The sequence below is a fragment of the Mesorhizobium sp. M1403 genome (assembly GCF_040317695.1).
Taxonomy (GTDB): Bacteria; Pseudomonadota; Alphaproteobacteria; order Rhizobiales; family Rhizobiaceae; genus Mesorhizobium.
Genome location: NZ_JAMYKY010000008.1, coordinates 1 through 115,343 on the forward strand (window position 1 = coordinate 1; position 115,343 = coordinate 115,343).

93 protein-coding genes, 1 other RNA gene and 1 pseudogene (1 of these 95 running past the window's edge) are annotated in these 115,343 nt (G+C 63.1%); 31 read left to right on the forward strand and 64 right to left on the reverse strand.

The features are described 5' to 3' along the window. Nucleotides 1–222: 222 nt before the first annotated feature. On the reverse strand, nt 223–729 hold the full coding sequence (locus NKH01_RS15460; RefSeq protein WP_031194518.1) for a hypothetical protein: 507 nt from the start codon (nt 727–729) through the stop codon (nt 223–225). A 181-nt stretch (nt 730–910) separates the two neighbouring features. Between NKH01_RS15460 and NKH01_RS15465 the strand changes: the two genes are divergently transcribed. Next, a complete protein-coding gene (locus NKH01_RS15465; protein ID WP_023720867.1) occupies nt 911–1,303 on the forward strand; it encodes a DoxX family protein in 393 nt (130 codons plus the stop codon). A 4-nt stretch (nt 1,304–1,307) separates the two neighbouring features. On the opposite strand, the gene NKH01_RS15470 is transcribed toward NKH01_RS15465, so the two are convergent. Continuing rightward, nucleotides 1,308–3,749 carry a GcvT family protein gene (locus NKH01_RS15470; protein ID WP_353020936.1) on the reverse strand — a complete coding sequence of 814 codons (2,442 nt, stop codon included), beginning with the start codon at nt 3,747–3,749 and terminating at the stop codon, nt 1,308–1,310. Nucleotides 3,750–3,832: 83 nt separating this feature from the next. Next, nucleotides 3,833–5,371, reverse strand: coding sequence for a trimethylamine methyltransferase family protein (locus NKH01_RS15475; RefSeq protein WP_353020939.1), 1,539 nt, complete (start codon nt 5,369–5,371; stop codon nt 3,833–3,835). Between the two features lie 218 nt (nt 5,372–5,589). Between NKH01_RS15475 and NKH01_RS15480 the strand changes: the two genes are divergently transcribed. Next, nucleotides 5,590–6,180, forward strand: a complete 591-nt coding sequence (locus tag NKH01_RS15480; RefSeq protein WP_353020942.1) for a transglycosylase SLT domain-containing protein — start codon at nt 5,590–5,592, stop codon at nt 6,178–6,180. Between the two features lie 15 nt (nt 6,181–6,195). Here the strand turns inward: NKH01_RS15480 and NKH01_RS15485 are convergent, their stop codons facing one another. From NKH01_RS15485 to NKH01_RS15510, 6 genes are all read right to left on the reverse strand, one after another. Further along, nucleotides 6,196–8,607 carry a dipeptide ABC transporter ATP-binding protein gene (locus NKH01_RS15485; protein WP_023720871.1) on the reverse strand — a complete coding sequence of 804 codons (2,412 nt, stop codon included), beginning with the start codon at nt 8,605–8,607 and terminating at the stop codon, nt 6,196–6,198. 79 nt (nt 8,608–8,686) lie between these two features. Beyond that, the gene (locus tag NKH01_RS15490; RefSeq protein WP_353020944.1) at nt 8,687–9,844 is read right to left on the reverse strand and encodes an ABC transporter permease; all 1,158 of its coding nucleotides are present in this window, start codon (nt 9,842–9,844) and stop codon (nt 8,687–8,689) included. 12 nt (nt 9,845–9,856) lie between these two features. Next, nucleotides 9,857–10,891: an ABC transporter permease gene (locus NKH01_RS15495; RefSeq protein ID WP_023720873.1), complete on the reverse strand. Its 1,035-nt coding sequence runs from the start codon at nt 10,889–10,891 to the stop codon at nt 9,857–9,859. A gap of 221 nt (nt 10,892–11,112) precedes the next feature. Beyond that, a complete protein-coding gene (locus NKH01_RS15500; protein ID WP_023720874.1) occupies nt 11,113–12,765 on the reverse strand; it encodes an ABC transporter substrate-binding protein in 1,653 nt (550 codons plus the stop codon). Nucleotides 12,766–13,025: 260 nt separating this feature from the next. Then, nucleotides 13,026–19,076: a translocation/assembly module TamB domain-containing protein gene (locus NKH01_RS15505; RefSeq protein ID WP_353020947.1), complete on the reverse strand. Its 6,051-nt coding sequence runs from the start codon at nt 19,074–19,076 to the stop codon at nt 13,026–13,028. Then, a complete protein-coding gene (locus NKH01_RS15510) occupies nt 19,076–21,004 on the reverse strand; it encodes an autotransporter assembly complex protein TamA (RefSeq protein WP_353020950.1) in 1,929 nt (642 codons plus the stop codon). Before NKH01_RS15510 ends, NKH01_RS15505 begins: the two co-directional genes overlap by 1 nt. A gap of 273 nt (nt 21,005–21,277) precedes the next feature. On the opposite strand from NKH01_RS15510, the gene NKH01_RS15515 reads away from it, so the two are divergent. The 7 genes from NKH01_RS15515 (at nt 21,278) to NKH01_RS15545 (ending at nt 33,868) form a co-directional block, all read left to right on the forward strand. Continuing rightward, complete coding sequence (locus NKH01_RS15515; protein WP_353020952.1) at nt 21,278–26,758, forward strand: alpha-2-macroglobulin family protein; 5,481 nt, start codon at nt 21,278–21,280, stop codon at nt 26,756–26,758. 163 nt (nt 26,759–26,921) lie between these two features. After that, a complete protein-coding gene (gene pbpC / locus NKH01_RS15520) occupies nt 26,922–29,018 on the forward strand; it encodes a penicillin-binding protein 1C (RefSeq protein ID WP_031194520.1) in 2,097 nt (698 codons plus the stop codon). Nucleotides 29,019–29,045: 27 nt separating this feature from the next. Beyond that, a complete protein-coding gene (locus NKH01_RS15525; RefSeq protein ID WP_352844500.1) occupies nt 29,046–29,759 on the forward strand; it encodes a M15 family metallopeptidase in 714 nt (237 codons plus the stop codon). 219 nt (nt 29,760–29,978) lie between these two features. Continuing rightward, nucleotides 29,979–31,007: a sulfate ABC transporter substrate-binding protein gene (locus tag NKH01_RS15530; protein WP_023720879.1), complete on the forward strand. Its 1,029-nt coding sequence runs from the start codon at nt 29,979–29,981 to the stop codon at nt 31,005–31,007. Between the two features lie 18 nt (nt 31,008–31,025). After that, nucleotides 31,026–31,877, forward strand: a complete 852-nt coding sequence (gene cysT, locus NKH01_RS15535) for a sulfate ABC transporter permease subunit CysT (RefSeq protein ID WP_023720880.1) — start codon at nt 31,026–31,028, stop codon at nt 31,875–31,877. Beyond that, nucleotides 31,870–32,754 (forward strand): sulfate ABC transporter permease subunit CysW, encoded by an 885-nt coding sequence (gene cysW / locus NKH01_RS15540; RefSeq protein ID WP_353020956.1) that lies wholly within the window; start codon nt 31,870–31,872, stop codon nt 32,752–32,754. The genes cysT and cysW overlap by 8 nt, the downstream gene beginning before the upstream one ends. A gap of 73 nt (nt 32,755–32,827) precedes the next feature. Further along, nucleotides 32,828–33,868 carry a sulfate/molybdate ABC transporter ATP-binding protein gene (locus NKH01_RS15545; RefSeq protein WP_352482922.1) on the forward strand — a complete coding sequence of 347 codons (1,041 nt, stop codon included), beginning with the start codon at nt 32,828–32,830 and terminating at the stop codon, nt 33,866–33,868. Between the two features lie 14 nt (nt 33,869–33,882). Here NKH01_RS15545 and NKH01_RS15550 read toward each other — a convergent pair whose 3' ends face one another. Together NKH01_RS15550 and NKH01_RS15555 are read right to left on the reverse strand one after the other, a co-directional pair. Next, on the reverse strand, nt 33,883–34,281 hold the full coding sequence (locus NKH01_RS15550; protein WP_502912630.1) for a type II toxin-antitoxin system VapC family toxin: 399 nt from the start codon (nt 34,279–34,281) through the stop codon (nt 33,883–33,885). Further along, nucleotides 34,281–34,553, reverse strand: a complete 273-nt coding sequence (locus NKH01_RS15555; RefSeq protein ID WP_353020961.1) for an antitoxin — start codon at nt 34,551–34,553, stop codon at nt 34,281–34,283. Before NKH01_RS15555 ends, NKH01_RS15550 begins: the two co-directional genes overlap by 1 nt. A 280-nt stretch (nt 34,554–34,833) precedes the next feature. Here NKH01_RS15555 and NKH01_RS15560 point away from each other — a divergent pair, with 280 nt between their 5' ends. Both NKH01_RS15560 and NKH01_RS15565 read left to right on the forward strand, forming a co-directional pair. Next, a complete protein-coding gene (locus NKH01_RS15560) occupies nt 34,834–35,820 on the forward strand; it encodes a sulfate ABC transporter substrate-binding protein (protein WP_023721149.1) in 987 nt (328 codons plus the stop codon). Between the two features lie 250 nt (nt 35,821–36,070). After that, complete coding sequence (locus tag NKH01_RS15565; protein ID WP_006202816.1) at nt 36,071–36,520, forward strand: RrF2 family transcriptional regulator; 450 nt, start codon at nt 36,071–36,073, stop codon at nt 36,518–36,520. A gap of 8 nt (nt 36,521–36,528) precedes the next feature. Here the strand turns inward: NKH01_RS15565 and NKH01_RS15570 are convergent, their stop codons facing one another. Continuing rightward, nucleotides 36,529–37,008, reverse strand: a complete 480-nt coding sequence (locus NKH01_RS15570; protein WP_352483074.1) for an Lrp/AsnC family transcriptional regulator — start codon at nt 37,006–37,008, stop codon at nt 36,529–36,531. 90 nt (nt 37,009–37,098) lie between these two features. On the opposite strand from NKH01_RS15570, the gene NKH01_RS15575 reads away from it, so the two are divergent. After that, nucleotides 37,099–38,007, forward strand: a complete 909-nt coding sequence (locus NKH01_RS15575) for an EamA family transporter (protein WP_353020964.1) — start codon at nt 37,099–37,101, stop codon at nt 38,005–38,007. Here the strand turns inward: NKH01_RS15575 and NKH01_RS15580 are convergent, their stop codons facing one another. After that, nucleotides 38,008–38,901, reverse strand: a complete 894-nt coding sequence (locus NKH01_RS15580; RefSeq protein ID WP_352524354.1) for a dienelactone hydrolase family protein — start codon at nt 38,899–38,901, stop codon at nt 38,008–38,010. A 265-nt stretch (nt 38,902–39,166) separates the two neighbouring features. On the opposite strand from NKH01_RS15580, the gene NKH01_RS15585 reads away from it, so the two are divergent. Continuing rightward, complete coding sequence (locus tag NKH01_RS15585; protein ID WP_353020967.1) at nt 39,167–39,307, forward strand: hypothetical protein; 141 nt, start codon at nt 39,167–39,169, stop codon at nt 39,305–39,307. An 8-nt stretch (nt 39,308–39,315) separates the two neighbouring features. Beyond that, on the forward strand, nt 39,316–39,747 hold the full coding sequence (locus NKH01_RS15590; RefSeq protein WP_352524353.1) for a hypothetical protein: 432 nt from the start codon (nt 39,316–39,318) through the stop codon (nt 39,745–39,747). 8 nt (nt 39,748–39,755) lie between these two features. Here NKH01_RS15590 and NKH01_RS15595 read toward each other — a convergent pair whose 3' ends face one another. Further along, nucleotides 39,756–42,068 (reverse strand): glucose/quinate/shikimate family membrane-bound PQQ-dependent dehydrogenase, encoded by a 2,313-nt coding sequence (locus NKH01_RS15595; protein ID WP_353020970.1) that lies wholly within the window; start codon nt 42,066–42,068, stop codon nt 39,756–39,758. Between the two features lie 265 nt (nt 42,069–42,333). On the opposite strand from NKH01_RS15595, the gene NKH01_RS15600 reads away from it, so the two are divergent. The 3 genes from NKH01_RS15600 to NKH01_RS15610 all read left to right on the forward strand — a co-directional run bounded on the left by NKH01_RS15600 (nt 42,334) and on the right by NKH01_RS15610 (nt 47,815). Further along, nucleotides 42,334–43,173, forward strand: coding sequence for a DUF2059 domain-containing protein (locus tag NKH01_RS15600; RefSeq protein WP_352784646.1), 840 nt, complete (start codon nt 42,334–42,336; stop codon nt 43,171–43,173). 92 nt (nt 43,174–43,265) lie between these two features. After that, nucleotides 43,266–45,986 (forward strand): ATP-dependent helicase, encoded by a 2,721-nt coding sequence (locus NKH01_RS15605; protein ID WP_353020973.1) that lies wholly within the window; start codon nt 43,266–43,268, stop codon nt 45,984–45,986. Nucleotides 45,987–46,045: 59 nt separating this feature from the next. Further along, nucleotides 46,046–47,815, forward strand: a complete 1,770-nt coding sequence (locus NKH01_RS15610) for a hypothetical protein (RefSeq protein ID WP_353020976.1) — start codon at nt 46,046–46,048, stop codon at nt 47,813–47,815. Between the two features lie 6 nt (nt 47,816–47,821). On the opposite strand, the gene NKH01_RS15615 is transcribed toward NKH01_RS15610, so the two are convergent. The 5 genes from NKH01_RS15615 to NKH01_RS15635 form a co-directional block, all read right to left on the reverse strand. Next, nucleotides 47,822–48,871 carry an ABC transporter permease gene (locus tag NKH01_RS15615; protein ID WP_352524346.1) on the reverse strand — a complete coding sequence of 350 codons (1,050 nt, stop codon included), beginning with the start codon at nt 48,869–48,871 and terminating at the stop codon, nt 47,822–47,824. Beyond that, nucleotides 48,868–49,665 (reverse strand): ATP-binding cassette domain-containing protein, encoded by a 798-nt coding sequence (locus NKH01_RS15620; protein WP_352524344.1) that lies wholly within the window; start codon nt 49,663–49,665, stop codon nt 48,868–48,870. Before NKH01_RS15620 ends, NKH01_RS15615 begins: the two co-directional genes overlap by 4 nt. A gap of 86 nt (nt 49,666–49,751) precedes the next feature. Next, nucleotides 49,752–50,765, reverse strand: coding sequence for a substrate-binding domain-containing protein (locus NKH01_RS15625; protein ID WP_352524342.1), 1,014 nt, complete (start codon nt 50,763–50,765; stop codon nt 49,752–49,754). A gap of 102 nt (nt 50,766–50,867) precedes the next feature. Beyond that, entirely contained in the window at nt 50,868–51,773 is a 906-nt protein-coding gene (locus NKH01_RS15630; RefSeq protein WP_353020981.1) for a sugar phosphate isomerase/epimerase family protein, read from the reverse strand. Next, entirely contained in the window at nt 51,773–52,807 is a 1,035-nt protein-coding gene (locus NKH01_RS15635) for a Gfo/Idh/MocA family protein (RefSeq protein ID WP_353020984.1), read from the reverse strand. The genes NKH01_RS15630 and NKH01_RS15635 overlap by 1 nt, the downstream gene beginning before the upstream one ends. 195 nt (nt 52,808–53,002) lie before the next feature. On the opposite strand from NKH01_RS15635, the gene NKH01_RS15640 reads away from it, so the two are divergent. Beyond that, nucleotides 53,003–54,028, forward strand: coding sequence for a LacI family DNA-binding transcriptional regulator (locus NKH01_RS15640; protein WP_353020987.1), 1,026 nt, complete (start codon nt 53,003–53,005; stop codon nt 54,026–54,028). Nucleotides 54,029–54,059: 31 nt separating this feature from the next. Here NKH01_RS15640 and NKH01_RS15645 read toward each other — a convergent pair whose 3' ends face one another. Genes NKH01_RS15645 through NKH01_RS15670 form a run of 6 tightly spaced genes read right to left on the reverse strand, consistent with a single transcriptional unit; the run spans nt 54,060 to nt 60,525 of the window. Further along, nucleotides 54,060–54,956, reverse strand: a complete 897-nt coding sequence (locus tag NKH01_RS15645) for a ribokinase (RefSeq protein ID WP_352844509.1) — start codon at nt 54,954–54,956, stop codon at nt 54,060–54,062. Nucleotides 54,957–54,986: 30 nt separating this feature from the next. Further along, nucleotides 54,987–55,862 carry a MurR/RpiR family transcriptional regulator gene (locus NKH01_RS15650; RefSeq protein ID WP_353020990.1) on the reverse strand — a complete coding sequence of 292 codons (876 nt, stop codon included), beginning with the start codon at nt 55,860–55,862 and terminating at the stop codon, nt 54,987–54,989. Further along, nucleotides 55,859–56,836, reverse strand: a complete 978-nt coding sequence (locus NKH01_RS15655; RefSeq protein ID WP_353020992.1) for an ABC transporter permease — start codon at nt 56,834–56,836, stop codon at nt 55,859–55,861. The genes NKH01_RS15650 and NKH01_RS15655 overlap by 4 nt, the downstream gene beginning before the upstream one ends. A 16-nt stretch (nt 56,837–56,852) precedes the next feature. Beyond that, entirely contained in the window at nt 56,853–58,379 is a 1,527-nt protein-coding gene (locus NKH01_RS15660; protein WP_353020995.1) for a sugar ABC transporter ATP-binding protein, read from the reverse strand. Nucleotides 58,380–58,435: 56 nt separating this feature from the next. Beyond that, entirely contained in the window at nt 58,436–59,494 is a 1,059-nt protein-coding gene (locus NKH01_RS15665) for a sugar ABC transporter substrate-binding protein (RefSeq protein WP_352482899.1), read from the reverse strand. 41 nt (nt 59,495–59,535) lie between these two features. Further along, on the reverse strand, nt 59,536–60,525 hold the full coding sequence (locus NKH01_RS15670; protein ID WP_353020998.1) for a TIM barrel protein: 990 nt from the start codon (nt 60,523–60,525) through the stop codon (nt 59,536–59,538). A 246-nt stretch (nt 60,526–60,771) separates the two neighbouring features. Here NKH01_RS15670 and NKH01_RS15675 point away from each other — a divergent pair, with 246 nt between their 5' ends. Further along, the gene (locus NKH01_RS15675; RefSeq protein ID WP_353021001.1) at nt 60,772–62,250 is read left to right on the forward strand and encodes an esterase-like activity of phytase family protein; all 1,479 of its coding nucleotides are present in this window, start codon (nt 60,772–60,774) and stop codon (nt 62,248–62,250) included. Between the two features lie 147 nt (nt 62,251–62,397). Here the strand turns inward: NKH01_RS15675 and NKH01_RS15680 are convergent, their stop codons facing one another. Then, on the reverse strand, nt 62,398–63,186 hold the full coding sequence (locus NKH01_RS15680) for a L,D-transpeptidase (RefSeq protein WP_352481524.1): 789 nt from the start codon (nt 63,184–63,186) through the stop codon (nt 62,398–62,400). A 199-nt stretch (nt 63,187–63,385) separates the two neighbouring features. Between NKH01_RS15680 and NKH01_RS15685 the strand changes: the two genes are divergently transcribed. Beyond that, nucleotides 63,386–64,858: an MATE family efflux transporter gene (locus NKH01_RS15685; protein WP_352639763.1), complete on the forward strand. Its 1,473-nt coding sequence runs from the start codon at nt 63,386–63,388 to the stop codon at nt 64,856–64,858. Nucleotides 64,859–64,867: 9 nt separating this feature from the next. Here the strand turns inward: NKH01_RS15685 and NKH01_RS15690 are convergent, their stop codons facing one another. Then, complete coding sequence (locus NKH01_RS15690; protein WP_353021004.1) at nt 64,868–66,055, reverse strand: MFS transporter; 1,188 nt, start codon at nt 66,053–66,055, stop codon at nt 64,868–64,870. 176 nt (nt 66,056–66,231) lie between these two features. On the opposite strand from NKH01_RS15690, the gene NKH01_RS15695 reads away from it, so the two are divergent. Next, nucleotides 66,232–66,807, forward strand: coding sequence for a TMEM175 family protein (locus NKH01_RS15695; RefSeq protein WP_353021007.1), 576 nt, complete (start codon nt 66,232–66,234; stop codon nt 66,805–66,807). 123 nt (nt 66,808–66,930) lie between these two features. On the opposite strand, the gene NKH01_RS15700 is transcribed toward NKH01_RS15695, so the two are convergent. Further along, nucleotides 66,931–67,212 carry a hypothetical protein gene (locus NKH01_RS15700; protein WP_023721174.1) on the reverse strand — a complete coding sequence of 94 codons (282 nt, stop codon included), beginning with the start codon at nt 67,210–67,212 and terminating at the stop codon, nt 66,931–66,933. Nucleotides 67,213–67,341: 129 nt separating this feature from the next. Between NKH01_RS15700 and NKH01_RS15705 the strand changes: the two genes are divergently transcribed. Beyond that, nucleotides 67,342–68,205, forward strand: coding sequence for an SDR family NAD(P)-dependent oxidoreductase (locus NKH01_RS15705; protein ID WP_023721175.1), 864 nt, complete (start codon nt 67,342–67,344; stop codon nt 68,203–68,205). Nucleotides 68,206–68,245: 40 nt separating this feature from the next. Here the strand turns inward: NKH01_RS15705 and NKH01_RS15710 are convergent, their stop codons facing one another. The 3 genes from NKH01_RS15710 to NKH01_RS15720 form a co-directional block, all read right to left on the reverse strand. Then, on the reverse strand, nt 68,246–68,677 hold the full coding sequence (locus NKH01_RS15710) for a low affinity iron permease family protein (RefSeq protein WP_353021205.1): 432 nt from the start codon (nt 68,675–68,677) through the stop codon (nt 68,246–68,248). A gap of 87 nt (nt 68,678–68,764) precedes the next feature. Next, entirely contained in the window at nt 68,765–69,406 is a 642-nt protein-coding gene (locus tag NKH01_RS15715) for a DapH/DapD/GlmU-related protein (RefSeq protein ID WP_352481528.1), read from the reverse strand. Between the two features lie 96 nt (nt 69,407–69,502). Beyond that, nucleotides 69,503–69,991: a CreA family protein gene (locus NKH01_RS15720; protein WP_023721178.1), complete on the reverse strand. Its 489-nt coding sequence runs from the start codon at nt 69,989–69,991 to the stop codon at nt 69,503–69,505. A gap of 207 nt (nt 69,992–70,198) precedes the next feature. Between NKH01_RS15720 and NKH01_RS15725 the strand changes: the two genes are divergently transcribed. Next, entirely contained in the window at nt 70,199–70,777 is a 579-nt protein-coding gene (locus tag NKH01_RS15725; protein ID WP_353021010.1) for an SCO family protein, read from the forward strand. Nucleotides 70,778–70,788: 11 nt separating this feature from the next. Next, the gene (locus NKH01_RS15730) at nt 70,789–71,661 is read left to right on the forward strand and encodes a 50S ribosomal protein L11 methyltransferase (RefSeq protein WP_353021013.1); all 873 of its coding nucleotides are present in this window, start codon (nt 70,789–70,791) and stop codon (nt 71,659–71,661) included. Nucleotides 71,662–71,692: 31 nt separating this feature from the next. On the opposite strand, the gene NKH01_RS15735 is transcribed toward NKH01_RS15730, so the two are convergent. After that, the gene (locus NKH01_RS15735; protein ID WP_348633244.1) at nt 71,693–72,037 is read right to left on the reverse strand and encodes a hypothetical protein; all 345 of its coding nucleotides are present in this window, start codon (nt 72,035–72,037) and stop codon (nt 71,693–71,695) included. A 36-nt stretch (nt 72,038–72,073) separates the two neighbouring features. On the opposite strand from NKH01_RS15735, the gene NKH01_RS15740 reads away from it, so the two are divergent. After that, entirely contained in the window at nt 72,074–73,918 is a 1,845-nt protein-coding gene (locus NKH01_RS15740; RefSeq protein ID WP_353021016.1) for an aminopeptidase P family protein, read from the forward strand. On the opposite strand, the gene NKH01_RS15745 is transcribed toward NKH01_RS15740, so the two are convergent. Further along, on the reverse strand, nt 73,908–74,798 hold the full coding sequence (locus NKH01_RS15745) for a LysR family transcriptional regulator (RefSeq protein ID WP_353021019.1): 891 nt from the start codon (nt 74,796–74,798) through the stop codon (nt 73,908–73,910). The genes NKH01_RS15740 and NKH01_RS15745 overlap by 11 nt on opposite strands. Nucleotides 74,799–74,911: 113 nt before the next feature. Between NKH01_RS15745 and NKH01_RS15750 the strand changes: the two genes are divergently transcribed. After that, a complete protein-coding gene (locus NKH01_RS15750) occupies nt 74,912–75,202 on the forward strand; it encodes a hypothetical protein (RefSeq protein WP_156948172.1) in 291 nt (96 codons plus the stop codon). Nucleotides 75,203–75,291: 89 nt separating this feature from the next. Here the strand turns inward: NKH01_RS15750 and NKH01_RS15755 are convergent, their stop codons facing one another. Next, entirely contained in the window at nt 75,292–76,809 is a 1,518-nt protein-coding gene (locus tag NKH01_RS15755; protein WP_353021022.1) for a winged helix-turn-helix domain-containing tetratricopeptide repeat protein, read from the reverse strand. Between the two features lie 154 nt (nt 76,810–76,963). On the opposite strand from NKH01_RS15755, the gene NKH01_RS15760 reads away from it, so the two are divergent. Then, nucleotides 76,964–77,410, forward strand: a complete 447-nt coding sequence (locus NKH01_RS15760; RefSeq protein WP_502912631.1) for a cupin domain-containing protein — start codon at nt 76,964–76,966, stop codon at nt 77,408–77,410. A gap of 42 nt (nt 77,411–77,452) precedes the next feature. Here NKH01_RS15760 and NKH01_RS15765 read toward each other — a convergent pair whose 3' ends face one another. Next, nucleotides 77,453–77,749, reverse strand: coding sequence for an AzlD family protein (locus tag NKH01_RS15765; RefSeq protein WP_353021025.1), 297 nt, complete (start codon nt 77,747–77,749; stop codon nt 77,453–77,455). Next, complete coding sequence (locus NKH01_RS15770) at nt 77,746–78,474, reverse strand: AzlC family ABC transporter permease (protein ID WP_353021028.1); 729 nt, start codon at nt 78,472–78,474, stop codon at nt 77,746–77,748. Before NKH01_RS15770 ends, NKH01_RS15765 begins: the two co-directional genes overlap by 4 nt. Nucleotides 78,475–78,715: 241 nt before the next feature. On the opposite strand from NKH01_RS15770, the gene NKH01_RS15775 reads away from it, so the two are divergent. Continuing rightward, nucleotides 78,716–79,513 carry a class I SAM-dependent methyltransferase gene (locus tag NKH01_RS15775; protein WP_352481533.1) on the forward strand — a complete coding sequence of 266 codons (798 nt, stop codon included), beginning with the start codon at nt 78,716–78,718 and terminating at the stop codon, nt 79,511–79,513. Between the two features lie 16 nt (nt 79,514–79,529). Here the strand turns inward: NKH01_RS15775 and NKH01_RS15780 are convergent, their stop codons facing one another. The 21 genes from NKH01_RS15780 to mraZ all read right to left on the reverse strand — a co-directional run bounded on the left by NKH01_RS15780 (nt 79,530) and on the right by mraZ (nt 105,569). Then, the gene (locus tag NKH01_RS15780) at nt 79,530–80,222 is read right to left on the reverse strand and encodes a DUF2461 domain-containing protein (RefSeq protein ID WP_353021031.1); all 693 of its coding nucleotides are present in this window, start codon (nt 80,220–80,222) and stop codon (nt 79,530–79,532) included. Then, complete coding sequence (ligA, locus tag NKH01_RS15785; protein WP_353021034.1) at nt 80,222–82,429, reverse strand: NAD-dependent DNA ligase LigA; 2,208 nt, start codon at nt 82,427–82,429, stop codon at nt 80,222–80,224. Before ligA ends, NKH01_RS15780 begins: the two co-directional genes overlap by 1 nt. A 229-nt stretch (nt 82,430–82,658) precedes the next feature. Next, nucleotides 82,659–84,332 (reverse strand): DNA repair protein RecN, encoded by a 1,674-nt coding sequence (recN, locus tag NKH01_RS15790; protein WP_353021036.1) that lies wholly within the window; start codon nt 84,330–84,332, stop codon nt 82,659–82,661. A 13-nt stretch (nt 84,333–84,345) separates the two neighbouring features. Further along, entirely contained in the window at nt 84,346–85,215 is an 870-nt protein-coding gene (locus NKH01_RS15795) for an outer membrane protein assembly factor BamD (protein WP_352456160.1), read from the reverse strand. 204 nt (nt 85,216–85,419) lie between these two features. Beyond that, on the reverse strand, nt 85,420–86,367 hold the full coding sequence (gene lpxC / locus NKH01_RS15800) for a UDP-3-O-acyl-N-acetylglucosamine deacetylase (RefSeq protein WP_352481535.1): 948 nt from the start codon (nt 86,365–86,367) through the stop codon (nt 85,420–85,422). A 279-nt stretch (nt 86,368–86,646) separates the two neighbouring features. Continuing rightward, entirely contained in the window at nt 86,647–88,317 is a 1,671-nt protein-coding gene (gene ftsZ, locus NKH01_RS15805) for a cell division protein FtsZ (protein ID WP_023721195.1), read from the reverse strand. Nucleotides 88,318–88,384: 67 nt separating this feature from the next. Further along, a complete protein-coding gene (ftsA, locus tag NKH01_RS15810; RefSeq protein ID WP_023721196.1) occupies nt 88,385–89,692 on the reverse strand; it encodes a cell division protein FtsA in 1,308 nt (435 codons plus the stop codon). Further along, the gene (locus tag NKH01_RS15815) at nt 89,689–90,630 is read right to left on the reverse strand and encodes a cell division protein FtsQ/DivIB (RefSeq protein ID WP_353021038.1); all 942 of its coding nucleotides are present in this window, start codon (nt 90,628–90,630) and stop codon (nt 89,689–89,691) included. The genes ftsA and NKH01_RS15815 overlap by 4 nt, the downstream gene beginning before the upstream one ends. Then, nucleotides 90,618–91,544, reverse strand: a complete 927-nt coding sequence (locus tag NKH01_RS15820; RefSeq protein ID WP_023721198.1) for a D-alanine--D-alanine ligase — start codon at nt 91,542–91,544, stop codon at nt 90,618–90,620. Before NKH01_RS15820 ends, NKH01_RS15815 begins: the two co-directional genes overlap by 13 nt. 314 nt (nt 91,545–91,858) lie before the next feature. Then, a complete protein-coding gene (murB, locus tag NKH01_RS15825) occupies nt 91,859–92,824 on the reverse strand; it encodes a UDP-N-acetylmuramate dehydrogenase (protein ID WP_353021040.1) in 966 nt (321 codons plus the stop codon). After that, complete coding sequence (gene murC, locus NKH01_RS15830; protein WP_023721200.1) at nt 92,821–94,227, reverse strand: UDP-N-acetylmuramate--L-alanine ligase; 1,407 nt, start codon at nt 94,225–94,227, stop codon at nt 92,821–92,823. The genes murB and murC overlap by 4 nt, the downstream gene beginning before the upstream one ends. After that, nucleotides 94,227–95,351, reverse strand: a complete 1,125-nt coding sequence (gene murG, locus NKH01_RS15835) for an undecaprenyldiphospho-muramoylpentapeptide beta-N-acetylglucosaminyltransferase (RefSeq protein WP_023721201.1) — start codon at nt 95,349–95,351, stop codon at nt 94,227–94,229. The genes murC and murG overlap by 1 nt, the downstream gene beginning before the upstream one ends. A gap of 1 nt (nt 95,352) precedes the next feature. After that, nucleotides 95,353–96,504 carry a putative lipid II flippase FtsW gene (gene ftsW, locus NKH01_RS15840; protein WP_023721202.1) on the reverse strand — a complete coding sequence of 384 codons (1,152 nt, stop codon included), beginning with the start codon at nt 96,502–96,504 and terminating at the stop codon, nt 95,353–95,355. Beyond that, nucleotides 96,504–97,904, reverse strand: coding sequence for a UDP-N-acetylmuramoyl-L-alanine--D-glutamate ligase (gene murD / locus NKH01_RS15845; RefSeq protein ID WP_353021044.1), 1,401 nt, complete (start codon nt 97,902–97,904; stop codon nt 96,504–96,506). Before murD ends, ftsW begins: the two co-directional genes overlap by 1 nt. Nucleotides 97,905–97,912: 8 nt before the next feature. Further along, the gene (mraY, locus tag NKH01_RS15850) at nt 97,913–98,995 is read right to left on the reverse strand and encodes a phospho-N-acetylmuramoyl-pentapeptide-transferase (RefSeq protein ID WP_023721204.1); all 1,083 of its coding nucleotides are present in this window, start codon (nt 98,993–98,995) and stop codon (nt 97,913–97,915) included. A 24-nt stretch (nt 98,996–99,019) separates the two neighbouring features. Further along, entirely contained in the window at nt 99,020–100,453 is a 1,434-nt protein-coding gene (locus NKH01_RS15855) for a UDP-N-acetylmuramoylalanyl-D-glutamyl-2,6-diaminopimelate--D-alanyl-D-alanine ligase (RefSeq protein WP_023721205.1), read from the reverse strand. Continuing rightward, nucleotides 100,450–101,904, reverse strand: a complete 1,455-nt coding sequence (locus tag NKH01_RS15860) for a UDP-N-acetylmuramoyl-L-alanyl-D-glutamate--2,6-diaminopimelate ligase (protein ID WP_023721206.1) — start codon at nt 101,902–101,904, stop codon at nt 100,450–100,452. Before NKH01_RS15860 ends, NKH01_RS15855 begins: the two co-directional genes overlap by 4 nt. Nucleotides 101,905–101,958: 54 nt before the next feature. Then, nucleotides 101,959–103,686 carry a peptidoglycan D,D-transpeptidase FtsI family protein gene (locus NKH01_RS15865; protein ID WP_352481539.1) on the reverse strand — a complete coding sequence of 576 codons (1,728 nt, stop codon included), beginning with the start codon at nt 103,684–103,686 and terminating at the stop codon, nt 101,959–101,961. A gap of 14 nt (nt 103,687–103,700) precedes the next feature. Next, nucleotides 103,701–104,078 carry a cell division protein FtsL gene (gene ftsL / locus NKH01_RS15870; protein WP_023676771.1) on the reverse strand — a complete coding sequence of 126 codons (378 nt, stop codon included), beginning with the start codon at nt 104,076–104,078 and terminating at the stop codon, nt 103,701–103,703. Nucleotides 104,079–104,082: 4 nt separating this feature from the next. Further along, nucleotides 104,083–105,114, reverse strand: a complete 1,032-nt coding sequence (gene rsmH, locus NKH01_RS15875; protein ID WP_353021048.1) for a 16S rRNA (cytosine(1402)-N(4))-methyltransferase RsmH — start codon at nt 105,112–105,114, stop codon at nt 104,083–104,085. After that, entirely contained in the window at nt 105,111–105,569 is a 459-nt protein-coding gene (mraZ, locus tag NKH01_RS15880; RefSeq protein WP_353021050.1) for a division/cell wall cluster transcriptional repressor MraZ, read from the reverse strand. The genes rsmH and mraZ overlap by 4 nt, the downstream gene beginning before the upstream one ends. 406 nt (nt 105,570–105,975) lie before the next feature. Between mraZ and NKH01_RS15885 the strand changes: the two genes are divergently transcribed. After that, entirely contained in the window at nt 105,976–107,091 is a 1,116-nt protein-coding gene (locus NKH01_RS15885; RefSeq protein ID WP_353021052.1) for a cystathionine gamma-lyase, read from the forward strand. Between the two features lie 9 nt (nt 107,092–107,100). On the opposite strand, the pseudogene NKH01_RS15890 reads toward NKH01_RS15885, so the two are convergent. The 7 genes and pseudogenes from NKH01_RS15890 to NKH01_RS15920 all read right to left on the reverse strand — a co-directional run bounded on the left by NKH01_RS15890 (nt 107,101) and on the right by NKH01_RS15920 (nt 111,183). Further along, nucleotides 107,101–107,393, reverse strand: a pseudogene (locus NKH01_RS15890) (type II toxin-antitoxin system RelE/ParE family toxin). After that, nucleotides 107,390–107,674 (reverse strand): type II toxin-antitoxin system ParD family antitoxin, encoded by a 285-nt coding sequence (locus NKH01_RS15895; protein ID WP_352481543.1) that lies wholly within the window; start codon nt 107,672–107,674, stop codon nt 107,390–107,392. The pseudogene NKH01_RS15890 and the gene NKH01_RS15895 overlap by 4 nt, the downstream one beginning before the upstream one ends. Nucleotides 107,675–107,825: 151 nt before the next feature. Further along, nucleotides 107,826–108,224: RNase P RNA component class A (gene rnpB / locus NKH01_RS15900), an RNA gene on the reverse strand. A gap of 59 nt (nt 108,225–108,283) precedes the next feature. After that, nucleotides 108,284–109,027 carry a lytic transglycosylase domain-containing protein gene (locus NKH01_RS15905; protein WP_352788566.1) on the reverse strand — a complete coding sequence of 248 codons (744 nt, stop codon included), beginning with the start codon at nt 109,025–109,027 and terminating at the stop codon, nt 108,284–108,286. A 184-nt stretch (nt 109,028–109,211) separates the two neighbouring features. Further along, a complete protein-coding gene (locus NKH01_RS15910) occupies nt 109,212–109,979 on the reverse strand; it encodes an N-acetylmuramoyl-L-alanine amidase (RefSeq protein WP_352844526.1) in 768 nt (255 codons plus the stop codon). Continuing rightward, complete coding sequence (locus tag NKH01_RS15915; protein WP_023721214.1) at nt 109,976–110,695, reverse strand: J domain-containing protein; 720 nt, start codon at nt 110,693–110,695, stop codon at nt 109,976–109,978. The genes NKH01_RS15910 and NKH01_RS15915 overlap by 4 nt, the downstream gene beginning before the upstream one ends. A 281-nt stretch (nt 110,696–110,976) precedes the next feature. Then, on the reverse strand, nt 110,977–111,183 hold the full coding sequence (locus NKH01_RS15920) for a hypothetical protein (RefSeq protein WP_023721215.1): 207 nt from the start codon (nt 111,181–111,183) through the stop codon (nt 110,977–110,979). A gap of 172 nt (nt 111,184–111,355) precedes the next feature. Between NKH01_RS15920 and NKH01_RS15925 the strand changes: the two genes are divergently transcribed. Then, nucleotides 111,356–115,222 carry a hydantoinase B/oxoprolinase family protein gene (locus NKH01_RS15925; RefSeq protein WP_353021055.1) on the forward strand — a complete coding sequence of 1,289 codons (3,867 nt, stop codon included), beginning with the start codon at nt 111,356–111,358 and terminating at the stop codon, nt 115,220–115,222. Nucleotides 115,223–115,253: 31 nt separating this feature from the next. Next, nucleotides 115,254–115,343: the 5' portion of a BtaA family protein gene (locus NKH01_RS15930; RefSeq protein WP_353021056.1), read on the forward strand. Its footprint extends 1,209 nt past the window's final position; 90 of the gene's 1,299 nt are visible here — the first part of the coding sequence; the start codon lies at nt 115,254–115,256; the stop codon falls past the right edge of the window.

Consider the following 115,343-nt stretch of genomic DNA (forward strand, 5'->3'; position numbering starts at 1 on the left):
CGGTGCGTGGCGTTGGGCGCGCGTGGATCAGGCACCGCGCCAAAGTAGCTCTCAAGGCAGGAAATGGCAGTCGCTCCTTCGCTCAACTGCCTCTCCAAAGAATCCTTTCTCAGCCTAAACTCAACCCCAAAATCGCCATATGCGATTCCCCTGCCCTCGTGGGGGAGATGTCCGGCAGGACAGAGAGGGGCGCTGTCCCTCCAACCTTACGCTCTTTGAGAACTATTCCGGCGTCAGCACGGAAACTTTGAGATCGGGCTTCTTGGCGCCGCTGAGCTGGATGGTCGCCGGGCCGGCGGCTAGCTTGAAGCGCACGCTCTTGCGGATCCCCGGACAGGTTTTTATACCACTGAAAGCCGCCGACTTCACGGCTTTACCGTCCTGAACGACATCGATCCAAGCCTCATCAGACAGGCTGATCTGGAGCTCTCCCTCGGGGGGCACGGCCACGCTCGCCATCGCGCCGAATGTACCGGCTGCCGGCGCGCGTTCCGGCGGAACGGTGAAGCTGATCGTGCCGACCGGCGCCAACGCCACATCTGCAGCCTCGCCGACCGAAAGGTCAGCGCCGGACTGCGCGGCGGGCGCCGCCGCAAACAGGGCCTCCTCGCGCGTCACCGGCCATTTGAAGGCAGCACAGCCGGCATCGTCGGCCGTGGCGACGCTGGTGCCTGCAAGGATGGCGAATAGGCTGACGACGACTTTTCTCATGGCAAACGGAACCCACATGGTTTGGAGTGTCTGGATATCACTACAACTATAGCATTTAAAATACAACCCTGGAGAGAAAAATATTAAAAGGACGAGGAACATTTCCAATCACTGATTGTGGCTGGCGGGCCATGCGAAGTGAATGGTCCCCTGTCGGGCGATGATCTATGGCCGGTTCGGGGGTAAAATGGAGTCTTAGATGAAGCTTTTCGACGGTCTTGTCAGATATCAGCTGCAGGCTCTGGCCGCATTGCGCTTCGTGACGGCACTGCAATTCATCGAACATGGTACGCAAAAGCTGTTCAATTTCCCCGTCGGCGACCATGCCGGCGCCCTGAGCGGGCTATCGCTGACCGCGGCCATCCTGGAATTCGCCGGTGGCATCCTGCTGGTATTGGGGCTTTTCACTAGGCCGGTGGCATTCCTTCTCAGCGGTGAGATGGCGATCGCCTATTTCATGGCGCACATGCCGCGCGACTTCTTCCCGGTCAACAATGGTGGCGATGCGGCAATATCGTTCTGCTTCATCTTCCTCTATCTGGTATTCGCCGGCGCCGGCGCATTGGCGCTGGATAACCGCCGCAGCGCCTGAAACCTCACCCACGCATCCGCTCGAAGTTCGCGTCGAACAGTGGGACCGGCTGCATGCGCGCAACATGGCGTTTGCCCAGAAGCTCGATCTCAAAACCGTCGACTTCGTCGGCAATCTCTTTCGGCACATAGCCGATAGCGACGGATTTTTTCGAATGATGCGCATAGCCGCCCGACGTGACCCAGCCGCGCACGGCGCCGCCATGCCAGATTGGTTCGTCGCCGATGACGTCGGCATCGACAGCATCGACGACAAAGGCCCGCAGCCGCAGTCTGCCGCCTTGCTTGCGCTCTGCCAGCGCCGCCTGCTTGCCGATGAAATCGGCCTCCTTGGCATAGGCGACGAAGCGATCGAGGCCGGCCTCCAGCGGCCCATAGATCGGCCGGTATTCGCGCGCCCATGAGCCGTAATTCTTTTCCAGCCGCAATGCGTTGAGCGCTCGCGAGCCGAACAGGCCGATGCCGAATTCTTCGCCCGCCGCCATCAGCGCCTGATAGGCGGCGCGCTGATATTCCGGCGCCACCCAGATCTCGTAGCCGAGATCGCCGGTGTAGCTGACACGCCCGACCAGACACGGCGCCATGCCGATGTCCATCTTGCTGATGGCCATGAACGGAAAGGCCGTATTCGACACATCAGATCGTGTGACCTTTTCAAGAAGGTTCCGCGTGCTCGGCCCGGCGATCGATAAGCCGGTGAGTTTTGCTCCCAGCGCTTCGATACTGACCGAGCCGTCCTTCGGCAGATGCGCTTCGAACCAGCGCATATGGTACTGCTCGGCGACGCCGGAGCCGGCCAGGAACCAGCCGTCCCTTTCCGAATTTGGGCTGCTGAGATTGGCTAGCGTGAAATCGCCAATCAGCCTGCCGTCTTCCTTCAGCATCGGCGCCAGCGTCATGCGGCCGGGCCTTGGCAGCTTGCAGGCAAGCAGGCGGTCGAGCCAGGCTGCAGCGCCCTCGCCCGTCACCTTGTATTTGGCGAAGCTCGAAATCTCCGACAGGCCAACGCCTTCTCGAACGGTCTTGACCTCATTTGCGACATGCTCGAAATCACTCGAGCGGCGCCAGGAGAATTCGTCCTTGACGCCTTCGGGCGCGTACCACAGCGGCACCTCCAGCCCGAAGGCGACGCCCCATTGCGCGCCTTTGGCCGACAACAGATCGTAGACCGGCGTCGTCTTGTGCGGCCGTCCAGCCGGCAACTCCTCGTTCGGGAAGCGGATCGAAAACCGCCGCGAATAATTCTCGCGCACCTTGGCGTTGGTGTAGGCCATCGTGGCCCAGTCGCCGTAGCGCGAAACGTCCATCGCCCAGATATCGGCACCGGGATCGCCCTCGATCATCCAGTTCGACAGCGCCAGCCCGACGCCGCCACCCTGTGAGAACCCCGCCATGACACCACAGGCCACCCAGAATCCCGGTAGGCCCCGCACCGGGCCGACCAGCGGATTGCCGTCCGGGGCGAAGGTGAAGGGCCCGTTGATGATCTGCTTGATGCCGGTATTCTGGAAGGCCGGGAAATGCCGGAAGCCGACTTCCAGCGACGGCGCAATGCGGTCGATGTCGGGCTCGAGCAGTTCGTGGCCGAAATTCCATGGCGTCTGGAATTCGGACCATGGCTTGTTGGCCTTTTCATAAGTGCCCATCAGCATGCCGCCGCGTTCCTGGCGCAGATAGAGCTCGCCGTCGAAGTCGACCGCATGGATGATCTCCGTGCCGGTCTTCTGGTTCCAGGCGGCGACCTCCGGCATGTCCTCGGTGATCAGGTACATGTGCTCCATCGCCAGCACCGGCAGCTCCAGCCCAACCATGCGGCCGACCTCGCGCGCCCACAGTCCACCGGCATTGACGACATGTTCGGCCACCACCTCGCCCTTGTTGGTGATGACACGCCACAACCCGTCGGCGCGCCGCACAATATCCTCGACCTTGGCGAAGCGCTCGACTTCAGCACCAAGCTTCCTCGCGGCCTTGGCATAGGCGTGGGTAACGCCGGACGGATCGAGATGACCGTCCTCCTTGTTGCGGACGGCACCGACGAACTGCTTGGGATCGAGCAACGGCATCAGCTCGGCAGCCTCGATCGGCGATATCTCCTCGAGCTCGATGCCGAGATAGCGGCCCTTGGCGACGACGCCGCGCAGCCAGTCGAGCCGCGCCTCGGTCGCCGCCAGCAGGACGCCGCCGGTCAAATGCACGCCGGTCGCCTGGCCGGACAGCTCCTCGATCTCCTTGTAGAGCGAGATCGTGTATTTCTGCAGCTTGGCGACGTTGGGGTCGCCATTGATCGTGTGCATGCCGCCGGCCGCGTGCCAGGTCGAGCCGGAGGTCAATTCATCGCGCTCCAGAAGCACAATGTCGGTCCAGCCGTGGCGGGCCAGATGGAACAGCACGGAGCACCCGACGACACCACCGCCGATGACCACGACCTTTGCATGCGATTTCATGAGGTTCTCGTTATTTCAAAGGGTTGGATGGGTTTCATGATTCTGGAGGAGAAGAGAATGAATCCAAATAAGAAGAGTGGCGCTTAAGGCTCGCCTTGCCCGATCGCTTCCTTGCGCTTGGCCACGTATGCCTCCAGCGCTTCGCGCCTGGAGATTTCCATCACCGGCTCGATATAGTCCTCCAGCGCCTTCTTCCACAGCCTGGTCGCACGCGACGTGGCGTCGAGCCCACCGGCCTCCTGCCAGGCCTCGTAGTTCTGCCAGTTGGACAGTATCGGCTGGTAGAAGGCCTTGGCGTAGCGCTCCAGCGTGTGTGGCTCGCCGAAGAAGTGGCCGCCGGTCGGAACCGCACCCAGAGCCTCGACGGCAAGCTCGGCCTCGTTGACTTCGATCGGGCGCAAAAACTCCATCATGTGCTGGATCATCTCGACGTCGATGATGAACTTTTCGAACGATGCAGTCAGTCCGCCCTCCTGCCAGCCGGCGGCGTGATAGACGAGGTTGCCGTGGCCTAGCACCGCGCCCCACAGCGCCATCAGCGTCTCATAGGCGCCTTGCGCGTCGGCGGCATTGGAGGCTGAGCCCGGTGTCGTGCGATAAGGCAGCTTGTAACGCCGCGCCAACTGTCCGGACGCGATGTTCGCCTTGGTATTTTCAGGCGTGCCGAAGGCCGGCGCGCCCGATTTCATATCGACATTGGAGGTGAAGGCGCCATACATCACCGGCGCGCCGCGACGGACGAGCTGCGTCAGCACAACGCCAAACAGCGCCTCGGCATTCTGCTGGGCGAGCGCGCCGGCAAGCGTCACCGGGCTCATCGCTCCCATCAGCGTGAACGGCGTCACCGCCACCGACTGGCCGAACTCGGCCATCGTCATCAGCCCCTCGGCCATCATCTCGTCGAAGCGGCGCGGCGAGTTGACCGAAATGATCGTGGTGACCCCGGGATCGTCGCGCATCTCGTCAAGCGTCAGTCCGCGCGCGATTGCCATCATCTTGATGCCGTCGAGCGCCCTGCCACGGCCGATGGCCGAGACGTGAAAGCTTTTGTCCGTCAGCGTCAGATTGGCGAAATAGGTGTCGAGATGACGGGAATTCGCCGGCAATTCCACCGGCGCGCAGACCTGGTTGCCGAGCATGTGGATGCAGTTGAAATGCTGCGCCAGCCGGACGAGATCGGAATAATCGCGCAAATTGCCGGCACGGCGGCCGCGCTCCATGTCGTGCACATTGGGCGGCCCGGCGACGAGCGTGAAGTTGATGGTATTGCCGCCGAGGTGGACGGCATGGGCGGGATTGCGCGGCGTCAGCGTGTAGCTGGACCGCGTCGTCTTCAGCGCTTCCTCGATCATGCCGCGATCGATGCGGACGTTCATCGAGGCATGATCGACCTTGGCCCCGGCCTTCTCGAACAGTGACAGCGCCCGCGGGCTCATCACCTCAATGCCGAAATTCTCCAGGATATGTATCGACGCCTGGTGGATCGCCTCGATCTGGTCGGCCGACAGCATCGCCATCGGCGGATAAGGGTTTGTCACCCGCCTGAGCGGCAGTTGCGGGATGGCGGTGGGTCCCCTGTTGCTCGTTCGCTCGGCGCCGCGCTTGCGTCTTGGTTCGCTCATGCGGCGCATCAAAGCGCCGGCACAAAGATCGGGCTGTCAAGAATCCGCCACCTGCGGGCGTGATTTTAGCCAAGGCGCCATACCGGGAATTTCACATCGGTAAAAGCGACAACAAATGTCGGAAGGTTCATACTTGCTCAGCGCCAGCCAAAGCGGCCGATGAGCCGTTAAGGAACGCAGCAAGATTCCTTTTATGTTTTCGGCCTAATGCTCTTCCAATGCGTAGGTCGAGTTTTAGTAAAATTGTAGCGATTGCCGTGCCGCTGGCACTTTCGGCCTGCGCGACGCCGCCGAACCACATCAACGATGTCTGCGCCGTTTTCGACCAGAACGATGGCTGGTTCGACAACTGGCAGGCGGCAGCACAGCGCGCCGAGCAGAAATATGGGGTGCCAGTCCCAGTACTGATGGCGACGGTGCGCAAGGAATCCGGCTTTAAGAGCAATGCACGGCCGCCGCGCACCAAGCTGCTGGGTTTCATTCCCTGGAAACATATCTCCAGCGCCACCGGCTTCTCGCAGGCGCTCGACGGCACCTGGGCGCAATACCAGAACGAGACCGGCAGTTGGGCGGCGCGCCGCACCAGGTTTGCCGATGCCGTCGATTTTGTCGGCTGGTATCATTCCAAGACCGCCGACACACTCGGCGTCCCCCGCAACGACACCTACAATCTATATCTCGCCTACTATCTCGGCTGGAATGCCTATAAGCGCGGCAATCGCGGCGACGCCGAGGTGCAGCGCTATGCGCACGCCACCGAACAGATGGCGCAGGACTACGCCGCGCAGCTACGGCAATGCGCGCGCTAGCACATCAGCGGCATTTTAGCCGCCCTTGGGTCTGCGCGGCTTGCGCGTGGCGTTCTCGGCCTGGCGGCCGTCGCCGACTGTCGGCGGCGTGATTGGTGCCACTGCGCTATCAGCAGAGCTTGAGATGCCGCCGGTCTCTGAAACCTCGTCGCGAACCTCGTGACGGCGGGCTTTGGCGACCGCTTCGGCATTCTCCGCTGCCTGACCCTCGGCATCGGCTTCAACGCTGCCAGTCTTGCCATGCGGGCGCTTGGGCGGATCTCCAGCAAAGCCCGGGCCAACACCGTGGTTTGCATCATCCGGCACGCCCTCATTCGCCGCGTGTTCCTTGTCGAATTTAATCACCGGCTCCATTTTTGCCAGCACGTCGTCGGCCAGCCAGCACAGGCTCATATGACCGTCGCCGAGATTTTTGACCGGCGGCACCGTAGTTTCGCAAAGATTGTCCGGCACAAGTTTCTTGTAGCCGCAGCGCGTCTGGAACGGGCAGCCCGAGGGCGGGTTCATCGCCGACGGAATGTCGCCTTCGAGCACGATATGCCTTTTCACGACGCTGGTATCGGCAATCGGGATCGCCGACAGCAGCGCCTCGGTATAGGGGTGATAGGGCGGCGAAAATATCTGGTCGGTCGTGCCTTGCTCGACGATATAGCCGAGATACATGACGACGACGCGGTCGGCGATGTAGCGCACCACCGACAGATCGTGGCTGATGAACAGCATCGTGGTCTTGTTCTTGCGCTGGATGTCCATCAAGAGTTCGGTCACCGCCGCCTGGACGGACACATCCAGCGCCGAGACCGGCTCGTCGGCCACCACCACCTTGGCGTCGCCGGCAAAGGCCCGCGCCACGCCGATGCGCTGTTTCTGGCCACCTGAAAGCTGGCGCGGCTTGCGCGTCTCGAATGCCCTTGGCAGCTTCACCAGATCGAGCAGTTCCAGCATCCGCTTGCGGCGGTCGGCCACCGTGTCGCCGACATTGAACTTTTCCAGCGTACGGATGATCTGCGAACCGACCGAATGGCTGGGATTGAGTGTGTCGAACGGATTTTGGAACACCATCTGGATCGACGACACGGTGTCGACGCTGCGCTTCTCGATCCCGGTCGACTGGATTTCCTTGTTGCCCAGCTTCACGCGGCCGGAGCTTGCCGTTTCGAGGCCGAGCAATACCTTGGCCAGGGTCGATTTTCCGCAGCCGGATTCGCCAACGATAGCGACGGTCTCGGATTCGCGCGCCATGAAAGAGATCGTCTCGTTGGCCTTGACGACACGTCCTTCGCTCGAGCCGAACACTTCGCTGCCGCCGACTTTGTAGTACTTCCTGAGGTCTTCGATCTGGAGCACCGGCGCACCGGGCACCACGCGCTCGTTGACTTTCTTGGCGCCAGGCGGCAGCGCCTCCCAGTCGATCTCGTTGAAGCGTACGCAGCGCGAGAAATGCCCGTCATGGCCTTCGACCGCGATCATCGGAATTTCGGCGGCGTTGCAGACGCCCTCGACGAAATGGTGGCAGCGCGGGCCGAAATTGCAGCCCTTCGGCCGCTCGTGCGGCAGCGGCAACTGCCCCGGAATGGATATCAGAGGCCGCGAATTCTTGTCGGCGCCCGGCAACGGGATCGAGCGGAACAGGCCTTGCGTGTAGGGATGGCGCATCCGGTCGAAGACGTCCTTGATCTTGCCCGTCTCCACCGCTTCGCCCGAATACATCACCGTGATGCGGTCGCAGGTCTCCAGGATCAGGCCGAGATTGTGCGACACGAAGATCATCGAGGTCCCGAACTTCTCGCCCAGCCCCTTGACCAGATCGACGATACCGGCCTCAACCGTCACGTCGAGCGCTGTCGTCGGCTCGTCGAGCAGAAGCAGCGCAGGCTTCGACAGCAGCGCCATGGCAATGACGATGCGCTGCTGCTGGCCGCCGGAAAGCTGGTGTGGGTAGGAACGCATCATGCGCTCGGGATCCGGCAGCTTCACCGCGCGCACCATTTCCAACGCGCGTTTATAGGCTTCATCCTTCGATACCTTGTCGTGGATCAGTGGCACTTCCATCAGCTGCTGGCCGACCTTCATCGCCGGGTTGAGACTGGCCATCGGCTCCTGGTAGATCATGGCGATCTTGTTGCCGCGGATGGCGCGCAGTTCCTCGTCGGACAGTTCTCCCATGTCCTTGCCTTGGAACTTGATCTTTCCGCCGACGATCTTTCCGATGTTCGAGAGGTCGCGCATGATGCCGAGCGACACGGTCGACTTGCCGCAGCCGGATTCGCCGACGATGCCCATCGCCTCGCCGGGCATGACCGTGCAGGAAAAATCCATGACGGCCGGGATCTCTCCCTTGCGGGTGAAGAAGGAGATCGACAGGTTCTCGATCTCGATGATCGGCCCATTGGTCGGCTTGGCGGGATTTCGAACTGCCTCATTCATGGGTCGCTCCAATCCTTGTTCTGCAGGCATGTCGGGCCGAACCCGGCATCGATCTTTCCCGGTTCAATCTTTCCCGGCATCAATCCTTCATCGACTGTTCGCGCAACGAATCCGCCAGGAGGTTGAGGCCGAGCACGAACGACATCAATGCGATCGTCGGCGGCAGCGCCGGGTGGATGAAAGAGCGCAGCAGCCGGCTGGCATCCTTGATCGCCGTGCCCCAGTCCGGGCTTTCCGGCGCCAGCCCCAGCCCGAAATAGCCGAGCGTGCCGAGCAGGATCGTAGTGTAGCCGATGCGCAGGCAGGCGTCGACGATCAGCGGCCCGCGCGCATTGGGCAATATCTCCCACAGCATGATGTACCAGGGCGATTCACCGCGCGTCTGCGCCGCCGCAACATAGTCGCGCGTTTTGATATCCATGACCAGGCCGCGCACGATGCGGAACACGCCCGGGCTGGAGGCGAACACCACTGCCACGAAGATGTTGAGCTGGTTGGGATCGATGTGGATGATCTTGAACGGATCGGCGTCGAAGACAAGGCCGGCATAGATCCAGCCGCCAACGACCAACGTCAGGCCAAGCAGGATATAGAGGCGGTCGGGCCGGTTCTTGTAGCGCGTCCAGAACAGCACGCTGAAGAAGATGATCGGGAACAGGAAGAACAGCCCGGCCATCGCGTAGGGGATCGGCGTGTCCATGATGCCTGGCGTCACCAGGAGGTAGAACAGCAGGATCACCGGGAAGGCCAGCACCAAATTGGCGAGGAAGGAGAGCACCGTATCGATCCTGCCGCCGTAATAGCCAGCCGGCAGGCCGAGCGTGATGCCGACCATCAGTGCAAAGCCGGTTGCCGCCGGCGCGATGATCAGCACGATCTGGCTGCCATAGACCATGCGGGAGAACACGTCGCGGGCGAGCTTGTCGCCGCCGAAATAGTATACAAGCTTCGACGCCGGCTCGATCGCGCCCGGCAGCGCGTCCTTCATGATCGGCACCTGGGCGAGCGGATCGAAGGGCGCGACGGTCGATGCGAAGATCGCCGTGAACAGCCAGAACAGGCAGATGCCGACGCCGACGATGCCGACGCCGCTGTCGAAAAGCTGGCCGTAAAGGCCAAGCTTCTTCTTGTAGCCGAAGCTCGCCCCCATCACCAGGGCGAGAGCGATCCAGACCGGCCAGAAGCGGGCGAGGACGCCGAGTACGACGTTGAATGCGCTGAGATATTCGACCTGCATCCGCCCGGTCTCCTATTGAACTCTGATGCGCGGATTGAGGAACGCGTAGCCGACATCGGAGATGAGCTGTGTGATCAGAACGATAAACACCGAGACCAGCGAGCAGCCGAGCAGAAGATCGATGTCGTTGTTGCCGGCCGCCTCGACCAGCGTGTAGCCGAACCCCTGGTAGCGGAACATCACCTCGACGATGACGACGCCGGTGAGCAGCCAGGGGAACTGCAGCATGATGACCGTGAACGGTGCGATCAGCGCGTTGCGCAGAGCGTGCTTTACCACCACGCTGCCGAAGGAGAGGCCCTTCAGCCGGGCGGTTCGGATATATTGCTGTGTCATCACCTCGACCATCGAGGCGCGGGTCATGCGGGCGATGTAGCCGATGCCGTAGATCGCCAGCGTCATCACCGGCAAGGTGAAATTGTAGAAGGTGATGCCCTGGCTGGCCGAGGCCGCCGAGCCGTTCAGCACGCCGAGCCAGGAGGCGAAGATGACGGTGAAGATGACGCCCGAAACATATTCGGGCGTCGCCGTCGAGGCGATCGAAGCCACCGACAATGTGCGGTCGGTGCGTGAGCCCTCGCGCATGCCGGCAAGAATGCCGATCAGGAGCGAGACCGGCACCATAACCGCAAGCACGCAGAGCATCAGGATGCCGGTGGCGCTGAGCGCCGGAAAGAGTTTCGAGGCGACCGTCGTCTTGAATTTGGTCGAGCAGCCGAAATCGCCTTGCAGGATGCCGGAAAATGTCGGCACGACCGGATCGTTGCAGAAGGAGAAACGCTGCGCTGGCTTGCCTGTCGCCGGGTCGGTCACCGGCTGCTTGGGCACGACGCCCAGCCATTGTCCGTAGCGGACAAAGAAATTCTGCCGATAGCCATGATTGACCAGCCAAGCCTCGAGCTGCTCAGCCGATGTGTGCATTTCGGTTTGGCTGATCGCGAGCTTCTTCAGATTGGGCCCGAGATTGACCAGGAAGAAGACGATCATCGTCAGGCACAGCATCGTCAATGCCATGGTGCCGAGACGCCTGATAACGAAAGAAAGCATGGCGGTCCCCTGCCGGTCGGGTTGGGGGGTGGAACCGGTTTGCAAGCCGTGCCCTGCCGCCAGCGGCAGAACAAGCCTTCAGACCAGTCCCAGATGCAATACCCTTTTTATTGCAGACCCCGGCCGAAGAGTCCGCAACTTTTTGCTGCGCCGACTTCCGGTCCAAGGACCATGCAACGAGCGAGAGAAAGGGGCCAGACGCCCCTTTCCGGATCGTCCGGTCAGGCCTGGTCGAGCCAGACCTTACCGTAGTCGCGCTCGAAGGTCGGGTGCATCTTGTAGTTCTGCACCGCCTTGACCGAATGGCTGTAGAGCTTGCGCCAATAAGGCTGGATGATAATGCCGGAATCCTGCAGGATCTGCTCGATATCCTTCATCATTTCCTTGCGCTTGGCGGCGTCGGCAACTGCCAGCGCAGCGTTGAGCTTGGCATCCCACTCGGGATTCGACCAAGCCGTCTCGTTCCAGGCTTCACCTGTACGATAGCCGATCGCCAGAACCTGGACGCCGAGCGGCCGCATGTTCCAGTTGGTCATCGACAGCGGATACTTCGTCCAGTCGTTCCAGAAGGTCGAACCCGGCAGCACCGTACGCTTTACCTTGATGCCGGCGTCGCGCATCTGCGCGGCGATCGCATCGCCGGTGTTCTTGTGCCAGTCTTCGTCGACCGTGATCAGCTCGTGCTCGAAATCGGCTTGGCCGGCTTCCGCCATCAGCGCCTTTGCCTTGGCCGGGTCGCGAGCAACCTTCGGCAATTCGTAGTATTCCGGATGGATCGGGGCGACATGGTGGTTCTCGGCAACCGTGCCGGCATTGCCGTAGCCGAGCTGGAGGACGACAGCGTTGTCGACCGCGAGCTGCAGGGCGTTGCGAACCTTCTGGTCGCCGTAAGGCTTGTTGGTCACATTGGTGCGGCAGACGATCGTCGAGGCGGTGACGACCTCGGACTTCGCCAGGTCCATGCCGTCGAGGATCGACACATAGTCGGCCGAGGTTTCGAAATTGGTGTGCACTTCGCCAGCTTCGAAAGCGCTGACCATCGCCGCCGGATCGGTGCCGTAGTCGATGAACTCGATGCCGTCGAGGAAGACCTCGCCATCCCACCACTTGTTGTCTTCACGACGCTTGTAGACCACTTTCTGGCCGACATCGTAAGAGACCAGCTCGAACGGCCCAGTGCCGATCGGGCAGGACTTGAAGTCGCCGCCTTTTTCGTCGAACGTCTTGTGGACGATGAGGCCGGGATAGTCGCACACGTTGGGAATGAGGGCGATATCGGGCTTGCTGAGCGTCAGCTTGATCGTGTGGTCGTCGACCTTGGTCACCGCGCTCTCATCCAGCTTGTCGTCCTTGACCAGCGAACCGAGGCGACCGGGCATAGAATTGCCTTCGGCCTTCTTGTCGGCCCAACGCTTGAGGTTGAAGATGACGTCGTCTGCGGTGAACGGATCGCCGTTGTTCCAGGTGACGCCTTTGCGCACGTGCAGCGTGTATTCGGTAGCGTCGTCATTCACGTCCCAGCTCTCCAGCAGATAGGGGCGGAATGTGTATTCGGTGGTATATTTGACCAGCGGCTCGAGCGCCTGACGCTCGGCATTGGCGATTTCCGACCAGTCGGACTTGCGCGGATCCTTCGGATCCTTGATCCACTGCGCGACCTTCAATACGCCGCCTTTCTTGCCCTGGACCTCTTCCGCCTTGGCCGGCGTGGGGTCTGCAAGGCCAAGCATGCCATATGCCATCGCCGTCGACGCACCGAAGACGCTGGCGAGAGCCAGAAATTCGCGACGATCCATCTTGCCTGCCTTGGCGTCTTCGGCCATGGCCAGGATGTGATCGGGAACGCGGTCGCCGTTACTCTTGTAGATCGTCATGACTAACTCCCATTGTTGGCTTTCTGCCTTTTAACATTCCGCATTCGCGCCATGATGTCAAAGACGGCACGGATTGGGAACATGCCAAGGAATGTGCAACTTTGAAAGCAGGGCGGTTCGCGCGATAACGACAGTCTTGGCGCAAATTTGCTACTGCGCCAGGGATTTCGCGCGAAATCTCCACGGACAATTAAACCGGGACATTTGCTGCTGCGCCGCTCGTTCTTCGGGCAACCAACTGTTCTGCGCGAACAGCCGTTTCAATATTCCCGTTCATAGAAAACACCGCCTTTGGCTTCGCCGGCGTCGGTTGCCTCACCACGCAGCTTGACGCCGCGCCCGACGTCGAGATCGACGGTTGCCTTGCCCGAGCCGGGCCTATCGCCCTTCTGGATCGTCACGTAAGTGCGGTCGTTGAGATACTTGCCCGCCGAGACGGCGGTGCCGCCCTCTTCGTCGGTGATTACGTCGAGATCGTCGACGCCGATCGCGCTGCGCAGGTTCTGCAGCAGGGAGGTCGAGCCGCCGACGCCGGCCAGTTGTCCGGCAGCCTCGGCAAGCTGCGCGATCTGCAGCGGCGACAGGTTCGACATCGAACGGCCGAAGATCAGCTGCGCCAGCACCTCGTCCTCCGGCAGCGCGGGTACCGAGGAGAAGGTGAATTTCGGGTTGGTCGCCTCGCCCGACACCACGATGGTCACGGTGGCGCTGGTTGTCTTGGATTGCGCCGTAAGGTTGAGGTAGGGCACCAGAGAGCCCGAGAAGCCGACCGTGCCTTCGGTGAAGGTCAGCCGCTTGGCAAGGATCGTCAGCCGCCCGCGCCGCAAGGTGAAGGTGCCGACCGCTTGGGGTGACGATGCCGGACCGGTCAGCCGCAGCGAACCGCCGAGCTCGGCGTCGACGCCCCTGCCCTGGATGAAGATCTGGCTCGGCGCATTGATCGTGACGTCGAGGTTGAGGCCACTGCCGCCGCCACCGCTGCTTGCAGCGGCCGGGCGCAACGCCTTGTCCTGCGCACGCACGGCTGCCGGCGCATTCTTGTGCTTGACGTTGAGCTCGGCCAGCGAGCCGGGCAGCTTTTCGGGTACGGTGATGACGGTCTTGGCCAGGTTGACGGTACCGGAAATCACCGGCCCGGAGGTGAGCGGTCCCTTGATGGTCAGGTCGCCGCCGAGGTTAGCAGTGACCACCTTGCCGTCGGTATAACGGCCGTCGACCAGTTTGACCGACAGGTCGGCTGGGAAACCCTTAGCCGGATCGATGCCGACGGTGCCGCTGGCCGAAAGGCTGCCACGCGTCGACAGCGTGCCGGTCAGGCGGTTGATCCTGGCCACGCCACCACCGATAGCGACATCGGCGGTGATGTCGTTGATCGCGAGCCCCGAGCGCGCGTCGACCAGGCGGGCGCCTGACGTACGGACCGTGCCTGAGATCACCGGCGACGTCGCCGGGCCGCGCACCTGCACATCCACGTCGGCCGTGCCGCTCAAGGACAGGCCTTGCGCGGCGAGTGTCCTGGTGAGGAAGGCGAACGGCACCTTGCCGGAAAAGTTGAGATCAAGGGTGGGCGCGCCTGATGTCGTCATCGTGCCGCCGCCCTTGAGGCCAAGGCCGGCGGCATCGCTCATGTTGGCGTCGAAGGTCAGTCTGTTGCCCGAATACGTACCTGAAGACGAAACGCCCATGCCGCCGAAACCTGCACCGCGGGTCTGCGACGTCTGAACGCCTGTGGCGTCGATCTTGAAGGCGACGGCCGGATTGGCCGGCGCGCCCGTCACCTTCACCGTGCCCGAGACGGAGCCGGCGGCATCGAGGCCAGGCGAAAAACTGTTGGCTATCGAGATCGGGACGCGGGCCAGCGTCGCGTTGAGGTCGAGCGCCTGCCCAGCCTTGCCCGTGACCGTCGCCGTTCCGCCGCCGAGGTTGAGCACCAGCCTGTCGAGGCTGGTCACTCCATTAGCGATGTTGATGGTCGAGGCCTGGGCGATGGCCGCCTTGATGCCGCGAATGGTCGCCTCGCCGGAGGCAAGTTCGACGGTCGTCGTGCCCTTGACCGCCCTGACCCGGCCGGCGGCCTTCAGCGGAATATCCTTGACGGTGGCGCCACCCGAAAAACCGGTCCATTCGCCGTCGCGCTTGAGATCGACGTCGACGCCCCGAATAACGGTGCCGCCGGAGTTTACGCTGTCGGCGCGGATTTTTCCGGAGATCACCGGTGCCGCCAGATAGTTGGCGATCAGAGCATCGATGGTCACCGCCTTGGCCGAGAAATCGCCGCGCGAGATCGAGCCCGTCGTCGCCTTGACGGCGACCTGCGGCACGGCGCCCGCCTTGGAGAAGGCGATCGTGCCGCGCACATCGCCATCGGCTTTTTCCAGTGCCAGGGCAGCAAGCGGACCGATATCGGGCAGGTCGAGTGCCACAGTGCCGACCGGCACGAAGGCATCGTCGAGCGCCAGGTCGCCGGAAATACGGTTCTTGCCCAGCGACAGCAAGAGCCCGTTGATGGCGCGTTTGCCGTCCGATGTCGCCAGCACGGCGCTGCCCTGCAGCGACTGGCCCGCGACATTTCCGGTGAGTCGCACATTCGCCGCCGGGTTGGCTGCGTCCGCCTTGCCGGTGGCTGTGAGCTTCAGCCCGGTGATCTCGCGCGCGGCCACCGAAAGCTTGTCGCTGTTGACAGTCAGCGACAGATCCGGCGCGGTGCTGGCGCCTTGCGCATTCAGCGCGAAAGAAATAGCGCCTTTGGCATCCTTGGACAGCAGCGAGACGTCGCCTAGTGCGCCTTTGACGTCGGCGCTCAGCCTGTTGTCGGCAAGGCTCGCCTGCCCGTCTGCGGTCAGCGCGCCTGATGACAGCCTGATCGCGTTGGCGGTGACATTGCCGTTGGCGTCTCGCTTCAGCGCGGCACTGAGTTGCGTCCGCTCGGCGAGCATGCCACGCGCCGCCACCGGCAGCGCCGCCGACGCGGCGTCCGCCTTGAGATTTAGATCGATGGCGCCGTCGGCCAGCGAGACCCGCCCGTTGAAGCCGCTGTTCAACGCGTCGCTGGTCACGGTGCCGCTATCGATGATGACAGCGTCGGCGGCAAGGCTGCCGGCAACTTTGGCAGTGACCTTGCCGGCGATCAGCGGCGCGACGGTCGGATTGTCGAGGCCGATTTTTTCGGCGATCACCGAGCCGGAGATCGGCCCGCTCCGGGCTTTCACGTCGAAGCGGTCGGAGTGCAGCGCAAGCGTGATGCCCTCGATCTTAGCTAGATTGGTGGCGGCCGATGGCAGTGTCGCGGAGATGTCGAGCTTCGGCTGGGTGCCCTGCCCGGCCGCCTTTAGCGACAGCGTCTGCAGCTCGAGCTTGATCGGGCTCTCCTTGCTGCCGAGCGAAAGCGGCAGGCTCGGGCCGGTGGATGCGAGGTCGAGCGAGAAATCACTGGCACCGTTCGGATTGATGGTGCCGGCTGCCTTGCCGGAGATTTTCTCGCCGGCAAGCGTCGCATGCTCGATGGCGACGCCGCTGGCCAACGAGAAACGGCCTGCCGCATCGAGATTGAGCGGCCCGAGCCCGGCCCGCCGGGTCTGGCTGGTTTCGGCGCCGCTGAGCTGGGCGTTGAAGCGAATGTCGGGGGCAGCCGACGATCCCGTGACTTGCGCGGTGCCGCTGAGCGCGCCCACGGCATCGAGGCCCGGTGAAAAATCATTGGCAAGTGCTGCCGGCACCGCCGACAAGGTGGCAGCGAGATCGAGCGTCTGGCCAGCCGTACCCGACACGGCAACCGAACCACCGCCGACACCGAGCGCCAGTTTCTCTATGCTCACCCTGCCATTGGCGATTGTCAGCGCCGATGGCTGTGCGACAGCTGCCTTGATGCCGCGGACGGTCGCCTCGCCCGAGGCAAGCTCGATGCTGGTGGTGCCGTTCGCAACCCTGACCCGCCCGGCCGCGCTGGCCGGAATGCCGGCGACCGTGGCGCCGCCGCTAAAGCCGGTCCAGTCGCCATCGCGCTTCAGGTCGACGTCGATGCCGCTGATCACCGTGGTTCCGGAGGTGATCGTGTCGGCCTTGATCTTGCCGGAGATCGCCGGGGCTTTGAGATAGTTGGCGACCAGCGCGTTGACAGCGATTGTCTTCGCCGCCAGTTCGCCGCGCGAGATCGCGGCGCTCGTCGCATCGATCGCGACCGTCGGCGCACCATTGTCATTCGCGAAACGGATCGTGCCACGCACGTCGCCGGCTACCGTTTGGCCGGCAAGTCTGGCCAGCGGAGCAATATCCGCCGCATCGAGGTTCAACGTGCCGAGCGGCAGCAGGTTGTCATCGAGCCCGAGGTCGCCGGAGACCTTGTTGTCGGCTAACGAGACGGCAAGTCCATTGATGGAGCGCTTGCCATCGGTTGTGACCAGCGATGCCTTGAGGTCGAGCGGCTGGTCGTCGACCGAGCCGGTCAGCGAGACATCGGCGGCGGGACTAGCGATATCGGCTTTGCCGCTCGCGCTCAACTTGATCTGCTTCACCACACGGCCGGACGCCGTCAGGCTGTCGCTGTTGGCCGAAACCGAGAAATCCGGTGCGCTGCGCGCGCCGCTTGCCGTCAGCGCAAAACCGACGGCGCCGCCGACCTTCGCGCCGACCAGCGGGGACAGCACCGACACGTCGCCGAGCGTGCCCTTGATATCGGCCCGGATATCGGTGCCTTGCGCCATGGCGGTGCCGCTGGCGCTAAGCGTGCCTGAGGTGAGTTGCAATGCGTTGGCGGCGAACGCACCGTCCGGGTCGCGTGTCGCGGTTGCGGAAAACTGCACGCGCTGGCCGAGAACCGAGCTGATCTGCGGCGGCAGCGCCGTCGAGGCCGCGTCGGCATTCATCTTGAGCGTCATCGACAGATCGGCAAGCGCTACTGTGGCCGTCACGGACGCATTGAGCGCGTCGCTGCGAAGCGTGCCTTGGTCGACGACGACCTGGTCCTTGCTGACCGAGCCGGCGAGACCGGCGCTGACCCTGCCCGTTATCAGCGGCGCCAATGTCGCAACGTCGGTGTTCAGGCCGGCCGCCGTCAGCTTGATGGTGACAGGCCCACTACGGTTCTGGATGTCGAAGCCATCAGAATGAACTTGCCCGATCAGGTCGTCCACCCGCGTGCCGCCCGCCACCACCGAGACCAGCGACGCGCCGATATCGACCATCGGCGCCTTGCCATCGCCGAAAGCGCGTGCCGTGGCGTCCTTGATCGCCACGGTTATCGGCTGTGCCTCACTGCCGAGGCTAAGCACGATCGGCGGCCCTTTCGCGGCGAGTTTCACCGAAAGATCGCTGGCGCCGCTCGGATCGACAATGCCGGCGGCGGTCGCGTGCACGGCGCCGCTGTCGATATTGGCGCGCTCGACATCGACGCCACCGGCCGCGGTCGCTGTGCCGGCGAGGTCGAAGGTGGTCTTGCCGGCAAACAGCGGTTTCAGGGTTTCGGGCAGGAAGCGCTCGAATTCGCCATCGCCGTTGGCCTCGACATAATGGCCCTTATCGGTGAGCTGATGGCGACCGGTGAGTTGGGTGACGATCCGGCCGTCGACAACGAAGGTTCCAATACCATTCCAGTTGGCGAGCGGTCCTGTGCCGGAAATGACAATGTCGACTGGCGGCGCGCCTGGCAGCTTGAGCAGGTTGGCGATGATGCCGCCGGCCGGCTCGGATGCCTTAAGGTCTAAGTCGAGCTTGTTGTCGGCGGGCGCGAAATGGGCTTTGGCGTCGACCGTGCCTTGCTTGCCGTCGTGGCGAACGATGTTCAGGTTGGTCTCGATGGCCAATGGCGAGGCGTCCGCCTTGAGCGCTCCCTTGGCTGCAAGTTCGGCGACACCGCTGCCGGCCAGAGCCTGCCCGAGCGCGATTTCGGGAAGGTCGAGCTGCTTGACGTCGATGGAAACCGGCAGCGTCGTCGCTCCGCTTTGGCTCGGCTGTGTGCTGGCCACCGGCAGCCTTGCCAATTCGATGCGCTCGGCCCCAACAAGATCGGCGCTGAAGCTCTTCGACAGGAGTGCCAGCGGCGACCAGTCGACAGCCACCTTGCGCGCCACCATCCAGGCGCCTTCGCGATCCTCCAGAACGACATGATCGACCCTCAGCGCGCCCGACCAGATACCGTCGATGCCGACGACAGTGACCTTGCGATCGTCGGTCGAGGCCATGGTCGAGATGATGCCGGCAAGGTTTTCGCGGCCGCGCTCGGTTTTGGTCAGCACGACGAGGGCCCCCACCGCCGCTGCCACGACGATGAGCAGCGTGTAGAAAAGGATACGGAGGATGCGCCTGAATATTGCCATCAGAATGCCTGGCCGATGCCGGCATAAATGCCGAAATGAGGATCGTCGGGGCCGCGGTTGAGCGGCACTGCCGCGTCGATGCGCAGCGGCCCGAACGCCGTCAGATAGCGCAAGCCTACACCCGCGCCGACCTTCATGTCCGAAAAATCGGGGACCTGCCCGGTGGACACCGTGCCGGCATCGACGAACGGCACGACGCCGATCTTGTCGGTGACGGCGATGCGCATCTCGACCGAGGTCTCGAAGAAGGAAAGCCCGCCGATCGGCTCTCCGTTGCTGTCCTTCGGGCCGATGCCCTGATAGGCATAGCCGCGCACCGAGCCGCCGCCGCCGGAGTAGAAGCGGCGGTCGGCCGGAACATCCTGAAGACCGGCGCCGATGATCGAGCCGATGGCGACACGTTCGGCGAAAACGAATTTCGAGGCCGAATCGAGCGACTGGTAGGCCGACCCCTCGCCTTTCAGCTTGACGAACGCAGCCCCGCTCAAAATGTCGTAGCTCGGCTCGACATAGGCCAGCACCCTGAAGCCCCTTGTCGGATTGAGCTTGCTGTCGCGATTATCGTAGACATATTGCAGCGGAATGCTGGCGATCAGATAAGTGTGCTTGCCAAAAGCGTCGTGGATCCTGGAATAGTCAAGCGCGACTTGCGCGGAAACCGTCTGCTTCTTGTCGAGTTCGTAGGACAGGCCGGTGCTGCCCTTGACCGAGAAATGGTCGTAGGCGTCGGGGTGCTCCAGCACGGTGTTGACACTGGCAATGAATTTCGACGCCGGCCCGACCACGCCCGGCTTTTCGAACATGACGCCGGCATTGTAATTGAGCTGGGTCAAGTCGTTGCTGCCGATGCCGCTGATCTTGCCGTCGATGCGCAGCTTTTCGGCGCGGCCAAACAGATTGCGGTGCCCCCAATAGCCTTCGAGGCCCAGCCCTTCGGTGTTTGAGAAACTGCCGCCAATGCCGAAATAGCGCGGCTTGCGTTCGCTTACCTGGACACCGATCGGGATGTTGCCTTCGGCGTCGAGCGCGTCGGCTTCCTTCACCGTCACGCTGTTGAAGACCTCGAGCCCGAGCAGCCGGTCGCGCGCATCGTCGATCTCATCGGGCGAATATTGGCGGCCGCGCTTCAGGCCAGTCATATATTCGGTGAAGTCGCGGTCGACCTTTTCGGTGCCCTCGACAGTGGTGTCGCCATAGCCGGCGACCGGCCCGGCCGCGACGGTGAGCGTCATGTCGAGCGTCGAACCGGCGTGCTCGGCGACGATCTCGCGGCGCGTCACCTTGGCCAGCGGCCTGCCTTCTTGCTTGAGTGCCCGCACGATCGCCGCCTCGGCCTTGAGCACGGCGCCCGAACTGGCGTCACCGCCGGCGATCAGACCGAAGTCGGCACTTGCCAGCCCCGCTGCATCGCCTTTCAGCCTGATGTTGCCAAGCGTGAATTTCGGCCCGGCTGCTATGCTTATCACCACCGGAATCGGCTGCGGGCCGGAAAACTCGGCATCGGGCGGCAGATCGTCGAGCGGCTTGCCTTGAATAGTGATGGTGACGACACCCTCGTAGCGCGCGTCCGCGTAGAGCGCGGCGACAAGTTGCTCACGGTCGCTGCGCGCCTTGGCCAAAAGACCCAGCGAACCTGATACCGGGTGTTCCTCGTCGGCTTTCAGCGCCGAGGCGTTTTCGAGCTTCTCGGCAAGATCCTCGTCAGCGTCGGGCGCTTCTATCGTCACGGCATAGCGTAGTGGGTCGACGATGTCGGCATCTTCGTCCTTTGACGACCCCCACAGCTTGATGCCGAAAATCTCGAAGGCTGCCGCACTTCCGGTTTCGGCAACAAGTGCCGTCGAGCACAACAAAGCGAAAAGCAGGGCGCGCGAAAGCGCGCGCTGTGGCGCGGTTCCTCCCGACATCTGCCTTTCATACGCCGGCATTATGCTCCTAGCCTAGCTCGCAAACCTAAAATTGGAATGAAGTTCTGAAGCACTCGTAAAGGGGCCACAATCCAATTGCTGAAATAGACAGGGCTTGGAACTCACACCTTCTGCGTCGCCGCAAGAAAGCGTGATCCCCTGTCCTATGGAGCTACTACCGGTCACCGGCCGGAAAGCAAACCGTTGGCAGGCGGATCCTGCCGCGTCCTGATGTTGACAAGCGCGACTGAAGCTTGAACATTTCTGGACGTAAGCACTTGTCTGGAGGGGTTTATGGCAATGCGCGCGGCTCGTGGTCTATCGATTCTTTTCCTTCTCTTTTTCGCCTGGAGCGGTGTCGCGCAAGCGGCCGAAGCCCGGCGGGTGGTGACATCGGACAATTCCGACTATTTTGGTTTCGATCTCAGATCCGACCAGAATGTCAGCCTCGACCAGTGCAAGACCACCTGCCTCGGCGACCCGGCCTGCCGCGCCTTCACCTACAACCTCAAGGCCAAATGGTGCTTCCTTAAATCCGATTACAACTCGTTGAAACCCTTCGGCGGCGCCGTCGCCGGCAAGGTCGTCAACATCGATGGCGATCCCGACATCGGCGCGCCACCCGAACTCGCCTTCTTCCCCAACTGGATGGCCGACCAGGCCCAGCAATACCGCAACAAGCTCACCGGGCCGACCTACACCAAGCCGAACGAGGGGCTGACGGCGCTGAGGGCGGCGGCCGAACAGTCGGCGCTGACGGGCGATCATCGCTCGGCCATGCACAAATACGAAGCGGCGGTTTCGGTGTTGCCGGATGATGGCCAGCTCTGGCTCGAGCTGGCGCGCGAAACGCTTGCCGTCCATCCGACCGCCAACAGTTCGGAGCCGTCGACCCTACCGGCGAACGCCACTTCCGCCGCCTTCAACGCCTACAAATTGCTGCGCACCACCAAGACGCGCGCCGACGTGCTGGCGCTGCTCGGAGACGGCCTTGACCGCCGCGACCTCTACAGGCCAGCCCTGCAGGCCTACGAGGCGAGCCTCGCTTTGGTCAATTCGCCGGCGGTCAGGGCCGCTTATCAGGATCTCAAGGCCCGCAAGGGCTTCCGCGTCATCGATCATACCGTCGATGCTGACACCAGCGCGCCGCGCATCTGCGCGCAGTTCTCCGAGGAGCTGGTCAAGACCGGCGTCGATTATTCCCAGTTCGTCACCGTCGACAACGCCGCTCCCAAGGGCGTCGAAGCCAAGGACAAGCAGATCTGCGTCGAAGGGCTCGAGCACGGCCAACATTATGACGTGACCTTCCGCGCCGGCCTGCCGGCCGCCATTGGCGAGGTCACCGCGGCACCGGTGGTGCTGTCGATCTACGTGCAGGACCGCGCGCCTTCGGCCCGCTTCACTGGCGACAGCTTCGTGCTGCCCGCCGGCGCACGCCGCGGCATACCGGTCGTCACCGTTAACATGAATGCCGCCGAAATGAAGCTCTTCCGCATCGGCGACCGCTCGCTGGCCCAGCTTCTGTCGGGGTATCAGTTCCTGCGCCAACTTGACGGCTACGACATTTCGAACATCTCCGAACAGATGGGCGAGCCGGTCTGGCAAGGCCAGCTCGACATCGCCAACGACCTCAACAAGGAAGTCACCACCTCCTTCCCCATCGACGAGGCGTTGCCGAAGCGCAAGCCCGGCGTCTATGTGCTGACCGCACAAGCCGTCAACGATCGCAGCGACGACTATGATTCGCACGCCACGCAATGGTTCGTCGTCTCCGATATCGGCCTGTCGACCTATACCGGACAGGATGGGCTGAACGTCTTTGCCCGTTCGCTTGCAACCGCCGAGCCGATCGCCGGCGCCGAGCTGACGCTGCTGGCCAGGAACAACGAAATCCTCGGCACCGCGACCACCGACGCGGAAGGGCGGGCGGTGTTCAATCCCGGCCTGACGCGCGGCGACAGCGGCATGGCGCCGGCGGTGCTGATGGCCAAGCAGGGCGACGACGACTTCGTCTTCCTCGATATGGGCCGCGCCGGCTTCGACCTGTCCGATCGCGGCGTCGCCGGACGCGCGGCGCCGGGCGCGCTCGACGTCTATGCCTGGACCGAGCGCGGCATCTACCGCGCCGGCGAGGACGTCCATGTCTCGGCTCTTGCCCGCGACAGTGCCGCCAAGGCGGTCGAGAACCTGCCGCTCACCTTCATCTTCTCGCGGCCCGACGGCGTCGAGGACCGCCGCATCGTCAGCGACGGAGCATCGGCCGGCGGCCACGCCGTCGACCTGCCGCTGGAACCCAACGCCATGCGCGGCACCTGGACAGTGGCGATCCACACCGATCCCAAGCAGGCGGCGGTCGCCAGCCAGATGTTCCTGGTCGAGGACTTCGTCCCGGATCGCATCGAGTTCGACCTGTCCGCCGACAAGCAGGAGATCGCCCAGGGCGAGACCGCCAACATCACCGTCGACGGCCGCTTTCTCTATGGCGCGCCGGCCGCGGGCCTCGCGCTCGAAGGCGAATTGACGCTGTCGACCGGCCGCGACTGGGACCGCTTCAAAGGCTATTCCTTCGGTCTGGCCGACGAACAGTCGGCCGAACCAACGGTGACGCCCTTCACCGGCCTGCCGGTGGTCGGCGACGACGGCAAGGCGACCTTCCCGGTTTCCGTCGATCAATTGCCATCCACCACCAAGCTGGTCGATGCCAAGGTCACGGTCCGGTTGCGCGAGACCGGCGGCCGTGCGATCGAGCGCTCGCTGAATATCGGCATCCGCCCGCAGGGCCACATGATCGGCATCCGCCCCGATTTCGACGGCGACGAGGTGCCGCAAGGCGGCACGGCCAAGTTCAGCCTGATCGCCGTCGACCCAGACGGCAAGCGTGAAGCGCTGAAGGGCGCGCAGTGGTCACTGGTCAAGGTCGAGCGCAGCTACCAGTGGTACCGCTCGAGCAATTCCTGGAACTATGAGCCGGTCATCTTCACCAAGGCGGTGGCCAACGGCCGGGTCGACCTGAGCGCCGATGGCGAGGCTACCATGTCGCTGCCGGTCGACTGGGGCCGCTACCGGCTCGAGATCGAGACATCGGATCCGGAAGGCCCGGCGACCAGCTACGAGTTCGACGCCGGCTGGTATGTCAGTTCCACCACGACCGAAACGCCCGACGGGCTCGAGATCGCCCTCGACAAGGAAACCTATGCGGCGGGCGAAGTAGCCAAGCTCAAAGTATCGCCGCACTTTGCCGGCGAATTGCTCGTCACCATCGGCGCCGACAAGCTCTTGAGGACGGTCACGGCCAGCGTGCCGGCCGGCGGCAGCACTGTCGACATCACGGTCGGGGACGATTGGGGTGCCGGCGCCTACGTCACGGCAACGCTGTTCAGGCCGGGCGATGCGCAAGAGACGCGCATGCCGGCGCGCGCCATCGGCGTCAAATGGCTGAAGCTCGATCCCGGCTCGCGTAAGCTTGCCGTCAGCTTGGCGCCGCCGGACAAGACCATGCCGCGCCAGCAGCTGTCGATCCCGGTCGCCGTTGCCGGCGTGCAGCCCGGCACCAACGCCTATGTCATGGTCGCGGCCGTTGACGTCGGCATCCTCAACCTGACCAACTACAAGGTACCGGATCCGGAGAACTGGTTCTTCGGCCAGCGCATGCTCGGTCTCGAGGTTCGCGACATCTATGGCCGGCTGATCGACGGCTCGCTGGGCACGACCGGCAAGCTGCGCACTGGCGGCGATGGCGCCAACATGCAGTCGCAAGGCAGTCCGCCGACCGAAAAGCTGGTCGCCTTCTTCTCCGGCCCGGTCCAGCTCGACGCCGACGGCAAGGCGCGGATCGACTTCGACATACCGCAGTTCAACGGCACCGTGCGCGTCATGGCCGTCGCCTGGACAAAGGAAGCGGTCGGCCATGCCCAGTCAGACGTCATCGTGCGCGATCCGGTGGTGATCACCGCCGGCCTGCCGCGCTTCCTGGCGCCCGGCGATTCCGCCGTCATGCGGCTCGACGTCGCCGACACCGATGGCCCCGCTGGCGACTACAAGCTGACCATCGACACGACGGGCGACCTGTCTACCGGCAGTGCCGCCTTGCCTGAGAAGCTGACGCTCGCCAAAGGCAAGCGGCAGACGCTGACCGTGCCGTTGATTGCGCAGACCGCGGGCAACGCCTCGATCACCATCAAGCTTGCGCATGCCGATGGCACCGCCGTCGAGCAGACGCTCTATGTGCCGGTGCGCCCGGCGCAACTGCCGGTGACCACCCGCATGGTCGTCGACCTCAAGGGCAATGGCGGCGCGCTGCGCGTCGACAAGGAACTGTTGGCGGCAAGCCTGCTCGATGGCGCTTCGGTGAGCGTCGGCGTTTCGCAGTCAGCTGCCTTCGATGTGCCGTCGCTGCTGATGACGCTCGACCGCTATCCCTATGGTTGCGCTGAGCAGACCACCAGCCGCGCCATGCCGCTTCTATACGTCAACGAGATGGCTTCCGGCATCGGCATGGCCAGCGACCCCGATCTGCATGGCCGCGTCCAGGACGCCATCTACAAGGTGCTGAGCTACCAGGCCTCGGCCGGCAGCTTCGGTCTGTGGGGTCCGGGTTCCGGCGATCTGTGGCTCGACGCCTATGTCACCGATTTCCTGACCCGGGCGCGCGAGCAGAAATACGACGTGCCGGCCCTGGCGATGAACCAAGCGCTGAGCAATCTGCAGAACGCGATCGGCTACGACCAGGACGTCCAGGATCGCGGCAGTGAGATCGCTTATGCGCTCTATGTGCTTGCCCGCAACAAGAAGGCCTCGGTCGGCGATCTGCGTTATTACGCCGACACCCAGCTCGAAGCCTTTACCAGCCCGATGGCCGTCGCCCAACTGGCGGCCTCTCTCGCGCTCTACGGTGACACGCAGCGCTCGGAGGCAACCTTCCAGGCCGCGTTGCAACTGGCCAAGTCGACGCCGGAATATGACTATTACCGGTCCGACTATGGCTCGCCGCTGCGTGACGGTGCGGCGATCCTGGCGCTTGCCGCGGAAAGCAAGCCGGTGCCGACCATCGTGCCGGCGCTGATCCAGCTGGTGACCAGGGAACGCGCCGACGCCAGGTGGACCAGCACCCAGGACGAGTCCTGGATGCTGCTGGCGGCCCGCGCGCTGAAGGCCGGCAATGATTCGATCGCGCTGACCGTCAACGGCGCACCGCATGCCGGCGGCTATTCGGACCAGATCGCCGGTGGCGAACTGGCCGACAGTCCGCTGACCATCGTCAACACCGGCAGAAATCCGCTGCAGGCGGTCGTCACCACCGTGGCCTCGCCGATCCAGCCTCTGCCGGCCGGCGGCAACGGCTTTACCATTAGCCGTACCTACTACAAGCTCGACGGCACAGAGGCCAACGTGACGGAGGTCAAGCAGAACGAACGCTATGTCGTCGTGCTCAAGGTTTACGAGCAGAACACCTGGCCTTCGCGGCTGCTGATCACCGACCTGTTGCCGGCCGGCTTCGAGATCGACAATCCGGGCCTGGTCTCCAGCGCCCAATTGACGAACTTCTCCTGGCTGGCGCAGACCGATGCTGCCCATCTCGAATTCCGCAACGACCGTTTCGTCGCGGCCTTCAATCCGAACGACGGCGACGGCGACCGCAACATCACGCTCGCCTACGTCGTACGCGCGGTGACGCCGGGCACCTATGCCCACCCGGCAGCAACGATCGAAGACATGTACCGGCCGCAATATTCGGCCCGCACCGCCACCGGCATGATGGAGGTCAAGGCGCCGTAACGATGGAGAGGGACGCAAACTGGTTGGCTGTAGCTAACGACGTGACGCCGCGCCGCCCCTTACCCTTACCCTCTCCCCGTGAAGGACAGGGAGAGGGGGTCGCCAGCGTTGCGGCCATTCACCTTCTCCCCGTCCTCCACGGGGAGAGGGTGCCGGCAGGCGGATGAGGGGCGGCGCCGTGCTCTCCAAAAGATTCCTCCGCCGAGCGGCCATTGCGGGCATTTCCTTCGCCGCAATCACCGCTGTCGCCCTCTGGCAGCTCGACCGCGCTTTTCCGCCGCCGCTGCCGGCTGCGCTGACGGTCTCGACCGAGGTGCAGGACCGTGACGGCCAGCTGTTGCGGGCCTTCGCCACGCCGGACGGCTATTGGCGGCTTGCGACCAACCTGGACCAGGTTGACAACCAGTTCGTCGACATGCTGGTCACCTATGAGGACAAGCGCTTCTGGGATCATCAAGGCGTCGACGTGCTGGCACTGGCGCGTGCGGCCGGCCAGTTCGCGACCAGCGGCCATATCGTCTCCGGTGGTTCGACGCTCTCGATGCAGCTCGCCCGGCTGATCGAACCGCGCGACAGCCGCAGCCTCGGCTCGAAGATCAAACAGATGCTGCGCGCCGTCCAGATAGAACGGCGGCTGTCCAAGCGCGAGATCCTCGAACGCTACCTGACGCTGGCGCCCTATGGCGGCAATCTCGAAGGCGTGCGCGCCGCTTCGCTCGCCTATTTCGGCAAGGAGCCGAAGCGGCTGACGGTCTCTGAGGCGGCCCTGCTCGTCGCTTTGCCGCAATTGCCGGAAAAGCGACGCCCTGACCGCAACCTCGAAGTCGCTCATGCCGCCCGCGACCGCGTGCTGACCCGCATGGTGTCGGCAGGCCTGCTCGGCGAACGCGAGGCCGCGCGAGCCGCGCTCGACGATGTGTCGGGGCTGCGGCGGACCTTGCCGGCGCTCGCTGCTCATGCTGCCTATGCAATGCTGCCCAAGGCCATTCCCGGCCAGAAGCTGCAACTGACGATCCGCAAGAGTGTCCAGGAAGGACTGGAGCAGGTGGCCAAGGATGCCGCCGCCAAGCTCGGCCCTCGCCTTTCGGTGGCCATGGTGCTGGCCGATGCCCGCACCGGCGATATTCTTGGCGAGGTCGGCTCTGCCGATTTCTTCGATGCCAGCCGTTCGGGCTGGATCGACATGACCAAGGTCGTTCGCTCGCCTGGCTCGACGCTGAAGCCGTTCATCTACGGCCTCGCCTTCGAGCAAGGCCTGGTGGCGCAGGAGATGCTGATCGAGGACAGCCCGGCCGATTTCTCCGGTTACCGGCCGAAGAACTTCGACATGGGCTATCAGGGCGATGTCAGCATCAGGCAGGCGCTGCAATTGTCGCTCAACGTGCCGGCGATCCGCGTGCTCGACGCGGTCGGCCCGGCCCGGCTGATGGCGCGCTTTCGCCAGGCAGGCGTGATGCCGATACTGCCCGTCAACGAAGCGCCTGGCCTGGCGATCGGCCTCGGTGGCGTCGGAGTGACGCTGCGCGACCTCGTCCAACTCTATGCCGGCCTTGCCAATGGCGGCAAGGCACACACGCTGCATGACGGCACCGAGCCGGCGAACACCGAACGCTCGACCACCACCATCCTCGATGGTCAGGCGAATTGGCAGATCACCGACATCCTGTCGGGCGTCAAGCCGCCCCAGGGTGCCGCCCAACGCGGCATCGCCTACAAGACCGGCACCTCCTACGGCTATCGCGACGCCTGGTCGGTCGGCTTCGACGGCCGTTATGTGCTCGGCGTCTGGGTCGGCCGCCCCGATGCCGGCGCGGTGCCCGGTCTGTCCGGCTATGTCTCGGCCGCGCCCATTCTGTTCGAAGGCTTTGTCCGTTCCAGCCTAGCCGCCGTGCCGCTGCCAAGCCAACCGTCCGGCGTCCGCCGGCCAAAGCGCGAAGAATTGCCGGTGACGCTGACGCGCTTCGGCGCCGGCGTCGACGGGCTGGTGCAGGCGACGCCGACCGAACCTGCACCAACCATCGTCTTTCCGCCTGACGGCGCCCGTGTCGATCTCGGCACTTCCTCGGCCGACGCCTCGCCGCTGGTGCTCAAGCTGCAAGGCGGCCGCGCACCGTTCCGCTGGCTGGCCAACGGCAAGCCGCTGGTCGGCATCGACCGGCGGCGCACCGCGACCTGGCAGCCGGACGGCGCCGGCTATTCCACCCTGACCGTAATCGATGCGGCGGGGCGCGCGGCCAGTGTGAAGGTTTTTGTCGAGTGAAAGTTTCCCTTGAATAGTTTCCGGCAGGTGATTCAGCGGATTGGGTTTTACGCCTTGCTTTCGGCCGCCGGTATTTCCTCGGCCTCTGCTGACGCCCTCCCCGCCGGCTTTGTTCGGCTGGCCGACATCGATCCCAGTATCCGGCAGGATATCCGCTATGCCGGCCTCGAAAACTTCCTGCATCGCAAGGTAAGCGGTTACGATGCGCCGGTATGCGTCCTCACCAGCCAAGCGGCGCAAGCGCTTTCCGCAGTGCAGAAAGCGATTGCTGCCGGAGGGCTGACGCTGGTCGTGTTCGACTGCTACCGCCCTGCGCGTGCTGTCTCCGACATGGGTGACTGGACAAAAACGAGCGGACCACCGGACCCGCAATGGTACCCAAAGGTCAAGCGCAAGGATCTCATCGCCAAGGGCTATATCGGCGAACTGTCCACCCATTCGCGCGGATCGACGGTCGATGTCGCCATCACGCGAGCGGACCGCAAGAGCGCTCCGAAACCGGCCTGCGGCGCGACCGATGCCGACACGCTGGATTTCGGCACCGGTTTCGACTGTTTCGATCCGACGAGCGAAACGGCTCACCGACCGATCGCCAGTGAAGCGGCGGCAAACCGCAAAAAACTTGTCGAGGCGATGCGCGCCGGCGGCTTCAAGAATTACGCACGCGAATGGTGGCACTTCACGCTGGAAAACGAGCCGTTTCCAAGAGAGCGCTTCAACTTTCCCGTCACCGCCGAATAGTCCGCCAAAACCTCGTTCGGACGCGACGCCGCCATTGCCGAAGAGCTAGCCGTCTCTAGATAATCGCGTCGGGAGCGTAGGTCCCGTGCAAGGGAAAATAGTTCCTCCCATCGCCGAAAGTAGGCGAAAAATTGCTTCAATAGGCCAAAAAAGGCAACATTGAATGCATCTAAATTCTATCAATTCGGTAGATTTGGCGCGAGTTCAACGGAGGCGGAAATGACCAAACCTCATTTCAGGAAACTGCTCGGCGCACTGGTCGCCACATCGGTCCAGTTCGGCACGCTCGGTTTCGCGTTTGCCGACACCACCATTCTCAACGTGTCCTATGACCCGACGCGTGAGCTCTACAAGCAATTCGATGAGGCCTTTGTCGCCCACTGGAAGGCCGAGACAGGCGAGACGGTGACCATCCAGCAGTCGCATGGCGGATCCGGCGCCCAGGCGCGCGCCGTGATCGACGGGCTCGACGCCGACGTGGTGACGCTGGCGCTCGAAGGCGATATCAACGCCATTGTCTCGAAAACGAAGAAGATCAATCCCGACTGGCGGACGAAATTCGAAAACAATTCGGCGCCTTACACCTCGACCATCATCTTCCTCGTCCGCAAGGGAAACCCCAAGGGCATTCATGATTGGGGCGATCTGGTCAAGGATGACGTCCAGGTGATCACGCCCAATCCGAAGACCTCCGGCGGCGCGCGCTGGAACTATCTTGCCGCCTGGGCCTATGCCAGCGCCAAGGATGGCGGCGACGAGGCCAAGACCAAGGGATTCGTTGGCAATCTCTATGCGCATGTCCCGGTTCTCGACACCGGTGCGCGCGGCGCCACCGTGACCTTTGCGCAAAAAGGGCTAGGCGACGTGCTGCTCGCCTGGGAAAACGAGGCCTATCTGGCGCTCGACGAGTTCGGCGCTGACAATTTCGATATCGTCTACCCGCCGACCTCGATCCTGGCCGAGCCGCCGGTCGCAGTGGTCGACGCCAATGTCGACGCCAAAGGCACACGCAAAGTTGCCGAAGCCTATCTGAGCTACCTCTATTCCAAGGAAGGCCAGACGATCATCGCCAAGAACCATTATCGCCCTTCGAAGCCCGACCTGGTGCCGGCGGAGGACCTGGCCAAGCAGCCTGAGATCAAGCTGGTCACCATCGACGACCCACTTTTTGGCGGCTGGAAGAAGGCACAGCCTTATCATTTCGGCGACGGTGGTATATTCGACCAGATCTATAAGCCGGCCCAGTAGCATTTAGATCAGGACGACATGACCACAGCACCCGCCAAGGCGGGGTGGCGGTTCAGGCAGCCGAGCGTCATTCCGGGTTTCGGATTGACGCTCGGCTTCTCGCTTGCCTACCTCACCCTCATCATCCTCATTCCCCTGTCCGGGTTGATCTGGCGCTCGGCGGCGCTCGGCTGGACCGACTTCTGGGCGATCGTCACCGACCGCCGCACCATCAACGCGCTTGAAATCAGCTTCGGCACCGCCTTCATTGCCGCCGCCGTCAACGTCGTCTTCGGCACGATCGTCGCCTGGGTGCTGGTGCGCTACAGCTTTCCCGGCCGCCGCATCGTCGATGCCATGGTCGACCTGCCCTTTGCGCTGCCGACGGCGGTTGCCGGCATCGCGCTGACCACGCTTTACGCACCGAACGGCTGGATCGGCAGCCTGCTGACGCCGCTCGGCATCAAAGTCGCTTATACGCCACTCGGCATTGTCATTGCGCTGATCTTCATCGGGCTGCCCTTCGTCGTGCGCACCGTGCAGCCGATCATGGAGGAGATCGACAAGGAGGTCGAGGAAGTGGCCGCAACGCTCGGCGCCAATCGCTTCCAGATCATCAGCCGCGTCCTGCTTCCCGGACTGGCGCCGGCCATCGTCACCGGTTTCGCGCTGGCCTTCGCGCGCGGCGTCGGCGAGTACGGCTCAGTCATCTTCATCGCCGGCAACCTGCCCTATAAATCCGAGATCGCACCGCTTCTGATTGTCATCAGGCTCGAGGAATATAATTACGCTGCGGCGACCGCGATCGCGGCGATCATGCTGGCGCTGTCCTTCGTGATGCTGCTGGTCATCAACCTGGTGCAGACGTGGAGCCGCAAGCGCTATGGCTGACCCGGAGATCAAATCCTACGCGCCGCACCACGAAAGCCAGTCGCCGGCGGTGACCGAAAGCCGCACGGCGAGAACCGTGCTGATGATCGTGACCTTTGCCTTCCTCGGCATTTTCCTGCTCTTGCCGCTGATCATCGTCTTCAAGGAAGCTTTCGCCAAAGGCATCGAGACCTACACACAGGCGCTGTCGGAACCGGATACGCGCTCGGCGATCCGCCTGACGCTTCTGGTCGCGGCGATCTCGGTGCCGCTCAACGTCGTCTTCGGCATTTCCGCCGCCTGGGCGATTGCCAAGTTCGAGTTCAAGGGCAAGGCGTTCCTGACCACGCTGATCGACCTGCCGTTTTCGGTCTCCCCGGTCATTTCCGGCCTGGTCTATGTACTCCTCTTCGGCGCGCAAGGCCTGCTCGGTGCTTGGCTCAAGGCGCATGGCATCGTCATCCTGTTTGCCGTGCCGGGCATCGTGCTGGCCACCATCTTCGTCACCTTCCCCTTCGTCGCCCGCGAATTGATCCCGCTGATGCAGGAGCAGGGCAATGGCGACGAGGAGGCGGCCCTGTCGCTCGGCGCCAATGGCTGGCAGGCGTTCTGGTACGTGACGTTGCCTAACGTCAAATGGGGATTGCTCTACGGCGTACTGTTGTGCAATGCCCGCGCCATGGGTGAGTTCGGCGCGGTCTCGGTGGTGTCCGGCCACATACGCGGGTTGACCAACACCATGCCGCTGCATGTCGAAATCCTTTATAACGAGTACAATGCCGCCGCCGCCTTTGCCGTCGCTTCGCTGCTTGCCGGCCTGGCGCTCGTCACACTGGTCTTGAAAACACTTCTCGAGATGCGCTACGGCGCCGAGATCGCCGCGACGCGCGGACACTGACAAAATGCATGTCGCCCAAAAGTGGGAACCGGTTTTGGGATAACGACATGCATCAACTACAAAAGGGATTTGTATGGAAGTTCGCGTTGCCAACGTGCGCAAGGAGTTTGAGCGGTTTCCGGCCCTTCACGACGTTTCGCTCGACATCAAGTCGGGTGAGTTGATCGCGTTGCTGGGGCCATCCGGTTCCGGCAAGACGACGCTGCTCAGGCTGATTGCCGGGTTGGAGCGGCCGACCCGCGGAAAGATCTTCTTCGGCGAAGAGGATGCCTCGCAAAAGTCGATCCAGGAGCGCAATGTCGGCTTCGTCTTTCAGCATTACGCGCTGTTTCGCCATATGACGGTCGCCGACAATATCGGCTTCGGACTCAAGGTCCGGCACGGGCCGTCACGCCCGTCGGCGAAGGAAATCCGCCGCCGCGCCTCGGAACTCCTCAACCTCGTTCAGCTTTCCGGTCTGGAAAAACGCTATCCGGCGCAGCTTTCGGGCGGCCAGCGCCAGCGCGTGGCGCTGGCCCGCGCCATGGCGATCGAACCGGCCGTGCTTTTGCTCGACGAGCCGTTCGGCGCGCTCGATGCCCAGGTGCGCCGCGAACTGCGCCGCTGGCTGCGCGACATCCACGACGCCACCGGCCACACCACGGTCTTCGTCACCCATGACCAGGAAGAGGCGCTGGAGCTTGCCGACCGCGTCGTGGTGATGAGCCAGGGCCGCATCGAGCAGGTTGGCACCGCCGACGAGATCTACGACACGCCGAACTCGCCCTTCGTCTATGGCTTCATCGGCGAATCGAGCTCGATCCCGGTCAAGGTCGAGGACGGCCAGGTCTGGATCGCCGACCGGCCGATCGGGCTTTCCGCGCCGCACGCACCGCAAGGTGAAGCGACGCTGTTCTTCCGCCCGCACGACGTCGATCTGGTGGAAGAATGCAACGGCTGCATCGCCGGCACGGTTGTCGCCAGCCGCCGCGTCGCCGGCACCAGGCGGGTCGAGCTCGAAATCGGCGGCGAACGCCAGCGGGTCGAGATCGAGTTGCCAGTCGACCATCCGGCGGCGCAGAAAAGCCGGGTGGCTTTCAGGCCGCGGCGCTGGAAGCTTTTTCCGGCTGCTTGATCCTCTTTTAGGCGCTACACCAGCCAGTTCTCGACCTTCAGGCCTTTGATCCGGTTGAACTCGCCGGTGTTGGCGGTCACCAGGGTAGTTCCCAGTGCATAGGCGTGGGCAGCAATAAAAAGGTCGTTTTGGCCGATGGTCTGGCCCCTGCCTTCCAGCTCTGCGCGAATCGCGCCGTACTCGGCATCTACCGGCACATCGAGCGGCAAGACAGGAATCTCAGCCAGCAATTCCTCGACCTTCTTGAGCAACTTGGCCGACTCTTTCCTGGCGCAGCCATATCGCAGTTCCGAGGCGACCACGATGCTGGTACACACGGCGGCGTCTCCCACGCGCAGGACGGCGGCGGCGGCTTTCCCGGCCGGATTTCGGATCATGTCGCTGATAATGTTCGTGTCCAGCATGAACCGCATCAAAAAAATTCCTCGGATTTGACAGGCATATCCTCGACTTCGGGAAGGTCCTCCTCGGAACCGGGGGGCGGCTCTTTCGCCCATTGCGCGAGCAGCGCCGTGAGGCCGGGTTTGCGAACCGGCTCGATGATCAGGCGGTCGCCTTCACGACTGATCAAGACCTTTTCGCCGGGAAGTTCGAACTCGACAGGAATGCGCACCGCCTGACTGCGATTGTTACGAAACAGCTTCGCCTCTTTCGGCGGGGTTGTTGAATGGCGGCGTTGAGGCATGACGATAGCTCCTTGTATATACCATTTGTATATGCCAGACCGCGCGGCGATGCAATCGCCATCGCGTTGGCCGGCCGGGAACCATCGTGCACGCCGACGGCATCGGCACCGCTGCCAAGCTGCCCGGAAGACTCTGCCTGAAAGAAAAAACTAGAAATCCTCCACAGCGGGAATATTTCTTCTATCGACAACGTGGAGCGGCCGCTCTGCGTGCCTCGTCGCGCACAATGCCTTGCCGCTATGGTCCGGCAATAAGCGCACGCATTGGAGCCTTGTTTTCATGAAGCGATTTTTGCTTGGCGTCGCCACATTGGCCGGCCTGTTCCTCGCATCCTCCCAAGCCTGGTCGGCCGACAAATTGCTGAACGCTTCTTACGATGTCGGCCGCGAGCTGTTTGCGCAGGTCAACAAGGCGTTCGTCGCCGGCCACCCAGGCGTCACCATCGATCAGTCGCATGCCGGGACGTCTGCGCAGGCACGTGCCATCGCCGAGGGCCTCGGCGCCGATGTGGTCACCTTCAACCAGGTCCTCGACATAGACTTCCTGGTCAGGAAGGGTCTCATCTCCGCGGATTGGCAGAAAGATTTTCCCGACAACGCCTCGCCCTTCTATTCGCTGCCCTCCTTCCTGGTGCGCGCCGGCAATCCGAAGCACATCAAGGATTGGAACGATCTCGTGCGCGACGACGTCCAGGTGATCTTCCCCAATCCGAAAACCTCCGGCAATGCCCGGTACACCTACCTTGCGGCCACCGCCTACGCCAAGGAAGCCTTCAAGGGCGACGACGCCAAGGTGAAGGAATTCGTCACCAAGCTGTTCAACAACGTACCGATCTTCGACAGCGGCGGACGCGCCGCGACCACCACTTTCGTGCAGCGCGAGATCGGCGACGTGCTGATCACCTTTGAGTCGGAAACGCGCGGCGTCCGCAAGGAGTATGGCGAGGACAAATTCGAGCAGGTGACGCCCTCGGTCAGCCTTTTGGCCGAGTTTCCGGTGGCGATCGTCGACACGATCGCCGACGAGCATGGCACGCGCGACCTCGCCAAGACCTATCTCGACTTCCTTTATACGCTGGAGGGCCAGGACATCGCCGCCCGCAACGGCCTGCGGACCCGCGACGCGACGGTCGCCGCCAAGTACAAGGCTGAGTTTCCCGATGTCCGCCTATTGACGGTGGAGGATGTCTTCGGCGGCTGGGCCAAGGTCCAGGCCGAGCATTTCGCCGCTGGCGGCCTGCTCGACCAGACTTACGGCAGCCGCTGACGTCTGCAACCTCGTGAACTGATTGAAAGCGGGCGTTTGCCGGCTTTCTTCATTTGCTCGCCGAAAACGTGGCCTCCGCCCGTTCCGGACGCCCGCCCTCCAAAACGTTACGAAGAATCAACGCGTTTGCGCGCAATATGTCTTCGGGCGGCCTGTCTGCGCGAACGGCATCGCACGGCCAAACCGTCATTATTTGCACACAAACAGCCGCCAGATGCGGGTGGTTGGGGCTTAATGGGTTGACTCGGGCATGCTTACCAAAAAAGGCAAATACGGCCTCAAGGCTCTCGTGCATCTGTCCGGCCTGCCGGTCGGCCAGCTCGCATTCGTCAACGACATTGCGGTCGCCAACAACATCCCCAAGAAATTCCTGGATGCCATCCTGGGCGAGTTGCGCAATGCCGGCTTCGTCCAGAGCCGCAAGGGCAAGGAAGGCGGTTACCGCCTCGCCCGTCCCGCTTCCGAAATCAAGATCGGCCATGTCGTGCGTGTCCTCGACGGGCCGCTGGCGCCGATCCCTTGCGCCAGCCGCACACAATACCAGCGCTGCGAGGATTGCGACGAGGCGACCTGCCAGGTCCGGCACATGATGCTGGAGGTGCGTCAGGCGATCGCAGAGGTGCTGGACAACCGCAGCCTCGCCGCCATGCGCGACGCCGACAATGACGATTTCCCGGTCGAGCTGACGTCGCAGATTTAAATCTAGCATCAGGCCGGGCGCTTCACCGCCCCTAGCGGCGAGCGTGCCACTACCGGCGTCGACTGGATGATCGCCGTATTGGTCATCGCATGGGGAATGATCCGGTCGATCACCCGCTCGAGCTCGGCGACCGAGCCGACATGCGCCAGCGCGATGAAACAGTCTTCGCCGGTGACCCGGTCGCATTGGGCGATTTCCGGCAGGTCGCGGATGATTTCGGCCACGACGGCGAGTTGCCCCGGCACCGGCCTGATGCGCAGCCATGCCGACAGCTTCATGCCGAGCGCGGCCGGATTAATCCGCACCGTATAGGCCTCGATCACGCCGCTTTCCTGCAGCCGCTTGATGCGCTCGGCGACGCTCGGCGCCGACAGGCCGACTGAGCGCGCCAGTTCGGCAATACTGGTGCGCGCATCCTCCTCCAGCAGGCGCAGGATTTTTAGATCCGCCGGATCCAGATCGGTATTTTCATTTCGAAGGCGTTTCAGCGGAATACTCCTTGCTTTCGAAAAGGGAATAGCCGCAATGCCCGGCCATCATCCATATCAACGGCAAAAATCGCCTGCGATACTGACCCCATGGAAGATCGGACGCAAGCCCCAGCAGCAAGTCCGGCACTCGCCGGCCCGGCTTTTACCTTGGCAAGCTCGGTGCCGCCCCATCTGTGGTTCGGCGTCAGCGCCGTGTTCCACTATCTCGGCCCCGCTTTCGCAGTCCTGCTTTTCTCGCATGTCGGCGTGCTCGGCATGGCGTGGCTGCGCATCGCCACCGCGGCACTGGTCTTTGCCCCGCTGACCCGACCATGGGCGGTCTTCGCCCGCGCCGATCGCTCGACGCGGTTGTTGCTTGTGGGTTTCGGCGTCTGCCTTGGGGTGATGAATTGCTCGTTTTACCTGGCGCTCGACCGGCTGCCGATCTCGCTGGTAGCGGCGATCGAATTCGTCGGCACCATCGGCGTCGCGCTTGTCGGCCTCAGAAGCCCGCGCAATCTCGCCGCCCTTGCAATCGCCGTCGCCGGCACCTTGCTGCTCATCGACGTCAAATGGTCGAGCGATCCTGTCGGCCTGTTCTGGGCCTTCCTCAATGGCGCGCTGTTCGTCTTCTATATCGTGCTCGGCCACCGCGTCGCGCGCGCCGACGCTGGCGATGGCATCGCCGGGCTGGGTGCCGCCATGGCGGTCGCCCTTCTCGTCGTTCTGCCGATCGGTCTTGCCGATGCGCTGCCGGCGTTCTCGACGCCGCCGCTGCTGCTTGCGGCGGTCGGCGTCGGCATCTGCTCGTCCGTCATTCCCTACATTTGCGACCAGCTTGCCATGTCGCGGCTGCCGCGCTCCAGCTTCGCGCTGATGCTGTCATTGCTGCCGGTCACCGCAACGTTGATCGGCGTCATTGTGCTGCGGCAGGTGCCGAGCCTCACCGACTGTCTCGGCATCGCCTTGGTGGTGGCCGGCGTCGCCTTTCACAAACCGGCGCCGGCGCCCGCCTGATCAGGCCAGCTTCTCCTTGAGGAAGGCGATCGTCCGCCCCCAGGCGAGGTCAGCCGCCTTCTTGTCATAGCGGGCCGCCGATGTGTCATTGTTGAAGGCATGGTTGGCGCCTTCATAGACATAGACTGAATATTCGACATGAGCCGCGTCGAGTTCCTTCTTGAAGGCGTCGATGCCCGCATTGGTGCGGGTGTCGAGCCCGGCATAGTGCAGCATAAGCGGCGCCTTGATCTTCGGCACGTCCTCGGCCTTCGGCTGCATGCCGTAATAGGCGACGGCGGCGGCAAGATCCGGTGCGTTGACGGCCAGCATGTTTACCGTGCCGCCGCCCCAGCAGAAGCCGACGGCGCCGACCTTGCCGTTGCCGTCCTTGTCTCGCTTGAGGTAGGCGATCGTTGCGACTGCATTGGCGGAGACCTGTGCTGGATCGAGCTGCGAAAACAGGTCACGCGCCCTGTTTTCATCGTCCGGCGTGCCGCCGAGCGGCGTCATGAAGTCCGGCGCAAGCGCCACGAAGCCTTCCAGCGCAACGCGCCGCGCCACATCGCGGATATGCGGGTTGAGCCCCCGGTTTTCATGCACGACGATGACCGTGCCGAGCTTACCGGTCTGATCCGCCGGCTTGACCAGATAGCCCTTCATCTCGCCGCCGCTGCCCGGATAGCTGATGTCCTCGCCTTTCACGCGCGGATCGTCTTCCGCGACGATTGCCGCCTGGGCCGAATTCGCCGTCAGCAGCGGCGCGATCGCGGCCGCTGCCGCACCCGATCCGGCAAGCCTGGTCAACTGCTCCATGAAGCGCCGCCGGTCGAGCGTCAGATGCGTGTATTCGTCATAGGCATCGATCATCGCCTGGGTGATGGCAGGCTTGGCGGGGCCGGCAGGTGTTGTCATGGCGCGCGCTCCTCGGGCATCGGGCATCGCCCCCCGCGGCAACATAGTGCCGAAGCTTGCCCGGTCCAGTCACGGCTGAGTGAGGGCTGCCATAAGTCCCTGCACGATGGCCGTGATGCCCCGCGCGGCGCTGTCATTAAATTTCGGTCATTTGTGGCAATTCTAAATGCACGCACCACCATATAAAACAAACTTACCAGGCTAGGCCTCGCTCGCGCCATTTGGCGAGGAAAGAATGCCTGATTGACGACGAGGAATTACGCCCATGACCTTTCCCTCCCCGCTTCTGGCAGGTGGGTTCGCACTCGCCGCTATGGCTTTGCTGGCGCTGCGGATCACCGCCGCTAGACGATCGATGGTCAAGGCCCGCGGCAACCGGCACCGCACCACAATCAGCAAAGGCTGAGGAATATCATGGACGTTCAGGACATCATCAACACCGTCTCCCAGAAGGCCGGTCTCAACCAGGCCTTGACCGAAAAAATCGCCGGCACGATTTTCTCGGTGCTCGAACACGAGGCGGAAGGCACGACCCTGTCCAGCTTCTTCGCCAAGATTCCGGGCGCCGAGGCCCTGGCCAAGCAATATGATGTCATGGCTCCCGGCGCGGCTTCCGGCGGTGGCCTCCTGTCGTCGCTGGAGGGCGCGCTCGGCGGCGCTCTCGGCGAAAAGACCGGCGCGCTGATCAACGGCGTCGCCATACTCAAGGCGTCAGGCCTTACTCTCGCACAGATCAGCCAGGCCGGCACGATGCTGGTCCAGCAGGCCGAGACAGCCGCCGGCCCGCAGCTGACCAATGAGGTACTTGCATCGGTACCCGACCTGAAAGGGCATCTCGGGCTCTGAAGGACCTTCTACTTCGGCAGCGTATAAGCCATCACATAATCACCCGGCTTGGTGCCGACCGAGCCGTGGCCGCCGGCAACGATGACGACGAACTGGCGTCCGTCGGCTACCGTGTAGGTCATCGGCGTCGACTGCCCGCCCGCCGGCAGCCGCGCCTGCCAGAGCTGCTTGCCGGTCGTCAGGTCGTAAGCGCGCACATAGTCGTCGACCGCCGCACCGAGGAAGGCGACGCCGCCGGCGGTGATCATCGGCCCGCCAATGCCGGGCACGCCGACCTTGAATGGCAGCGGCAGCGGCGTCATGTCGTAGACGGTGCCGTTGCGGTGCTTGTAGACGATCTTGCCGGTCCGGAGATCGGCACCCGCCACATAGCCCCAGGGCGGCGCCTGGCAGGGAATGCCGAGCGGCGACAGAAACGGCTTCAATATCACTGCGTAAGGCGCACCGTCATTGCGGTTGAGGCCCTGTTCGCTGCCTTTGGTATCGCCCGGCGCCGGCACGTCGGCGCGCGGCACCAGTTTGGAGATGAACGCCAGGTATGTCGGCATGCCGAACATTACCTGCCGGACCGGATCGACTGCCGCGCCGCCCCAGTTGAAGGTGCCGAAATTGCCGGGATAGATCAGTGAGCCTTGCAGCGACGGGGGCGTATAGCGGCCCTCATAGCGCAGCTTCCGGAGCTCGATCCGGCAGGCCAGCTGGTCGAACATGGTGATGCCCCACATGTCGGCGCCGGTCAGCGGCTTCGGATTGAAGCTCAGGTCCGAGACCGGCTGCGTTGGCGAGGTATGGTCGCCCTCGATCGCGCCGCCCGGTGCCGGCACTTCCTTGACCGGAACGATCGGCTCGCCGCTGCGCCGGTCGAGCACGTAGAGGTCGCCCTGCTTGGTCGGCCCGACCAGCGCCGGCACCACGCCGCCAGCCGTTGTGATGTCGACCAGCGTCGGCTGCGCCGGCACGTCCATGTCCCAGAGATCGTGATGCACGGTCTGCCGCACCCAGCGCAATTGACCACTGTTGAGGTCGAGCGCGGTGATCGAGGAGGAGAATTTCTCGTCATTGGCGCTGCGCCCGGCGCCGAGCTGGTCCGGCGTCTTGTTGCCGAGCGGCACATAGAGCAGACCGAGCTTCTCGTCGGCGCTCGCCGTCGACCACATGTTGGGCGAGTTGTGGGTATAGGTCTGGCCGGGCGGCAGCGGCGTCGTCTGGTCCGGATTGCCGGAATCCCAGTTCCAAATCAAGGCGCCTGTGTCGACGTCAAAGGCACGAATGACACCGGACGGCTCCTCGGTCGAATAATTGTCGTTGACCGCGCCGCCGACGATGATCTTGTTGGCGACGATCAGCGGCGCCGACGTCGAATAATAATAGCCCGGCTTCGGATATGGCATGTTGGCGAGCAGGTTCAGCGTGCCGGTTTCGGCAAATGTCGGACAGACCTGGCCATTCGCGGCGTCGAGCGCGATCAGTCGGGCGTCGGATGTCGGCAGATAGATGCGTGTGGCGCAGGGCTGGCCAGCGGCGGTCTTGGCGTCGGCATAATAGGACACGCCGCGGCAGGTCTGGTGCTGGCGGTCCTTGTTGAGCTTGACCTGTGGATCGAAGCGCCATTTCTCCTTGCCGCTCGCGGCATCGATGGCGATCGCGAAATTATGCGGCGTGCAGATGTAGAGCGTGTCGGCAATCTTCAGCGGCGTCACCTGATAGGTCGTCTCGCCGATGTCGTCGGGCCCTTTCACGTCGCCGGTCTGATAGGTCCAGGCCGGCTGCAGATTGGCGACGTTTTCCGGGGTGATCTGGTCGAGCGGCGAATAGCGCTGGCCATATTGCGTGCGACCGTAATAGTGCCATTCGCCGGCCGGCACGTTGCCGCCGAGATCGGCCGTCGGCGTCACCTTGTCGGTGTTGAGTTGGCCGGCAATATCCTTCGGATCGGTCGTCATCGAATAACCGGCGACGCCGAGCGATGCCAGCACCGCGAGGATCAGCGGCGCGCGTCCGTCGGGACCGGTAAGCCCGCGCCGCGCCCATGGCGTCAACAGCCACAGCGCGACAAGCACGATAATGCCGCCGCGCGGGCCTAGCTCCCACCAGTCGAAGCCGGTTTCCCAGACAGCCCAGGCGAGCGTGCCGAGCACGATCGCCGCGTAGAGCCACAGCGCCGTGGATCTGCGCCTGTAGAGCAGCCAGGCGGCGACAAGGAAAGCCATACCGGCGATGACGTAATACCAGCTGCCGCCCAGCGTCACGAGCCAGATGCCGCCGCCGCCAAGCGCCAGGCCGATGAGGAAAAGGATCAGGGAGGTGATAACGACAGCCAAGACGGTGCTCCTTCGACTGGTGTGCTCCGCGACGCGTCCATGGGCAACCCGGCATTGCGCTCCTGCCCCGAGCACAACTTTCTCCGGCCCGCCTTGCGTGTCAAGCGAGCTCGAAGCAATCCATGATCGGACCAACGAGGACGCTGCTGATTTTCACGCTTAATGGCAAATTCGAGGCCACACGCCAAAGTAGCGATCTCACCTTGCCGGTATCCAGATTTTCCAGCAATCTGCCTTGAGCCACCGAAACCTTGGAGCAACCAGAGTGACGTCATTCCTTGTGCCTACGACGCGAGCAGTGCTTGTCGTGTGTGCTCTCCTCCTCGGCCTGGTCGCCGCGACAGTGGCCGCGCCGGCACAGACGATCGGCGAGATCAACAGGGCAAACGGTTTTCATGAGATGCTGATGGGCATTGGTCCCAATATCGCCAATGGCATAAAGTCCATACCGGAACCCCTGTCGAAAAATTTCCATGAAGCCTGGTCGGCTGCGATGGAAGGCTCCTTTGACGGCGCCAGAATGGAGACGGCCGTCGAATCGCAGATGGCGGACAAGCTGGCCGCTGCCGATCTGTCCGATCTTGCCACGTTCTACGCTTCGGCTTTGGGCAAACGCGTGACCGCTCTGGAAATTCAATCGTCTGGTTCTGAAGGTAAGGAAAGCAAGAGGACAGACGGCAAACGCATCCTCGCCGAGCTTCCATCCAAGGATCCGGTCCGTCTCGAATTGTACAGGAAGATCATGGATGACATCAGCGCCGTCGACACGGGAGAAGCAATGGCGCTGAATATAGGCTACGCGATGTTTTCTGGCGTACTGGGAGCGGCAGGAAAACCCCTCCCGGATGACCAGATCATGGCTCTGGTGCATCGGCAATACGCAAAAGTTCGTCAGACAATCGAAAAAAACGTCATGGAAAGTGCTGCCTACACATACAGGGATCTGCCGCTTGAAGAGCTCAAACTTTATTCGACATTCCTGGCGTCGTCCGCCGGACACCACTACTACGATCAGATGCTGACTGCTCTGAGCGCGGTGATGGCAGTGGAAGCGCGCTCGTTCGGACACCGATTGTTCGTCGCGCTTGGTTACCGCAAGGCCTGAGCAGGCGGGTATCACACCGTTCAGGTGCTTTGCCGGAACAAAACGGAGACACTTCTGGCCTTTCCCTGCCGAATCACTACATTCGGGGGGAGATGTCCGGCTTTTCGGAAGACATGCCCTTTTTTGACGAACCGAACGCGCGGCCCGTGGCCCCGTCGGGCATTGCCGCGCGCGCCATGGCTGCCCGCAGCAATCAAAACAACGCGCCCGATTATCTCAACGGCCTCAACCCCGAGCAGCGGCTGGCGGTGGAAACCACCGAAGGCCCGGTCCTTGTGCTGGCCGGCGCCGGCACCGGCAAGACGCGTGTCTTGACCACCCGCATCGCCCACATCCTTGCCACCGGCAAGGCCTTCCCCTCGCAGATCCTCGCCGTCACCTTCACCAACAAGGCGGCGCGCGAGATGAAGCAGCGCATCGGCCTGTTGATCGGCGAAGGCAATGTCGAGGGCATGCCGTGGCTCGGCACCTTCCACTCGATCGGCGTCAAGCTGCTCCGCCGACATGCCGAGCTGGCCGGGCTCAAATCCGACTTCACCATTCTCGACACTGACGACGTCGTGCGCCTGATCAAGCAGCTCATCCAGGCCGAAGGGCTGGACGACAAGCGCTGGCCGGCCAAGCAGTTCGCCCAGATGATCGACGGCTGGAAGAACAAGGGCCTTGGCCCCGCCGACATCCCCGAGGGCGACGCCCGTGCATTCGCCAACGGCAAGGGCCGCGAGCTCTACAAGGCCTATCAGGAGCGGCTGCAGACGCTGAACGCCTGCGACTTCGGCGACCTGCTCTGCCACCCGATCCGCATCTTCCGCGCCAATCCGGATGTGCTGAAGGAATACCACAAGCGCTTCAAATACATCCTCGTCGACGAATACCAGGACACCAACACCGCCCAATACATGTGGCTGCGCCTGCTGGCGCAGCGGCCGCAATCCTCCCCCCTTGAGGGGGAGGTGCCCGCGAAGCGGGCGGAGGGGGTTGCCGCAGAAGGCACCGCCAGTGCGTCGAGCACTGCCGCCAGTAGGTCGAGCACTGCCGCACGGACCCCACCCGACCGGGCTTCGCCCGGCCACCCTCCCCTCAAGGGGGAGGGAAGCCCGCGCCCGGCCACCGTCAATATCTGCTGCGTCGGCGACGACGATCAGTCGATCTATGGCTGGCGCGGCGCCGAGGTCGACAACATCCTGCGCTTCGACAAGGATTTCCCAGGCGCCACCATCATCCGGCTGGAGCGCAACTACCGCTCCACCGCGCACATCCTCGGCACTGCCTCCCATCTCATCGCCCACAATGAGGGGCGCTTCGGCAAGACGCTGTTCACCGAAAAGATCGCCGAGGACGACGAGAAAGTGCATGTCCACGCCGCCTGGGATTCAGAGGAGGAGGCCCGCGCCGTCGGCGAAACCATCGAGGCCTACCAGCGCCAGAAGCACAAGCTCAACGATATGGCGATCCTCGTCCGCGCGTCCTTCCAGATGCGCGAGTTCGAGGACCGCTTCGTCACGCTCGGCCTCAACTACCGCGTCATCGGCGGCCCGCGCTTCTATGAGCGGCTCGAGATCCGCGACGCCTTGGCCTTCTTCCGCGTCGTCGCGCAAGGCGCCGACGACCTCGCCTTCGAGCGCATCGTCAACGTGCCGAAGCGCGGGCTTGGCGAGGCCACCATCCGCCAGATCCATGATACCGCACGCGCGCTGCGCATCCCGATGCTGGAGGCGGCGGCAAAACTCGCCGAGAGCGACGAGCTGAAGCCGAAGCCGCGCGCCGCACTTCGCGAGGTCGCCGCCAATTTTGAACGCTGGCAGAAGGCTCTGGAAACCACCCCGCACACCGAGCTCGCCGAGACCATTTTGGAGGAGAGCGGCTACACCGACATGTGGAAGAACGACCGCTCGGTCGAAGCGCCGGGCCGGCTGGAAAACCTCAAGGAGTTGATCCGCTCCATGGAGGAGTACGAATCGCTGCGCTCCTTCCTCGAACATGTCGCACTCGTCATGGACGCCGAGCAGAACGCCGAGCTCGATGCCGTCAACATCATGACGTTGCATTCGGCCAAGGGCCTCGAATTCGAAACCGTGTTCCTGCCCGGCTGGGAGGAAGGCCTGTTCCCGCACCAGCGTTCCCTCGACGAGGGTGGCCGCTCCGGGCTGGAGGAGGAACGCCGCCTCGCCTATGTCGGCCTGACCCGCGCCAAGAAGAACCTGCACATCTGGTTCGTCTCCAACCGCCGCATCCACGGCCTCTGGCAGTCGACCATCCCGTCGCGCTTCCTCGACGAACTGCCGGAAGCCCATGTCGAAGTTTCCGAGAGCGGCAACTCCTATGGCGGCTACGGCAATGCCTATGGCGGCTCGTTCGCCTCCGGTCGTGGCGGCCAAGGGGCGGGCAGGCAGAACCCCTATGGAGCATCGCGCTTCGACAACATCGGCGGCAATAACGGCGCCGAGAAATCCGGCGCTTTCTCCAGCACCTATGCGACGCCGGGCTGGCAGCGTGCTCAGGCCAACCGCACCGAGGCGACCGACCGCAATTGGGGCACGCGCTCCGGCCACCAGGTCGAGCGCATCGGCTATGGCGAAACCGACTCCGGCTACGGCGCCGGCCGCACCTCGATCAAGGGCCGCACCATCGATGGCGAGCTGGTCGCCAAATCCGTCGCCGACACGCCGTCCCCCTTCAATGTCGGCGACCGCGTCTTCCACCAGAAATTCGGCAACGGCAACATCTCGGCCATCGAAGGCAACAAGCTGACCATCGACTTCGACAAAGCCGGCCAGAAACGCGTGCTGGACGGGTTTGTGACGGGGGTGTGATATCTGAATATCTATTTAAGACATACAGAAATCCGTCAACGCCATTGAAGATACAAGAATTGAAAAAGCCATTTGAATACCTATCAGATTTTCCAATTCCAGATGCGTTTTTGCCAAACAGGCTTCGAACTCTGCTCGAACCTATTAGCCCAACTTCACGACAGGTGGTGGAAGTCACCTCTCGATTTGAGGTCGATATACACGGGCCTGACCGTGAGTGTGTTCACATGCTTATGGCAGTTGTGGTGGCCAACGACGACCACGAGATGACGCCACTACTGGATGAGGCAGGATACGGGGTCGTTGCTTTTTCTGTACCTTTTTTTGACAAAAAAGGCAGCTCGAGGATCTTCTCTCCATCTGTTTCGGGACATGAATACATCGTTGCATCATGGGGCAACGGCTCATTTTACACCTATAATCTCGCCGAGAAGGTCTGGATGGCGCTGGGGCTTTCACCTCGTTGCGTCGGAAACGAAAGTCAGAGAGTCGTCTATGACGATCTCTCACTGCCAGAATTCAGCGTGGCAGAAGGTGAAATTTCGAACGAGTTTTATTGGAGAGCCTCACGCAATATTAGCTGGAAGATGTCCAACGAATACCTGCGTAAATATCTCTGGATGCGCGGTGCACATGGAGTACGTGTATTTTACTACCAAAAACTTCTTCCGGATGTTTCTGAACTCCGAGATTTAATGCAGGGGAAAAGTCATACCGCAATCAAACCCAAAGGCGGTTGGTATGAACTGGATATCCGTGAGCATCAGAACGGACTTCTAATTCAGGTATGGGCAACCGTTAACGCCGTCTCGCCTGAGCTTAGTCCCGAGCAAAGCGCAGATGGAGTCATCTGGCCTGATATAGCAGATCCCATGACCCACGCTCGCGCAGACGCACTTGTGGAGCGTAATGTCGTCTTTCTAAATGACAAATTTTTACAGCGGTATGAACAAAGCGACTTCTACGACACTACACCTGTTAACGGCCATGACCGTTGGTGGTGCAGTCCTTCTTACAGGGGGCAGTGGGGCTTTAGTGATTGCGTTCGCGTAGGCCGCAATCTTATCCGTGTTCCAATGAGGGATCTCTATAAACCGAAACCCGATCGTGAAATATTGCACGCACATGGTTTCGCAATGGCGGCGGCGGATGTTGCGCATTTCGATCTGTTGGAAGAGCATATCGTTTCAAAAGTGCAGCGTCTTCTCGATCAACTACTTGATCTAGGTGACAATCTTTGCGCAATTGCTGCAATCGTCGGCATACAAAAAACGGCAACCGATCTAGTTGGGTTTTCAAGAGCGGAAGTCCGCGCAAACGGTTGGCTCGCCTACCCTCAACTCTCGCGTCTAGCCCAAGTCGCGCCCTTAGATATGAGTCAGCAAGCGTTTCTGGCCAGATGCAAGAGTCTGCATGAAATTTCGCAGTGCGTGCCGGATGGGTTCCTCAAATCCCTCTTGGAAAAAGCTGGATGCGCCCGAGCAACAGTTAAACAACTCGGAGGTCTCAAGCTATTAGAAAGCCTCTTGAATATCGTCGAACGCCTTAATGCCAACGAGGAACTTAGGGATGCCTTCCAAAGCGAGGTAGAGCCCGAGGGTTGGCGTAGCAGGAATGCCGCAATGGCACCTCTGTTTCTAAATAATGATCTAAGAATCGCTGACGCACACGAAACGATTGGGGAGACTTTGCAAACGCTCCGGAAACTTGGATTTGATACCGCGAACCTAAACGACGGATATGGCCGAGCTTTGGATTCCGTTACAGATGGCATTATCGACGGATTTTCGCGGATAAATCATGCAATTGTCGACTTGTTAAGTCGTTAGAGCCCCTCACCGATACCGCGCCTGGTTCCATTTGTGGCCGAGCAGCGACAGGATGATGATCAGGCCGTTGAAGAACTGGACGTAGAAGCCGCTCAGTCCCGCCGCGACGACGCCGGTCTGGATGAAAGAGACCGTGACCGCGCCAATGGCACCGCCGACGACCGTGCCGATGCCACCCCAGGTCGGCGTGCCGCCGACGAACACCGATGCCAGCACCGGCAGCAGGTAGCCGTCGCCGGCGGTCGGCCACCAGGTGAAGTTGATCATCACCGAAAACGTGCCGGCGATCGCAGCGCCAATGCCAACGAAGACGAACACTTTTACCCGCACGCGCTTGACGTCAATGCCCATCTGCTGGGCGCTGTCGGGATTGTCGCCGACCACCTTGACCTGGGCGCCGAAACGATGGCGGTTGTAGAGCAGCGCCGACAGCACGACGAAGGCGATGGCCCAGAAGATCTGCACCGGAATGCCGTAGAGCTGGCTGGAGAAGATCTTGTAGGCCCAGCTGTCGGCAAGGCCGGTCAGCGCCGTCGACCTGCCCTCGTTGATGATCTGGATCAGGCCGCGCAGGAGGAAATTCATGCCGAGCGTGGCGATCAGCGACGACAGCCCGCCATAGACGACCAGCGAGCCGACCAGGAAGCCGAGCAGCATGCCGGTGACGATTGCGGCGGCGATGCCGAGGAACGGGTCGTAGCCGGCCTGCACGACCAGCGCGAAGACCCAGGAGGCAAAGCCCATCGTCGCCGGAAACGACAGGTCGATCTCGCCGCAGGTGACGACGAAGACCAGCGGCACCACCACGAACAGCGCCACCGGCAGCGTGGTCAGCACGGAACTGTAGAGATACCAGGTGGTGAACACGATCGGGTTGGCGATCATGAACACCGCCATCATGACGATGAACACGGCAAGCGTGCCGAGCGCGGCGCGGTTGTCGAGGATGAACCCGCGCAGCCAATTGTCGGACGGGTGTCTCCACTCTTTCCCGGCGGTTTCGCCATGCGTGCCGCCGAGGGGGCTCTGCAGATCGGGTTCCATGGTCTTGCTCATCGTGCCGCCCTCCCCGCATCGCCCGCGTCGTGCAAGCCCGGCAATCCGCTGGGGTGGGCGACGTCTTCCATGAAATTGATCAGGTCTTCGGCCGATTTGACCTCCCTGCGGTCGGCGGTGAGCGCGACCTTGCCGCGGTCCAGCACCACGAAGCGATCGGCGATATCGAAGACGTGGTGAATATTGTGGCCGATGAACAGGATCGAGCGTCCGCTCGCCCGCACCTGGCGCACGAAGTGGAAGACCTTGGCGGTCTCGGTCAGCGATAGCGCTGTCGTCGGTTCGTCGAGGACTATCAGCTCCGCCTTCTTATAGATGGCCCGCGCGATCGCCACGCCCTGGCGTTCGCCGCCCGAGAGCTGGCCGACGATCGACTGTGGCGTGAACACTTTCGAGGTGAAGCCGATCTCGCGCATCAGCCGGCTCGCCTCCGCGATCTCCTTGTTGACCTTCAGCCAGCCAAGCCAGCCGGTGAGTTCGCGGCCCATGAAGATATTGCGCACGATCGTCTGCTGCACGGCGAGCGCCCGGTCCTGGAACACGGTCTCGATGCCGGCGTCGCGCGAGCGCGCAGGGCTCCATCCGGTCACCGGCTTGCCGCGGACGAGAATCTCGCCGCTGGTCGGTTTGACCACGCCGGACAGGATCTTGATCAGCGTCGACTTGCCGGCGCCGTTGTCGCCGATCAGGCCGACCACCTCGCCGCGATCGACGCTGAGATTGACCCCGCCCAGCGCATAGACCTGGCCATAGGACTTGCTGATGTCGCGCAGTTCGATGATGCGTTCGGCCATGGCGATCCTCGCTTGATTGTCGCGTGCCGGCTTTTTCGCCGGCGGTCCCGCCGGCCGGGCTCGATCCCGGCCGACGGCTTGGGAGGTCAGCGCAGCGCCTGCTTGGCGAGCTCGGCGACGATCTCGTAATTCTGTGGCGTGACGAAGCCGGCGCCGGTGTCGACATTCATCGGCGCAAGGCCGAGCACCACCTGCTGGCAGAGGCTGAGGATCGGCAGATAGCCTTGCAGGAACGGCTGCTGGTCGGCCGTCAGCTGGACCCAGCCGCCCTTGAAGCCCTCGACGATCTGCGGGCTGGTGTCGAAGCCGAAGTTGAAGATATCGCCCGGCTTCCTGCCCGCCGCCTGCATGTAAGTGGCGACGTTGCCGAGCATCTGTCCACCGGGATAGCCAACCGCCTTGACGTCGGGATTGTTGAGCAGTGCCGCGGTGATCACCGGAATGGCGAGATTGGGGTCGGAAGCCCATTCGCCGCTTGGCGGCGAGGAGAGCTGTATGACCTCGACGCCCGCCTCCTTGAGGGCAGCGACAGTGCCGCGCTCGCGCGCGCCGCGGCTTTCGTTCTCGAACGGGCCGATCATGATCGTCTTGTCGCCGGCCTTGAGCCCGGCCAGCTTGACCGCCTCGGCGCCAAGCGCGCGGCCCTGCTGCTCTTGCTGGGCGCCGACATAGCCGCCGCCGAACGCCGCCGTGACCTTCGGCACCGGCACATTCTGGTACATCATCTTGATGCCGTCCTTGTGCGCCTGTTCGGCCAGCGGCATGATCGAAGCGTCGCCCGGGTGGCCCATCATGGCGATGCCGCCGGGCTTGACCGCGACAGCCTCGCGCAATTGCTGCACCATCTTCTCGACATCCCACTGGGAAAAGATGTAGTCGACCTTGGGTCCGAGATCGGCTGCCGCCTGCTTGGCGCCATTGTAGACGATGGTGCCGAAGGCATCGCCCTCGGCGCCGCCGACGAAGAAGCGGATATGGACGTCCTTGCACCATTGGGCGTCGAGCGCCTGCGCCGGCAAGGTCGAGAGTGCGGCGGCGAACGCCGTGACGGCCGCCGCGACGGTCGAGCGCAGAACTGTCCTTCTCATCGTAATGCTCATGCACGTTCCTCCCTTTGTTCCCTCGCTAGCCGAGGGGTTTCGACGATCGCTTCGGCAATGCGCCGCAATGCTCACTAGCCGGCTCCTCCCGCCGGCCGATCCTCAAGCTGGGCTCGGCAGATAGGTCGTGCCTCCTCTGCATTGCTTGAGATAGTCAAGTGCTCGGACTTGTCCGGTGATCTCGAGGTCGCCGCGATAGACCGGGTCGTGCCAGCCTTCGATGTCGATGGCGCCCTTGTAGCCGGCGAGCCGCAATTCGCTGATCACCCGCGTCCAGTCGCTGTCGCCAAAGCCTGGCGTGCGCATCTGCACGAATGGCAGGCGGCCGAACACGCCATGCTCGCGGATCACGTCCCAGCGCACCGTCGCGTCCTTGCCATGGACATGGAAGATGCGCGACGCCCATTTGCGGATCTGCGGCATCGGGTCGATCAGATAGACGAGCTGATGACAGGGCTCCCACTCCAGGCCGAGATTGTCGTCCGGCAACTCGTTGAACATCAACTCCCAGGCGTCCGGATTGTGGGCGATGTTCCAGTCGCCGCTGGCCCAGTTGCCGTCCATGGCGCAGTTCTCGAACGCGATGCGCACGCCCTTGTCGGCGGCACGCCTGGCCAAGGGTCCCCAGACCTCGCGGAAACGCGGCAGGCTGTCGGGCAGCGGCTTGCCGCGAATGCGGCCGGTAAAGCCGCTGACCATATTGGCGCCGAACAGATGCGCGTTGTCGATGATCGTTTCCCACGCCTGGACGACACCGCGATCGATCTCGCCGCTCTCCAGCGGATTGCCGAACACGCCGATCGACGAGACAACGACATCGGCATCGCCGATCGCCTCGCGGATCTCGCCCGCCAGCCGCGGAATGTCCTTGCCGCCCAGCGTCTGCCAGAAGAACGGCTGGATGCTCTCGAAGCCGAGCGGCAGGATCTGCCTGACATAGGCGGCCGGGTCGTCGAGATTGGCCCGCACCATTGTGCCGATCCTGATGTCGAGCAACGGGTTTGGCATCATGATCCTTCCTGTGCAGCGATGGCGACCCGGCGCCCGGTCTCGGCGCTCTCGATCGCAGCGAAAACCATGGCCAGGCTCTTGATGTTGTCGGCGCCGCGCGTCTCCGGCTCGGTGCCGGTTTCGACGGCGCGGACGAAATCCTGGATGATGCCGAGATGGCCGCCGACGCGATCGGCCGGGTCGAGCGGCGGCACGGCTATCGGTTCGGTGCGGTGGAACAGGCCTTCACGGACCGGCTGCACGATTTCCGCCTTCAGCCCGTCCTCGCCGTCCCAGACAATGCTGCCGCGCTCTGCGACGATCCGCCATGTACTGTCCCAGCTGGTGCGGAAGCCGGCCGCGCACCAGCTGCCGGCATAGGTGAACAGCTTGCCGCCGCCGAGGTCGAAGCTTGCGGTTGCCGACGACCCTTGCCGATACCAGGAATTGGCCGGCTCCCACTCCTGGCAATAGACACCGGCCGGCTCGCCGGCCACCATGTAGCGGGCGGCATCGAATGTGTGGATCGCCATGTCGAGCAGCAGCACATGACGCATCTCCTCGCGAAAGCCGCCGAAATGCGGCGCGACGAAGAACTCCGCGTGGATGCTGGTTGGCGCACCAATGGTGCCGGAATCGAGAAAGCGCCGAATGCGCCTGACATTGGCGACATAGCGGCGGTTCTGGACGACGGCATGGATACGCCCGGCGCTGCGGGCGGCCTCGACGATGGCACGCGCATTGTCCGGGCTGTCGGCGAGTGGCTTTTCGGTCAGCAGGTGGCAATTATGGGCAAAGGCGGAAAGCGCGACCTCGCGGCGGGCGGCGGGAACCACCACGTCGAATACCGCGTCGGGCCTGGTCTGGTCGAGCACGGCGTCGAGGTCGGTTCCGATGAGAGCGCCGGAAAGCTCGTATTCGCGCGCCCTCGCCCGCGCCCTTTCGGCGTCGATATCAACCAGGCCTACAATGGCGAGCCCGTCGATCTGCCTGGCCGCATCGAGCCAGGCCTTGCTCATCGCTCCGCAGCCGACCAGGACGACATTGATCATCCAGTGTTCCTCCCTCTCGGCCCCTCCAGACCGATCCTCACGGCATTCACGGCAGGGCCGTGAATGTTTTTCCGTAAACGTTTACGAGAACACACCCGATGGCGTAGAATGTCAATTGGCCGGTTGCGAAAAATCGTGGTGTCGGCTTGGCCCGGAGAGCAGCCGGTGCTAGCCAAGCAAGGGGAGAACTGTCCTTTGGCGTCCAGCATTCACGACCTTGCGCGTCACCTGAACATTTCGATCGGCACGGTGTCGCGCGCGCTCAACGGCCGCGCCGACGTCAATGCCGACACACGCCAGCGCGTGCTCGATGCGGCCAAGAAACTGAACTATTCACCGAACCAGTCCGGCCGCAGCCTGCGGCGCGGCGCCACCCATTCGATCGCCTTCATGCTGCAGCCGCATCCGGGCGACCAGGAGTATGGCGAGCCGTTCTTCATTCCATTCCTGACCGGGCTGCAGGCCAAGCTCGCCGAAAGCGGGCTCGACCTGATCGTGGTGATGGGCGCGCCGGGCGACTATCAGCAGGAGCGCCTGCGCCGTGTCGTCGAGACTCGCCGGGCCGATGCCGTGGTGCTGGCCTGGACGCGGCGCGAAGACGAGCGCATCGACTATTTGACCCAGGCCGGTTTCCCGTTCGCGACGCTCGGCCGCAGCCGTTCCGGCGGCGATGCCTACCCCTCGCTCGACCTCGACTTCGAAAAAGCCGGAGCTGACGCCGTCGATCGTCTCGTCGCGCGCGGCCACCGGCGCATCGCCGCCATCCGCCCGTCGCTCGACCTCAATTTCGGCTATCTGTTCCTCGCCGGCTATCGCAAGGCGTTGCGGCGGCACGGCATCGAATTCGACCCCGAGTTGATCGCCGACGGCTTCATCAACGAGGCCGGCGGCTACGCGGTGACACCGAAGGTCATGCGCTCCAAGGACCCGCCGAGCGCCATCATCTTCAACAACGACGCGATGGCGCTTGGCGGCTGCAAGGCTCTGGCCGAGGCGGGAATCAAGCCCGGCCACGACATCGCGGTGATCGTCATCGTCGACACGCCGCTCTGTCGCTATTTTTCGCCGGCGCTGACCGGCTTCCGCCCGGCGCTGGAGCCGATGGGCGAGCGGCTGGCCGAAATGCTGCTGGCATCGATCCCGGCCTTCGCCGGCCCCGAAGGCGCCCGCATCATCCGCGAAGTCTGGCCGCTGGAGCTGATCGCGCGCGACAGCGATTGAGCGCGGCGGTCACCGAGCAGGTTCAGATTGATCAAGGCCCGCCGCGCTCGCGCTCCGGCGTTGCAACCAGCAAGGCCGCTGCGGCATTGGCGGCGGCAAGTGCCGCCTCGACAGGCTGCCCACGCGCAAGCCCCGCCGCGAAGGCGCCAACGAATTCGTCGCCGGCACCGTGGGTGCTGATGACCTTCACCGGCATCGCAGGCAAGGCGAACGCCTGGCCGTCGCGGTCGCGATAGGCGACCCCCTCCCCGCCGGCGGTGACGATGGCAGCCGGGTAGGAGCCGACGAGCATACCGGCCGCCTTCGCAGCACCCTCGAGTGTGTCGACGACCGGAACACCGGCCAGGAATTCCGCCTCGATGGCGTTGACGATGACGATGTCGGTGAGCGCGATCAGCTCGGCGGACAGTTTCCGGGCGGGTGCGGCGTTGAGGAGGACGCGGCCGCCATGCGCCTTCACCGCCCGCGCCGCGGCGATATTGGCGGCTTCTGGCACCTCGTTTTGCAGCAGCAGCACCGCCGTTTGCGCGATCAGCTCGGCCGCCTCCGCAATGTCCTTTTCGCCGAGAGTGAGATTGCTGCCCGAGACGATCACCGCGCCATAGTCGCCGCTGTCGTCGAAAATCGCTACGCTCATGCCCGAGCCGGCGCCGGAAGCCTCCCGCACGGAGCGCCGGTCAACGCCCCAGCGATCGAGATTGTCGAGAAGCGCGCGGCCGAAATCGTCATCGCCGACAGCTCCGATCATTGCCGCACGCACGCCGGCCCGCGCTGCCGATACCGCCTGGTTGCCGCCCTTGCCACCGCATTTTGGATGCCAGGCATGACCGGTCACCGTTTCGCCCTTGCGTGGGCGATCGGGGGCTTCGACCATGATGTCGTAATGCAGGCTGCCGAATACGGTGACCAGCGGCGGGGAAGCCGTCATGTGCCCCTGACTTTCACGAGCCGCTGCCTTTCATGAGTTCTTGTCTTTCCGTTTCGACGTCACCGCGGACATGGTGCGGCCGAGATTGCGCTCCGCCGCCTGGTAGTCGCGTTGCGCCACCGCGACGAACAGCGCGTCGAGGATGTTGAGCTGGGCAATGCGCGCCGCGGCGTTCTCACCCATCAACGGCGAGCCTTGCGCGGTCGAGCAGAGCACGATGTCGGCGACGACTGCCAATGGTGAGTTGTCGTAATTGGTGATAGCCAGCGTGCGCGCGCCGCTTTTGCGCGCAAGTTGGATGGCGTCGATGACGGCGCTCGTGTTGCCGGAATGCGAGAAGCCGACAGCAATGTCGTCGGCGCCGAGCAGCGAGGCCGACATCAGCATCATGTGCGAATCGTCGTAAACGGAGGTGCGGATGCCGATGCGCAGGAATTTGTGCGAGACATCGCGTGCGATCTGCGCCGAACCGCCGACGCCGTAGAAATCGCGGTTCCTGGCGCGGTAAAGCAGATCGGCGGCGCGGTCGAAATCGTCCATGTCGAGGATGGCGAGCGTCTCCTCCAGCGCCTGGATGGAGGTGCGGAACACCTTCTGCACGATTTCGGCCGAGCTGTCGTCCACCGACAGCTCCTGATGCATCTCGGCGGTCGGCAGGCGGCTGTATTCATAGACCGCCGTGCGGAAATCGCGATAGCCGGAAAAACCCAGCTTCTTCGCGATTTTGACCACCATCGCCTCTGAGACGCCGGCCTCCTCTGCGATCTGCTTGAGCGGGATAGTCTCGTCGAAGCCGCGCCTGCCGAAGACGGTTTCCACCACCTTCGCCTCGAGCGGCGTCAGATGCGGCATCATCATGCGGATGCGCGGCCCTACTGCTTTCAGATCCAGCCCGGTCAATGTCATCCACGTCCCCTCGTCACGCGATCGATAAGCATCGCGGCGAGGATTATAAGGCCAGTTGCCAGGAGCTGATAGAAGGACTGCACGTTCATCAGCGTCAGGCCATTGCGCATGCTGCCAAGGATGACGGCACCCAGGATTGTGCCGACGACGCTGCCCTTGCCGCCCATCAGCGAGGCACCGCCGATCGCCGCCGCTGCTATGGCGTCGAGCTCCCAGAGATTGCCGAGAATGGGTTCGGCCGCACCCAACCGGCCGATCAGGATCTGTGCGGCAAGCGCCGCCAGCAGGCCCGAGATCACATACGCGGCGATCTTGGTGCGGGCGATCGGCACGCCGGCTATATAGGCCGCTTCCTCATTGCCGCCGACGGCGAGCAGATATTCGCCGAACGGCGTCTTCTTGAGGATGATCCAGGCAATCAGCGCGACCACGGCCACGATGATGACCGCCAACGGCAATCCGAACAGCGAGCCGTTGAAGATGGTGCGGAAGCCGGCAGGCAGGCCGAGCACCGGATTGCCGCCGGTATAGATCAGCGCCAGCGCCCGGTAGGTGCTGAGGGTTCCCAGCGTGACGATGAAGGGCTGCAGCCCGACATAGGCGACCAGCACGCCATTGAGCAGGCCGCAGGCGAGGCCGATGGCGAAGCCGGCGGCGATGGCCAGCGGAAACGGCACGCCGGCAACCAGCATCGAGGCCGAGATGACGGCCGAAAGAGCTGCCGTCGGCCCGACGGACAGATCGATGCCGCCCGAGATGATGACCAGCGTCATGCCCAACGCCAGGCAGGCATTGATGCTCGACTGCTGCAGGATGTTGATCAGGTTACGCTCGGCAAAGAAGCCGGGGACCAGCGCCCCGAAGACAGCGAGGATCACCACCAGGCCGATCAGCGTGCCAGCGTCGCGCACCGAAAACCGGTGCAGGAAATCTGCGCTTGGGCGCGCTGCTGTGTGTTCGGCTATATCGGTCATCCGATGGTCCTGTCCGTTATGCACCGGCCCGACGGCCTTGCGCCTTGCCGGCCTCAATCTCCGTTTGGGGTATGGCGTGCGTGGCGATCGCCTGTTCGCTGAGACTTGCGCGGCCCAGTTCGGCGGCGACCGTGCCGTCGCGCATGACCAGCACCCGGTCGGCGAGCCGGATCACCTCGGGCAACTCGGACGAAACGACGATTACCGAATGGCCTTCGGCGGCGAGCTCCTCGATCAAGTGATAGATCTCCGCCTTGGCGCCGACATCGATGCCGCGCGTCGGCTCGTCGAACAGAAGGATCCGCGTTCCCGCCGCCAGCCAGCGGCCGATGATCGCCTTCTGCTGGTTGCCGCCGCTGAATAGGCGGATCGGCCGGTCGAGCAGGAACGGTCTGAGATTGACGCGTTTCATCTTCTCGGCTGCCACGCGCTTCAGCCGGCGGTGGTCGATGACGCCGCGCGGCGCGAACACGCCCATCGACGCCAGCGCGATGTTGCTGGAGATCGACCGCAACGGCACGATGCCTTCGCGCTTGCGCTCCTCCGGCACCAGGCCGATGCCGGCGGCGATGCCGTCGCGCGGACTGGAAAGTTTTGTCGCCTTGCCGTCGATCTCCATTGTGCCTGATGAGACCCGGTCGGCGCCGGCCAGCAGCCGCAGCAGCTCGGTGCGGCCCGAGCCGACCAGCCCGGCAATGCCCAGCACCTCGCCGCGATGCAGGTCGAACGAAACGTCATGGACCTTGGTCGCCGAGGCCAGGCCACGCACGCTCAGCCTGATCTCGCTGGAAGCATGCGAGCGGTGCTGTTCCTGCGCAAGTTCGCGGCCGACCATCATCGAAACGACGGCCTTTTCCGACACCTGCGCGAGATCAACGGTTTCGACCACGACACCGTCGCGCATGATGGTGGCGCGCTGGCAGATGCCGAACACCTCATCCAGCTTGTGCGAGACATAGACGACCGTGACACCGTCGCGCGCCAGGCCCGCAATCACTTCGGCCAGCCGTTCGAACTCGCTCGGCGTGAGGCTCGATGTCGGCTCGTCCATCGCCACGATCCTGGCGCGGTCGAGCAGCGCCCGGGCAATCTCGACGATTTGCCGCTGCGCCACCTTCAGCGAGCCAAGCGGGGCTGCCGGATCGATGGTCGGGTCGATGGCGGCCAGGGCTTCCGCAGCGCGGCGCTCCTGCTCGCGCCGTGCGACGAAGACGCCGCCGCGCGTCAGCGGATGGCCCAGGAACATGTTCTGGGCAACGCTGAGACGTGGCACCTGCTGTAATTCCTGATGGATCATCGCGACGCCCGCGGCCCGCGCCTGGACCGGGTTGTTCAGCGTCACCGGCCTGCCGTCGATGAAAACGCTTCCCGCTGTCGGCCGGTAGACGCCCGACAGGATGCGCAGCAGCGTCGACTTGCCGGCGCCGTTCTCGCCAAGCAGGCCATGGATTTCGCCGGCGCCGACCGAAAAGGACACGTCGCTCAGCGCCCGCACGGCCGGAAACAGCTTGGAAATGCCCTCGAATTGCAGCCGCGCTGACATTGCTTCGGTTCTCCAAGCAAGGGTGCCGACCCAAGGCCGGCACCCGCCGCCCTGCTCTATTGGCCTGCTGCCGCGTCCTCGAGCAGCGCTTTGCGCACGGCGTCGCCGCCGCCCGAGTAACGGTCGGCATTGTCCTTGGTGATCAGCGCCTGCGGGGTGGCAACAACACGCGGCAGCTTCTGCCCAGCCACCAGTCGCAGCGCCGATTCCAGCGCCACCTCGCCGGTCAGCACCGGGAAGCTGTCGACGGTACCGGTCAGCTCGCCGGCCCGGATCGAGGCATAAGCGTCGGAAATCCCGTCGGTGCCGAAGACGGCCACCTTGTCCTGCAGACCGGCCGCCTTGACCGCTTCGACGATGCCCAGCGCCATGCCGTCATTATTGGCATAGAAGCCGATCAGGTCGGGGTGCTGCTGCAGGATATTGGTGGCCGCGTCGTAGGAGGTCTGGCGATCCCAGTTGCCCGGCACGCTGGCGACGACCTCGAACTTGCCGCCTTCAGTGATCGTGCTCTTGAAGCCGTCGGTGCGCTGGACGGCGGCGTAGACGCCGGCCTGGCCTTCGACGATGGCAACCTTGCCGCCATCCGGCCGGTTCTTGATGAACCATTTGGCGACACGCACACCATTGTCGCGCTGGACATTGCCGACATAGTACTCGGCCTGCGGGATGACCGCGTCATTGACGTTGACCACCGGCACGTTGGCGGCCCTGGCCTGTTCCATGATCGGCTGCAAATTGGAGTCGGTCTGCGGTGAAACGAGCAGCACGTTGTAGCCTTGCGTGACCAGGCCTTCGGCGATGGTGAGCTGGCCGAGCTGGTCGCCCTCGCTCTGCGCCGCCTGGTAGACGACGGGCACGCCGATGCGGTCGCCGAACGACTTGTAGCCCTCACCCAGCGAGCGCCAGTATTCGTTGGTCAGCGTCTTGGAGACCGCACCCGCCTTGGTGCCCTCGGGCAGCTTGGGGAAAGCCCCGAACTTGGCCTCGAGCTGCGACCAGTCGATGCGATCCTTCTCGGTGTCGGAATTGAGCGGCGCGAGATCCGCGGAAAACACCGAGCCGATGGACAGCGTCATCAGGGCAGCGGTAGCGGTGACGAGCAGAAATTTCATGGTCTTTCCTCCCTTGTTGAAAAACGGTGATGGCGCCGGCCTCAGCTGTCCGGCCCGAGCATGGCTTCCTGGATGATGGCCTGCGACCCGACCGCGTCCTGACGATCGACGGCGGCTGACAGGCGGTTGTCCTTTTCCAGCCGCTCGACGACGCGCAGCATGCGCTTGACGGTGGCGATGTTGACTTCGCATTCGTGGACGGGATCGAGCCCGGTCATGTCGGGGAACGTGTCGAAGTAGATGGCCCCGGCATAGCCGTCGCGGCGGATCTGCCTGAGCAGCTCGATCGTCTGCAGCGTGTGCACGGCACCGACCATCAGGCCGTCGTCGCGCTTGGCGTAGCCGTCGTTGAGGTGCACGCCGAGCAGCTTGCTGTGCCGTGCTATGAGGGCGGCAGCGAAAGCCGGCTGCTCGTCGGCATAGAGCACGTGAGCGAAATCGAGCGTCACGCCGAGATTGGGCAGGCCGATCTCGCGGATCGCCAGCAATGTCGTCGCCGCATCGGGCATCAGGCTGTAGGAGCGCGGCTCGTTGGGTTTGTATTCAAGGCTAATCTGGCAGCCCGGATCATGCGCCGCTACTTCACGAATGCCATCGATTTCGTGTTGCCAGAGTGTTGCGTAGTCAGCCTGGAAGGCGTAGTCGAAGCCATCCTGCCCGAGCCACAATGTCATCAGGCTGGCGCCGGCCTCGCGCGCGGCGTCGATGCCGGCCTTGGTCAGGTCGATGGCCTCGCGGCGAACGGAAGGATCCGGATTGGTGAAGGCGCCGAGCTTGAAGGCCGGATTAGAGTAGTAGCGCATGGCGAAGCCATTGATGGAAAGCCCGAGATCGCTGAGTTTGCGCGCCATTTCCGCAGGTTTTTCATCGACATGATCGGGGAAGTTGAGGTCGAGATCGGTCAATTCCGCAACCTTCGCCGCACGCGCCGCCATTTGCAGCATGGACGGTTTACCAACAAGATCAGGCCACTCGGCCTGTGGCCGCGAGGCAAAGGAATTGAGGCGGGTGGCGAAACGACAGACTGTCATCGGTGACCTTTCATTGTCATAACTTCACATAAGAATGGTTATTTGTAAAGTTGTTAATTGCTCTTTCGATAGCAACGATTCGCCATGCACAGGCCAGTTGCGACCACACGAGGCCAGGCAAGCGCAGCACTGTCACGCAAGTATCATGTTCGCGTCCTAGATCGCTTCTCCGAAGGCTTTCGCGGCATTCTCGATGCGACGCGGCGCTTTTCAGATCCCGGCAGCTTTGTCTCAAAGAGGATATCCATGAAAAACCTGCACCGAACCGCGCCCCTCGCTGTCGCGCTCGCGATGTTCACCGCCTTGAGTCCGGCCTTGGCAGAAAACGCCGCGACCGTCGGCGGCGCCAACTTCGTCAACAAGGGCCTGGTCGGCGTCGGCCGCATCCCGGCCAGCCAGAAAGACAGGTTCGGCGAGACATTTGGCTCCGGCTCGGGCATGGCGATTGACGCTGCCGGCTGGACGCATGGCGCCGATGGCTACAAGGGCTCGCTATGGCTGCTGCCGGACCGCGGCTACAATGTCGTCGGCACCACCGATTACCGTCCGCGCATCAACACGATTGCCATCGAATTCGCCCCGATCGCACCGGGTGCGGCACCAGCCGCCGGCCAGGAACAGTCGGGCCTCAAGGCAACCCTTGCCGACACCATGCTTTTGACCGACGACAAGGGCGCCGACGCAACCGGCCTCGATCCGCTCAACGGCGTGCGCGCCGCGACCGACGACATGCCGATCCTGCCCGAAGCCAACGGCAAGCTCGCGCTCGATAACGAGGCGATCGTGCGGCTGCCCGACGGCACCATGTTCATCTCGGACGAATATGGTCCGAACATCTACCACTTCTCCGCCGATGGGCGTCTGATGTCGGCAACGCAGTCGCCGGCGGCGCTTGTCCCGATGCGTCATGGAACGCCGAACTTCGCGTCCAGCAATCCGGGACCGGGCGCGGCAGACCCAGATCCGACGGATCCCGAAACCGGCCGTCAGAACAACCAGGGCCTCGAAGGCATGGCACTGACGCCGGACGGGAAGTTCCTGATCGCTGTGCTGCAATCGGCCCCCAGACAGGATGGCGGCGATTCCGCTTCGACGCGCCAGAACACGCGCGCGCTGGTCTACGATGCCTCGGATCCGGCCCAACTCAAGCTTGCGCATGAATATGTTGTGCCGCTGCCGGTGTTCACCGATGCCAAGGGCAAGACCAAGATTGCCGCGCAGAGCGAAATCGTGGCTCTGTCGGACAAGACCTTCCTGATGCTGGCTCGCGACAGCGGCAACGGCCAGGGGGTGAAGGGCGACACCTCGCTCTATCGCGAGATCAGCGTCGTCGATGTGTCGGCGGCAACCGACATCGCCGGCACCGAGTTCGACAAGGACAAGCCGGTTGCGCCCAAAGGTGAGCTCGATCCCTCGGTGACGCCGGCCAAGCTGACGCCGTTCATCGACATCAACGACAAGACCGAGCTCGGCCGCTTCGGGCTGCACAATGGCGCGCCCAATGACCGCAACAACCTTTCGGAGAAGTGGGAGGCGATGTCGGTGGTGAGCGTCCTCGATCCAACACGGCCCGACGACTATTTCCTGTTCGTCGCCAACGACAATGACTTTCTCACCCAGGACGGCTTCCAGGTCGGCGCGGCCTACAAGGCCGAAGATGGCGCCGATGTCGACACGATGTTCCTGGTCTATCAGGTCACGCTTCCAGGCCTCGCCGGGAAGTAGCGACACCCCCAGGCAGGCGGACGCGCCGAACGCGTCCGCCTGCCTGGCACGATCGAACGGTCGGGCCCTTCAGTTGCGGCTCGCCGGCACAAGGATTGTGTTCTAGTGGGTTTGCAAAACCTAAGACTGATGATCCGTCGAAGGCACTTACCTCAACATCTCCGCGTCCTTTGGCACGCCCGCATCGATCGGCTCGGCCGTCCTGTCCGACACGGCGGCGATCTTCCCGGCGGCCGACAGGTTCGGGCGCACGAAGACCGGCGCGACGCCGTCGACGCGGCTGTAGAGGTCGATAATGTCCTGATTCATGAAGCGCACACAGCCGGAGGAAGCGTTCTTCCCGATGGAATCCCACTCCGGCGTGCCGTGCAGCCGGTACATCGTGTCCTTGCCGTCGCGGAAGAGATATAGCGCGCGTGCGCCCAGCGGGCTGTGCGGGCCGGGCGGCATGCCGTCCTTGTATTTCGCCAGTTCCGGCCGGCGCTGGATCATCTCCGGCGGCGGCGTCCAGACCGGCCACTTCTTCCTCGCCTGAACCACGGCGCTGCCGGTCCATCCGAAACCGGCCTTGCCGAGGCTGACGCCATAGCGAATTGCCTTGCCGCCGTCGCGCACCAGATAGAGGAAGTGCTCGGAGGTATCGACGACGATCGTGCCGGGTTTTTCTCCGGTCGGATCGGACACGATTTGGCGCACGAATTTCGGATCGACCTTGGCTACCGGGATTGCCGGCAGTTGATAGCCCTCGTCGACGCGCGCCGCATACATACTTGCGGCATCGCCGAAAGCCGGATCGCTTGGCGCCGCGGTCACTGGCGGCGCCGCTACGTCCGTCGTGGTGCACGCCGAAAGAGCCACGGAGGCCGCGCCCAAAGCGGATGCACCAAGAAACGCACGCCGGTTCAGGCGCTCAAAAAACAGCGGAATATCGGACATGAACCCCCGGCTTGCCCATGAGATCCAGGAAAGATGCGGCCCCACGCGTGCAGGATCAATATACGATTCCGGAAGCTTTGAGAACATGATTGGATCAAGGCACGCCAGGCGGAATTCGCAACGCTGCGTCGACCTGTCTCGTTAAATCGGCAATCATTGCGGACCGGACTCAAGATAAGGCTTCGCCGAGTTGCCTGCCATGGACGACAAGATGCCCGCACGCCGGCGGACCAGCGACCTCACCAGTGGACCTATCCCGCGTACATTGCTGCTGTTCGCCCTGCCGGTGCTCGGCTCCAATGTTCTGCAGTCGCTCAACGGCTCAATCAATGCCGTCTGGGTCGGTCGTTTCCTCGGCGAAGCGGCGCTGACCGCCACGTCCAATGCCAACCTCGTGCTGTTTCTCATCCTCGGCACCGTCTTCGGCATCGGCATGGCGGCGACCATCCTGGTCGCGCAATCGGTCGGCGCCCGCGATCTGCCCGAAGCCCGCCGCATCGTCGGCACCAGCGCCACCTTCTTCTTCCTTGTCTCGGTGGTGTTCGCGGTCTGCGGCTGGATCTGGGTCGATACAATCCTCAATGCGCTCGGCACGCCGGCCGATGCGTTGCCGCTGGCGCGCTCCTATCTGCGTATCATTTTTCTCGCCGTACCGATGATGAACCTGCTGTCCTTCGTCATGACGGTGCTGCGCGGCGCCGGCGATTCGCGCACGCCTTTCCTATTCATGGCGCTGGCCGTCGTGCTCGACGTCATTTTGAACCCGTTGCTTATTCTCGGCATCGGCCCGTTCCCCGAACTCGGCATCGCCGGCTCGGCCACCTCGACGCTGATCGGCCAGACGGTAAGCGTGCTTGCCATCCTGATCGTGCTTTATGCGCGCAAGCACCCGCTGCGGCTGGCCGGCGCCAATCTTGCTCTGCTGCGGCCGGACCCGGCGCTGCTGCGCATTGTCGTCTTCAAGGGCGTGCCGATGGGCCTGCAGATGATCGTCGTCTCGTCCGCGGCGCTGACTGTGATGGGCATGGTCAATGCCTACGGCTCGCAGGTCGCGGCTGCCTACGGCATAGCCGCCCAGCTCTGGACCTATATCCAGATGCCGGCGCTCGCCATCGGCGCCGCGGTCTCGTCCATGGCGGCGCAAAATGTCGGCGCCGGGCGCTGGGACCGGATCGGCCGCATCGCCGCGTCCGGCGTCGGCTTCAACCTTGTGCTTACCGGCGTGCTTGTCGCGCTGCTGTTCGTATTCGATCGCGCGGTGCTCAGCCTCTTCCTCAGCAGCGACAGTGCAGCGATCGACATCGCCACTCACATCAACAAGGTCGCATCCTGGTCCTTCATCCTGTTCGGCATCACCATCGTGCTCTTCGCCACTGTGCGTGCCACGGGCGCGGTGATGCCGCCGCTGATCATCCTGGTGATCTCGGTACTTCTGGTGCGCACCAGCTTCGCCTATTTCTTTCGAAGTGCGATCGGTGAGGAAGCGTTGTGGTGGAGCTTTCCGGCCGGCTCGATAACCTCGCTCGTGCTGGCCACGGCCTATTATCGCTTCGGCCGTTGGCGCAGCGTGCACATGATCGAGAGCCGGCCGGCTGCCGGCGAACCGCCGGATACCGGCCTCGGCGTGCCGCGCCAGCGCGCGCATCTTTCGCCCGAGACGCCGAACGGCTGAAAGGCCGGCTCAGCGCGCGTATTTCGCGCCAAACCCGAGCGCCACCAGGGAAAAGACGACAATCATGCCGGCAAAGGCCAGGCTCGCCACGGTCGCGCTTGCCACGGTCGACAGGATGCCGATGCCGATGACCGGCAGCGCGTTGCCGCAAAAACAGCAGATGAAGAAGGCCGAGACCACTTCGGCACGCCGGTCCCCCGGCGCGATCTCGTTCACCACCTGCAAACCACCGCGATAGCCGAGCGCTGACGCCACCCCGCACAAGGCAGTTGCGGCGACCATGATGGCCATCGAGGCGAAGACCTGCGCCGCAACGATCAGTGCGACGCTGGGGATCATCAGCGCAAGTGCCGCAAACATCGCGGCCCGGCTCGAAAGACGCGTCGTCGCCACAATGGTGCCGGCCGCCACGATCGACAATTCAAAGAACAGAGCGCCGGCTACCGCATGGTTGGCTACCTGCAGTTGCTGCGCCAGGATGCTCGGCGCGAGTGCCGCATAAAAGCCGACGAGCGCCATCGCGCCAAAGCCGGTCACCGCCGGCGCAACGAAACCCGCGCGGATGTCATCAGGCACGGAAAGCCGCGGCCGCATCGAGACGTCAGCCAGTTTCCGCGGCCGCGAAACGGTTTCCTGGGTACGCCAGATCAGCAGAGTTACAGTCGCGAGCATCGCCAGATAGACGACGAACGTCAGCCTGAGCGGCCAAGGCGCATATTCGGCGAGCAACCCGGCCCCCAGCGCACCAAGGCCGAGGCCGAGAAAATTGGTGCTGGTCGCAATCGTCGCCGCCTGTGATTTGTCATTGGTCGACAGCAATTCGGCGAGCCAGGCGGTGCCAGTGCCGGCGCCGACGCCAATTCCCAATCCGCTCAGAATCCGGGCAATGTCGAGCCACGCGACATTTTCTGCGAACAGGAAAAATACCGCGCTGACCACGGCCACCGCCATCCCCGCCAATGCCATTGGACGGCGCCCGATTACATCGGACACACGCCCTAACATCAGAAGCGCTGCCAGATTGCCAATGACATAGACGGCGTAGACCAGCGTCAAAGTGATCTGTGAGAAGCCAAAGACCTGCTTGTAGATGATGTAAAGCGGCGTCAGCGCCGTGCTGCCGGCGAAAAGAGCCGCGATCATGGCAGCCACGGCGGCCGCTGCAGCACGGCCGCCGAGTTCGTGATCGCGCGTCATGACTTGAGCGTGAGCTGTCATTTTTTCGACCTTTTGCTGTTCGGGATCTGACACCAAACGCCTTTTTCGCGTCAGCCGTTCCCCCTTCCCGACTTGCTCCTGACAAGTTTGGCAGCTTTGCCGATGGCGCTGAGCGAGATCCTCTTTTAACCTCACAGGATTGTCAGGGGAGATTCATGGGCAAGGGACGGGTCGAGGCATTCACCGATGGCGTGGTCGCCATCATCATCACCATCATGGTGCTGGAATTGAAGGTGCCGCATGGCGAGGATTTTTCCGCGCTGGCACCGCTCTGGCCGATATTCCTCAGCTATGTGCTGTCCTTCATCAATGTCGGCATCTACTGGAACAATTTGCACAACATGTTCCATACCGTGCAGCGGGTCGATGGCCGCGTGCTGTGGGCGAACCTCAACCTGCTGTTCTGGTTATCGCTGTTGCCGGCGACGACAGCCTTCATGGGTGAGAACCATTTCGCGCCGGTGCCGGTCGCCGTCTATGGTGTCGACCTGGCGCTCTGCGCCATCGGCTTCAACATCCTCACCATGACCTTGCATCGACTGCACGGCAGCGAGACCCTTTTCGCCAGGGCGTTGGGCAATGACCGCAAGGGAAAGATCTCGCTGGTCCTCTATCTTTCCGCTATCGCGCTGACCTTCGTCAATCACTGGATCGGTGTCTCGATCTATGTCCTGGTGGCGATGGTCTGGTTCGTGCCGGACAGGCGCTTCGAGCGGCTAATCGAGAAATAGACAGACGATGATCCCGAACCGAAGGACCGCGTCAGCGAAAAATGGATGCCGGTTTTCGGAAAAGATCATGGTCAAACGAGAAGATAGAGCCCCGTCCCGAATTTCATCGGGATGGAACAGGTTCTAGCCTCGCATTTCCTTCAGCTTTTCCGCTACCGAGGCGGCAAGGTCGGCGTAGCGCTCCTCCAGCCGCTCGGCCGCCTTGATCACTGAAAAATCATGGCCGAACTTTTCCAGCGCCATACGCAGCTTTTCGACGAACTCCGCCTGTTTTTCGAGCGCCGAAAACAGCGTTTTCACTTGCGCTTCGCTGATGTCGGGATTGGCAAGCATTTGCGGCACTTCGCGGCTCATCTGGTCGCCGGTTGCGGTCTGTTCTTTCAGGATCTCGATCCAGTCGGTCAATCGTCAGTCTCCTTTTTCGATATCAGCATGCGCAGCGCCCGCCGACGCGGTCAACCCGAAGATACCGGCATCGGCTTGCGCGAGCCTCGTTCCGCGCTAAGTTCGCCGCGGCCAGAACAGGAGAAAATCATGACCACCAACGCCGAGATCCAGACCGCCCTGCCCGCACTTGCCTCCGGTAATGTCGCCGTCATCACCGGCGCGGCCAGCGGCATCGGCCTTGCCGCGGCCAAACGGCTAGCGGCGATGGGCATGAAGATCGTGCTGGCCGACATCGGCGGCGCACGCCTCGATGAGGCCCGACACGCCGTCGCCGCCATCGCCGGCGAGAGCGCCGTGCTTGCCGTTGCAACTGACGTCTCGAAAGCCGACGAGCTCGACCGACTGGCCGAACGGACATTCGGCGCCTTCGGCGACGTCTCGCTGCTGATGAACAATGCCGGCGTCGGCAACAACCCCGGCAAGCCCTGGGAGAACCGCGAGGCCTGGAAGCAGTTGCTGGACATCAATTTCTGGGGTGTCATCCATGGCGTCGAGGCCTTTGCGCCGCGCATGCTGGCGGCGGGAAAGCCGGGTCTGATCGTCAACACCGGCTCCAAGCAAGGCATCACCACGCCGCCCGGCAACCTCGCCTACAACGTCTCCAAGGCTGGCGTGAAGACCTATACCGAGGGCCTTGCACACGCGCTGCGCAACGAGCCCGGCGCCAATGTCGCGGCGCATTTGCTCATTCCCGGGTTTACCTTTACCGGCCTGACCGAAGGTGCGACCGAAAAGCCGGCCGGCGCCTGGACCGGCGAGCAGGTCATCGACTTCATGCTGGCCTCGGTGCTGCGTGGCGATTTCTACATCCTGTGTCCCGATAACGAGGCGACCCGGTCCATGGACGAAAAGCGCATGGCTTGGGCGATTGGCGACATCATCGAGAACCGCCCTGCCCTGTCGCGCTGGCACCCGGACTACAAGGAAGCCTTTGCAGCATTCATGAAATGATCCGGCGAACGTCGCGCAGGAACCCGGACAACAGGCTCCCTCACGCCGAAGCGTGCTTCTTCGCGTTGCGCTTCTTGGCCACGGCTTTGGCTGCGGCCATGTCGGCAACCTGTTCGTCGTGCCGCTTCGCCGCGCGTTCACATTTGGCCCGGATTTCCTCGACTTCGGATTCGGTCAGGTGCTCGATGCCGATAAAGGTATTCTTGGCTTTGCTGACGCGGATCAACTCGTCGAGCTTGGCCTGGATCGCAGCACTGTCGCGGTTCTGGGTGTTCTGGATGAGAAACACCATCAGGAAGGTGACGATCGTGGTGCCGGTATTGATGACGAGCTGCCACGTGTCGGAAAAGCCGAAGACCGGACCGCTTGCCGCCCAGACCACAATGATCAGGAAACAGACGGCAAACGTCGGCGGCAGACCGGCAAGATGGGCGATATGGTTGGCGATCCTGGTGAACAGCTTTTCGATCATGGCAGGGAGAAACAATCGGCAACTGCTTCGAGTTCCCTGCGAGGAGGAATTCACGGTCAAACAGCGCACGCGCCGCGCTCGCAACGATCAGGCGGCGTCGTTTTCCCAGCGGTCGAGGAAAGCCTCGATAGGCAAGGCCTGCATGTCGGGGACTGCCCTGGCCAGTTTCTCGACCGGCCAGTCCCACCAGGCAAGACGTTCGATCCGTGCCGCAGTTTCCGCGCTGAAGCGCTGGTACAATGGCCTGGCCGGAACGCCAGCGACGATTGCATAGGCCGGCACGTCGCGCGTCACCACCGCGTTGGCACCGACGATCGCGCCGTTGCCGATCACTATGCCAGGCATGATCACCGCGCCATGGCCGATCCAGACATCATGGCCGATGCTGACGGCTTTCGCCCGCCGTCGGTTGCGGAACGCCTGATCGACACCCAGCCAGCGGAAGTACTCGTTGGGCCGGTAGCTGATCTTGTGTTGCGTCAGCCGCTCGACCGGATGTTCCAGCGCATTGATGCGGCTGTTGGCGGCAATCGAGCAGAATTTGCCGATCGTCGTATAGATCGCTTCAGCGTGGCGCTCGAAGTAGGAGAAATCGCCGACCGTCACCTCGCGTAGGATGACCCGCTCGCCGATCGACGCATAGCGTCCAAGCTTGCACGCCTTCAGCTCCGCCGTCGGATGGATGCGCGGCTCGGGATCTTTCAGGACAAGGTGTTCGGGACGGTCCATGCGCGCGCTTTACGCCGGCACGCATAGTCTCGCAAGCCGAGTGCAGCGCCGCGCATCCGTTTGGATGCGCCAAGGACCCTGTAGCACCTTCAGTCTCTATTTCGGCTTGCCGCTGGTCCACACCACGTTCTGGCCGTAGAGCGGCACGGTGGTGACCGACATCTTTGCCGAGCCATCCTGCACCTGGCGCGAATGCGATAGGTAGATCAGCGTCTCGTTGGCCTTGTCGTAGATGCGGTTCACCACCTGCTTTTTCCAGATCAGGCTGATGCCTTGCTTGAACACCTCCTCGCCGGCCTCGCTCATGTCGATGTCGCCAATGGTGATCGGCCCGGTCTGGCGGCAGGAGATCGAAGAATCGGACGGGTCCTCGAACCAGTTGCCTTTCTGCAGGCGGTCGATCATGCCACGGTCGAAATAGGAGACGTGGCAGGTCACGCCCTCGACCTTCGGATCCTTGATCGCCTCGACGATGATGTCGTTGCCGAGCCAATCGACGCCGACCTTGCCGACTTCCTCGGCGACGGCCGCGCCGGCACCAATGACCAGGCATGCAGCCAACGCGCCGCCAATCAATTTTCGCAAAGAGGCCTCCTGCGGTTCGAATTTTGCCGACCTCAGGTGGGACGAACGGCGGCGCTTTGCAAGCAGATCGCCTTCCCACAGCATTGCCGGTTGCGGCAACGCGACATCTTTGCGTCGGTGCGACTGAACCGCTAAGAGTGATCGCCAAGCTGGGGCCTTCACGGCGCCAATATGGCGGCCGATGGAAATCACGACGGACTTTCACTGATGATGCGTTCAATTCTGGTCGGCATTCTGGTCCTGATGGCCGCAGGCATCGGCTGGCTCACCTTCGACTGGTACCGCGGACATTATGGCGGCGAGCCGTTCGGAGCGCCGTTCACGCTGGTCGACCAGAAGGGCGCGCCGGTCACCGAAGCCGCCTTTCGCGGCCACCCCAGCGTCGTCTTCTTCGGCTTCACGCATTGTCCGGAAGTCTGCCCGACCACGCTTTTCGAGTTGGCCGGCTGGCTGAAGACGACGGGCGACGACGGCAAGAACCTGCGAGCCTATTTCGTTACGGTCGACCCGGAGCGCGACACGCCCGAAATCATGAACACCTATGTCAGCAATTTCTCCGATCGCATCCTCGGCATCACCGGCGATCCCGACAAGGTCCACGCCATGGCCAAGTCCTTCGGTATCTACTGGAAGAAAGTCGACACGAACGACGGCGACTACACGATGGACCACACCGCTTCGGTGCTGCTGCTCAATGCCAAGGGCGATTTCGCCGGCACCATTGCCTATGGCGAAAGCCCGGACGCCGCCATCGCCAAGCTCAAACGGCTGGCGGCGGAAGGTTGACATATCCGGTAATGACGCAGACGCGTTTGTATTTCACCGCGGGCAAGATCGAGGCTGATCGCATCTTCGCGGCCCTCGGTGCGGCGTTCGACGATGAGGGCCTGCCGATTGCGGTGCTCGAGGTCGACGAGGACCGCGACATCCACGAAGTATCGCTCTATGCCGACGACGACGTCGATGCGGTCGAGGCGCGGCTTAGAGACATCCTTGCCGGACTGTCGCTGTCGAAATCGATAGAGCGCGAAGCGCTGCCCGACATCGACTGGGTGGCGCGCTCGCTGGAGGGGTTGAAGCCGGTGCGGGCCGGGCGCTTCTTCGTCCATGGCGCGCATGACCGCAGGAAGCGCCACAGCGGTGAGCTCGCCATCGAGATCGAGGCCGGCCTTGCCTTCGGCACCGGCCATCACGGCACCACCGCCGGCTGCCTCGAAATGCTGGAGCAGGTCATAGAGCGCGAGCATCCGCGCAACGCGCTCGACCTTGGCACCGGCAGCGCGGTGCTCGCCATCGCGGTGGCCAAGCTCGCGCATATTCCGGTGCTGGCGACCGACATCGACCCGGTCGCCGTCAAGGTGGCCGCCGCCAATGCGCGGCTGAACCATGTCAAGGCGCTCATTGAAACGGCGGCTGCACCCGGTTTTCATCATCCGATCTTTGCCGCGCGTGCGCCCTTCGACCTGATAATTGCCAATATATTGGCGCGGCCGCTGATGCGGCTGGCGCCTCAAATGGCCGGGCATATCGCGCGCGGTGGCTCGATCGTTTTGTCAGGCATTCTCGAGCGCCAGCGCGACGCGGTGATCGCGGCCTATGTCGGCCAGAAATTCCGGCACGTCCGCACCTTGCACCGCGAAGGCTGGGTGACGATCCACCTCAAGCGCTGAGGCGCAGCGCCTTCAACGCATCCGCTCGGACCTAGCGAGAGTTCGCCGCTTTCTTCAGCTCTTCGCGATCGTAGCCGTGAGCTTTCAGCGTTTCGTCATCAAAGCCAAGCAAAACGCCGCTCACATACCGGCTCGCTTCGCGCTGGCGAGCTTCGATCAGCGCGTTCACAGCGCTTCTGAAAAATCCGCGTCTGGCTGAAATCGTGGACATGATGGTCTCCTTTGCAGGCAATAAGACACGTTCCTCCACGTTAAGAAGGTAAGCCTTGCTGACGCTTTTTGAAATCGCCGATTCTGCATGGCCTCCATGCGCAAAAAGAGGCTGTCGCGACCAGGCATGATCGTTCCGAAAATCGATTCCGATTTTCGAGGTCATGCGCTACGGTCGCGCCAGCATTCGAGGAGAGCCCACATGTTCCAGACCTTCGATTCCGCCGGCGATCCGGCCGTTGGCAAGCCGCGCGTGGCAATGCTACGCCAATGGTTGGCGGCGAATGGGCTGGACGGCTTCATCGTGCCCCGCGCCGACGAGCACCAGGGCGAATATGTCGCCGACCGATCGGCACGGCTGAAATGGCTGACCGGCTTCAGCGGCTCGGCCGGCGTCGCCATTGTGCTTGGCAAGCGCGCCGCCATGTTTGTCGACGGGCGCTACACGCTGCAGGTGCGCCAGGAGGTCGATCTCGACATCTTTTCGATCGAGAGCCTTGTCGACAACCCGCCGGCCAACTGGATCAAGGACAATCTCGGCAAGGGCGTGCGGTTGGGCTTCGATCCATGGCTGCATACGATCAGCGACGTCAAGGCGCTGAGGGCCTCGGCCGTGAAGTCCGGCGCGATACTGGTGCCGCTCGAACAAAATCCGATCGACGCCATTTGGCAGGACCAGCCCGGGCCGCCACTGGCGCCGGTCGAGATCCACCCGATCGGCTTTGCCGGCGAACTGGCCAAGGACAAGTTGGTCCGGCTGGCGGCAGCCATCGAGAAGGAGGGCGCCACCCATGCCGTATTGACCGACCCCTCCTCCATCGCCTGGGCCTTCGACATCCGTGGTGGCGACGTGCCGCACACACCGCTGGCGCTCGGCTTTGCCGTGCTCGCCGCCGACGGATCGCATCTGCTTTTCATGGACCAGCGCAAGTTCTCACGCACCGTCGCAGCCTATCTGACGCAGCTCGCCGAATTGCACGAACCCGGTGAATTCGAAACAGCGATCGTCACCCTGGCGAAGGGCGGTGCAAAAATCGCGCTGGACCCGGCTCTGGCGGCGGAGAAGCTCAGCATGCTGGTCGAGGACAATGGCGGCACCGTCACTGCCGCACCGGATCCGGCCCGCATCCCACGCGCAACGAAGAACAAAGCCGAGATCGCCGGCGCCCGCGCCGCGCATCGCCGTGACGGCGCCGCGGTCGCGAAGCTGCTGTGCTGGCTCGACCGTCAGGAGCCCGGCACGCTCGACGAAATCACCGTTGTCACCAGGCTTGAAGAGACGCGCCGGCACACCGGCGACGAAACACAGATGCCGCTGCGCGACGTGTCGTTCGACACCATCTCCGGCGCCGGCCCCAACGGCGCCATCATGCACTATCGCGTCTCCCGCGCCACCAATCGCAAACTGGAGCATGGCGAGCTGTTCCTGCTCGACTCCGGCGGACAGTACCAGGACGGCACCACCGACATCACCCGCACAGTGCCGATCGGTACGCCGGCCGAGGAGATGCGCGAACGCTTCACGCTGGTGCTGAAAGGCATGATCGGCATCTCCATGCTGCGCTTTCCCCCAGGCACGCGCGGTTCCGAAATCGATGCAGTGGCGCGCCTGGCGCTATGGAGACACGGCTGCGATTTCGCCCATGGCACCGGGCACGGTGTCGGCTCCTATCTTGCCGTACATGAGGGCCCGCAGCGTATCGCCAAGACCGGCACCGAAAAGCTGCTGGCCGGCATGATCGTCTCCAATGAGCCCGGCTATTACAAGGAAGGTTCTTACGGCATCCGCATCGAAAATCTTGTCCTGGTCACTCCGGCTGAGATGGTCGAAGGCGGTGACATCGCCATGCATGGCTTCGAGACGCTGACGCTGGCGCCGATCGACAAGCGGCTGATCCGGTCGGATCTGTTGACGCGTGACGAGTTGCATTGGCTCGACGAATACCACGCGCGGGTGCTGGCCGAGATCGGACCGATGCTCGACGGCGAGACGCTGGCCTGGCTGGAAAAGGCAACCGCCCCGCTGCCGCACGACTTCAAGCAATAGCGGCGGCGGCAACGCCGGTTGACAGGCTTTGCTCCGCAAGCAGTTCTTGCAAAGCCGTGACGTTGGAAGAACCGGCTCCCTTGCGCCAGAACAACACCGTAACGGCGTTGTCTTCGTCAGCGGGCAGTTCGTGCAGCTTTAGCCAGCGGCTCTCCGGGAAACCCGAAAGCACGCTTTTCGGCATCAGCGCTATGCCCATGCCAGCCACCACGCAACCAAGGATGGCATGGTATGAACCAAGCTCGATGGTTTTCTCGGCCATGAACCCTCTGCGCGCGTACCATTGTTCCAGCCGCTTGCGGTGCGGGCAGCCGTGCTCGAAGGCTATCATGGTTTTGGGCATGTCCAGGCGGTCGTCGATCGAAACGCGCGATGCCGCCGAGACAATGACCAGTTGCTCCTGGGATGCTGACTGCTTTTCGAACGGAGCGTCGGCGATCGGCTCGGCGGCGAAGGCTGCATCGAGTTCGCCGGCAAGCATGGCGGTCGCGAGAACCTGCGGGTTGCCGGTGCGCAACTGGATTTCCACTTCGGGATAACGTGCGTGATAGTCGGCGAGCAGACTTGGAAGCCGTGCCGCGGCGGTGCTCTCCATGGCACCTAGGCGAAGCGTGCCGCGCGGGCGTGGATCGAGCATCGCCGTTCGCGCCTCCTCTGCAAGCGCCAGCAGCCGATCCGCATAGCCGATCAATTTGTGACCGGCGGGCGATACGTGCAGGCGCTTGCCCTCCCGGATAAACAGCTGCACGCCGAGATCCTCCTCGAGCTGCCGGATGCGTGTGGTCACGTTCGATTGCACTCGAAACAGTTTTTCCGCTGCCCTGGTGATTCCGCCCTCGCGCACCACCGTGCGGAAGATGCGCAGATCGGCCAAATCCATATATCTCTCCTGGAGAACATAACGATCTTAATTATTCATTTTAGCTGATTAGCCCTTTCCCGTAAATCGCCGGTGTAGCTGCCAATCAACACGGCAAACCAGGGGAGATGGAAATGTCGCCTGAGCCCTTCGGCATCCAGCCGATCGATCTAAGCGCATTGACGCCGAAGCAGCGCGAGGCGCTCTATAGCGGCGCCGTGCGTCGCGCCCACCAGGAGAGAGCGGAGGCGATCCGGCTGAGCCTGTCGCGGGTCGCGTCGATATTCAAGAAGCCTGCTGGCTGGGCAGGAGCTATTGTTTCGTTCGCTGGGCTTATGGGCGCTGCGGCGAAGCGTACAATCAGAAGTGGTGATTTTCGCAATGGCGGTGGGTCGGCTATCGACCGGACCGCAGCATCACCCTGAGTGCGAAGCCGACCTGGCTTGTGCTGCCCAACAACTGCGTGACCGACATCACACAGACGACGCCAATCTGCAGGGGATTGACCGCAGCCTTACTGCTGCCAACCGGCTTTCTTCAACAGATCCGCCATCTGGTCTGCCCAATGTGGATTGCGCAGCCTAAGCGGCGCCAAGGCATCGCCTGTAGGGTTCTCCATCTCCCGCATCAGTTCGACGCAAGATCTTGCCTCCGGCAGACGGCCAAGCGAGACGTAGCAGCAGGCGAGTGTTTCATGGGTGGGTCGCCACGTGGGACCGACCTTGCGAGCCTCAATCGCCGCGACGAGCCCCTCGTTTGCCTGCCCCGCAAATAGATAAGCGAGCGCCAGGACATTAAACCAGACGAAGTTCTGCGGATCGTACCGGTTCAACATAAGGCCGTGTTCGAGCGGCGCTATCGCTTCGGATGCGCTGCCGCGGAAAAGCTGCCCCATTCCCATAGCCAGATGACCAAGAGCGAAACTTGGGCTGATCTCGATCGCTCTTTCCGCAGCAAGAACGGCTTGTTCCTGCGCATTGGCATAGATGCTGCAGATGGCGAGCGCATAATGCGAATAGGGATTTTTCTCGTCGAGCCGAACCGCCTTCAGGGCTGCATCCAGGCCTTCTCGGATATCCTGTGCCGGCTTGTCGCTCCAGCCGTAAGCGACGATGCCGGCGCTCACCCGACCGAGCCAGAGATGGGCCTCTGCGAGTTCAGGATCGAGCTTGCACGCCAGCCGAAATAACTCGCGGCCACGCAAGTGAGTTTGACGGCCGACGTGGTGAAAATGCCAGGTACCTTGCCGCACCAGGTCCCAGGCCGTCGCATTTCCGCTGTTGCGTCCAACGGCTGGGAGCGACTCCGTCTTGAGCAGTTCGGGTTCGATCGCACCAGCCACCCGCTCGGCTATGGCATCCTGGACGGCGAACGCCTCCGTCAGTTCCATCTCGTATCGTTCGGCCCAGATCTGATTGGCCGAGGCGGCATCGACCAGTTGCGTCGAGACCCGGATCTGCTGGCCGGACCGGCGCACACTTCCTTCCAAGACATAACGGGCGCCAAGCTCGCGGGCCACCTGTTTGGAGTCGACCGACTTGTCCTTATAGACGAAGCTGGAATTGCGCCCGATCACCCGGAACCATCGGAACCTCGCCAGCGCGGTGATGATGTCCTCGGTGATGCCGTCAGCCAGATAGGCCTGTTCCCTGTCGCCGCTGACATTGGCGAACGGCAACACCGCAATGGACGCCCTTTCGGAGAGACCCGCCAGTTGGCTCGGAAGCGCATCGTCTGCAGCGGGGTCAAGCACATGAACACTGCCGGCGAAGCGATATCCGGTGCGGGGGACGGTGGCGATCCATTCGCTGCCGTCCGGCTGCGGGCCGAGTAGCTTGCGCAGGGCGGCAATCTGCACCGAAAGATTGCTTTCCTCGACGACGGCATCGGACCAGGCGGCCTCCACGAGGGCCGTCCTGCTCAGCGCCTGCGTCGGTGCCTCCACCAGGGCCTGAAGCAACGACAAGCCTTTTTGCCCGACCGCAACTGGCTTGCCCTCGCGAACAAGCGTCCCGCGCAGCAGGTCGAGCACGAACGGCCCGAACGCGAAGCGTCGCGGTGCTGAAGCATCTCGCTTTCCGGCTTCGGAAGAATTCGGAACTTTTCGCCTCCTGTTAAGGACTTCGGACGGGGGACTGATCATTCTGGCCGTCCTTCGCACAGACTAACACAAATGGAGGTTCAAGATGATGATGTTGAAACAGCCGGCCGCAATGGACAGTGCTGCGCCCAGCGAGGGAAAGGCTTTGGTTGTTAGGGGCGGCGAGGCTTATCGGGCCGAACAGGGGTCGGACTATCTGCCGGGAATAAGTGCTGAGACCGTCGGAGCGAAGGCCCTTTGGCTGGGCGTCGCCTCAATCCCGCCGGGCAAGCGGACCAAAGCCCATGTCCATGCGCGCCACGAAACAGCATTTTATATGCTGAGCGGAGACGAGTTGGAGATGTGGAGCGGGGACGAACTGCAGTTTCGCGACCTCGTGCATCCCGGCGACTATCTCTACATTCCCGCCAACGTGCTTCACGTTGCCGTGAACCGGGCAAGCACGCCGGCCACCTTTATTGGCGCCCGCAACGAACCGACCGCACAGGAGAGTGTCGTTCTGTTCCCGAAGATGGACGGCAAAATACCGTGAAGCGGCGATCTGGCAGGAAGACAGGCGTACTCCGTCGGTCCACTACCCGACGAGCTGCCGCGCGAGGATCAGCACGGCAGCACCCGCCAGGAACATCGCCATCAGGCCGCCGCGCAGTGAGACAAGGCCGGCAACGATCAAGGCTGCCCATTCCGCCGGTCCGGCGCTGAGCGCCGCCGGCGCCACCAGCGTGGTCAGCACCGCCGCCGGCACGGCGCTCAGCCCGGCCTCGACGCGCGGATGGATCTGGTCGAAGCGCGAGATCACCAGATGACCGCCGATGCGGGTCAGATAGGTCGCGATCGCAGCGGCGACGATGATCCACAAGGTTGTGCTCATGGCCGTGCCTCGACACCGCTGTGGCGAGGCGGCAGGATGACGGCGAGCAGCACGCCGGCCAGCGCACCTATGGAGACATGCCAGGGCGAGCCGACGGTTTTGTACGCAATGATGGAGGCGGCAGCGCTGGCGATGACCACCGGCAGCCACAGCGGCCGCTTGCGGAAGCTCATGACCAGGCCGAGAAAATAGATCGGCAGCAGGAAGTCGATGCCCAGCACATGGGTGTCGGGAATAAGCTTGCCGAACATCGCGCCGAGCGCGCTTTCGATGACCCAGAACACATAGACCGGCAGCCCAAGCCCCATATACCAGGTAAACCCGACGGTTTCGCCGGCCTCCGCCTTGCGCTCGGCCATCGCGAACTGCGGATCAGTGAGCACGAAATAGCCTATCGCCTGCTGGATCAGTGGCCAATGCGCGATGCGCCGGCCGATACCGGCCGAATAGAGCACGTGGCGAAAATTCACCGCGAAGATCGACAGCACGATCAGCCACGGCGCGACATGCTGGCCGAACAGCTCGATGCCGACCATCTGGCTGGCGCCGCCGAACACCGTTGCGCTCATCAGGAACGCTTCGAGCACGGAAAGCCCGTTGTCGACTGCGAGCGCCCCGAACAGCAATGCAAACGGCGCCGATGCCACCACGACGGGCATGCTGAGCCGCACGCCTTGCCAGAAATCGCTTTTCGCACCGTTTTCGGAGATTGCTTCCGCCGACATCAATCGCTCCTCGGGACGGTCGTATGTAGGGAGGGCCGCCCTCCTTGTCACACCAATTCGCTTGAGGCAAATGATCAGCGGAAGTGATGGCTGAGGCGGGCGGCAAGGCGCTCCAGTGCCCAGTGGATAAAAATCAGACGCTTGGCACCTGGGAGGGCATATCCGTTGGCGCCCATCGGTCCTTGCCAAAAGTGGCGGCCACAGACCCAAGGCCAGAGGTGGTTCCCCAGAGGTGGTTGCAATGAGCGAATTTTTCATCGATCCAAAATTCGGCCGCCTGGCCTTCGGCGCCGATCCCGGCAGCTATCACGCGACGCGGCCTGGCTATCCTGATTGGGTATTCGAAATTCTATGTGAACGGTGCCGTCTCGCCCCTGGCACGGCGACGTTCGAGATTGGCGCAGGTACAGGAACTGCTACGCGCCGCTTACTCGAACTGGGCGCGAGCCCGATGCTCGCCATCGAGCCGGATTCTCGCCTCGCGACTTTCCTTTGCGAGACTATTCAGGACAAGGCGCTCTCGGTGAGCGTCTCTGCGTTTGAGGATGCCGTCCTTGAGAAGGCCGGTTTTGATCTCGGCGTCAGCGCCACTGCCTTTCATTGGCTGGATGAGGACACCGCGCTGGTCAAGGTCGCCGAGCTGCTTCGGCCGGGCGGCTGGTGGGCAATGGTCTGGAATGTATTCGGCGACAACAGTCGCCCCGATCCCTTTCATGATGCGACGAAGGCACTGCTTGAAGGGCCTTCGAGCCCTTCGGCGGGCTCAAATGGTATTCCGTTCGCCCTTGATGCCGAGGCCCGCGTGGCGGCGCTGGAGCGAACCGGCGCGTTCGATTCCATCGAACATCGGACAAGTGTCTGGTCGCTCGTCCTCGATCCTGACCAGACGGTCGCCCTCTATGCCACTTTTTCCAACATCAACATCCGCAGCGACCGCGAAGCAATCCTGGCGGAGCTGGGTCGCATCGTCCGCGACGAGTTCCAAGGCTCCATAACCCGCAACATGACCACCAGCCTCTACACTGCGCGGCGCATTTGACTGTCTGATTTATCCGCTAGCGCGGCGAAGCCTTGCCTTCGATCGCCCTGCCCCAGTCGAGCAGCGGTTTTGCCCGCATGACGAAGTCGACGAGTTCGTCGACCAATCCAGCTCCATAAATATCCGCCGGCTCGACTGCGTGCCGGACGGCAAAATGCCGATTGCGGATCGCGGCAGCGAGATCGGGCTCGGCGATATGCTCGAAGCCGCGCGGCGTGCGCTTCATGCAGCCGTCCGGGTCGAGCTCGAGGCCGTTCTTCTTCAGCGCCGCGACGAGGGTGCGGAATTCAGCCGGCCGCTTCGCGATCGCGTTGCGCAGCGCCAGCAATAGCTCCGGTCCGGGCTGCCACCAGGCAACGGCGGCAAAGCAGCGATCGAGCCCGATATGGACGTAAAACACGCCCTGTTCCATCTTGGTGCCGTCAGGCGAAAGGATCGCCGACAAATGCCGGTTATAGGGCCGTTTGTCCTTGGCGAAACGCACATCGCGGTTAATCCGGAACAGCGACTTCTTGCGGTCGCCGCGCAGGCCGAGCCCCGCGGCCGTGAAGCGCTCGGAGAGCGTCTCGACCAGATCGCCGAAGGGATCACGCAGGTCGCGTTCGAAAAGGTCGCGGTTTTCCAAAAACCACTCCCGGCTCTGATGAAAATCGAGCGCCTTGAGGAAGGGAATGGCCTTTTGCCCAAAACCGTAGAACACAGCCGCCATCACCCGCCCTTGCCGATCCGCTGCAGCCAGGTGTCCTCGTCGATCACCTCGATGCCGAATTTGGTCGCGTCCTTCAGCTTGGAACCGGCGCCCGGCCCCGCTACCAGGAGATCGGTCTTCGCAGAAACCGAGCCGGCGACCTTCGCGCCGAGACGTTCAGCCATCGCCTTGGCCTCGGGGCGCGTCATCTTTTCCAGCGTGCCTGTAAACACGATTGTCTTGCCGGCGACCGCACTATCGGCTGAGACGTTCACAATGTATGGCTTCGGGTGGACCTGTGTGAGCAGCGCTTCAAGCACGGCGTCGTTGCGTTCATTGCCGAAGAAATCGCGAAGCGCACCTATCACCGTATCGCCGATGCCGTTGATCGAAGGAAAAACGGTGTGTGGATCGGCCGCCGCCGCCGTCTCCTTGCCAACGCGGATCAACTCCTCGATCGTCGAGAAGGTTCGGGCAAGCACAGCGGCCGTCGTTTCGCCGATATGGCGGATGCCCAGCGCAAAGATGAAGCGATCAATTTCCGGTTCGCGGCGAGCGTCGATGGCAGCGAAGAGCTTGTCGAGGCCGTCGTAGTTGCGTTCCTCGACACTGCGTACATTCTTGCGCGTCTTGCCCGACGCGGCCTCACGCTGCCTGGCCTGCTCTTCCCGCCGCTCGGCCAGCGCCTTGGTAACGGCGGGACGACGATCCCTGAGCGTAAAGATATCGGCGGCTGTCTTGATCAACCCGGCGTTGAAGAACAGATCTATGTTTTCAGCGCCCAGGCCTTCGATATCCATGGCGCCGCGTGACACGAAATGGCGCAATCCTTCCACGGCCTGCGCAGGGCAGATCAGTTCGCCGGTGCAGCGGCGGCGGGAATCCTCCTTGCCGGTCTTCTCGTTGATCTCGCGCGTTGCGGGTGAGCCACAGATCGGACATTTGTGCGGGAATTCGTAGGGCACGGCATCTGGCGGACGCTTATCGGCTACGACGCTCACGATCTGCGGAATGACGTCCCCTGCCCGCTGGATGACCACTGTGTCGCCGATACGCACGTCATAGCCGTCGCGGATCGGCTGGCCGTTGCTGTCCAGACCCTTGATGTAATCTTCGTTGTGAAGCGTGACGTTTTCGACCACGACGCCGCCGACCGTGACGGGTGCAAGCCGGGCAACGGGCGCCAGCGTACCGGTACGGCCGACCTGAATGTCGATCCTCAGCACGGTTGTCATGGCCTGTTCGGCCGGAAATTTGTGGGCGATGGCCCAGCGTGGTTCGCCAGTGACGAAACCCCATCTGCGCTGCAATTCCAGCTGGTCGACCTTGTAGACGACGCCGTCGATGTCGTAGCCCAGTGATGAGCGCTGGGTCTCGATCAGGTGATAATGCGCGACCAGTTCCTCGACCGATCTTGCCCGGACCATCAGCGGGCTGACCTTGAACCCCCACTCCGCGAATTTCTGCACGGAATCGTACTGGGTCGGAGCCGGATCCTTTGTGGTAAAGCCCCAGGCGTAGGCAAAGAACTTGAGGTTGCGGCTGGCGGTAATAGACGGGTCCTTCTGACGGAGCGACCCGGCCGCGGTATTGCGCGGATTGACGTAATCCTGGCCGCCGATCGCCGCCGAGCGCTGCTTCAACGCCTCGAATTCCGCGTAGGTCATATAGACCTCACCGCGTATTTCGATGACCTCGGGCCAGCCCGATCCCTTCAAGGTCTTGGGAATGTCGGCGATGGTCCTCAGATTGGCGGTGATGTCCTCGCCAACGGCGCCGTCGCCGCGCGTTGCCCCCTGCACGAACACACCACCTTCATAACGCAGCGAAGCCGACAGCCCGTCGATCTTCGGCTCAGCCGTGAAGGCGATGTCCAGATCCTTGTCGCGATCAAAGAACCGCCGGCCACGTACGATGAAATCGGCGACATCCTGGTCGGTATAGGCCTTGGCGAGGCTGAGCATCGGCACCGCATGACGCACCTTGGCAAAGCCTTCCGCCGGTGGCGCGCCGACCCTGCGTGAGGGGGAATCCTCACGCAGCAAAGCAGGGAAGCGCTGTTCGATGGCGAGATTGCGCCGCGTCAGCGCGTCATATTCCGCGTCCGTGATTATCGGCGCGTCCTCGCCATGGTAGCGCCGGTCGTGCTCGGCGATCTCCTGCGCCAACCGCTTCAACTCGCTTGCCGCCTCGCTTTCGCTGAGCGAATCGACTGGTTTTTCGTCCATACACTGCTCCCTCCACGGTGGCGCGACACAATAGAACAGGATTCTCTCATGAGGGAGAGATCAGACACGGAAATCATTCCTGAACAGCAGGATGGAGCCAGACCCTGACTCAGGTCACGAGCGCCGGAAACGAACTCGTCTAGAGCAATTCCAGGAAAAGTGTGAAACGGTTTTCCGTCCGGAATTGCGCAAAACAAAGAGGTAGAGCGGTTCGGCGTGATGAACCGCTCTACGCTGCCGCGATGTTCTCCCGCAGCAAGCGCTCGGCCGCCGCGCGCGCCTCGTCGGTGATGGTGGCGCCGGCGAGCATGCGCGCGATCTCCTCCTGCCGCGCCGCCCGGTCCATCTCGGCGATGCCGGTCGACACCCGGTCGGCCCCGCCTGACTTGGAGATCAGGAAATGCGTCGCGGCGCGCGCCGCCACTTGCGGCGCGTGCGTGACCGAAAGCACCTGCACGCGCTTTGCCAGCCGCGCCAGCCGCTGGCCGATGGCGTCGGCAACCGCGCCGCCTACCCCGGTGTCGATTTCGTCGAAGACCAGGGTCGGCGCCGAGCCGCGATCGGCCAGCGCCACCTTGAGTGCCAGCAGAAAGCGCGAAAGCTCGCCGCCGGAAGCGACCTTCATCATTGGGCCGGGCCGGGTGCCGGGGTTGGTGTGCACCCAGAACTCGACCTGGTCGATGCCTTCTTCCATGCGGCTCCCGGCATCGCTTGCGATCTCGACGATGAACTCAGCCCGTTCGAGCTTCAGCGCCGGCAGTTCGGCCATTACCGCCTTGGTCAGCCCTGCGGCCGCCGCATGGCGAAGCGACGACAGCTGGGCCGCCGTAATGTCATAGGCCTGACGCGCAGCTGCAGCCTGTCTCTCCAGCGCATGCAGGCGCTCTTCGCCAGCGTCGAGATCGGTAAGGTCGGCCGCCATGGTGTCGCGCAGTTGCGCCAGATCGTCGACAGCGACGCTGTGCTTGCGCGAGGCGGCACGCAGCGCAAACAGCCGCTCCTCGGCCTTCTCCAGCCGCTGCGGATCATATTCAGTGGCGCGAAGTGCTGCTTCCACGCCCGACTGCGCCGCGTCGAGCGACAGCATCGCCTCGTCGAGCGATTTGACGACCTCTTCAAGCAAGCCGGGCGCTTCCGTCACCTTGCGCTGCAGCCGCCTGAGCAGGCTGGCCAACTGCGGCAAGGGTGAGGACGGGCCCGAGAGCACATCCTGCGCATCGTGGATTTCCGAGGCGATCTTTTCGGCACGCATCATCGAGGCGCGCAGGTCGGCGAGCTCGGTCTCTTCACCCGGTTGCGGATCGAGCCTGGTCAATTCGGCGACCGCCGCACGCAGATAATCGGCCTCGCGGGAAGCCGCCTCGACTTTGGCCCGGTGCCGTGAAAATTCCTGCTCGCAGGCGCGCCAGTGCCGCCACGCCTCGCCTGTTGCACGCGCGGCGCCCAGATGACCGCCGAAGCTGTCCAGCAATTCCCGATGCGCACCGGGATCGACCAAAGCGCGCTCGTCGTGCTGGCCGTGGATCTCGACCAGCGCATGGCCGACGTCGCGCATCAGCGTCACGCTGGACGGCTGGTCGTTGACGAAAACGCGCGTGCGGCCGTCCGCCGTCTGGACGCGGCGCAGGATGATGTCGCCGTCGTCCTCGATGGCGTTCTCGGCGAGCAGCATACGGGCCGGGTGGTTGCGCGGCACGTCGAACACAGCGATGACCTGGCCTTGTGCCGCGCCTTGCCGCACCAGCGAGGCGTCGCCGCGGGCGCCAAGCGCCAGCGACAAGGCGTCGAGCAGGATGGACTTTCCGGCGCCGGTTTCGCCGGTCAGCACCGAAAGGCCGGACGAGAAGTCGATGTCCAGCTTCTCGATCAGAACGATATCGCGGATCGACAGCCTGGAGAGCATGGTGACGCGCCGCTCAGGCGCCGGTGATCAGCTTCCCGGCCTTGGAGATCCACGATCCGGCATTCTCGCGCGGCTCGAGCCCACCACTCTGCAGGAGCTTATAGGAGTCCTTGTACCACTGGCTGTCGGGATAGTTGGTGCCGAGCACGGCCGCGGCGGTCTGCGCTTCCGACGTCAGCCCCATCGCGTAGTAGCTCTCGGTCAGACGCGCCAGCGCCTCCTCGACATGGCGTGTGTTGGAATAGTTCTCCACCACGTTGCGGAATCGTTTGACGGCTGCGATGTACTCGCGGCGCTCGAGATAATAGCGGCCGATCTGCATCTCTTTGCCGGCGAGCTGATCGTTGGCGAAGCGGATCTTCTCCTTGGCGTCGTCGGCATATTCGGACGTGGGCCAGCGCGTCACCAGGTCCTGCATCGTCTGCACGGTAAGACGCGCTTCCTTCTGGTCCTGGGTGACGTCCTTGATCTGGCGGTAGTAGCTCAGCCCGATAATATATTGGGCATAGGCTGCATCGTCGGTCGACGGGTAAAGGGTCAGGTAGCGCTTGGCCGAACCAATCGCCTCGTCGTAATTGCCCTGACGGTAGTCGGCAAAGGCGCCCATCACCATCGATTTGCGGGCGAATTCCGAATACGGATGCTGGCGGTCGACGGCATCGAATTTGCGGCTTGCCTCCTGCAGGCGCCCGGCATTCAGATTGGCGAGACCCTGATTATAGAGCACGTCGGCCGGCTCGGTCTGATCGACATAGGTCGATAGATCGACGTCCTTCTCGGACGACATGCAGGCCGACAGAAACAGCGATGGAACGACGACCGAAAGCGCCAGGAAAACAGCCCGCCGCGGCGCCTTCGATTGACCAACTCGCTTGAAAAACATGATTGGATTCCGCCCTTTCGGCGTCATTTCAGTCGACGGCAGCAGCCATAAACCATAACCGCCTTGCCCGGCAACGCTATCCCCGGCCAATCGCACATTTTTGTGGCGGTTTGGCGCCACCTGGAAAGCTGTGCGATTTGGCCGGCCAGTGATGCATCCTTGCAACACAGCTGATCGCAATAAGAGCCGCAAAAACGTTAAGAATCAGATCATCCAGGGCGCAAAGAGGGGGGCATTGACGGCGCTCATCTCGGCGGCACGGCCGCGCTCGCGGCGCGTCGTCTCGACGATCTCGAAAGCCGAACGGTCGGACAAGAGACGGCGCAGCGCCGCGGCGTTGAGCCTGTGGCCACCACGATAGGAGCGGAAGCAGCCGATAAACCGGGCACCGGCGAGCGCCAGGTCGCCCATTGCATCCATCGTCTTGTGCCGCGCGAACTCGTTGGGATAGCGCAGGCCTCCCATGTTGATCACGCGGTTGTCATCGCCGATCACCAGCGAGTTCTCCAGCGAGGAGCCGAGCGCGTAGCCAGCTGCCCATAGCCGCTCGACGTCCTTCATGAACCCGAAAGTGCGGGCCCGCGCGACGTCGCGGCGGAAAATGTCGGCATTCATATCGGATGCGAAAAGCTGGCGGCCGATCGCCGGGCTTTCGAAATCGATCTCGATCTCGAAGCGCGTGCCATCATAGGGCCTGAACTCCGCCCAGCAGGCGCCGTTCTCGATGCGAACCGGCTTGACCACCCTGATGTAGCGACGCTTGACCGGCAGCGTTTCGATGCCTGCCTGGTCCATGGCCTCGATGAACATGACCGCGCTGCCGTCGAGGATAGGCACCTCACGGCCGTCGATTTCAATGACGAGATTGTCGATCCCAAGCCCAAAGAGCGTCGCCATCAGATGCTCGACCGTGGCAATGTGCTCGCCTTGCGGATCGCCAAGCATGGTGCAGAGGTCGGTGGCACCGACCTCGGAAACGAGCGCGCGAAATTCGTGGCTTCCGCTTGCATTCGAAAGCTGGAAGACGATACCCGTATCGGCATCTGCCGGCAGGAAATGGACGGTGACCGGATTGCCGCTATGGACGCCGATACCAGTCAGCGTCGCACGCGATTTAAGTGTCGTCTGATAGTCGTGCAAAACAATCCCCATAGCCCGTACTGCCTAGGTCCGCTTCATCTGCCCTGAGGGCGCGGCTCTTGATTGATCGGCAGGCAGGGCCACTTCCCCGAGACTCCCAGCAAACCGACTTTGGTCGGTGGCGAAGATAATGGTCCCACAGGGAGACTCCAAATCACGGTTTCTTACTCTTTGTAACTGCGGTCCAGCGCGGGATTGCCCCATAAGTCCTTGTTTTAAAATCGCTTTTAATATTAACAGGCGAACAGTTTCCTGCTCGCCTGTTAACAACTGTTACGAACCGTCAACAGATCAATTGGCCTGCCGGCGCAGGAAGGCGGGAATCTCCAGCTGATCGTCTTCCTGGACAGCCCGGCTCTGCGGCGTCAGTCGGCCCTGCTCGTCCAGCTGGCCGCGGCGCGGCGCGTAAAGCTGCGGATCCTGGCTGGCTAGGCGGCGCACTTCCGCCGGCGCCTGGCGCAGTTTCGGTTCGCGCGGCTGCGCCGGCTGCAGCCGTGCAGGTTCCTCTTCGCGGCGGGTTAGGCCGTTGGTCAGGCGCTTGAGCAAGCCCATCGGGCCGCTGTTCTCGTGGTCGGCCGGGCGGGCCTTGGCTTCCACTTCAGCCTTCACCTGCGGCGGGAAATCCTCTACCCGCGGCATGCGCTGGGGTGCCGCGGCAATCGGCTGCGGCATTTCACGATGCGGAGCCGGCTGCATCGCTTGCTGAACCACTGGCTGCATCATCGGCTGCGGCTGAGCGGGAGGCGCCTGGAAGATCTTGCTCTGCGGACGGAAGTCTTCCGAATGCGCGACCGGTGCCGGGCGGGCCTGCGCCATCGCTGCCGCATTCGCCTCGGCGAGCTGAATGGCCTCGGCGACCGGATCGGCAGCACGTGGTTCATAGATCGGCTGCTGGACAGGCGCCGGGCGCATTTCCGTGACCTGAGCCGCCGGGCGGCTGACCGGCTTCGGCGGAGCCGTGCGGATGGCGATCGGCGCTGCAGCGATTTCGGCCGCCGATTTGTCGATGCCGGTGGCGACCACCGACACGCGGATAACGCCTTCGAGTTCCTCATCGAAGGTGGCGCCCAGAATGATGTTGGCGTCCTGGTCGACCTCTTCGCGAATGCGGGTTGCGGCCTCGTCGACTTCGAACAGTGTCAGGTCGCGGCCGCCGGTGATCGAGATCAGCAGGCCCTTGGCGCCCTTCATCGAGGTCTCGTCGAGCAGCGGGTTGGCGATGGCGGCTTCCGCGGCGGCCATTGCGCGGCCCTCGCCCGAAGCCTCGCCGGTTCCCATCATCGCCTTGCCCATTTCGCGCATGACCGAGCGGACGTCGGCGAAGTCGAGATTGATCAGGCCTTCCTTGACCATCAGGTCGGTGATGCAGGCGACACCCGAATAGAGCACCTGGTCGGCCATGGCGAAGGCGTCGGCGAAGGTCGTCTTGTCATTGGCCAGCCGGAACAGGTTCTGGTTGGGAATGACGATCAGCGTATCGACACATTTCTGCAGTTCCTCGATACCCATGTCGGCCGTCTTCATGCGGCGCTGGCCTTCGAAGTGGAACGGCTTGGTGACGACGCCGACGGTAAGGATGCCCTTTTCGCGGGCAGCGCGCGCGACCACGGGCGCCGCCCCGGTGCCGGTGCCGCCGCCCATGCCGGCGGTGACGAAGCACATATGCGTGTTCGAGAGATGATCGATGATCTCGTCGATGCACTCTTCCGCCGCCGCGCGCCCGACTTCAGGCTGCGATCCGGCGCCGAGACCCTCGGTGACATGCGCACCGAGCTGGATCAGCCGCTCGGCCTTCGACATCGTCAGTGCCTGCGCGTCGGTGTTGGCCACCACGAACTCGACGCCGCGCAAGCCGGCGGTGATCATGTTGTTGACGGCATTGCCGCCGCCGCCGCCGACACCAAACACGGTGATGCGCGGCTTGAGCTCGGTGATGTCCGGCTTCTGCAGATTGATGGTCATTGTCTTCGTCCTTTGCCTTTCCCGCCGCTTCGCCGCCGCGGCCGCCTATGGGGCTGTCCCCGTCAAATTAAAAACTGTCTCTCAACCACTGACTCATTCGATGCAGTTTTCCGCCTGTTCCGGTCATCCGAAGACCGGAAATTCCCTTCGCCGGGCGGCTCTCGAAGCTCGCCATCTGCGGGTAGATCAGGAGTCCGACCGGGGTCGAGAAAGCCGGCCCCTTGGCCGCCTCGGGCAGGCCTGCCACGCCGAGCGGGCGGCCAATACGTACATTGCGGCCGAGAATGCGGCGTGCTGCTTCGGGCAGGCCGGCAAGCTGGCTGGCGCCGCCGGTCAGCACCACACGCTTGCCGACGGCATTGCCGTAGCCGGACTTGTTCAGCCGGTCGCGCAGCAGTTCCAGCGTCTCGTCGATGCGGGCGCGGATGATGCGCGTCATCACCGAGCGCGGGATCTGCAACGGCACCTCGCCGTCCTCGCCGATCGGATGGATCGAGACCAGGTCGCGGTCGTCGGCGCTTCCTGGCAGCGCCGAGCCATGCATCACTTTCAGCCTTTCAGCGGCATCGAGCGAGGTCGATAGGCCCTTGGCCATATCCAGCGTGACGTGGTTGCCGCCAATCGCGATGGCGTCGCCGTGGACGAACTTGCCTTCCGAAAATACCGAGATCGTCGTCGTGCCGCCGCCCATATCGATGCAGGCCGCGCCCATTTCGAGCTCGTCGTCGACCAGCGCGGCAAGCCCGCTGGCATAGGGCGTCGCCACCATGCGCTCGACCGACAGATGCGAGCGGTTGATGCAGAGCTCCAGATTGCGCAGGGGCGCCGCGTCGCCTGTCAGCACGTGCATGTCGACGCCAAGCTGGTCGCCAACCATGCCGCGCGGATCGCGCACACCGCGCTCGGCATCCAGCGAAAAGGCCACGGGAAGCGAATGGATCACCTCGCGCTCAGCCCGCAGCGCCTGCTTGGCGCCGGCGGCAAGCACGCGCTTGATGTCGGCCTCGTCAGCCTCATGGCCGCCGAGATTGATGGTGGCCGAAAAAGCCTCGCTCTTCAGCCGGCCGGCGGTCATGTTGACGATCAGCGAATCGACCGTCAGTCCCGCCATGCGTTCGGCGGCGTCGACGGCAAGACGGATGGCGTGCTCGGCACGGTCGAGATCGATGACGACGCCCGATTTCACGCCTTGCGATTTCTGGTGGCCGATGCCGATCACCTGGATGCGATGCGAGCGTCCGCGCAGCAGCTTGCCATCGTCGCGCGGCTTGAGCTTGGCCACCACGCAGCAGACCTTGCTGGAACCGACATCCAGCACCGTCAGGATGCCGGACCGGCGCGACGAGGCATCGCTGTTGCCGCCAAGCCAGCTCATATCTTCGTCTCCGGCTTGCGCTTCAGCATCTTGGGCTTTTCGTTGAGCGCAGCCTCGCGCTGCGTCGCCGCTTCCGGCGTCAACTGGACGACCAGACGGTCGGAAAGGCGCATGTCGACGGCTGCGATGTCGCGCGTCAAAAGCCCGTTCTCGTGGTCCATCCTGACCAGGTCGGCAATCGCCTGGTCCTCACCGTCTTCGGGAAGCTTGACGGTGATGCCATTCTCAAGCTTGAGATCCCAGCGCCGTTCGCCGATGCGGATATAGCCTTTGATCCGCGCGGCAAGCTCCGGATAATTCTTGATCCTGGCCAGGAAATCCGGCGCCTTGGCCGGTGCGCCGGTGCCGATGATCAGCGGCAGCAATATCTGCTTGCCGCCGGAGAACGGCGCAATGACGGTGCCGGATTTCTCGATGACCGAAAGCGCGCTCCCTTGCTGCCACAGCGCGAACGGCTCGCGCTCCGCGACGCGCACTTCCAGCGTATGCGGGTAGACTTTGCGCACTGCCGCGGCTTCGACCCAGGGCAGCGTGGTGATGCGTTCGCGCGCAGCTTCGGCATCGAAGCCGATCAGCGAGGTCCAGCCGTCGAGTTCCAGCCTGTCGAGAATATCGATCTCGGAGGTTTCGCGGTTGCCGACGACCTTGACCTGGTCGACGGCAAAACCGGTGCGGGCGGTGACACTCTGGACGATGGCGTCGGCATGCCCGCCGAGATAGGCGCCATAGGCGCTGCTCGAAATAAGCAGTGCCGCCGACAGGATGGCAGCGCAATAGGGCGGCGCTTCGAAATCGCCCTCGCCGAGGCGCGCCAGCACACGCACCGGCCGGCGGAGCAGGCGTGGCAGCACGAAATGGTCGAACGACAACGGCATGCCGAACAGCACCGGCCCGGCCGCGCCCTTCCCCTTGCCCTGTCCCCACTTCAACGCAGACACGAAGCGTCCTCCACCATCCAACTCAACAAATCGCCGAACGAGTGTCCCGCTTGCGCGGCGATTTCCGGCACCAAAGACGTCGGCGTCATACCCGGCTGGGTGTTGACCTCGAGCCAGACAATTTCACCGTTTTCGGAGTGACGATCGTCATAACGGAAGTCCGACCGGGAAACGCCCCGACAGCCGATAGCTTGGTGAGCCTTGAGCGTCAGTGTCTGTATTTTTTGGTAAATATTCGGTGAAAGTTTTGCCGGGCATTCGTGTTTTGATCCGCCCGCGACGTATTTTGAATCATAGTCGTAGAAGGAATGGCCGGTCGGGATGATCTCGCAGACACCGAGCGCCACATCGCCCATCACCGCGCACGTCAATTCTCGCCCGTGCACATAACGCTCGACCATCACCGTATCGCCATATCTCCACTCGGACGAGCCGATGATCTGCGGTGGATGCGACTGGCCTTCATGCACGATGACGACGCCGAAGCTCGATCCTTCGTTGACCGGCTTGACCACATAGGGCGGCTTCATCGGGTGCTTGTTCTGGATGGCGAAGCGATTGGCCACCTTCGATTCCGCTACCGGAATGCCGGCCGCCTTGGCGACCTTCTTGGCCTGTTCCTTGTTCATCGCGAGCGCCGAGGCAAGCACGCCGGAATGGGTGTACGGAATGGCCAGATACTCGAGGATGCCCTGGATGGTGCCGTCCTCGCCGAAGGGGCCGTGCAGCGCGTTGAAGACGACGTCGGGCTTGAGCTCGACGAGCACCGAGCTGATGTCGCGCGAGACGTCGACCCGGGTGACCTGGTAGCCCTCCCCCTCGAGTGTATCGGCGCAGGCTTTGCCCGACGACAGGGACACGGGCCGCTCGGACGAGAATCCCCCCAGAAGGACGGCCACGTGCTTGCTTGTCATTCCCCGTCATTTCCTCTCACAGCAGGCCTGCACCATCGTGCATGGCCCGAAAAGCATCGCGCGCACTCAAATACGCCGAGCAGCTTTGCTCCCGTGTTTCCGCAACATTGAGTCCGAGTCTCCCGGCAGGTTGCCCCCCAGACGGAAACGCGAGTAACGCGTCGAAACGACTCAAATCAGGAAACGCTTCAGGGCAGAGAATCAGAGAGTTGATTCGCTGGCAAGTGCTTACGATTCCGATGGATTCACTTTCCGCAAAAACGGCAGCAAAATGTGAATTCATGAGGTCCGGAGGCAACGGTCTTCGGCTTGCGCTAAAGCAGCTGCCCGAGAAATTCCTGGACGGCATGGCCCGGCCGAAAATTGCCGATGCGCTTGATCTCCCACTGCAGCCGGATGCCCGATCTTTCGAGCACGCGCGCACGCACCGTCTCACCGAGATATTCAAGCTCGTAGCCTGTGGCGGTCCCGGTGTTGATCATGAAGTTGCAATGCATCGGCGACATCTGTGCCCCGCCGACCATCAGGCCGCGGCAGCCGGCCTTGTCGATTTCCTTCCAGGCCGAGGTGCCCTCGGGATTCTTGAAGGTCGAGCCACCGGTCTTTTCGCGGATCGGCTGCACGGTCTCGCGATGGTTCTGGACAGCATCCATCGCGGCCTTGATCGCCGCCTTGTCCTCCGGAACGCCTTCGAACAGCGCCGACGTGAAGATCAGCCCGGACGGCGCAGCTGAATGGCGATAGGCATAGCCCATGTCGGCGTTGCTCAGCACATGCACATTGCCCTTGCGGTCGAGCGCCCGCACCTCGACCACGCGCTCGCGCGTCTCGACACCGTTGGCGCCGGCGTTCATCCTCAGCGCTCCGCCGATGGCGCCGGGAATGCCGTGGTAGAAATGAAAGCCGCCGATGCCGGCCTCGTAGGCAACGGCCGCAACGCGCTTGTCGGGTGTCGCGGCCCCCGCCTTGATCGTGGTCGGCGCTATCACTTCGGTCTCGCCAAAGCCTTTGGCCGAAAGCCGGATGACGAAGCCCGCAATGCCGCCGTCACGGACAAGCAGGTTTGAGCCGACGCCGACGATGGTCAGCGGTATTTCCTCGGGCACCGCCTTCAGGAACGCGGCAAGATCGTCCTCGTCGGCCGGCTGGAACAATGCCTCCGCGAGCCCGCCGGCTCGAAACCAGGTGATCTTGTCCATCTCGGCATTGGGCGTGATGCGGCCGCGCAGTCCGGCAAACCGGTCGCCAAGCTTGTCGATCAACGCCTGGCCGCGCATCATGAGATAGTCCCGCCGAGTTCTTTGGGCAGCGCATAGGCCCATTGGGTGATGTTGCCAGCGCCGAGGAAGACGACGAAATCGCCCGGCTTCGCCACCTCGCGCACGATCGGCGCAATCGCCGCCGGACCTTCGATGTAGCGTGCGTCGCGATGGCCGCCGGAGCGGATGCGCGACACCAGTGCGTCGGACGTAACGCCGTCGATCGGTTCCTCGCCGGCCGCATAGACGGGCGCCACCATTACCGTATCGGCGTCGTTGAAGCAGACGGAAAACTCGTCGAACAGATCGCGCAGCCGAGTGAAGCGATGCGGTTGGGTAACGGCGATGATGCGGCCCTTGGTGGCGCTGCGCGCCGCCTTCAGTACCGCCGTGATCTCGACCGGATGATGACCGTAATCGTCGAACACATCGACACCGTTCCACGAACCGGTATGGGTGAAGCGCCGCTTGACGCCGGCGAAGGACGACAGGCCCTTCTTGATCGCCTCGGCCGAAAGGCCGAGCTCATGCGCGACGGCAATCGCCGCCGTCGCATTGGAAACGTTGTGGCGTCCGGGCATCGGCAGCCGCAGACCGGCAATCGTTATCTGGCCGTGCGTCTTGCGGTCGCGGATCACCACGTCGAATTCCGAGGTTGGGCCGTCCATGCGGTGATTGGTGAAGCGCACGTCGGCCTGCGCATTTTCGCCATAGGTGATGACGCGCCGGTCCTCGATGCGGCCGACCAGCGCCTGCACCTCGGGATGGTCGGTGCACATCACGCCGAAGCCGTAGAACGGCACATTCTCGACGAACTGGCGAAACGCCTCGCGCACTTTATCGAAGGAGCCGTAATGGTCGAGGTGCTCGGGGTCGATATTGGTGACGACGGCAATCTCGGCCGGCAGCTTGAGGAAGGTGCCGTCGCTCTCGTCGGCCTCGACCACCATCCATTCGCCGTCGCCCATGCGGGCGTTGGTGCCATAGGCATTGATGATGCCGCCATTGATCACCGTCGGGTCGAGCCCGCCGGCATCGAGTAGCGTCGCCACCATCGAAGTCGTCGTTGTCTTGCCGTGCGTGCCGCCGATCGCGACCGCCTGCCGGAAGCGCATCAGCTCGGCTAGCATTTCGGCGCGCCGCACGATCGGCAGCAACTTCTCTCTCGCCGCCTTCAGCTCCGGGTTGGATTTCTTGATTGCGGTGGAGACGACGACCACTTCGGCCTCGCCGAGGTTCTCGGCCTGGTGGCCGACGAAGCATTCGATGCCCTTGTCGCGCAGCCGCTGCACATTGGCGCTGTCGGCCTGATCGGATCCCTGCACCTTGTAGCCGAGATTGTGCAGCACCTCGGCGATGCCGCTCATGCCGATGCCGCCAATGCCGATGAAATGCACGAGGCCGATCGTCTGTGGCATCTTCATCAATGCGTCTCCTTCCTGAATTCCGAAACGGATTTCCTGGACGCAATAGCCTCTGTCAGATCGGCGAGCAACCGCGCGGCATCCGGTTTACCGGACGATTTCGCCGCCGCAGCCATTGTCGCCGCCCTGCCTGGATCATCCATTAGCCCGCCGACAAGCGCAGCGATCCGCTCCGCCGAAAGCGTGGATTGCGGATGCACCTCGGCGCCACCCGCTGCGGCAAGGGCGGCCGCATTCGCCGCCTGGTCGTGGTCGAGCGCGTGCGGATAAGGCACCAGCAGCGCCGGCCTGCCGATCACCGCGATTTCCGATACGGTCGACGCGCCGGAGCGCGACATCACCAGATGCGCCGCCGCGAGCCGCGCCGCCATGTCGGTGAAGAAGGGCGACACCTCGGCCTCGATGCCAAGCGCGGCATAGGCGGCTTCCACCCGCGCCACATCGTCGGCGCGGGCCTGCTGCGTGATCGCCAGTCGCCTACGCTGTGCATCGGAAAACCGGGCGATCGCCGCCGGCACCGCATCGGAAAAGAACTGCGCGCCCTGGCTGCCGCCAAACACCAGAAACCGGAACGGCTCTTCGCCGGCCGATGCAGCATAGGGTGTATTCGCTGCTTCCAACACTTGCGGCCTGACCGGATTGCCGGTGGTCACCGTCTTGGCGCCAGTGGCACTGATGTCTTCCGGCAGGAACCCGCCGGCAACGGCGTCGACGCGGCCGGCGAGCGCCCGATTGGCGCGGCCCATCACCGCATTCTGCTCGTGGATCAGCGTCGGCACCTTGCGCCGGGTCGCCGCGTAAAGCGGCGGCAGTGTCGGATAGCCGCCGAAGCCGACCACGATGGCGGGCTTGATGCTGGCGATGACGGCCGACGCCTGCCGCACCCCGCGCCAGATTTTCCAAAACGCGGCGAGCATGGCAAAAGGATTCTTCGAGCCCATCGTCGCCGACTGGATCGGATGGATGGCGGTCGCCGGGAACTGCCCGGCAAAGCGCTCGGCGCGGTCGTCGGTGGCCAGATGTACCGCCCAGCCGCGCGCCTTGAGCTCATGTGCCAGCGCCTCGGCCGGGAACAGATGTCCGCCCGTTCCGCCAGCAGCTAGAAGGATGACCCCCTTCGCCATCTCACTCCGCCGGCATCGCACGCGGCGACGGCATGAAGCCCAGCTGCTTGCGCTTTTCCGGGCGCTTGCGCGTCAGCGCCAGCACCATGCCCATCGAGATGGCGATCGCGATCTGGGAGGAACCGCCATAGGAGATGAACGGCAGCGTCATGCCCTTGGCCGGCATCAGTTGCAGATTGACGGCCATGTTGATGACCGACTGCAGGCCGAAGACGGTGACCAGGCCGCCAACCGCGTAGCGCGTGAAATCGTCCTGCTCCTTGAGTGCCGTGTTGAGGCCGCGCAGCACGATGAAGCCGAAGATGGACATGATGAAGAAACACATGATCAGCCCGAATTCCTCGCCAGCGACCGAGAAGACGAAATCGGCATGGCTGTCGGGGATGACCCGCTTGACGGTGCCCTCGCCCGGCCCGACGCCGAACCAGCCGCCATTGATCAGCGCCTCGCGGCCCATGTCGACCTGGAACGTGTCGCCCTCGCCGGTCATGAAGCGGTCGATGCGGCCGGCAACGTGCGGGAACACCGCATAGGCGGCGAACACGCCGCCGACGCCGGCAGCACCCAGCGCGACGATCCACAGCCACGGCAGCCCGGCCATGAAGAACATCACCCCCCAGGTGCCGAGCACCAGCATGGTCTGCCCCAGGTCAGGCTGCGCCACTAGCAGCGAGATGACCAGCGCAAGCAGCAACATGGCGAACAGATTGCCCGGAATGTCGGGCTGGCGCTTGTGCTCGGCGAACAGCCAGGCGCAGATGATGACGAAGCCCGGTTTCAGGAACTCGGACGGCTGTATCGACAGGCCGGCAAGCGATACCCAGCGCCGCGCGCCTTTCACCTCGACGCCGATATAGAGCACCGCCACCATCAAAAACAGCGTGATGCACAGCATGACCAGCGCCATGCGCCGGATCTGCCTGGATTCAAGGAACGAGACGGCAAGCATCACTCCAAGTGCCGGAATGGTGAAGATGATCTGGCGTGTGGCGAAGTGGAAACTGTCTAGTCCGATGCGTTCGGCCACCGCCGGGCTTGCGGCGAAGGACAAAACGATGCCGAGGCCCATCAGCGACAGGAACGCCGCCAGGAACCAGCGATCGATCGTCCACCACCAGGTCGCCACGGGGCTTTTGTCGAGACGGCTTTGCATTATCGTGTCCCTCCGATGGGCTTCACGCCATCAATGGCGGTTGCGGCTTGCCTGAACACCTCACCGCGGACTTCGAAATTCTTGAACTGGTCGAAACTGGCGCAGGCCGGCGACAGCAGCACCACCGCCTCGCCGCTACTATCCTTGGCCGCATCGCGGGCGGCGTGTTCGACCGCCGCAGCCAACGTGCCTGATATCTCGTAGGGCACCGCTTCGCCCAGCGTCGCCGAAAAGGCCGGTGCGGCTTCGCCGATCAGATAGGCCTTGGCGATACGCGGGAAGAAGCCGCGCAACGGCTCGATGCCACCCTCTTTCGGCAGACCTCCGGCAATCCAGTAGATACGCGCAAAGCTCGACAGCGCCGGTGCCGCGGCATCGGCATTGGTCGCCTTGGAATCGTTGACGAACAGCACATGCCCTTTGCGGCCGACCTGCTCCATGCGGTGCGCCAGCCCCGGGAAACTCTCCAGTCCGGATTGGATCTCGCCGAGCTCGAGCCCGACCTTGAGGCAGGCGGCGGCGGCGGCCAGCGCATTCTGCGCGTTGTGCTGGCCGCGCAACGAGCCGATGCCTTCGAGAAAGGCGACCCGGCTGTAGCGGCCGTGCACGGCTTCCATCAGGTTGGTGCCTTCGGCGAAATAGCCGTCGGTCAGCGGCAGGCGCTTGGAGATGCGAATGATCTGCCGGCCCGCTCGCTCCAGCCGGTCGGCGATCTGGGCGCACCAGGAATCGTCGACACCGATGATTGCCGTCTCGCTGCCGGCCACCAGCCGCTCCTTGATCGAGGCGTAGTGTTGCATCGTGCCATGGCGATCGAGATGGTCCGGCGTCAGGTTGAGCAGGATGCCGGCCGTCGGATTGATCGAAGGGGCAAGATCGATCTGATAGGACGAGCACTCAACCACATAGTGCCGCTCGGGCTGCGGCGGATCGAGCGTCATCACCGCGCGGCCGATATTGCCGCCCATCTGCGTGTCGCGCCCGGCCGATTTGAGGATGTGCGCCGTCAATGCCGTGGTCGTCGACTTGCCGTTGGTGCCGGTGATGGCGATGAAGGCTGCTGCCGGCGCCCGCGCCGTCCGCTCGCGGCAGAAAAGCTCGATATCGCCGATGATCTCCACGCCTGAGCCCCGCGCGAGCTCGACGGTCCAGTGTGGCTTGGGATGCGTCAGCGGCACGCCGGGCGACAGCACGAAGGCGGAAAACCTCGCCCAGTCCGCGCCGCGCAGGTCTGCGGTGGCGATGCCGACCGCGCCGGCCTTGGCAACGCTGTCGGGATTGTCGTCCCAGGCGAGGACGTCCGCGCCGCCCTCGATCAGCGCGCGCGCCGTGGCAATCCCCGAGCCGCCGAGCCCGAAGAGCGAAACGCGCTTGCCTGAAAAGGATGCGGCGGGGATCAAGCGGCCTCCTATCTGAGCTTCAGGGTCGACAGCCCGACCAGCGCCAGAATGACGGCGATAATCCAGAAGCGGATCACCACCTGGCTTTCGGTCCAGCCGAGCTTTTCGAAATGATGGTGGATCGGCGCCATCAGAAAGACGCGCTTGCCGGTCATCTTGAAATAGCCGACCTGGATGATGACCGAGAATATCTCGACGACGAACAGGCCGCCGACGATGACCAGCACGATCTCGTGCTTGGTCGCCACCGCGACCGTGCCGATCAGCCCACCCAGCGCCAGCGAGCCGGTATCGCCCATGAAGATTGCCGCCGGCGGCGCATTGAACCACAGGAAACCGAGACCGGCACCGATCACCGCTCCGAGGACCACGGCAAGCTCACCGGTGCCGGGAACGAAATGGATCTGCAGATATTCAGCGAACACGGCATTGCCGGAGAGATAGGCGATGACGCCGAAGGACGCCGCCGCGATCATGATCGGCACGATCGCCAGCCCGTCGAGGCCGTCGGTCAGGTTCACCGCATTGCCGGCGCCGACGATGACGAAGCACGAGAACGGGATGAAAAACCAGCCGAGATTGACGAGAAACTCCTTGGCGAAAGGGAATGTCAACGATGACGAGAACGGCACCTGGCCGTTATGCATGATCACCCAGGCGGCGATGCCGGCAATGACGAATTCGAGCCCGAGCCGCGCCTTGCCGGAAAAGCCGAGATGCGATTGCTTCGTCACCTTGAGATAATCGTCGTAGAAGCCGATCGAGCCGAACCCCAGCGTCACCAGCAGCACCACCCAGACGTAGATGCTCGACAGGTTCGCCCACAGCAGCGACGAACCGACGATGCCGGACAGGATCATCAGTCCGCCCATTGTCGGCGTTCCCGCCTTCTTGAAATGCGTCTGCGGCCCGTCGGCGCGGATCGGCTGGCCCTTGCCTTGCCGCAGCCTCAGCGAATTGATGATGGTCGGTCCGAAGATGAACACGATCAGCGCCGCTGTGATCAGCGCTCCGCCGGTGCGGAAAGTTATGTAGCGGAAGACGTTGAAGACCGAGATCTTGTCCGCAAATTCGACGAGCAGTGTTAGCATGCGCTTGCGTCCCCCGGACCGATCCTAGGTCTGTCTGCTGGTTGTGGCTTCCGCCGGAAACTTGCCGAGCAACGCCTCGACCAGCTTTGAAAAGCCTATGCCCTTCGACGATTTGATCATGACCACGTCGCCGGGCTTCAATTCCGACAGAAGCACCGGTTTCAGATCTTCCGCGCCGGCGCGGTATTCCGTCTTGATCTCGCCCGGCAGCACGTCGGCCAGCGCCCGCATTTCCGGGCCGCCGAGGAAAACCGTGCGCGTATCGGTGCCGACGATCAGGTCGGCAAGCGCGGCATGCAATTTCGCCGAATGGCTGCCGAGCTCGAGCATGTCGCCAAGCACGGCAATGCGCCTGCCCTCGCCCGACACCGGTGTGGTGTTGAGCAGTGCCATTGCAGCGGTCATCGACGCCGGATTGGCGTTGTAGCTCTCGTCGATCAGTGTGATCGGCCCCTTGGGATGGCGCAACACATAGCGTTTGCCGCGTCCGCGTTCGGGCGAAAGATCGGCCAGCGCCTGCGCAACCCTGGTGACGTCGGCGCCGACCAGATGCGCGGCACCCAGCACGGCCAGCACATTCTGCACCATATGGCGGCCCGGCGCGCCGATCCTGGCGACAATCTCGTGTCCGCCAATCTTGGCGGCTATCACGGAGTGATCGGCATTGAGCTCGCATTTGATCAGTTTGAAGGTCGCCCGTGCATTCTCGCCGAACCCGTAGACATGCTCGACGCCCGCTTCTTTCGCCATCTTCTCCAGCAGCTTCCAGCGCTGGTCGTCGCGGTTGAGAAGGGCGGCGCCACCGGGCTCCAGTCCCTCGAAAACCTCTGCCTTGGCCTTGGCGATCTCGTCCAGGTTGCGGAAGAAGCCGAGATGAGCGGCCGCGATCAGCGTAATGATGGCGACATGCGGCCGGACCATTTTGACGAGGGGCCGGATCTCGTCCGGATGGTTCATGCCGATCTCGAAGACGGCATAGTCGCAATCCTGCGGCATGCGCGCCAGTGTCAGCGGCACGCCCCAATGATTGTTGAACGACTGAGCCGATGCATGCACCGTACCGACCGCGGACAGAGCGTGGCGCAGTGCTTCCTTGGTGGTGGTTTTGCCCGCCGAACCGGTCACGGCAATCACCCTCGCCTTCGAGCGTGCGCGCGCCGCAACGCCGAGCTTTTCCAGCGCGACGAGCACGTCCTCCACGACGATCATCGGTGCCGTCAGCCGCCCCAGCGACGGCAGCTTGCCCTCGGCGACGACAAGCACGCCGGCGCCCGCCTTGATGGCGGCGGTGACGAAATCATGGCCGTCCATCACCTCGCCCTTGATGGCGAAGAAGGCGTCTCCCGGCTGCAGGCTGCGGCTGTCGATGGAAATGCCGGCGATGCCTTCAGGCATCGGACCGAGCGGCCGGCCATCCATGGCGGCAACCAGCGCCTCGGAGGTCCACAGATAGCTCACGCCGCTTGCTCCCTGAGCGCCGAGCGAACTTCCTCATGATCGGAAAAATGCAGCGTCTCAGTGCCGATGGTCTGGCCTTCCTCATGGCCCTTGCCGGCCACGATCAGCGTGTCGCCAGCGTGAAGCATCCCGACTGCCTCGTGGATGGCCTTGCGCCGGTCGCCGATCTCGATGGCGCCAGGTGCGGCCTCCAGGATCGCGGCGCGGATCGTCTCGGGAACTTCCGAGCGGGGATTGTCGTCGGTGACGATGACGACATCGGCCAGCCTTGTGGCGATCTCGCCCATGATCGGCCGCTTGCCCCGGTCACGGTCGCCGCCGCAACCGAATACGACGATGACGCGGCCGGTGGTAAAGGGACGCACCGAAGCCAGCACGTTTTCCAGCGCGTCCGGCTTGTGCGCGTAGTCGACATAGACCGGTGCGCCATTGGCGGCCGTCCCAACGAGGTCGAGCCGCCCCGGCGCACCCTTCAATTTCTCTAGCGCCATCAACGCCTTGGCAACGGATGTTCCAGTCGAAATGGCGAGGCCCGCCGACACCAGCGCATTGGCGATCTGGAAGTCGCCCGCCAACGGCAGGTCGACTTCATGGAGAACGCCGTCAACTTCGACCTCGGCGCGTTGGCGGTGGCGCTCGTGCTCGACCCGCTTCAGCCGCAGGAAATCGCCGTGGCGGCCGACCGTCAGCACGTTCAGTCCCGCTGCCCGCGCCGCCTTGATTGTCGGCTCCGACCACGGGTCGTCGGCAAAGATGACGGCCGGCGCGCCCTTCGGCAGCAGCGCATCGAACAGACGCAATTTGGCGCGATGATAGTCCTCGACCGTCGGATGATAGTCCATATGGTCGCGGCCGAGATTGGTGAAGCCGCCGGCCGCAAGCCTGACGCCATCGAGCCGGCGCTGGTCGAGGCCATGGCTGGACGCTTCCATCGAGGCGTGGGTGACGCCGGCCTCCGCCAACTCCTTGAGCAGCCTGTGCAGTGCCACCGGATCCGGCGTGGTCAGCGAGCCATATTCATTGCGGCCCGGCGCCACCACGCCGGTCGTGCCGATCGAAGCGGCGACCAAACCCGCCTGCTCCCATATCTGTCGGGTGAATGCGGCGACGGAGGTCTTGCCGCTGGTGCCGGTCACCGCGACCATGGTTTGCGGTTGCTTGCCGAAAATACGGGCAGCACTCAGCGCCAGCGCAAGGCGCGGATCGTCTACGACAAGAACCGGAACTGGCAGCCCGGCGACCGCACTGCCCTTGCCGACAACAATCGCGGCAGCGCCGCGGCTCGCGGCATCGGCGGCATAGGCTGCGCCATCCGCCTTGGAGCCGGTGAGCGCGAAAAAGACAACACCCGGTGTTACCTGGCGGGAGTCCGACGAAATCCCTGTAACCTCCATGTCGAAGGAAGCTGTCCCCTCGACAGGCAGGATACCGGCTAGATTTTTCAGCTTCATCGAACCCCGTTCATCGCAACAAAATAGCGCGCAGTTGCCGGCGCGCCCCAAGAATCACTGATAGGAAACCAGCGTTGCACCATTTTCATGGCTGAAATCTGGCTTCACGCCAAGCATGGAAGCCGCACGTCGGATGATGTTTGCAGCCATGATGCCCGCATTCGAGGCAGCCGTGGCACCCATGCCGGGCTTTTCCGGCTTCGGTTCGTCGGCGATCGTAAGCACTATGTATTGCGGATCGTCCATTGGGAAAGCCGCAACGAAAGCGTTGAAATTCTTTTCCTTCGAGTAGCGGCCGTTGACGACCTTCTCCGCCGTTCCCGTCTTGCCGCCCACCCGGTATCCTGGCACCCGGGCATTGCGGCCGGATCCCTTTTCGGCATTGAGGGCATAGAGATAGCGCATGCCCTCGACGGTCTTGTCGCTGACCACTTTCTTGGCCACCGCCATCGCCTGCTCCTGGGTGCGCGGCAGGAAGGTCGGGTCCATCAGATAGCCGCCATTCATCAGCGCGGCGCAGCCGACCGCCGTCTGCAGCGGGGTCGTCGACACGCCGTGGCCGAAGGCGATGGTAATCGAATTGACCTGCTTCCAGACCTTGGGCTCGGTCGGCCGGGCGACTTCCGGCAGTTCGGTCTGCATCTTCTCGAGGATTCCCAGGCGATGCAGGAATTCGCGGTGTCCGTCGATGCCAACCGCTTCGGCTTCCTTGGCAGAGCCGATATTGGATGAGTAGATGAACACTTCCGGCACCGACAGCACCCGGCCCTTGCCATGGAAATCATGGATGGTCTGATGGCCGATCCTGATCGGGCGCGATGCGTCGAAGCGGCTTTGCAGCGTTATCTTGCCGGAATCGAGCGCCATGGCGGTGGTGAAGCTCTTGAAGGTCGACCCCATTTCGTACAGGCCGGCGGACATACGGTTGAGCCGGTCCTTGTCCTGCGCGTTATAGGGGTTGTTCGGATCGAAATCTGGAACCGACGCCATCGCCAGCACCTCACCGGTCTTGACGTTGAGCACGACGGCACCCGCCGCGATCGCATGGTACTTTTCCATGCCGGTGGCGACCTCGTCACGTACGATATGCTGGACGCGCAGATCGATCGAGAGCTGGACCGGCTTCAAATCCTTGGCCACCGCCAGGCCCGACGCCTGAAGATCGCTCAAGCCCTGTTCGTCGATGTATTTCTCCATGCCGGAGATGCCCTGATTGTCGATGTTGGTGAGGCCGACAATGTAGGACGAGGTTTCGCCGGCCGGATAGAACCGGCGCTTTTCGGTGCGGAAGCCGAAGCCGGGGATGCCGAGCTGCATGATATCGGCCTGCTGCTTCGGCGTCAGTTGCCGCTGCAGCCAGACGAAGCCGGCGCCGCTCTTCAGCTTGTTGTATGTCTGCTCGTAGTCGATCTCGGGAAGCACCGTCGACAGCTTTTCGATCGCCTCGTCGGCATCGACGATGCGGCGCGGTTCGGCAAACAGCGACGCCGTCTTGATGTCGGTCGCCAGCACTTCGCCGTTACGGTCGACGATGTCGGGCCGCGATGCCGTCACCCGGCTCTGCGGCCCGCCCGACAGGTCGGGGTTCTGGAAACCCAGATAGACCAGCCGCCCGGCAATGGTCGAATAGATACCGAAGAACACCGCCATCGTCATGACAATGCGGGTCCTGCCCTTGCCACCGGTTGCCTTGCGGGCACCTTCGACCACGATCGATCCGCCCGCGCCGGGCTTCGAACCGCGCTTCAGCAGCCTGCCAACCTGTGGAAATCTGGCGGCCATTGGAAATCCGGTGATCATTGGACGATGCCTCCGGTCACCACCGGATCCTTGCCGCCAATATCAGCCATGCCGCCCAGCCGCTGCGATGAAAGGTCCTCGATGTTGACGGGTTTGGCCGGCAGATCGTCCAGCCCGACGATCTGGCGCGCATTGACCGGCTCGAGTCCGAGTTGCGATTTGTAGATTTCGGTGAGCTTCTGCAGGCGCGACGGCTGGGTAAGCAGGCTCCAGTCCGCCTTGAGCAGGTCGATCGTGTCCTCTTCATAACGGATCTGCGCCTGGATCTTGTGCACTGCCGCCAGTTGCTCCTCGGCCTCGCGCTTGGTCTTGTAGGTCAAGGCAGCCGCCGAAACCATGACGGCGATCAGGACTATGTCGCTGGTACGAAACACGTGTTCACCTCTCTCCCGGTCGATCGGCACCGGGAAGCTTTGGGCCAGGCAGTTTTGGCAGGCCGAAAATCGAAAAATCACCAGCGCGCGCCGGCGCCTCTGTACGGATCGCAGCGCGCAGCCTTGCCGAGCGCGCCCGCGGATTGGCCGAAATCTCGGCATCGCCAGGCGTCACGCCGCTGCCCTTCTTGGTGAAGGTGGCGGTGCGCGCCTGCGCCTCGGGCAGGTGCCGCGATCCGGTCGCTGAATCAGCTCTGTCGGCGATGAAGCGCTTGACCATGCGGTCCTCCAACGAATGGAAGGTCACCACGGCAAGCCGCCCGCCCGGTTTCAGCACGCGCTCGGCGGCAAACAGCGCCTTTGCCAGTTCGCCGAGCTCGTCGTTGACGAAGATGCGCAGCGCCTGGAAAACCCGGGTGGCTGGATGGATCTTGTCTTTCGGCGCGCGGCCGATATGCGTCTCGATGGCATCGGCAAGGTCGAGCGTGCGCTCAAAGGGGCGTTTTTCGCGACGGCTCTCGATCATACGGGCGATGCGCCCAGCATGGCGTTCTTCGCCGAGAAAACCGAAGATGCGGGCAAGATCGCCCACCTTGAAAGTGTTGACGACGTCGGCGGCGCTCAGGCCCGCCTGCGCCATGCGCATGTCGAGCGGTCCATCGGCGCGGAATGAAAAGCCGCGCTCCGGCTGGTCGATCTGCATGGAGGAGATGCCGATGTCGAGCACGACGCCATCGGCACTTTCAACCTGCTCGTCGAGCGTTGAGAACGGTGCCTGGACAAGCCTGAGCCTGCCGCCGGACTGCTGTTCAAGGGTCCGCCCCGCCGCGATCGCATCCGGATCGCGGTCGATGGCGACGACCGAGGCTCCGCTTGCCAGAATGGCCTTCGTGTAGCCGCCAGCACCGAACGTGCCGTCGACGATCACCTCGCCTTTTGTCGGCGCCAGCGCCTCCAGAACTTCGGCAAGGAGGACCGGAATGTGGCGGGCTGGTCCGCCAGCGGCATGAACTTCATCGCCGTCGCCCGCCATCATTCCGGCCGCTCCCCGGCCTTCGTCCCCTGCCGAAGCTGCAAAAGCCGGGCGCGTGCCTCCGTCCCATAGGCACTGAGCCGTCCGGGCTCCCAGATCTGAAAGAAATTGCCGCGGCCAACGAAGGCCACTTCCGCTGAAATGCCGGTATGCTCGCGAATGAAATCGCTCATCGTGATACGGCCGTCCTGGTCGAGCTTCAGAAACGTTCCATCGCCATGGCAGAAGAACGACATGTCGTCCGCCGTCTGCAGGAACGGGTCTTCCTGGGCGATGCGCTGCTCGTAGCGATCGAGCAGGTCGAGCCCACCGACATCCATCGCCGGGCGATCCAGGCAGCGTAGCGCATAAAGTTCCGAATAGCCGCGTTTCTGCACAACGGCACGGAAATGCGCCGGCACGGACACCCGTCCCTTCGCATCGATCCTGTTCACCGCGCTCGACAGAAACCGGTCCATTACGCGTTACGACCGCTTGCGCCGCCGCACCCCTCTGCATCTTCCTGTCCGCGCCGCCCCAGCCCGGTCGGCGTCCAAAACCCACTTCGTTATGACGGGCGAACGCAGGCAAACGCGCAGCCGCCGCGGCTGCCCGATTGGCGTACGCTTCACCCTGACACGGAACGAAGGCTTGAGTATCGGAATGGGATATCATGGGGTGTTATGGGCGTCAACGGGAACAGTCTTCAAAACGCGCCTGCCACGACTGGGGAGAGCAGCTTTGACGGCACTCCCGTCTTTATCGTCTATTAAGCCTAACGAAGCGTTTAGAGCCGTGTGGCCCAACCGGAGCCGACTTGCTGCGGATCGCTGCCGCGCATAGCCTCGGCATCTCCTTTTCCGGTCAGTAACGAGGTTTGAAATCATGTCCGAAACAGCCAAGTCACGCGCCGCAGCACTTCCCCATCTGCGCCGCGGCGGGCTGGCCAAGGGCGAGCCGATCCCCTTGCCCCTGACCATGGCCGCCATCTTTCATGCGCCCGGCGACGCCACCGGCTTCGATCAATATGGCCGCTTCAGCAATCCGACCTGGGATGCGGTCGAGCACATGCTGGCGCATTTGGAAGACGCCCCATGCGTCGCCTTTCCCTCGGGGATGGCTGCCATCTCGGCGGTATTTTTCGGCCTGCTCAAAGCCGGCGACCGTATCCTGCTGCCGTCCGACGGCTATCACACCACGAGAGCGCTGGCAGAGCGCTTCCTGAAGTCCTTCGGCGTCGCTTATGATGTCCGGCCGACATCGAGCTTCCTCGACGGCGGCTTCGACGGCTATCGGCTTGCCTTCGTCGAAACGCCCGCCAACCCAGGGCTGGATATATGCGACATCGCAGCCGTCGCCGGAGCTGTGCACAAAGCGGGTGCGGTGCTTGTGGTCGACAACACGACGATGACGCCTTTCGGCCAGCGCCCGCTCGATCTCGGCGCCGATATCGTCATTGCCGCCGACACCAAGGCGCCAAACGGCCATTCCGATGTGCTATTCGGCCATGTCGCCAGCCGCGACGCGGACATCATCTCGAGGGTGACGGACTGGCGCGAGACGTCGGGCGCCATCCCCGGGCCGTTCGAGGCATGGCTGGTGCATCGCGGCCTCGAAACGCTGGACGTGCGCTTCGACCGCATGTGCGCTTCCGCCGAAATGATAGCGCGACGGCTGAAAAACCATCGCGCGATCAGCGGCTTGCGCTTTCCGGGACTGGAGAGCGACCCATCGCACAATCTTGCCCGCGCCCAGATGGAGCGCTTCGGATTTCTCATTTCGTTCGTGCTCGCCTCGGAGGACAAGGCCGAGGATTTCATCAACAGCTGCGCGTTGATGCAGGCAGCGACATCGTTCGGCGGCGTACACACGTCGGCCGAACGGCGATCAAAAAGGGGAGATGCCGTTCCGCCCGGCTTCGTTCGCCTGTCGGTCGGCTGCGAGCCGGTGGAAGAGCTTTGGCAGGCGATCGAGACGTCGCTAGACCGCATCGGCACCTGAGCAGCGCGACTACGAATTCAGATCGCCGGCGTCGATCTTGCGCCGGCCGTGGAGAACGCGAACGATTTCGATCGCCTCTTCGCGGACACGATACAAAGTGAGGTATTCGCCGACGATCAGGTGACGGATGCCGGGCGCAATGTCTTCGCGCGGTGCACCTGAGAAGGGATGCAGGGTCAGCAAATCCACCGCCTTTGCAAGAGATCCACGAGGCGAACCGCCGCATTTGGATTCTGTTCGGCAATGTAGTCGACGATGGCTTCGAGGTCGATCAATGCCTGAGGAAGCAGGCGATATTTCACTCCTCAAGGCCTTTGGCCTCGGCCATTTTCAGATATTTGGCGCGCAGCCGTTCCATGATTGGCGGCCCGTCCAGCGCCGGTCCGCTGTCGATCCCCTCCTGCGCCATCTTGCGCAATTCCTCGACCGTGTAGCCGAGCAGGTCGCGCCTGTCCTTCCATTGCCTCAGTGCGTCGCGGATCACCTCGCTCGCCGAGGCATATTCGCCGGCGGCGACCACGTCGTCGACTGCCGCGGCCAACTCCGGCGACAGCGTGATGCTGCGTTTATCGACCTGTCCCATGACGCGCTCCTGAATATCGTCATCAACTGGTACGATTTAATCGCACCATTTTCAAGGAATGTCGCGCTCGATTGCGGGTCGAAAAGTGAATCAACGGCTGCGCCCGAAGACGTAACCTGCTGATATCAGGAGATTTCCTTTTATCGGGGAAACTGCCAGCTGGCCTGTAAGCCGGGTTCTGTATGGCCCTCGCCCCTTACGGGGCGAGAACGTGGCGGCCATTCATCTTGGGCGCATGTTGCCATGCGCCTCACGCAACCTACCCGGACGGTGAGCCGGAAACAGCCCTCGAGGGTTTCCCCTCGCACCGCCCCTATTCGGTCTTGCTCCCGGTGGGGTTTACCGTGCCGCTCCTGTTGCCAGTCGCGCGGTGGGCTCTTACCCCACCCTTTCACCCTTGCCACGATTAGATCGTGGCGGTTTGCTTTCTGTGGCACTTTCCCTGGGGTCGCCCCCGCCGGCCATTAACCGGCACCGTGTCTCCATGGAGCCCGGACTTTCCTCACCCGCAGCCTTTCGGCTTCGCGGGTGCGGCCGCCCGGCCAGCTGGCAAGGCGTATAAAGGGGTTCAGGCCCGAAAACGCAAACGAAAAAGCAAGTTATCGCTTGTCAGGCGGGCGCTCCAAGTGCTGCCAGTTGCACCTTGACCTTGCCGCAATAGGCTGCGGACACCGGGTTCATCCGTGTGGCGCCGTGGCCGGCATTGTATTTCAGGATCGTGCCGCAGGTCGTGCCGCCGCCGAGATCCCGCGCCATGGCAAGGTACTTCATGCCGTATTTGATGTTGGTATCGGGATCGTAGAGACCCTGAACCGAACCGCTATAGCCCATCATTCTTGCCGTCGCCGGCTTGATCTGCATCAGGCCGATCTCGCCGGCGCTGCCGACCTGGTTCGGCTGGTAGTTGCTCTCGATCTTGATGACGGCATTGGCGAGCGATACCGGCACGCCGTAGCTGGCGGCATATCGCGCAATGATCGCCGAATACTGTCCGCTGCCGCCGACAACCGCCGCCTGGGGCGCTGGCCTGCTCTTCGGAGCGACTGACGCTGTTGCCATACGGTCGATGCGTTTGCGATTACGCTTCACATGCTGTTTGGAGATTGTCTTTCTCGCAGCGGTTGGCCTTTTCGCGGAGACTGGCTTTTTCGTTCTTACCGCGGCCGCTTTTTCCACTTTTGCGGTGGTGGTCTTCTCTACTTTTGCACCACCTTTCGGCATGGCGGTTTTGCCGGCTGCGGCACTGAAGCCTTGATCGACCCGCTGGCTCAGCGGCGCGCTGTTCGCCGCGCTGAAGGCAAAAGTCATTACGCCGGCAGCAATGGCTGCCGTTAAAACGGTCAATTTCTGCATGTGATCCTGTTCTGTTTGATCTGCACAAAGAACTTCGCGCAGATACCCTCAATCAACATCGGAACATCTGGGGGATAGAGATCCGACAATCTGTACGGATCGCCTTTGACGACGGAATTGGCGCCAAAGAAGGCGGCGCAAGTCACTTTAGGTAACAGATTGTAACTTTTAATCTGGGAAAAGATTATTTGAGAGAGGCTATCCTTGCGGAAGCGAGCAGCCTTTCCAGCGTGCGGATCGTCGATCCGTCAGCCATGCCATCGACCAGGCGCTGCCGGAAATGCCGCTGAAATGCCTCGACCACGATTTCGGTCTGCCGGTCGAAAGCGCCGGTGATCTCGACGCCATAACCATAGAGCGACAGCATCGACTGCAGCGCCTCGACCTCGGCGCCGGTATCATCTGGCTTCAGTACGGCGCCGCGCCGGATCGGTGCTGCCGGCACAACATGGCCGACACCGGCGGCAAACAAGGCTTTCCATGGAAATTTCTCGCCCGGATCGACCTTGCGCCCCGGTGCCACGTCGGAATGGGCGAGCACCCGCTGCGCCAGAATGGAATGGCGCTCGACAATGCCGACGCACAGGCCGATCACCGCGTCGATCTGCGGTTTTGGAAAATTGCGATAGCCGAGAGTATGCCCCGGATTGACGATCTCGATGCCGATCGAACAGGAGTTGATGTCGCTCTGTCCGAACCACGAGCTCTTGCCGGCATGCCAGGCGCGATCGCTTTCCCTTACCATCTGAACAATGCGGCCGTCCTCATGGACCAGATAGTGCGACGAGACCTCGCTTGCCGGATCGCACAACCATGCCTCGGCGCCGGCGCCGGTCGCCATGCCGGTGTAGTGCAGCACGATCATATCGGGTCTAAGCGTGCCGCGCCGCGGTCCGAAATTCGGCGATACCCTAACCTCGGCGCTCGGCTCGTCGGGCGGAAAGCCGCTCATGCGTGCCGCAGGCCTCGCTCGATCATCTCATAGGCCGCGTTGATCGCCGCCAGCCTGGTCGTCGCGATCTTGATGAATTCCTGCGGCAGGCCGCGTGCGATCAGCCGGTCCGGATGATTGTCGGAGACCAACTTGCGGTAGCGCCTGCGGACCTCCTCGAACGGCTTCCCACGCTCGATGCCGAGCACAACATAAGGATCGGCGGCGCCCAGATCGACATGCCGCGCCAGGATGCTCTGGTAGTGCGCCTCATCGATGCGGAAGATCTCGGCGATGCGATGCAGGAATTGGCGCTCGCGCTCATGCACCAGCCCGTCGGCCTTGGCGATGTGGAACAGCCCGTCGAGTATGTCCTCCAGCATCAGGCAATTCGAATGGCCCGAACCGCAAAGCTGCGCCATCCGCTCGGCATAGGTTTCGAAACCGGCAATGTCGCGTTTGGCCAAATCGTAGAGCCGCGCCACATTGCGCCTCTGTTCCTTCGGCACCTCGAATATTTCCTGGAAGGCGCGCACCTCGTCTTGGGTGACGATGCCGTCTGCCTTGGCCATCTTGGCCGACAGCGCGATCATCGCCACCGAGAAGGCGACGCGCCGGCGCAGATCGGCATCGCCGGAGAAAACCGTGCGCACGGCTTCGACCACTTCGGCGACGCCTGACGACGCTGAAGATGAAACGCGTGTGACGAAGTCGCCGAGGCGGTCCCAAATCGACATGAGGGTTTCATAGGGCCAACCGCCCATCGCTATCAAGCCAAGACAGTGCCGCAGGGGCTGGCCCAATCGATTTGGCGGAATGCCTGAGGCGGCTGGCGCTAGCGCTCACCCATGGAAAATCCGCAGACGGCAGCCTCGGCGCGCAAACGGCGAGCCTAGCGATTGGCGCCTTGGGTCGTCGTTTCGGCGCCAGCGTCGGCGCACTCGGCCGCAAGGCGCGGGTATCGTAAGCAGCAGAAAGGCCGGCGTGTGAGGCCGGCCTCTCTTGGTTGTCACATCAATTACTGCGCAGGGGCAGCCGGCGCAGGAGCGGGGGCCGGGGCCGGCTCGGCCGGTTTGTTAGCGTCAGGAGCAGCCGGCTTCATCGTCTGGTCGGATGCCGGCGGGTTAGTGCTCTGCGTCGTAGTGTTGTCGGTGCCGCTATCGCTGCAGGCCGCAACGCCAAGCAAGGCAAGCGCCGAGACCGACGCAAGAATGAGTTTCTTCATGTTATCTCTCCTCTAATCACGCCACCGTTACCGGTGACGATCGAGGACACAATGCATCAGGTCATGATGAGTTTCGTAACGTTGCGTTTCCGCGTGTAACATCAAGCGCTTGGCCGTACAAAGCGTTGAGCACTAACAGGATGCGTAAAATGAAAATGCCGGAGGCGCTGCCATGACCGCAAGATGGGATTTCTGGATCGACCGCGGCGGTACCTTCACCGACATCATCGGCCGGGACCCGGAAGGCGGGCTGCATCCCAGGAAACTCCTTTCGGAAAATCCCGAAGCCTATGCCGACGCTGCCCTCCAGGGCATTCGCGAACTGCTCGGCGTCCAGCCCGGCGCCCCAATCCCCTCCGCTCTGATCGGCGACGTCAAAATGGGCACCACGGTCGCCACCAATGCGCTTCTCGAGCGCAAGGGCGACCGCGTGCTGCTGCTCATCACCAAGGGCTTCCGCGATGCGCTGAGGATTGCCTATCAGGCCAGGCCCGATATCTTTGCCAAGCAGATCATCCTTCCCGAACAGCTCTACGAGCACGTCATCGAGATAGACGAACGCGTGCGCGCCGACGGTCGTGTCGAACGCCTGCTCGACATCGCCTCCGTGCGTCCTGCCATCGAACAGGCCAAGGCTGACGGTATCGATGCGGTCGCGATCGTCTTCATGCATGCCTGGAAACATCCCGATCACGAAAAGGCGGTCGCCAAAGTCTGTCGAAAACTCGGATTCTCGCAGGTCTCGGTCAGCCACGAGGTCTCGCCGCTGATCAAGCTGGTCGGCCGCGGCGACACCACGGTGGTCGACGCGTATCTGTCGCCGATCCTGGCAAGGTATGTGCAAAGCGTTGCGGCGGAACTGGGTGCCGCGCCAATCTCCCCCCTTGTGGGGGAGATGTCGGCGAAGCCGACAGAGGGGGGCGCTGTCCCGCCAACATCTCAGTCTGTCACGCCCCCCTCTGCCCTGCCGGGCATCTCCCCCACAACGGGGGAGATTGGCCAATCCCCCCGCCTTATGTTCATGATGTCGTCGGGCGGCCTCACCGCCGCCGACATGTTCCAGGGCAAGGATGCGCTGTTGTCCGGCCCGGCCGGCGGCGTCGTCGGCATGGTCGAGACGGCAAAACTCGCCGGTTTCGGCAAAGTCATCGGCTTCGACATGGGCGGCACCTCCACCGATGTCGCCCACTATGATGGCGACTACGAGCGCGCCTTCGACACCGAGGTCGCCGGCGTGCGCATCCGCGCGCCGATGATGCGCATCCACACCGTCGCCGCCGGCGGCGGCTCGATCCTGCACTATGAGGCCGGCCGCTTTCGCGCCGGGCCGGATTCGGCCGGCGCCAATCCCGGCCCGGCCGCCTACCGGCGCGGCGGTCCGCTTGCGGTCACCGACGCCAATGTCATGCTGGGAAAGCTGCAGCCCGACTTCTTTCCGGCCATTTTTGGGCCGGGCCAGGACGAACCGCTCGACGTGCGGACAGTTCGCGAGAAATTCACCGCACTTGCCGCCGAAATCGGCGACGGCCGCTCGCCGGAAGCCGTTGCCGAAGGGTTCGTCACCATCGCCGTCGAAAACATGGCCAATGCCATCAAGAAGATTTCGGTGCAGCGCGGCTACGACGTCACCGAATACCTGCTGAATTGTTTCGGCGGCGCCGGCGGCCAGCACGCTTGCCTCGTCGCCGATGCGCTCGGCATGGAGGCTGTGCTGATCCATCCCTTTTCCGGCCTGCTCTCGGCATACGGAATCGGCCTGTCCTCGGTGTTTGCGTCACGCCAGCAGGCGCTGCTGAAGCCGCTGGCGGACGATTCCGGGCCGGCGATCAACGAGCTCATCGCAACGCTGCGCAAAGCCGTCATCGACGAACTCGCCGCGCAAGGCATCACCGAAGACGCGGTCGCCTCGAAGCCGGTGCTGCAGATCCGCTATGACGGCACCGATACCGCGCTGCCTGTGAACTTTGGGCACGGCTCGATTGCTGAGGCCAAGGCGGACTTCGAACTGGCGCACAAGGCGCAGTTCGGCTTCGTCTATGACGACAAGCCGATGATCGTCGAATCGGTCGGCGTCGAAGGTACCGATACCGGCAGCACCGGCCGCGACGAAAGCGATTCATTTCTTGAACACAAGGCCGCAAGTCCTTCCGGGACGCGGAAAATTTTCGTCGACGGCATCTGGCGCGACGCTGGCATCTTCCCTCGCGAAACGCTGAAGCCCGGTAACAAGATCGCCGGCCCCGCTTTGATCATCGAGCCGAACCAGACCATCGTCGTCGAGCCCGGCTGGCAGGCCGAGATCACCGCCAAGGACCATATACTGATGCGCCGCATCGAGAAGAAGCACCGGCAGGCCGCACTCGGCACCGAAGCCGATCCGGTGATGCTGGAGGTCTTCAACAATCTGTTCATGTCGATCGCCGAGCAGATGGGCGTAACGCTGCAGAACACCGCCTATTCGGTCAATATCAAGGAGCGGCTCGACTTCTCCTGTGCCGTTTTCGACCGGAATGGCGCGCTGGTCGCCAACGCGCCGCATATGCCGGTGCATCTCGGCTCGATGGACCGCTCGGTGGAGACCATCATCCGGCTCAATTCCGGCGATATTCACCCCGGCGACGTCTTTGCCCTGAACGCCCCTTACAATGGCGGCACGCATCTGCCTGATATCACCGTGGTGACGCCGGTGTTTTCCCTCCCCCTCGAGGGGAGGGTGGCCGCGAAGCGGCCGGGTGGGGTCCTCTCAGAACGCACCACAAGTGCGTCGAGCACTGCCGCAACGACCCCCTCCGGCGGCTTCGCCGCCACCTCCCCCTCGAGGGGGGAGGAGATCCTCTTCTACGTCGCCTCGCGTGGCCACCATGCCGATATCGGCGGCACCGCGCCCGGCTCGATGACGCCGCTTGCCACAACCGTCGACGAGGAAGGCGTGCTGTTCGACAATTTCCGCATTGTCGATCGTGGCCGGTTCCGCGAAAAGGACGTGGAGACGCTGCTCACCGACCATCCCTACCCGGCACGCAATCCGCACCAGAACATCGCCGACCTCAAGGCGCAGATCGCCGCGAACGAGAAGGGCGTCGCCGAGCTGCGCAAGATGGTCGCGCATTTCGGCCTCGCTGTGGTCGAAGCCTATATGGGCCATGTCCAGGACAATGCCGCCGAAAGCGTGCGCCGTGTTCTGGAACGGCTGCCCGACAGTTCCGAATACGAATATCCGACCGACACCGGCCAAATGATCAAGGTGAAGATATCGATCGACCGGCAAAAGCGCGAAGCGACCGTCGACTTCACCGGCACGTCGCCGGTTATGAAGAACAATTTCAATGCGCCGGAGCCGGTCGCCCGTGCCGCGGTGCTTTATGCCTTCCGCGTCATGGTCGAAGACAACATCCCGATGAATGCTGGGTGCCTGCGGCCGATCAATATCATCATCCCCGACGGCTCGATGCTGAAACCCGCCTATCCCGCGGCAGTCGTCGCCGGTAATGTCGAGACCTCGCAGCACGTCACCAACGCGCTGTTCGGGGCGATGGGGGCGATGGCCAACGCGCAGGGCACGATGAACAATCTCACCTTCGGCAACAAGCAGTACCAGTATTACGAGACGATCTGCTCGGGCTCGCCGGCCGGCCGGATGAACGACGGCCGCGGTTTTGCCGGCACCTCCGGCGTCCACACCCATATGACCAATTCGCGCCTGACCGATCCGGAAGTGCTGGAACTGCGTTTCCCGGTATTGCTCGAAGATTTCCATATCCGCGAAGGTTCCGGCGGCAAAGGCAAATGGAATGCCGGCGACGGCACCAAGCGCACCATCCGCTTCCTCGAAAAAATGGAATGCGCGATCCTGTCCTCGCATCGCAACCGCCCGCCGCAAGGCCTGGACGGCGGCGGCGATGGCGAGGTTGGCTCGACCAAGATCCGCCGCAAGGATGGCCGCGTCGAGGTCCTGAAGGCCTGCGATCAGACCATCCTCGACGCCGGCGAGGCAGTCATCGTGACGACGCCGACGCCTGGTGGATTTGGCAAGGCCTGAACTCGCGTCAACAGGCTGTCACCGGCCTGTCATGACCCTGCGCTACCCGCTTGCGGCAAAGCAAACGGGGAATCGCCTTGCCATGACGGACATTTCTGGAGAACTGGTTTTTCGCCGCGGC

What these genes read in the sequence shown, in the direction of transcription:
- NKH01_RS15460 (WP_031194518.1), bottom strand. Translation starts at nt 729, where the DNA reads ATGTGGGTTCCGTTTGCCATGAGAAAAGTCGTCGTCAGCCTATTCGCC.
- NKH01_RS15465 (WP_023720867.1), top strand. Translation starts at nt 911, where the DNA reads ATGAAGCTTTTCGACGGTCTTGTCAGATATCAGCTGCAGGCTCTGGCC.
- NKH01_RS15470 (WP_353020936.1), bottom strand. Translation starts at nt 3,749, where the DNA reads ATGAAATCGCATGCAAAGGTCGTGGTCATCGGCGGTGGTGTCGTCGGG.
- NKH01_RS15475 (WP_353020939.1), bottom strand. Translation starts at nt 5,371, where the DNA reads ATGAGCGAACCAAGACGCAAGCGCGGCGCCGAGCGAACGAGCAACAGG.
- NKH01_RS15480 (WP_353020942.1), top strand. Translation starts at nt 5,590, where the DNA reads ATGCGTAGGTCGAGTTTTAGTAAAATTGTAGCGATTGCCGTGCCGCTG.
- NKH01_RS15485 (WP_023720871.1), bottom strand. Translation starts at nt 8,607, where the DNA reads ATGAATGAGGCAGTTCGAAATCCCGCCAAGCCGACCAATGGGCCGATC.
- NKH01_RS15490 (WP_353020944.1), bottom strand. Translation starts at nt 9,844, where the DNA reads ATGCAGGTCGAATATCTCAGCGCATTCAACGTCGTACTCGGCGTCCTC.
- NKH01_RS15495 (WP_023720873.1), bottom strand. Translation starts at nt 10,891, where the DNA reads ATGCTTTCTTTCGTTATCAGGCGTCTCGGCACCATGGCATTGACGATG.
- NKH01_RS15500 (WP_023720874.1), bottom strand. Translation starts at nt 12,765, where the DNA reads ATGACGATCTACAAGAGTAACGGCGACCGCGTTCCCGATCACATCCTG.
- NKH01_RS15505 (WP_353020947.1), bottom strand. Translation starts at nt 19,076, where the DNA reads ATGGCAATATTCAGGCGCATCCTCCGTATCCTTTTCTACACGCTGCTC.
- NKH01_RS15510 (WP_353020950.1), bottom strand. Translation starts at nt 21,004, where the DNA reads ATGCCGGCGTATGAAAGGCAGATGTCGGGAGGAACCGCGCCACAGCGC.
- NKH01_RS15515 (WP_353020952.1), top strand. Translation starts at nt 21,278, where the DNA reads ATGGCAATGCGCGCGGCTCGTGGTCTATCGATTCTTTTCCTTCTCTTT.
- pbpC (WP_031194520.1), top strand. Translation starts at nt 26,922, where the DNA reads ATGAGGGGCGGCGCCGTGCTCTCCAAAAGATTCCTCCGCCGAGCGGCC.
- NKH01_RS15530 (WP_023720879.1), top strand. Translation starts at nt 29,979, where the DNA reads ATGACCAAACCTCATTTCAGGAAACTGCTCGGCGCACTGGTCGCCACA.
- cysT (WP_023720880.1), top strand. Translation starts at nt 31,026, where the DNA reads ATGACCACAGCACCCGCCAAGGCGGGGTGGCGGTTCAGGCAGCCGAGC.
- cysW (WP_353020956.1), top strand. Translation starts at nt 31,870, where the DNA reads ATGGCTGACCCGGAGATCAAATCCTACGCGCCGCACCACGAAAGCCAG.
- NKH01_RS15545 (WP_352482922.1), top strand. Translation starts at nt 32,828, where the DNA reads ATGGAAGTTCGCGTTGCCAACGTGCGCAAGGAGTTTGAGCGGTTTCCG.
- NKH01_RS15550 (WP_502912630.1), bottom strand. Translation starts at nt 34,281, where the DNA reads ATGCGGTTCATGCTGGACACGAACATTATCAGCGACATGATCCGAAAT.
- NKH01_RS15555 (WP_353020961.1), bottom strand. Translation starts at nt 34,553, where the DNA reads ATGCCTCAACGCCGCCATTCAACAACCCCGCCGAAAGAGGCGAAGCTG.
- NKH01_RS15560 (WP_023721149.1), top strand. Translation starts at nt 34,834, where the DNA reads ATGAAGCGATTTTTGCTTGGCGTCGCCACATTGGCCGGCCTGTTCCTC.
- NKH01_RS15565 (WP_006202816.1), top strand. Translation starts at nt 36,071, where the DNA reads ATGCTTACCAAAAAAGGCAAATACGGCCTCAAGGCTCTCGTGCATCTG.
- NKH01_RS15575 (WP_353020964.1), top strand. Translation starts at nt 37,099, where the DNA reads ATGGAAGATCGGACGCAAGCCCCAGCAGCAAGTCCGGCACTCGCCGGC.
- NKH01_RS15580 (WP_352524354.1), bottom strand. Translation starts at nt 38,901, where the DNA reads ATGACAACACCTGCCGGCCCCGCCAAGCCTGCCATCACCCAGGCGATG.
- NKH01_RS15585 (WP_353020967.1), top strand. Translation starts at nt 39,167, where the DNA reads ATGACCTTTCCCTCCCCGCTTCTGGCAGGTGGGTTCGCACTCGCCGCT.
- NKH01_RS15590 (WP_352524353.1), top strand. Translation starts at nt 39,316, where the DNA reads ATGGACGTTCAGGACATCATCAACACCGTCTCCCAGAAGGCCGGTCTC.
- NKH01_RS15605 (WP_353020973.1), top strand. Translation starts at nt 43,266, where the DNA reads ATGTCCGGCTTTTCGGAAGACATGCCCTTTTTTGACGAACCGAACGCG.
- NKH01_RS15615 (WP_352524346.1), bottom strand. Translation starts at nt 48,871, where the DNA reads ATGAGCAAGACCATGGAACCCGATCTGCAGAGCCCCCTCGGCGGCACG.
- NKH01_RS15620 (WP_352524344.1), bottom strand. Translation starts at nt 49,665, where the DNA reads ATGGCCGAACGCATCATCGAACTGCGCGACATCAGCAAGTCCTATGGC.
- NKH01_RS15625 (WP_352524342.1), bottom strand. Translation starts at nt 50,765, where the DNA reads ATGAGCATTACGATGAGAAGGACAGTTCTGCGCTCGACCGTCGCGGCG.
- NKH01_RS15630 (WP_353020981.1), bottom strand. Translation starts at nt 51,773, where the DNA reads ATGCCAAACCCGTTGCTCGACATCAGGATCGGCACAATGGTGCGGGCC.
- NKH01_RS15635 (WP_353020984.1), bottom strand. Translation starts at nt 52,807, where the DNA reads ATGATCAATGTCGTCCTGGTCGGCTGCGGAGCGATGAGCAAGGCCTGG.
- NKH01_RS15645 (WP_352844509.1), bottom strand. Translation starts at nt 54,956, where the DNA reads ATGACGGCTTCCCCGCCGCTGGTCACCGTATTCGGCAGCCTGCATTAC.
- NKH01_RS15650 (WP_353020990.1), bottom strand. Translation starts at nt 55,862, where the DNA reads ATGACATTGACCGGGCTGGATCTGAAAGCAGTAGGGCCGCGCATCCGC.
- NKH01_RS15655 (WP_353020992.1), bottom strand. Translation starts at nt 56,836, where the DNA reads ATGACCGATATAGCCGAACACACAGCAGCGCGCCCAAGCGCAGATTTC.
- NKH01_RS15660 (WP_353020995.1), bottom strand. Translation starts at nt 58,379, where the DNA reads ATGTCAGCGCGGCTGCAATTCGAGGGCATTTCCAAGCTGTTTCCGGCC.
- NKH01_RS15665 (WP_352482899.1), bottom strand. Translation starts at nt 59,494, where the DNA reads ATGAAATTTCTGCTCGTCACCGCTACCGCTGCCCTGATGACGCTGTCC.
- NKH01_RS15670 (WP_353020998.1), bottom strand. Translation starts at nt 60,525, where the DNA reads ATGACAGTCTGTCGTTTCGCCACCCGCCTCAATTCCTTTGCCTCGCGG.
- NKH01_RS15675 (WP_353021001.1), top strand. Translation starts at nt 60,772, where the DNA reads ATGAAAAACCTGCACCGAACCGCGCCCCTCGCTGTCGCGCTCGCGATG.
- NKH01_RS15680 (WP_352481524.1), bottom strand. Translation starts at nt 63,186, where the DNA reads ATGTCCGATATTCCGCTGTTTTTTGAGCGCCTGAACCGGCGTGCGTTT.
- NKH01_RS15685 (WP_352639763.1), top strand. Translation starts at nt 63,386, where the DNA reads ATGGACGACAAGATGCCCGCACGCCGGCGGACCAGCGACCTCACCAGT.
- NKH01_RS15690 (WP_353021004.1), bottom strand. Translation starts at nt 66,055, where the DNA reads ATGACGCGCGATCACGAACTCGGCGGCCGTGCTGCAGCGGCCGCCGTG.
- NKH01_RS15695 (WP_353021007.1), top strand. Translation starts at nt 66,232, where the DNA reads ATGGGCAAGGGACGGGTCGAGGCATTCACCGATGGCGTGGTCGCCATC.
- NKH01_RS15705 (WP_023721175.1), top strand. Translation starts at nt 67,342, where the DNA reads ATGACCACCAACGCCGAGATCCAGACCGCCCTGCCCGCACTTGCCTCC.
- NKH01_RS15710 (WP_353021205.1), bottom strand. Translation starts at nt 68,677, where the DNA reads ATGATCGAAAAGCTGTTCACCAGGATCGCCAACCATATCGCCCATCTT.
- NKH01_RS15715 (WP_352481528.1), bottom strand. Translation starts at nt 69,406, where the DNA reads ATGGACCGTCCCGAACACCTTGTCCTGAAAGATCCCGAGCCGCGCATC.
- NKH01_RS15725 (WP_353021010.1), top strand. Translation starts at nt 70,199, where the DNA reads ATGATGCGTTCAATTCTGGTCGGCATTCTGGTCCTGATGGCCGCAGGC.
- NKH01_RS15730 (WP_353021013.1), top strand. Translation starts at nt 70,789, where the DNA reads ATGACGCAGACGCGTTTGTATTTCACCGCGGGCAAGATCGAGGCTGAT.
- NKH01_RS15735 (WP_348633244.1), bottom strand. Translation starts at nt 72,037, where the DNA reads ATGACCTCGAAAATCGGAATCGATTTTCGGAACGATCATGCCTGGTCG.
- NKH01_RS15740 (WP_353021016.1), top strand. Translation starts at nt 72,074, where the DNA reads ATGTTCCAGACCTTCGATTCCGCCGGCGATCCGGCCGTTGGCAAGCCG.
- NKH01_RS15745 (WP_353021019.1), bottom strand. Translation starts at nt 74,798, where the DNA reads ATGGATTTGGCCGATCTGCGCATCTTCCGCACGGTGGTGCGCGAGGGC.
- NKH01_RS15750 (WP_156948172.1), top strand. Translation starts at nt 74,912, where the DNA reads ATGTCGCCTGAGCCCTTCGGCATCCAGCCGATCGATCTAAGCGCATTG.
- NKH01_RS15760 (WP_502912631.1), top strand. Translation starts at nt 76,964, where the DNA reads ATGATGATGTTGAAACAGCCGGCCGCAATGGACAGTGCTGCGCCCAGC.
- NKH01_RS15765 (WP_353021025.1), bottom strand. Translation starts at nt 77,749, where the DNA reads ATGAGCACAACCTTGTGGATCATCGTCGCCGCTGCGATCGCGACCTAT.
- NKH01_RS15770 (WP_353021028.1), bottom strand. Translation starts at nt 78,474, where the DNA reads ATGTCGGCGGAAGCAATCTCCGAAAACGGTGCGAAAAGCGATTTCTGG.
- NKH01_RS15775 (WP_352481533.1), top strand. Translation starts at nt 78,716, where the DNA reads ATGAGCGAATTTTTCATCGATCCAAAATTCGGCCGCCTGGCCTTCGGC.
- NKH01_RS15780 (WP_353021031.1), bottom strand. Translation starts at nt 80,222, where the DNA reads ATGGCGGCTGTGTTCTACGGTTTTGGGCAAAAGGCCATTCCCTTCCTC.
- ligA (WP_353021034.1), bottom strand. Translation starts at nt 82,429, where the DNA reads ATGGACGAAAAACCAGTCGATTCGCTCAGCGAAAGCGAGGCGGCAAGC.
- recN (WP_353021036.1), bottom strand. Translation starts at nt 84,332, where the DNA reads ATGCTCTCCAGGCTGTCGATCCGCGATATCGTTCTGATCGAGAAGCTG.
- NKH01_RS15795 (WP_352456160.1), bottom strand. Translation starts at nt 85,215, where the DNA reads ATGTTTTTCAAGCGAGTTGGTCAATCGAAGGCGCCGCGGCGGGCTGTT.
- lpxC (WP_352481535.1), bottom strand. Translation starts at nt 86,367, where the DNA reads ATGGGGATTGTTTTGCACGACTATCAGACGACACTTAAATCGCGTGCG.
- ftsZ (WP_023721195.1), bottom strand. Translation starts at nt 88,317, where the DNA reads ATGACCATCAATCTGCAGAAGCCGGACATCACCGAGCTCAAGCCGCGC.
- ftsA (WP_023721196.1), bottom strand. Translation starts at nt 89,692, where the DNA reads ATGAGCTGGCTTGGCGGCAACAGCGATGCCTCGTCGCGCCGGTCCGGC.
- NKH01_RS15820 (WP_023721198.1), bottom strand. Translation starts at nt 91,544, where the DNA reads ATGACAAGCAAGCACGTGGCCGTCCTTCTGGGGGGATTCTCGTCCGAG.
- murB (WP_353021040.1), bottom strand. Translation starts at nt 92,824, where the DNA reads ATGATGCGCGGCCAGGCGTTGATCGACAAGCTTGGCGACCGGTTTGCC.
- murC (WP_023721200.1), bottom strand. Translation starts at nt 94,227, where the DNA reads ATGAAGATGCCACAGACGATCGGCCTCGTGCATTTCATCGGCATTGGC.
- murG (WP_023721201.1), bottom strand. Translation starts at nt 95,351, where the DNA reads ATGGCGAAGGGGGTCATCCTTCTAGCTGCTGGCGGAACGGGCGGACAT.
- ftsW (WP_023721202.1), bottom strand. Translation starts at nt 96,504, where the DNA reads ATGCAAAGCCGTCTCGACAAAAGCCCCGTGGCGACCTGGTGGTGGACG.
- mraY (WP_023721204.1), bottom strand. Translation starts at nt 98,995, where the DNA reads ATGCTAACACTGCTCGTCGAATTTGCGGACAAGATCTCGGTCTTCAAC.
- NKH01_RS15860 (WP_023721206.1), bottom strand. Translation starts at nt 101,904, where the DNA reads ATGAAGCTGAAAAATCTAGCCGGTATCCTGCCTGTCGAGGGGACAGCT.
- NKH01_RS15865 (WP_352481539.1), bottom strand. Translation starts at nt 103,686, where the DNA reads ATGGCCGCCAGATTTCCACAGGTTGGCAGGCTGCTGAAGCGCGGTTCG.
- rsmH (WP_353021048.1), bottom strand. Translation starts at nt 105,114, where the DNA reads ATGATGGCGGGCGACGGCGATGAAGTTCATGCCGCTGGCGGACCAGCC.
- mraZ (WP_353021050.1), bottom strand. Translation starts at nt 105,569, where the DNA reads ATGGACCGGTTTCTGTCGAGCGCGGTGAACAGGATCGATGCGAAGGGA.
- NKH01_RS15885 (WP_353021052.1), top strand. Translation starts at nt 105,976, where the DNA reads ATGTCCGAAACAGCCAAGTCACGCGCCGCAGCACTTCCCCATCTGCGC.
- NKH01_RS15895 (WP_352481543.1), bottom strand. Translation starts at nt 107,674, where the DNA reads ATGGGACAGGTCGATAAACGCAGCATCACGCTGTCGCCGGAGTTGGCC.
- NKH01_RS15905 (WP_352788566.1), bottom strand. Translation starts at nt 109,027, where the DNA reads ATGCAGAAATTGACCGTTTTAACGGCAGCCATTGCTGCCGGCGTAATG.
- NKH01_RS15910 (WP_352844526.1), bottom strand. Translation starts at nt 109,979, where the DNA reads ATGAGCGGCTTTCCGCCCGACGAGCCGAGCGCCGAGGTTAGGGTATCG.
- NKH01_RS15915 (WP_023721214.1), bottom strand. Translation starts at nt 110,695, where the DNA reads ATGTCGATTTGGGACCGCCTCGGCGACTTCGTCACACGCGTTTCATCT.
- NKH01_RS15920 (WP_023721215.1), bottom strand. Translation starts at nt 111,183, where the DNA reads ATGAAGAAACTCATTCTTGCGTCGGTCTCGGCGCTTGCCTTGCTTGGC.
- NKH01_RS15925 (WP_353021055.1), top strand. Translation starts at nt 111,356, where the DNA reads ATGACCGCAAGATGGGATTTCTGGATCGACCGCGGCGGTACCTTCACC.